The sequence below is a fragment of the Vibrio sp. 99K-1 genome (assembly GCF_013114585.1).
Classification (GTDB): domain Bacteria; phylum Pseudomonadota; class Gammaproteobacteria; order Enterobacterales; family Vibrionaceae; genus Vibrio; species Vibrio chagasii_B.
Window position 1 is genome coordinate 1 of record NZ_VTXF01000018.1, and the last position, 115,343, is coordinate 115,343.

General features: G+C 45.1%; 109 protein-coding genes, 10 tRNA genes and 1 other RNA gene (1 of these 120 running past the window's edge). 74 read left to right on the top strand and 46 right to left on the bottom strand.

The window, feature by feature from the left end:
- Positions 1–4: 4 nt before the first annotated feature.
- From F0228_RS14995 to mutY, 6 genes are all read right to left on the bottom strand, one after another.
- Positions 5–80 (bottom strand) — tRNA-Phe (locus F0228_RS14995).
- Between the two features lie 7 nt (positions 81–87).
- Positions 88–163 (bottom strand) — tRNA-Thr (locus F0228_RS15000).
- A gap of 74 nt (positions 164–237) precedes the next feature.
- Positions 238–313: transfer RNA gene (locus F0228_RS15005), tRNA-Phe, on the bottom strand.
- A 103-nt stretch (positions 314–416) separates the two neighbouring features.
- Positions 417–1,550, bottom strand: a complete 1,134-nt coding sequence (gene mltC, locus F0228_RS15010) for a membrane-bound lytic murein transglycosylase MltC (protein WP_171762399.1) — start codon at positions 1,548–1,550, stop codon at positions 417–419.
- A gap of 69 nt (positions 1,551–1,619) precedes the next feature.
- Positions 1,620–1,892 (bottom strand): oxidative damage protection protein, encoded by a 273-nt coding sequence (locus F0228_RS15015; protein WP_004738952.1) that lies wholly within the window; start codon positions 1,890–1,892, stop codon positions 1,620–1,622.
- A 28-nt stretch (positions 1,893–1,920) separates the two neighbouring features.
- Positions 1,921–2,976: an A/G-specific adenine glycosylase gene (gene mutY, locus F0228_RS15020; RefSeq protein WP_171762400.1), complete on the bottom strand. Its 1,056-nt coding sequence runs from the start codon at positions 2,974–2,976 to the stop codon at positions 1,921–1,923.
- 165 nt (positions 2,977–3,141) lie between these two features.
- Here mutY and trmB point away from each other — a divergent pair, with 165 nt between their 5' ends.
- Positions 3,142–3,861: a tRNA (guanosine(46)-N7)-methyltransferase TrmB gene (gene trmB / locus F0228_RS15025; protein ID WP_061032408.1), complete on the top strand. Its 720-nt coding sequence runs from the start codon at positions 3,142–3,144 to the stop codon at positions 3,859–3,861.
- A gap of 349 nt (positions 3,862–4,210) precedes the next feature.
- Positions 4,211–5,131, top strand: coding sequence for a glutaminase B (gene glsB, locus F0228_RS15030; protein WP_171762401.1), 921 nt, complete (start codon positions 4,211–4,213; stop codon positions 5,129–5,131).
- 208 nt (positions 5,132–5,339) lie between these two features.
- Here the strand turns inward: glsB and hemW are convergent, their stop codons facing one another.
- The 7 genes from hemW to F0228_RS15065 all read right to left on the bottom strand — a co-directional run bounded on the left by hemW (position 5,340) and on the right by F0228_RS15065 (position 10,193).
- Positions 5,340–6,527, bottom strand: a complete 1,188-nt coding sequence (gene hemW / locus F0228_RS15035; protein ID WP_171762402.1) for a radical SAM family heme chaperone HemW — start codon at positions 6,525–6,527, stop codon at positions 5,340–5,342.
- On the bottom strand, positions 6,527–7,126 hold the full coding sequence (locus tag F0228_RS15040) for an XTP/dITP diphosphatase (RefSeq protein WP_171762403.1): 600 nt from the start codon (positions 7,124–7,126) through the stop codon (positions 6,527–6,529). The genes hemW and F0228_RS15040 overlap by 1 nt, the downstream gene beginning before the upstream one ends.
- Positions 7,127–7,174: 48 nt before the next feature.
- Positions 7,175–7,606, bottom strand: coding sequence for a DUF4426 domain-containing protein (locus tag F0228_RS15045; RefSeq protein ID WP_171762404.1), 432 nt, complete (start codon positions 7,604–7,606; stop codon positions 7,175–7,177).
- A gap of 28 nt (positions 7,607–7,634) precedes the next feature.
- Positions 7,635–7,925 carry a DUF167 family protein YggU gene (yggU, locus tag F0228_RS15050; RefSeq protein WP_061032412.1) on the bottom strand — a complete coding sequence of 97 codons (291 nt, stop codon included), beginning with the start codon at positions 7,923–7,925 and terminating at the stop codon, positions 7,635–7,637.
- A gap of 29 nt (positions 7,926–7,954) precedes the next feature.
- Positions 7,955–8,512 (bottom strand): YggT family protein, encoded by a 558-nt coding sequence (locus tag F0228_RS15055; protein ID WP_017069592.1) that lies wholly within the window; start codon positions 8,510–8,512, stop codon positions 7,955–7,957.
- A 76-nt stretch (positions 8,513–8,588) separates the two neighbouring features.
- On the bottom strand, positions 8,589–9,407 hold the full coding sequence (proC, locus tag F0228_RS15060; RefSeq protein WP_061032413.1) for a pyrroline-5-carboxylate reductase: 819 nt from the start codon (positions 9,405–9,407) through the stop codon (positions 8,589–8,591).
- Between the two features lie 81 nt (positions 9,408–9,488).
- Positions 9,489–10,193 carry a YggS family pyridoxal phosphate-dependent enzyme gene (locus F0228_RS15065; protein ID WP_061032414.1) on the bottom strand — a complete coding sequence of 235 codons (705 nt, stop codon included), beginning with the start codon at positions 10,191–10,193 and terminating at the stop codon, positions 9,489–9,491.
- Positions 10,194–10,219: 26 nt separating this feature from the next.
- On the opposite strand from F0228_RS15065, the gene F0228_RS15070 reads away from it, so the two are divergent.
- Together F0228_RS15070 and F0228_RS15075 are read left to right on the top strand one after the other, a co-directional pair.
- Positions 10,220–11,257 (top strand): type IV pilus twitching motility protein PilT, encoded by a 1,038-nt coding sequence (locus tag F0228_RS15070; protein WP_061032415.1) that lies wholly within the window; start codon positions 10,220–10,222, stop codon positions 11,255–11,257.
- Between the two features lie 14 nt (positions 11,258–11,271).
- Positions 11,272–12,381 carry a PilT/PilU family type 4a pilus ATPase gene (locus F0228_RS15075; RefSeq protein ID WP_061032416.1) on the top strand — a complete coding sequence of 370 codons (1,110 nt, stop codon included), beginning with the start codon at positions 11,272–11,274 and terminating at the stop codon, positions 12,379–12,381.
- Between the two features lie 59 nt (positions 12,382–12,440).
- On the opposite strand, the gene F0228_RS15080 is transcribed toward F0228_RS15075, so the two are convergent.
- The 9 genes from F0228_RS15080 to metK form a co-directional block, all read right to left on the bottom strand.
- Entirely contained in the window at positions 12,441–12,611 is a 171-nt protein-coding gene (locus tag F0228_RS15080) for a hypothetical protein (protein WP_155647308.1), read from the bottom strand.
- A gap of 99 nt (positions 12,612–12,710) precedes the next feature.
- Complete coding sequence (gene ruvX / locus F0228_RS15085; protein ID WP_004738973.1) at positions 12,711–13,133, bottom strand: Holliday junction resolvase RuvX; 423 nt, start codon at positions 13,131–13,133, stop codon at positions 12,711–12,713.
- A 60-nt stretch (positions 13,134–13,193) separates the two neighbouring features.
- Complete coding sequence (locus tag F0228_RS15090) at positions 13,194–13,757, bottom strand: YqgE/AlgH family protein (protein ID WP_032498752.1); 564 nt, start codon at positions 13,755–13,757, stop codon at positions 13,194–13,196.
- Positions 13,758–13,865: 108 nt separating this feature from the next.
- Positions 13,866–14,816: a glutathione synthase gene (gshB, locus tag F0228_RS15095; RefSeq protein ID WP_102424750.1), complete on the bottom strand. Its 951-nt coding sequence runs from the start codon at positions 14,814–14,816 to the stop codon at positions 13,866–13,868.
- Between the two features lie 9 nt (positions 14,817–14,825).
- Positions 14,826–15,557: a 16S rRNA (uracil(1498)-N(3))-methyltransferase gene (rsmE, locus tag F0228_RS15100; protein ID WP_061032418.1), complete on the bottom strand. Its 732-nt coding sequence runs from the start codon at positions 15,555–15,557 to the stop codon at positions 14,826–14,828.
- A gap of 153 nt (positions 15,558–15,710) precedes the next feature.
- Positions 15,711–16,442 carry an endonuclease gene (locus F0228_RS15105; protein ID WP_008223584.1) on the bottom strand — a complete coding sequence of 244 codons (732 nt, stop codon included), beginning with the start codon at positions 16,440–16,442 and terminating at the stop codon, positions 15,711–15,713.
- Positions 16,443–16,591: 149 nt separating this feature from the next.
- The gene (locus F0228_RS15110; RefSeq protein ID WP_061032419.1) at positions 16,592–17,092 is read right to left on the bottom strand and encodes a SprT family zinc-dependent metalloprotease; all 501 of its coding nucleotides are present in this window, start codon (positions 17,090–17,092) and stop codon (positions 16,592–16,594) included.
- A 78-nt stretch (positions 17,093–17,170) separates the two neighbouring features.
- Positions 17,171–17,968 carry a DUF2189 domain-containing protein gene (locus tag F0228_RS15115; protein WP_008223581.1) on the bottom strand — a complete coding sequence of 266 codons (798 nt, stop codon included), beginning with the start codon at positions 17,966–17,968 and terminating at the stop codon, positions 17,171–17,173.
- A 368-nt stretch (positions 17,969–18,336) separates the two neighbouring features.
- On the bottom strand, positions 18,337–19,491 hold the full coding sequence (metK, locus tag F0228_RS15120) for a methionine adenosyltransferase (protein WP_004738986.1): 1,155 nt from the start codon (positions 19,489–19,491) through the stop codon (positions 18,337–18,339).
- A 356-nt stretch (positions 19,492–19,847) separates the two neighbouring features.
- Between metK and tkt the strand changes: the two genes are divergently transcribed.
- Positions 19,848–21,842 carry a transketolase gene (tkt, locus tag F0228_RS15125; protein WP_061032420.1) on the top strand — a complete coding sequence of 665 codons (1,995 nt, stop codon included), beginning with the start codon at positions 19,848–19,850 and terminating at the stop codon, positions 21,840–21,842.
- Between the two features lie 88 nt (positions 21,843–21,930).
- Here the strand turns inward: tkt and F0228_RS15130 are convergent, their stop codons facing one another.
- Entirely contained in the window at positions 21,931–22,167 is a 237-nt protein-coding gene (locus F0228_RS15130; protein ID WP_116871628.1) for a hypothetical protein, read from the bottom strand.
- 203 nt (positions 22,168–22,370) lie between these two features.
- On the opposite strand from F0228_RS15130, the gene epd reads away from it, so the two are divergent.
- The 4 genes from epd (at position 22,371) to mscS (ending at position 27,229) form a co-directional block, all read left to right on the top strand.
- Positions 22,371–23,420 carry an erythrose-4-phosphate dehydrogenase gene (gene epd, locus F0228_RS15135; protein ID WP_171762405.1) on the top strand — a complete coding sequence of 350 codons (1,050 nt, stop codon included), beginning with the start codon at positions 22,371–22,373 and terminating at the stop codon, positions 23,418–23,420.
- Positions 23,421–23,586: 166 nt separating this feature from the next.
- Positions 23,587–24,750, top strand: a complete 1,164-nt coding sequence (locus tag F0228_RS15140) for a phosphoglycerate kinase (protein ID WP_061032422.1) — start codon at positions 23,587–23,589, stop codon at positions 24,748–24,750.
- Positions 24,751–24,905: 155 nt separating this feature from the next.
- The gene (fbaA, locus tag F0228_RS15145; protein ID WP_061032423.1) at positions 24,906–25,982 is read left to right on the top strand and encodes a class II fructose-bisphosphate aldolase; all 1,077 of its coding nucleotides are present in this window, start codon (positions 24,906–24,908) and stop codon (positions 25,980–25,982) included.
- A 380-nt stretch (positions 25,983–26,362) separates the two neighbouring features.
- Positions 26,363–27,229, top strand: a complete 867-nt coding sequence (mscS, locus tag F0228_RS15150; protein WP_061032424.1) for a small-conductance mechanosensitive channel MscS — start codon at positions 26,363–26,365, stop codon at positions 27,227–27,229.
- Between the two features lie 84 nt (positions 27,230–27,313).
- Here the strand turns inward: mscS and F0228_RS15155 are convergent, their stop codons facing one another.
- Positions 27,314–27,943 carry a LysE/ArgO family amino acid transporter gene (locus tag F0228_RS15155; protein WP_171731458.1) on the bottom strand — a complete coding sequence of 210 codons (630 nt, stop codon included), beginning with the start codon at positions 27,941–27,943 and terminating at the stop codon, positions 27,314–27,316.
- A 143-nt stretch (positions 27,944–28,086) separates the two neighbouring features.
- On the opposite strand from F0228_RS15155, the gene F0228_RS15160 reads away from it, so the two are divergent.
- Both F0228_RS15160 and F0228_RS15165 read left to right on the top strand, forming a co-directional pair.
- Positions 28,087–28,983: a LysR family transcriptional regulator ArgP gene (locus tag F0228_RS15160; protein ID WP_171762406.1), complete on the top strand. Its 897-nt coding sequence runs from the start codon at positions 28,087–28,089 to the stop codon at positions 28,981–28,983.
- Positions 28,984–29,095: 112 nt separating this feature from the next.
- Positions 29,096–29,809, top strand: a complete 714-nt coding sequence (locus F0228_RS15165) for an oxidative stress defense protein (RefSeq protein ID WP_171762407.1) — start codon at positions 29,096–29,098, stop codon at positions 29,807–29,809.
- A gap of 96 nt (positions 29,810–29,905) precedes the next feature.
- Here F0228_RS15165 and serA read toward each other — a convergent pair whose 3' ends face one another.
- The 5 genes from serA to zapA all read right to left on the bottom strand — a co-directional run bounded on the left by serA (position 29,906) and on the right by zapA (position 33,265).
- A complete protein-coding gene (gene serA / locus F0228_RS15170; RefSeq protein ID WP_061032428.1) occupies positions 29,906–31,135 on the bottom strand; it encodes a phosphoglycerate dehydrogenase in 1,230 nt (409 codons plus the stop codon).
- Positions 31,136–31,396: 261 nt separating this feature from the next.
- Positions 31,397–32,053, bottom strand: coding sequence for a ribose-5-phosphate isomerase RpiA (rpiA, locus tag F0228_RS15175; protein ID WP_171762408.1), 657 nt, complete (start codon positions 32,051–32,053; stop codon positions 31,397–31,399).
- 102 nt (positions 32,054–32,155) lie between these two features.
- The gene (locus F0228_RS15180) at positions 32,156–32,755 is read right to left on the bottom strand and encodes a 5-formyltetrahydrofolate cyclo-ligase (RefSeq protein ID WP_171762409.1); all 600 of its coding nucleotides are present in this window, start codon (positions 32,753–32,755) and stop codon (positions 32,156–32,158) included.
- A 6-nt stretch (positions 32,756–32,761) separates the two neighbouring features.
- A non-coding RNA gene (gene ssrS / locus F0228_RS15185) (6S RNA) lies at positions 32,762–32,945 on the bottom strand.
- Between the two features lie 11 nt (positions 32,946–32,956).
- Entirely contained in the window at positions 32,957–33,265 is a 309-nt protein-coding gene (gene zapA / locus F0228_RS15190) for a cell division protein ZapA (protein ID WP_004735366.1), read from the bottom strand.
- A gap of 307 nt (positions 33,266–33,572) precedes the next feature.
- On the opposite strand from zapA, the gene F0228_RS15195 reads away from it, so the two are divergent.
- The 3 genes from F0228_RS15195 to F0228_RS15205 are packed head-to-tail and all read left to right on the top strand — an operon-like array spanning position 33,573 to position 36,586.
- On the top strand, positions 33,573–34,148 hold the full coding sequence (locus F0228_RS15195) for a YecA family protein (protein WP_004739012.1): 576 nt from the start codon (positions 33,573–33,575) through the stop codon (positions 34,146–34,148).
- A gap of 23 nt (positions 34,149–34,171) precedes the next feature.
- Positions 34,172–35,350, top strand: a complete 1,179-nt coding sequence (gene ubiH / locus F0228_RS15200; RefSeq protein WP_105057602.1) for a 2-octaprenyl-6-methoxyphenyl hydroxylase — start codon at positions 34,172–34,174, stop codon at positions 35,348–35,350.
- Positions 35,351–35,362: 12 nt separating this feature from the next.
- On the top strand, positions 35,363–36,586 hold the full coding sequence (locus F0228_RS15205; protein WP_105057601.1) for an FAD-dependent 2-octaprenylphenol hydroxylase: 1,224 nt from the start codon (positions 35,363–35,365) through the stop codon (positions 36,584–36,586).
- A 96-nt stretch (positions 36,587–36,682) separates the two neighbouring features.
- Here F0228_RS15205 and F0228_RS15210 read toward each other — a convergent pair whose 3' ends face one another.
- The 3 genes from F0228_RS15210 to ygfZ form a co-directional block, all read right to left on the bottom strand.
- On the bottom strand, positions 36,683–36,889 hold the full coding sequence (locus F0228_RS15210; protein ID WP_008223967.1) for a DUF1107 domain-containing protein: 207 nt from the start codon (positions 36,887–36,889) through the stop codon (positions 36,683–36,685).
- 562 nt (positions 36,890–37,451) lie between these two features.
- On the bottom strand, positions 37,452–37,913 hold the full coding sequence (locus F0228_RS15215; RefSeq protein ID WP_105057864.1) for a YbaK/EbsC family protein: 462 nt from the start codon (positions 37,911–37,913) through the stop codon (positions 37,452–37,454).
- A 4-nt stretch (positions 37,914–37,917) separates the two neighbouring features.
- Positions 37,918–38,889, bottom strand: coding sequence for a tRNA-modifying protein YgfZ (ygfZ, locus tag F0228_RS15220; RefSeq protein WP_116871634.1), 972 nt, complete (start codon positions 38,887–38,889; stop codon positions 37,918–37,920).
- A gap of 167 nt (positions 38,890–39,056) precedes the next feature.
- Here ygfZ and F0228_RS15225 point away from each other — a divergent pair, with 167 nt between their 5' ends.
- Positions 39,057–39,317 (top strand): succinate dehydrogenase assembly factor 2, encoded by a 261-nt coding sequence (locus F0228_RS15225; RefSeq protein ID WP_004735374.1) that lies wholly within the window; start codon positions 39,057–39,059, stop codon positions 39,315–39,317.
- Positions 39,265–39,693 (top strand): protein YgfX, encoded by a 429-nt coding sequence (locus F0228_RS26000; protein ID WP_315973341.1) that lies wholly within the window; start codon positions 39,265–39,267, stop codon positions 39,691–39,693. Before F0228_RS15225 ends, F0228_RS26000 begins: the two co-directional genes overlap by 53 nt.
- An 88-nt stretch (positions 39,694–39,781) precedes the next feature.
- On the opposite strand, the gene nadB is transcribed toward F0228_RS26000, so the two are convergent.
- Positions 39,782–41,398: an L-aspartate oxidase gene (nadB, locus tag F0228_RS15230; RefSeq protein WP_008223964.1), complete on the bottom strand. Its 1,617-nt coding sequence runs from the start codon at positions 41,396–41,398 to the stop codon at positions 39,782–39,784.
- A gap of 389 nt (positions 41,399–41,787) precedes the next feature.
- Between nadB and rpoE the strand changes: the two genes are divergently transcribed.
- From rpoE to acpS, 11 genes are all read left to right on the top strand, one after another.
- Positions 41,788–42,366: an RNA polymerase sigma factor RpoE gene (gene rpoE / locus F0228_RS15235; protein ID WP_008223963.1), complete on the top strand. Its 579-nt coding sequence runs from the start codon at positions 41,788–41,790 to the stop codon at positions 42,364–42,366.
- A gap of 26 nt (positions 42,367–42,392) precedes the next feature.
- Positions 42,393–43,016, top strand: coding sequence for an RseA family anti-sigma factor (locus tag F0228_RS15240; RefSeq protein WP_032498782.1), 624 nt, complete (start codon positions 42,393–42,395; stop codon positions 43,014–43,016).
- Entirely contained in the window at positions 43,013–43,975 is a 963-nt protein-coding gene (gene rseB, locus F0228_RS15245) for a sigma-E factor regulatory protein RseB (RefSeq protein WP_061032435.1), read from the top strand. The genes F0228_RS15240 and rseB overlap by 4 nt, the downstream gene beginning before the upstream one ends.
- Positions 43,972–44,442: a SoxR reducing system RseC family protein gene (locus F0228_RS15250; protein WP_061032436.1), complete on the top strand. Its 471-nt coding sequence runs from the start codon at positions 43,972–43,974 to the stop codon at positions 44,440–44,442. The genes rseB and F0228_RS15250 overlap by 4 nt, the downstream gene beginning before the upstream one ends.
- A gap of 132 nt (positions 44,443–44,574) precedes the next feature.
- Positions 44,575–46,368, top strand: a complete 1,794-nt coding sequence (gene lepA / locus F0228_RS15255) for a translation elongation factor 4 (protein ID WP_008223960.1) — start codon at positions 44,575–44,577, stop codon at positions 46,366–46,368.
- 245 nt (positions 46,369–46,613) lie between these two features.
- Complete coding sequence (gene lepB, locus F0228_RS15260; protein WP_116871636.1) at positions 46,614–47,510, top strand: signal peptidase I; 897 nt, start codon at positions 46,614–46,616, stop codon at positions 47,508–47,510.
- A gap of 26 nt (positions 47,511–47,536) precedes the next feature.
- On the top strand, positions 47,537–48,214 hold the full coding sequence (gene rnc / locus F0228_RS15265; protein WP_004739034.1) for a ribonuclease III: 678 nt from the start codon (positions 47,537–47,539) through the stop codon (positions 48,212–48,214).
- Positions 48,207–49,178, top strand: coding sequence for a GTPase Era (gene era / locus F0228_RS15270; RefSeq protein ID WP_008224485.1), 972 nt, complete (start codon positions 48,207–48,209; stop codon positions 49,176–49,178). The genes rnc and era overlap by 8 nt, the downstream gene beginning before the upstream one ends.
- A 105-nt stretch (positions 49,179–49,283) precedes the next feature.
- A complete protein-coding gene (gene recO, locus F0228_RS15275; RefSeq protein WP_032498827.1) occupies positions 49,284–50,012 on the top strand; it encodes a DNA repair protein RecO in 729 nt (242 codons plus the stop codon).
- Entirely contained in the window at positions 50,009–50,746 is a 738-nt protein-coding gene (pdxJ, locus tag F0228_RS15280; protein ID WP_008224482.1) for a pyridoxine 5'-phosphate synthase, read from the top strand. Before recO ends, pdxJ begins: the two co-directional genes overlap by 4 nt.
- 57 nt (positions 50,747–50,803) lie before the next feature.
- Positions 50,804–51,184, top strand: a complete 381-nt coding sequence (gene acpS / locus F0228_RS15285; RefSeq protein WP_171762410.1) for a holo-ACP synthase — start codon at positions 50,804–50,806, stop codon at positions 51,182–51,184.
- A 109-nt stretch (positions 51,185–51,293) separates the two neighbouring features.
- Here the strand turns inward: acpS and barA are convergent, their stop codons facing one another.
- On the bottom strand, positions 51,294–54,107 hold the full coding sequence (gene barA / locus F0228_RS15290) for a two-component sensor histidine kinase BarA (RefSeq protein WP_171762411.1): 2,814 nt from the start codon (positions 54,105–54,107) through the stop codon (positions 51,294–51,296).
- Between the two features lie 165 nt (positions 54,108–54,272).
- Between barA and rlmD the strand changes: the two genes are divergently transcribed.
- The 13 genes from rlmD to rpoS all read left to right on the top strand — a co-directional run bounded on the left by rlmD (position 54,273) and on the right by rpoS (position 68,792).
- Entirely contained in the window at positions 54,273–55,592 is a 1,320-nt protein-coding gene (gene rlmD, locus F0228_RS15295; protein WP_171762412.1) for a 23S rRNA (uracil(1939)-C(5))-methyltransferase RlmD, read from the top strand.
- A 135-nt stretch (positions 55,593–55,727) separates the two neighbouring features.
- Complete coding sequence (gene relA, locus F0228_RS15300) at positions 55,728–57,950, top strand: GTP diphosphokinase (protein WP_171731450.1); 2,223 nt, start codon at positions 55,728–55,730, stop codon at positions 57,948–57,950.
- 228 nt (positions 57,951–58,178) lie between these two features.
- Positions 58,179–58,976, top strand: coding sequence for a nucleoside triphosphate pyrophosphohydrolase (gene mazG / locus F0228_RS15305; RefSeq protein ID WP_171731466.1), 798 nt, complete (start codon positions 58,179–58,181; stop codon positions 58,974–58,976).
- A 150-nt stretch (positions 58,977–59,126) separates the two neighbouring features.
- Positions 59,127–60,767 carry a CTP synthase gene (locus tag F0228_RS15310; RefSeq protein WP_063524391.1) on the top strand — a complete coding sequence of 547 codons (1,641 nt, stop codon included), beginning with the start codon at positions 59,127–59,129 and terminating at the stop codon, positions 60,765–60,767.
- Positions 60,768–60,847: 80 nt separating this feature from the next.
- Positions 60,848–62,146: a phosphopyruvate hydratase gene (eno, locus tag F0228_RS15315; RefSeq protein ID WP_061032445.1), complete on the top strand. Its 1,299-nt coding sequence runs from the start codon at positions 60,848–60,850 to the stop codon at positions 62,144–62,146.
- Between the two features lie 636 nt (positions 62,147–62,782).
- The gene (ftsB, locus tag F0228_RS15320; protein ID WP_171762413.1) at positions 62,783–63,064 is read left to right on the top strand and encodes a cell division protein FtsB; all 282 of its coding nucleotides are present in this window, start codon (positions 62,783–62,785) and stop codon (positions 63,062–63,064) included.
- Complete coding sequence (gene ispD, locus F0228_RS15325; protein WP_171762414.1) at positions 63,064–63,765, top strand: 2-C-methyl-D-erythritol 4-phosphate cytidylyltransferase; 702 nt, start codon at positions 63,064–63,066, stop codon at positions 63,763–63,765. The genes ftsB and ispD overlap by 1 nt, the downstream gene beginning before the upstream one ends.
- Before the next feature lie 2 nt (positions 63,766–63,767).
- The gene (gene ispF / locus F0228_RS15330) at positions 63,768–64,247 is read left to right on the top strand and encodes a 2-C-methyl-D-erythritol 2,4-cyclodiphosphate synthase (RefSeq protein WP_004739053.1); all 480 of its coding nucleotides are present in this window, start codon (positions 63,768–63,770) and stop codon (positions 64,245–64,247) included.
- 22 nt (positions 64,248–64,269) lie between these two features.
- Entirely contained in the window at positions 64,270–65,316 is a 1,047-nt protein-coding gene (gene truD / locus F0228_RS15335) for a tRNA pseudouridine(13) synthase TruD (RefSeq protein WP_061032447.1), read from the top strand.
- Between the two features lie 77 nt (positions 65,317–65,393).
- A complete protein-coding gene (gene surE, locus F0228_RS15340; RefSeq protein WP_171762415.1) occupies positions 65,394–66,137 on the top strand; it encodes a 5'/3'-nucleotidase SurE in 744 nt (247 codons plus the stop codon).
- On the top strand, positions 66,138–66,764 hold the full coding sequence (locus tag F0228_RS15345) for a protein-L-isoaspartate(D-aspartate) O-methyltransferase (protein WP_171762416.1): 627 nt from the start codon (positions 66,138–66,140) through the stop codon (positions 66,762–66,764).
- A 34-nt stretch (positions 66,765–66,798) separates the two neighbouring features.
- The gene (nlpD, locus tag F0228_RS15350) at positions 66,799–67,713 is read left to right on the top strand and encodes a murein hydrolase activator NlpD (RefSeq protein ID WP_171762417.1); all 915 of its coding nucleotides are present in this window, start codon (positions 66,799–66,801) and stop codon (positions 67,711–67,713) included.
- A gap of 98 nt (positions 67,714–67,811) precedes the next feature.
- Complete coding sequence (rpoS, locus tag F0228_RS15355; protein ID WP_008221135.1) at positions 67,812–68,792, top strand: RNA polymerase sigma factor RpoS; 981 nt, start codon at positions 67,812–67,814, stop codon at positions 68,790–68,792.
- Positions 68,793–68,899: 107 nt separating this feature from the next.
- On the opposite strand, the gene mutS is transcribed toward rpoS, so the two are convergent.
- Positions 68,900–71,461, bottom strand: a complete 2,562-nt coding sequence (mutS, locus tag F0228_RS15360) for a DNA mismatch repair protein MutS (RefSeq protein ID WP_171762418.1) — start codon at positions 71,459–71,461, stop codon at positions 68,900–68,902.
- 124 nt (positions 71,462–71,585) lie between these two features.
- Between mutS and pncC the strand changes: the two genes are divergently transcribed.
- Both pncC and recA read left to right on the top strand, forming a co-directional pair.
- Positions 71,586–72,080, top strand: a complete 495-nt coding sequence (gene pncC / locus F0228_RS15365; RefSeq protein ID WP_061032451.1) for a nicotinamide-nucleotide amidase — start codon at positions 71,586–71,588, stop codon at positions 72,078–72,080.
- Between the two features lie 141 nt (positions 72,081–72,221).
- Positions 72,222–73,262, top strand: coding sequence for a recombinase RecA (gene recA / locus F0228_RS15370; RefSeq protein WP_061032452.1), 1,041 nt, complete (start codon positions 72,222–72,224; stop codon positions 73,260–73,262).
- A gap of 163 nt (positions 73,263–73,425) precedes the next feature.
- Here the strand turns inward: recA and F0228_RS15375 are convergent, their stop codons facing one another.
- Positions 73,426–74,313: a winged helix-turn-helix domain-containing protein gene (locus F0228_RS15375; protein ID WP_116871669.1), complete on the bottom strand. Its 888-nt coding sequence runs from the start codon at positions 74,311–74,313 to the stop codon at positions 73,426–73,428.
- 230 nt (positions 74,314–74,543) lie between these two features.
- Between F0228_RS15375 and F0228_RS15380 the strand changes: the two genes are divergently transcribed.
- The 22 genes from F0228_RS15380 (at position 74,544) to luxS (ending at position 93,092) form a co-directional block, all read left to right on the top strand.
- Entirely contained in the window at positions 74,544–74,822 is a 279-nt protein-coding gene (locus tag F0228_RS15380) for a hypothetical protein (RefSeq protein ID WP_116871670.1), read from the top strand.
- 164 nt (positions 74,823–74,986) lie between these two features.
- Positions 74,987–75,493: a thiol peroxidase gene (gene tpx / locus F0228_RS15385; protein WP_171731446.1), complete on the top strand. Its 507-nt coding sequence runs from the start codon at positions 74,987–74,989 to the stop codon at positions 75,491–75,493.
- 183 nt (positions 75,494–75,676) lie between these two features.
- Positions 75,677–76,165, top strand: a complete 489-nt coding sequence (locus F0228_RS15390; RefSeq protein WP_171762419.1) for a hypothetical protein — start codon at positions 75,677–75,679, stop codon at positions 76,163–76,165.
- Positions 76,166–76,406: 241 nt separating this feature from the next.
- Positions 76,407–78,989: an alanine--tRNA ligase gene (alaS, locus tag F0228_RS15395; RefSeq protein WP_102423637.1), complete on the top strand. Its 2,583-nt coding sequence runs from the start codon at positions 76,407–76,409 to the stop codon at positions 78,987–78,989.
- 220 nt (positions 78,990–79,209) lie between these two features.
- Positions 79,210–80,391, top strand: coding sequence for an aspartate kinase (locus F0228_RS15400; protein WP_081090329.1), 1,182 nt, complete (start codon positions 79,210–79,212; stop codon positions 80,389–80,391).
- A 92-nt stretch (positions 80,392–80,483) separates the two neighbouring features.
- Positions 80,484–80,681: a carbon storage regulator CsrA gene (gene csrA, locus F0228_RS15405; protein ID WP_004415691.1), complete on the top strand. Its 198-nt coding sequence runs from the start codon at positions 80,484–80,486 to the stop codon at positions 80,679–80,681.
- 476 nt (positions 80,682–81,157) lie between these two features.
- A tRNA-Ser gene (locus F0228_RS15410) sits at positions 81,158–81,250 on the top strand.
- 43 nt (positions 81,251–81,293) lie between these two features.
- A tRNA-Arg gene (locus F0228_RS15415) sits at positions 81,294–81,370 on the top strand.
- A gap of 44 nt (positions 81,371–81,414) precedes the next feature.
- Positions 81,415–81,507 (top strand) — tRNA-Ser (locus F0228_RS15420).
- An 89-nt stretch (positions 81,508–81,596) separates the two neighbouring features.
- Positions 81,597–81,673 (top strand) — tRNA-Arg (locus F0228_RS15425).
- A gap of 144 nt (positions 81,674–81,817) precedes the next feature.
- A tRNA-Arg gene (locus tag F0228_RS15430) sits at positions 81,818–81,894 on the top strand.
- 57 nt (positions 81,895–81,951) lie between these two features.
- Positions 81,952–82,028: transfer RNA gene (locus tag F0228_RS15435), tRNA-Arg, on the top strand.
- A gap of 80 nt (positions 82,029–82,108) precedes the next feature.
- Positions 82,109–82,185, top strand: a tRNA-Arg gene (locus F0228_RS15440).
- Between the two features lie 375 nt (positions 82,186–82,560).
- Positions 82,561–82,818 carry an oxaloacetate decarboxylase subunit gamma gene (locus F0228_RS15445; protein ID WP_004741884.1) on the top strand — a complete coding sequence of 86 codons (258 nt, stop codon included), beginning with the start codon at positions 82,561–82,563 and terminating at the stop codon, positions 82,816–82,818.
- 31 nt (positions 82,819–82,849) lie between these two features.
- Complete coding sequence (gene oadA, locus F0228_RS15450) at positions 82,850–84,637, top strand: sodium-extruding oxaloacetate decarboxylase subunit alpha (RefSeq protein ID WP_171731675.1); 1,788 nt, start codon at positions 82,850–82,852, stop codon at positions 84,635–84,637.
- 9 nt (positions 84,638–84,646) lie between these two features.
- Positions 84,647–85,777: a sodium ion-translocating decarboxylase subunit beta gene (locus F0228_RS15455; protein ID WP_004741882.1), complete on the top strand. Its 1,131-nt coding sequence runs from the start codon at positions 84,647–84,649 to the stop codon at positions 85,775–85,777.
- Between the two features lie 153 nt (positions 85,778–85,930).
- Positions 85,931–86,884: an NADP-dependent oxidoreductase gene (locus tag F0228_RS15460; RefSeq protein WP_171731674.1), complete on the top strand. Its 954-nt coding sequence runs from the start codon at positions 85,931–85,933 to the stop codon at positions 86,882–86,884.
- Positions 86,885–86,890: 6 nt separating this feature from the next.
- A complete protein-coding gene (locus tag F0228_RS15465; protein ID WP_004741880.1) occupies positions 86,891–87,352 on the top strand; it encodes a YqaA family protein in 462 nt (153 codons plus the stop codon).
- A 9-nt stretch (positions 87,353–87,361) separates the two neighbouring features.
- Entirely contained in the window at positions 87,362–90,220 is a 2,859-nt protein-coding gene (locus F0228_RS15470) for a pitrilysin family protein (RefSeq protein ID WP_171731673.1), read from the top strand.
- A gap of 99 nt (positions 90,221–90,319) precedes the next feature.
- Complete coding sequence (gene gshA / locus F0228_RS15475) at positions 90,320–91,888, top strand: glutamate--cysteine ligase (protein WP_061032462.1); 1,569 nt, start codon at positions 90,320–90,322, stop codon at positions 91,886–91,888.
- Positions 91,889–91,898: 10 nt separating this feature from the next.
- Positions 91,899–92,549, top strand: coding sequence for a hypothetical protein (locus F0228_RS15480; protein WP_061032463.1), 651 nt, complete (start codon positions 91,899–91,901; stop codon positions 92,547–92,549).
- 24 nt (positions 92,550–92,573) lie between these two features.
- Positions 92,574–93,092: an S-ribosylhomocysteine lyase gene (luxS, locus tag F0228_RS15485; protein ID WP_061032464.1), complete on the top strand. Its 519-nt coding sequence runs from the start codon at positions 92,574–92,576 to the stop codon at positions 93,090–93,092.
- Positions 93,093–93,201: 109 nt separating this feature from the next.
- On the opposite strand, the gene F0228_RS15490 is transcribed toward luxS, so the two are convergent.
- Both F0228_RS15490 and F0228_RS15495 read right to left on the bottom strand, forming a co-directional pair.
- Positions 93,202–94,473 (bottom strand): CNNM domain-containing protein, encoded by a 1,272-nt coding sequence (locus F0228_RS15490; RefSeq protein WP_061032465.1) that lies wholly within the window; start codon positions 94,471–94,473, stop codon positions 93,202–93,204.
- 127 nt (positions 94,474–94,600) lie between these two features.
- Positions 94,601–95,395, bottom strand: coding sequence for an inner membrane protein YpjD (locus F0228_RS15495; protein ID WP_004738143.1), 795 nt, complete (start codon positions 95,393–95,395; stop codon positions 94,601–94,603).
- Positions 95,396–95,595: 200 nt separating this feature from the next.
- On the opposite strand from F0228_RS15495, the gene ffh reads away from it, so the two are divergent.
- The 5 genes from ffh to rplS all read left to right on the top strand — a co-directional run bounded on the left by ffh (position 95,596) and on the right by rplS (position 99,215).
- The gene (gene ffh, locus F0228_RS15500) at positions 95,596–96,987 is read left to right on the top strand and encodes a signal recognition particle protein (RefSeq protein ID WP_061032466.1); all 1,392 of its coding nucleotides are present in this window, start codon (positions 95,596–95,598) and stop codon (positions 96,985–96,987) included.
- 219 nt (positions 96,988–97,206) lie between these two features.
- Positions 97,207–97,455: a 30S ribosomal protein S16 gene (gene rpsP, locus F0228_RS15505; RefSeq protein ID WP_004410028.1), complete on the top strand. Its 249-nt coding sequence runs from the start codon at positions 97,207–97,209 to the stop codon at positions 97,453–97,455.
- 24 nt (positions 97,456–97,479) lie between these two features.
- Entirely contained in the window at positions 97,480–98,034 is a 555-nt protein-coding gene (gene rimM, locus F0228_RS15510; RefSeq protein WP_061032467.1) for a ribosome maturation factor RimM, read from the top strand.
- A 27-nt stretch (positions 98,035–98,061) separates the two neighbouring features.
- Positions 98,062–98,802 carry a tRNA (guanosine(37)-N1)-methyltransferase TrmD gene (gene trmD / locus F0228_RS15515; RefSeq protein WP_061032468.1) on the top strand — a complete coding sequence of 247 codons (741 nt, stop codon included), beginning with the start codon at positions 98,062–98,064 and terminating at the stop codon, positions 98,800–98,802.
- Positions 98,803–98,861: 59 nt separating this feature from the next.
- Positions 98,862–99,215, top strand: coding sequence for a 50S ribosomal protein L19 (gene rplS, locus F0228_RS15520; protein WP_004738151.1), 354 nt, complete (start codon positions 98,862–98,864; stop codon positions 99,213–99,215).
- A gap of 541 nt (positions 99,216–99,756) precedes the next feature.
- Here rplS and zapD read toward each other — a convergent pair.
- The 7 genes from zapD to nadC form a co-directional block, all read right to left on the bottom strand.
- Positions 99,757–100,497 carry a cell division protein ZapD gene (gene zapD / locus F0228_RS15525; protein WP_061032469.1) on the bottom strand — a complete coding sequence of 247 codons (741 nt, stop codon included), beginning with the start codon at positions 100,495–100,497 and terminating at the stop codon, positions 99,757–99,759.
- A gap of 26 nt (positions 100,498–100,523) precedes the next feature.
- The gene (gene coaE / locus F0228_RS15530; protein ID WP_061032470.1) at positions 100,524–101,138 is read right to left on the bottom strand and encodes a dephospho-CoA kinase; all 615 of its coding nucleotides are present in this window, start codon (positions 101,136–101,138) and stop codon (positions 100,524–100,526) included.
- Positions 101,139–101,140: 2 nt separating this feature from the next.
- Positions 101,141–102,010 (bottom strand): A24 family peptidase, encoded by an 870-nt coding sequence (locus F0228_RS15535; protein WP_171762420.1) that lies wholly within the window; start codon positions 102,008–102,010, stop codon positions 101,141–101,143.
- A 66-nt stretch (positions 102,011–102,076) separates the two neighbouring features.
- Positions 102,077–103,306 (bottom strand): type II secretion system F family protein, encoded by a 1,230-nt coding sequence (locus F0228_RS15540; RefSeq protein WP_171731671.1) that lies wholly within the window; start codon positions 103,304–103,306, stop codon positions 102,077–102,079.
- A 16-nt stretch (positions 103,307–103,322) separates the two neighbouring features.
- Positions 103,323–105,011, bottom strand: a complete 1,689-nt coding sequence (gene pilB / locus F0228_RS15545) for a type IV-A pilus assembly ATPase PilB (protein ID WP_171762421.1) — start codon at positions 105,009–105,011, stop codon at positions 103,323–103,325.
- Between the two features lies 1 nt (position 105,012).
- Entirely contained in the window at positions 105,013–105,423 is a 411-nt protein-coding gene (locus F0228_RS15550; protein ID WP_171762422.1) for a pilin, read from the bottom strand.
- A 253-nt stretch (positions 105,424–105,676) separates the two neighbouring features.
- Positions 105,677–106,567, bottom strand: a complete 891-nt coding sequence (nadC, locus tag F0228_RS15555; RefSeq protein ID WP_171762423.1) for a carboxylating nicotinate-nucleotide diphosphorylase — start codon at positions 106,565–106,567, stop codon at positions 105,677–105,679.
- 83 nt (positions 106,568–106,650) lie between these two features.
- On the opposite strand from nadC, the gene ampD reads away from it, so the two are divergent.
- The 5 genes from ampD (at position 106,651) to lpdA (ending at position 114,822) form a co-directional block, all read left to right on the top strand.
- The gene (gene ampD, locus F0228_RS15560) at positions 106,651–107,253 is read left to right on the top strand and encodes a 1,6-anhydro-N-acetylmuramyl-L-alanine amidase AmpD (RefSeq protein WP_171762424.1); all 603 of its coding nucleotides are present in this window, start codon (positions 106,651–106,653) and stop codon (positions 107,251–107,253) included.
- Between the two features lie 483 nt (positions 107,254–107,736).
- Positions 107,737–108,498 carry a pyruvate dehydrogenase complex transcriptional repressor PdhR gene (pdhR, locus tag F0228_RS15565; protein ID WP_008222726.1) on the top strand — a complete coding sequence of 254 codons (762 nt, stop codon included), beginning with the start codon at positions 107,737–107,739 and terminating at the stop codon, positions 108,496–108,498.
- Between the two features lie 62 nt (positions 108,499–108,560).
- The gene (gene aceE, locus F0228_RS15570) at positions 108,561–111,224 is read left to right on the top strand and encodes a pyruvate dehydrogenase (acetyl-transferring), homodimeric type (RefSeq protein ID WP_061032475.1); all 2,664 of its coding nucleotides are present in this window, start codon (positions 108,561–108,563) and stop codon (positions 111,222–111,224) included.
- Positions 111,225–111,254: 30 nt separating this feature from the next.
- Complete coding sequence (gene aceF / locus F0228_RS15575) at positions 111,255–113,150, top strand: pyruvate dehydrogenase complex dihydrolipoyllysine-residue acetyltransferase (protein ID WP_171762425.1); 1,896 nt, start codon at positions 111,255–111,257, stop codon at positions 113,148–113,150.
- Between the two features lie 241 nt (positions 113,151–113,391).
- Positions 113,392–114,822: a dihydrolipoyl dehydrogenase gene (gene lpdA / locus F0228_RS15580; RefSeq protein WP_004738171.1), complete on the top strand. Its 1,431-nt coding sequence runs from the start codon at positions 113,392–113,394 to the stop codon at positions 114,820–114,822.
- A gap of 247 nt (positions 114,823–115,069) precedes the next feature.
- Here lpdA and F0228_RS15585 read toward each other — a convergent pair whose 3' ends face one another.
- A protein-coding gene (locus F0228_RS15585; protein WP_004738173.1) for a LuxR/HapR/OpaR family quorum-sensing transcriptional regulator crosses the window boundary here: on the bottom strand, positions 115,070–115,343 show its final stretch. Its footprint extends 332 nt past the window's final position; 274 of the gene's 606 nt are visible here — the last part of the coding sequence; the start codon falls outside the window, past its right edge; its stop codon occupies positions 115,070–115,072.

Consider the following 115,343-nt stretch of genomic DNA (forward strand, 5'->3'; position numbering starts at 1 on the left):
ATAATGGTGCCTCGAGGCGGAATCGAACCACCGACACGCGGATTTTCAATCCGCTGCTCTACCGACTGAGCTATCGAGGCAAAAGAATGGTGCCGACTACCGGAGTCGAACTGGTGACCTACTGATTACAAGTCAGTTGCTCTACCTACTGAGCTAAGTCGGCACACTAAATTCTTTATGCTTTTGTCCGTGCTGTTACTCCCTGTTAAAGAGTGTTGACACCAACAAATCAAATTGTGGTGCCCGGAGGCGGAATCGAACCACCGACACGAGGATTTTCAATCCTCTGCTCTACCGACTGAGCTATCCGGGCAACGGAGCGCTATTAAACGGATTTTCTGCATAACCGTCAACACCTTTTTTGAAAATAATTAAAAAAAACGTTCGTTAGTTGTTTTTTTATTCAAAAGTGAGGCTTACGTTTTACCTTGGTTAAAATCTTTCTTGAACTTTGTTACTTTTTCTAGGTATCGGCGCGACTCTTTGTTCGGGTGTTTTTTAGTAAGTGCCCAGTAAGCTTGACTCGGTTGCAGTGAGTTTAAGTCACGCATTGCTCGCTTTCTGTCCTTGCTAAAGGTATTGAGTACACCACCAGTGCCACCGTTGTACGCAGAAATCATGCTGTATTCCAATGTTGTGGGGTGTCGCACATCTTTCAAATAGCGATTTTTAAGGATGTAAAAGTACGCGGTGCCGGCATCAATGTTGTTTTCTGGGTTGAATAAGTACTCAGGAGTAGGCTTCCCAGGTTTGTTTTTTACCAGTTTAAATACATCTCGACCTGCTGTTTTCGGCACAACTTGCATCAAGCCGTATGCATTCGCCCAGCTAACCGCATATGGGTTAAAGCTACTTTCTGTCTTGATGATTGCGTAGATTAAGTCTTCAGGGATGTCATAGCGCTTAGATGCGCGTCGAACGATATCGGCATATTGGTAACTACGTTGGCTTGCGTGATCGGCCACCATAGGGATTTCAACGTAATAGGCTTTTTTAAAGTCGACTTCTTTGGTTTTGAGGTTGTTGGCAATCAGGTAGTCAGCAAATTTGTTGGCGCGCCATGTCCATTGGATAGGCTTTTTCTCTTGGTCTACAACTTGGTTATAGAGAAAAGGTTTACCTTCTAATTTGATACTTTTTGAAGAGAATAGGTCGACATGTGCTGGGTCATCCGGTGTCAGCAGCGTTGTCATAATTGCATTTTTGAGGTGTTTTTTAGGCTCTGTTGAGGAAACTGTTTCTACCGTTATCAGGCCCTCGCTAAAGTTTACTTCTGATCGGCTCAAGTAATTATCTATGTATTTCACATAGTTACTCTTACCTGCCATCTTGATTTCGTTGCTACCCCAGCGCTTTTGGATATTGCCAGAAAAGCTATTGATCAAAGCGTCTAATGCGCCTGTATCTTTTTCAAACTGACCGGGTAACTCCGCTAAGTTATTTACGAATCGGTTGGTTGGCTCGTAATTCACATCATAAATGCTCTCAACGAACTCACGACTGCAACCAGTAAGTAGCATGGCGGTTAGGAAGTAACTGAGCTTTTTCATAGTTCCTCATACAAAAATGACATCGCAGCGCTAACCATGATGTCATTAAAATTTGCTTAAATAAATGTCTTATTCGCTTGGTGGAGTGTAGCCATCAATTACGACATCTTTACCTTCGAAAAGGAAGTTAACCATCTCAGTTTCAAGAAGTTTACGATGTTCAGGATCCATCATATTTAGTTTCTTTTCATTGATAAGCATGGTTTGTTTGCTTTGCCATTGTCCCCAAGCTTCTTTAGAGATGTTGTCAAAGATACGCTTACCTAAGTCACCTGGGTAAAGTTGAAATTCTAAGCCTTCAGCGTCTTTCTGGAGGCGAGCACAAAATACAGTGCGGCTCATAGTGGTTCCTCTTATCGCGTTCGTTGATTCAAACGTCGTCATTCAGTTCAAAGGGTAGGCTTTCAATAAGCTGCTTTACAGGAGCGGCTAGGCCAATTTCTTCTGGTTTTGATAAGTTATACCAGAGACCTTTAGTCCCTTCCATTATCAAATCTGGTTGTTTATCTAATTTTACTAATACTGGTGTGATATCTAAGTGGTAGTGGCTGAAAGTGTGCCTAAACGCAATCATGGTCTTGATTGAATCTGTGTTTGTGATTGAACGAAGATCCAATTGGTGTTCGATTTCTGCGTTCTCATTTTGAGGGAAACAGAATAAGCCTCCCCAGATACCTGATTGAGGGCGCTGCTCAAGCCACACTTGGTTATCGTGATACAGGATTACAAACCATGTCTCTTTTACTGGTTTCTCTTTCTTTGGCTTTTTGCCTGGGAAGTCGAGTTGTCTATCGAGTTTTTTAGCTTCACACATGCTTTCAATTGGGCACAGAGTACATTTAGGCTTGCTACGAGTACAAACCATTGCTCCCATATCCATCATAGCTTGATTGTACTTATCGACATCTTGCTTTGGTGTATGTGCTTCTGCGTGTTCCCAGAGTTGGTTTTCAACCTTCTTTTGACCAGGCCAGCCCTCGACAGCAAAGCTTCTTGCAAGCGTTCGCTTTACATTACCATCAAGGATCGCATGAGGGAGTTTGTAAACAGAGGACAGAACGGCTGCCGCTGTTGAGCGGCCAATGCCTGGAAGCGCATTCATTTCTTCGAGAGAAAGTGGAAACTCCCCACCATATTGCTCTGCGACGATCTTGGCAGCTTTGTGTAGGTTACGAGCTCGTGCGTAGTAACCAAGCCCTGTCCATAAATGGAGCACTTCATCTTGCTCGGCGTTTGCTAGGTCGATAACTGTTGGGAAACGTTCCAAGAAGCGTTGGTAGTATGGAATCACCGTGGCGACCTGAGTCTGCTGAAGCATGATTTCAGATAGCCAAACGGTGTAGGCGGTTTTGTTTTGTTGCCAAGGTAATTCTTTACGCCCGTAGGCGTCATACCACTTTAATATGGCGGTTGCGAAAGGAGTCACGACATGCTCTATGCTTTGCTATTATTAGAAGCGAAATTGCACCACACTTAACGTTGGATGTAAAACAGACAAATTGTGTGGGAATTTATCCACGGAAAGACTTGCACCGAAGGCAATTCTTTGGATAATCCCCGCTTTGATTAATCAATGTGCAGGCAAAAATCAATGAGTGAAGTGACCACTAACGAATATACTGAAGACGGCAAACTGGTTCGTAAGATCCGTAGTTTTGTTCGCCGCGAAGGCCGCTTAACAAAAGGCCAAGAGAACGCGATGAATGAATGTTGGCCAACAATGGGTATCGACTACAACCCAGAGCTTCTTAACTGGAAAGAAGTATTTGGCAACGATAACCCAGTTGTACTAGAGATTGGCTTCGGTATGGGTGCATCACTGGTTGAAATGGCAAAGAACGCACCTGAGAAGAACTTCTTAGGTATTGAAGTTCACAGCCCAGGTGTTGGTGCTTGTTTGGGTACTGCGCGCGATGCTGGCGTAACTAACCTGCGTGTAATGTGTCACGATGCTGTAGAAGTATTTGAACACATGATTCCAGATAGCAGCCTGCATACACTGCAACTGTTTTTCCCTGACCCATGGCACAAAGCTCGTCACCACAAGCGTCGTATCGTTAAAGCTGAATTCGCTGAAATGGTTCGTGCTAAGCTACACCTTGAAACTGGTATTTTCCACATGGCAACTGACTGGGAAAACTACGCAGAGCACATGATTGAAGTAATGAACGTTGCTCCAGGTTTTGAGAATATCGCTGAAGATGGTGATTATATTCCTCGCCCGGATGAGCGTCCACTGACTAAGTTTGAAGCTCGTGGCCACCGTTTAGGTCACGGCGTTTGGGATATTAAGTACAAGCGTACTCAGTAATTCTGAACATCAACAAATATAAGGTGAGATTTGATTAGGATCTTAACCTTACACTTTGTGGGATTGATAAAAGCCAACATTATTGTAGTGTTGGCTTTTTTGTCCTTAGGCTTTTATTTCAGTAAAGGCTTAACGACAGAAAGTAATACCAATCACAGTAAGTAAGTGATCAGAAATAGCGTAGGAAAAAGGCTTGAGAACAAGGTGGCATTTTTCGATAAGTAGTTACTCTACAATCAAAAACTCTAACGCAGTTGTCGAGTATTTTAACAGCTAGAGTGAGCCGTTATTTACTACGATTGGTATATGTTACATCCCTACAAAAATAACAATATAGAAGTAAGCACACATGAAACCAACTCAAGCTATTTTGGCCGAGATTATAGAAGAAGTTCGCCCTTTAATTGGTCAGGGAAAGGTCGCTGATTATATTCCTGCATTAGCGCGTGTATCGAACCAGAAACTGGCGATTGCGGTGTACACCAATGAAGGAGAAGTGATTCAAGCTGGTGATGCAGAGGAAGCCTTCTCTGTACAATCTATCTCTAAGGCTTTGAGTTTGACGTTAGCAATGGTGCTCTATAAGCCGGAAGAGATTTGGCAGCGTGTAGGTAAAGAGCCTTCAGGGCAGGCCTTTAACTCGATGATCCAGCTTGAGATGGAACAGGGTATCCCTCGAAACCCATTTATTAATGCTGGTGCGATTGTTGTCGCTGACCTATTACAAAGCCGCTTGTCAGCGCCAAGACAGCGTTTATTGGAGTTTGTGCGTCAGTTATCGGGCGATACTCATATCGTGTACGACAAAGTCGTAGCGGCTTCAGAAATGATGCATAGCGACCGTAATGCCGCTATCGCGTACTTGATGCGTTCATTTGGTAATTTTGAGAACGATGTTATCCCTGTACTCAATAATTACTTCCATGCTTGTGCACTTAAGATGACTTGTGTGGATTTGGCGAAAACCTTTAGTTACTTAGCGAACAAAGGTGTGTCAGTACAAACTAAGAAAGAGATCATCACGCCGGTCCAGACTAAGCAGCTGAATGCTCTGCTTGCGACTTGTGGTTTGTATGATGGAGCAGGTGAGTTTGCTTATCGCGTTGGTATGCCGGGCAAATCGGGAGTAGGTGGTGGGATTATCGCTATCGTTCCTGGTGAAATGACGATTGCTGTGTGGTCTCCAGAGCTGGATCCTTCTGGTAACTCACTGGCTGGCACTAAGGCTCTCGAGCTGCTTTCAGAACGTATTGGTCGTTCGATTTTTTAGAAGAAAGATGCGAGATGCGAGCACGGACTTCGTCCTGTAGAGCGCTTCGCTTCGAGAAAGACTCTTCCAATAAAAAGGGTTGACCCTAAAGCCAACCCTTTTATCATTTTTCTCGAATCTCGAATCTCGAATCTCGAATCTCGAATCTCGAATCTCGAATCTCGAATCTCGAATCTCGAATCTCGAATCTCGAATCTCGAATCTCGAACTATTCGTCTTCTTCAGCCATGAAGGCTTCTAGCAAATCGTTGAGGAACAGCTTTCCTTTTTCTGTGATCTGCCAATGAGTGTCGGTTTCGCTCAAGTAACCTAGCTCTTTTGCCCACTCAATTGTTGGCTGAACAGCGTCAAAACCAAGTCCTGTCGTATCAATGAAATCTTGCTTAGGGCATGCTTCCATCAGCCTGAAACGGTTCATGAAAAACTCGAAAGGGCGATCTTCGTTTGCTACTTCAAATTCATCCGAAATATAAGGCTTCACCATATTCTGGTAAGCCGCCAAATAGCCTCTAGGGTGTTTAACCTTAGTCGTTCGAATGATTCGTCCATCAGCAAAACTCAGCTTGCCATGAGAGCCGCAGCCAATACCCAAGTAGTCACCGAAGCGCCAGTAGTTGAGGTTGTGTTGACACTGGTAGCCCGGTTTGCTGTAGCCTGAGATTTCGTACTGCACATACCCTGCATCAGCGAGCTTTTTGTGGCCCAATTCAAAGATGTCCCAGAGATCATCGTCATCAGGTAGGGTGGGCGTTTTGTAATAGAACATGGTGTTAGGTTCTATTGTTAGCTGGTACCAAGATAAATGCGGGGGATCTAACTCGATCGCTTTATCTAAATCCGCCAACGCTTGCTCGATGCTTTGATCCGGTAAGCCATGCATAAGATCGAGGTTAAAGCTGTTTAGGCCGATTTTATGCGCAAGGTGAGCTGCGTTGACCGCTTCATTTTGACCATGGATACGGCCAAGCCTTTCTAGCTTCTCTTGCTCGAAACTTTGTACACCAACCGAGATACGGGTAATCCCCGCTTTTTGGTAACCAGCGAAACGCTCAGCTTCAATGGTGCCCGGGTTGGCTTCCATGGTGATTTCAATTTCAGGTTTGAATGGGATGCGTTGCTCAATACCTTGAAGCAGTCGACCGATACCTTCTGGAGAGAACAGGCTTGGAGTTCCCCCTCCAATAAAGATCGAATGCAGAGGACGAGGTGCACCATTGAGTTGGTACTTCTCGATATCAGTATCGAGATCCTCAAGTAGCGCATCGATGTACTCTTTTTCAGGGATTTCGGCTTTCAGAGCGTGTGAGTTGAAATCACAATATGGACACTTTTGCACACACCACGGGATGTGTACATAAAGGCTAAGAGCTGGTGGAACGAGTGCTGTGTTGTGCATTACAGAGCTTGCTCTTTGAGTGCTTTGAATAGTGACGCAAGGGCTTTACCACGATGTGATAGTTGCTTTTTGCGTGAAGGGTCAAGCTCAGCAGATGCACAGTTATCTTCTGGAACAAAGAATACAGGATCGTAGCCAAAGCCGTTCTCACCGTGTTCTTCAGTCAGGATTTGTCCTTCCCATTTACCGTGACATACCAGTGGTGTCGGATCATTTTCGTGACGCATTAAGACTAATACACAGTGGAAACGAGCGGTACGCTTTTCAGTTTCCACACCTTGCATAGCATCAAGCAGTTTTTCGATGTTCTGCTTATCGGTAGCGTCTTCTCCTGAGTAACGAGCTGAGTAGATGCCTGGCGCGCCATTTAAGTAATCAACCTCTAAACCCGAGTCATCCGCAATTGCTGGTAGACCGGTTTCTTTCGCTGCATGACGGGCTTTAATGATGGCATTTTCAATGAATGTTGTTCCTGTCTCAGCGACTTCTGAAACGTTAAACTCACTTTGTGCGACAACGTCAAAGCCAAACTCAGACAGAATACCTGCCATCTCGCGAACTTTACCTTGGTTGCCTGTGGCTAAAACAATCTTACTCATGGGGATGTTGCTCTAATAAGTTGGTGAACAGAAAAGTGAAGGCTGAACCTACTCTTCTATATAGAATTTTTGTGTGAATCGCAGTGGGCCTGTACCTTTCAAACCTGCGTTAACATCGATATCAAAAGTGATGTTTTCTTCGTGTGTTACAGGGAACTCAGCTAGGTAATAAATCGCATCACCTTCCTTTATCTCGCGGAAGTTAAGTGTGCGAGTATTGCCCACAAGGTTCTTGGCTGTTCCCGTGATTTTAGCGGTTGTTGCTGGTTTGCCAAGGGAAGCTTTGTCTAGCACGCTGATGTTCAGAATCGCTGAGTAGCCATTTCGCTTAAGTTTATATTGCTTAGCGACTTGAGCCGTTAAAAATGTTGAGTTGAAAGCTGAGTAGTGAACTTCGACATCCTTAATGTTTTTAAATTGTCCTGCTGAACTTGGTAGGGCAACAAGAGCGGTGAGTAGTGCTGTAATCCATAGACGCATAGTGACTCCAATAAATAGCAAAAAGCCATCATAGGATGGCTTTGACTTCAGTTGGGATTTGGCTTGGCGAGCATATTCGAACTTGCTTATGCCGACCGAGCTCTCCCTTTTCTATCTTAATTTGCCCTTTAGCGACCTTAAACTGTTTCGCTAGGTATTTCGCTAAGTGGACATTGGCTTTGCCATCTACCGGGGGAGCGGTGATGGCAATTTTGAGTTCCTCACCATGCAAGCCAACAATTTTGTCTCGGCTTGCTTTGGGTTGGATATAGAGTCTAAGAAGAATATCGTCTCCCTCGACCCAAACCGCTTTTGGCATCGTCAAAGTACCTGATGTTCGTACTTGAATTATAGCTGATACCAAATAGGACCAATCATGTCACCCATTAGGAAGTTCGCAAACTGAAGAACAATGAACAGAACCAGAACGCTTAAGTCGAAGCCACCCATATCCGGTAGGATACGGCGGATAGGCATTAGCATTGGCTCAGTCAGTTGATGGAACACATACTCGATTGGGCTGCGACCTTGACTAACCCAGCTTAGGATTGCACGGATTAGTAGTACCCAGAAAATCAAACCACCCGCCGCTTTAATCAGAGATAGTCCGCCAAAGATTAGGAAGCTGATGTCGAACACAGCCGCGCCGCCAGAGATAATTAAGTTGAGAGCGACGAACTTGAGTACACATAGCACATAAGCGAAAACAACCGTTGCCAGATCTAGGCTGCCGATTGATGGAATAACTCGGCGTAGTGGAGCTACCACTGGTTGTGTCGCTTTTACGATGAATTGTGAGAACGGATTGTAGAAATCTGCACGTGATGCTTGTAGCCAGATACGCAAGATCACAACCATGATGTAAAGATCAAAAACGGTCGAGATCAGAAAGCTCATCGAGTTCATATTGTTTCCTTTTTCGGATTTACTTGCCGCTTAGATATCACATGAGCGACGCAAGGCTTTTGTACCTTGATTGGTACTAAAACAGTTTTTCCATCTCTTCAGCTCGAGCAACTGCCGCTTGCATGGCTTTGGCTACGATGTCTGATAGTTGATGTTCATTAAACGTGCGCAGTGCTTCGGCGGTAGTACCACCTTTTGAAGTCACTTGCTCACGTAGTGTAGATAATTCTGTATCTGGATTCGCGACCACCATCTCTGCCGCGCCTAATGCCGATTGCTGCACTAGCTTGCGGGCCGTCTCTTGGTCGAAACCTTGATTGACTGCTTCCGCTTGCATCGCTTCCATAAACAGGAAGAAGTAAGCCGGAGCGCTGCCTGCCGCTGCAATAATGTTGTTGATACCAGATTCTTGTTCTACCCAGCTCACTTCACCTACAGCTTGCATTAGCTGTGATGCGAAATCTTTATCTGCTTGGCTAACGGTTGAATCAGCATAAAGCCCACTCATGCCTTTACCAAGCAATGATGGCGTGTTTGGCATTACACGAACCAGGTTCAGTTGGCAGTCTAACATCTCATTGAGTCGATTCGCATTAATACCTGCGGCAATTGAGATTACCAGTTTGTTGCTAAAGTCGATGCTTTGTAAGGGTTTACATACATCGGCCATCATTTGTGGTTTCACCGATAATACAACAACGTCTGCTTGCTTAGCTGCGGCAATATTATCGCTGGTGGTATTGATGCCGTATTCTTGCTCTAACGGCACTCTTCTCGTGTCAGAAGGCGCTGTCGCTGTAATCTTATGCGCTGGGTAACCACTCGCTACTAAGCCCGCTACAATTGAGCGAACCATGTTTCCCGCCCCGATAAAGGCGATGTTCTTATGTTCCATATATCAAATCCTGAGCGTATCGCTGCGCGGCAAAAGCGGAGCGGTATCAATACTTATACTTTTTTAGGTTGTTAGGTGTCGCTATTTCGCGTAATCACGAGCACCAAAAATCGCGGTTCCAATGCGAACCATGGTGCTGCCAGCCTCGACTGCTGCGTCCATATCACCACTCATGCCCATCGAAAGGGTATCAATATCAGGATATTTTGCAGCTAGCTTATCTTTTAGCTCTGCCAGTTGAGAGAAAGCGTTAAGCTGTGATTGATAGTCAGAGACGTTTGCAGGAATCGACATCAACCCTCTTAAAGTGAGGTTGGGCAGTGAGGAAATCAACTCTGCCAGTGCAAAAACTGACTCTTCAGATGTGCCAGACTTGGACGCTTCACCACTGGTGTTTACTTGAATTAACACTTGCAAAGGTGGAAGCTCGCTTGGACGTTGGTCATTCAGTCTCTGAGCGATCTTATCGCGATCGATGGAGTGTACCCATGCGAAGCTTTCTGCAATAGGGCGAGTTTTATTTGACTGGATTGGACCAATAAAGTGCCATTCCAAATTTAGGTTAGAATGTTGTTCTGAAAAGTGTTTTACTTTATCGACACCTTCTTGAACATAGTTTTCACCAAAGGCAATTTGGCCTCCGAGTGCGGCTTCTAGAATCGCATCAATAGGTTTAGTTTTGCTGACGGCTAAAAGTTGCACGGACTCTGGAGCTCGTCCGCACTTTTGCTCAGCACTACGAATCTGTGAGGTGATTTGTTCGATATTTTGTTGAATACTACTCATAGCTGACTTTACTTAAGGGAAAATAAATGGATATCACTGAGTTACTAGATTTTAGTGTAAAGCATAACGCGTCAGATCTACATCTTTCTGCGGGTGTATCTCCAATGGTACGTATAGATGGTGAAGTAAGGAAGCTTGGAATACCAGCTTTGAGTCATGCTGATGTGCACCGTTTGGTTTTTGAGATCATGAGCGACTCGCAGCGCGGTGAATTTGAGGAAAAACTGGAAGTCGACTTCTCTTTTGAATTACCCAATGTCGGTCGTTTCCGTGTTAACGCTTTTAACCAAGCCCGTGGCTGCTCAGCTGTCTTTCGAACTATCCCTGTCGAGATTCCGACGTTAGAACAGTTAGGCGCTCCTGATATCTTTGAAAAGATTGCTAATTTCGAAAAGGGTCTAGTGTTAGTTACAGGCCCAACTGGTTCTGGTAAATCGACTACTCTTGCGGCGATGGTGGATTACGTTAACCGTAACCATAATAAGCATATTCTCACCATAGAAGACCCGATTGAATTTGTTCACACCAACAATAAGTGCCTAGTGAACCAGCGTGAGGTTCATCGTGATACTCATAGCTTTAAAGCGGCGCTGCGCAGTGCGTTACGTGAAGACCCTGACGTTATCCTTGTTGGTGAGCTTCGTGACCAAGAGACGATCAGCTTAGCACTAACGGCTGCAGAAACTGGTCACTTGGTTTTTGGTACGTTGCATACCAGTTCAGCGGCAAAAACGATTGACCGTATCATTGATGTTTTCCCTGGTAGCGATAAAGACATGGTTCGCTCAATGTTGTCTGAATCATTACGCTCGGTGATTGCCCAGAAGTTGCTAAAACGTGTTGGTGGTGGTCGTGTGGCTTGTCATGAAATCATGATGGCGACACCAGCGATCAGAAACTTGATTCGTGAAGATAAAGTCGCTCAGATGTATTCGATCATTCAAACAGGCGCAGCACATGGAATGCAAACCATGGAGCAAAATGCGAAGCAGCTGATGGCTCAAGGCTTAGTTGACTCGGAAGAGGTCGAGAAAAAGATCGAAATTGAAACCTCAATGTTTTAATCAAGGTGTACATAATGGAATTGAATCAAATCCTTGAGGGAATGCTTTCTCAAAAAGCGTCCGATCTTTATATCACCGTTGATGCGCCTGTTTTGTTCCGTGTCGATGGTGAGCTGCGACCGCAAGGCGAGAAGCTGAATTCGGCGCAGGTCGCTCAGCTACTTGATGCGATGATGGATCAAGAACGACGTGATGAATATCAGCAAACGCGTGAGGCTAACTTTGCCATTGTACGTGATTTTGGTCGCTTTCGTGTTAGTGCGTTCTTTCAGCGAGAGCTGCCTGGAGCAGTGATTCGACGCATCGAGACGAACATCCCAACCTTTGAGCAATTAAAGCTTCCTGATGTATTACAAGACCTCTCAATTGCCAAGCGTGGGCTTGTGCTGGTGGTTGGGGCTACGGGTTCTGGTAAATCGACCTCGATGGCGGCGATGACAGGCTACCGCAATACCAATCGTTCTGGGCATATATTGACGGTTGAAGACCCGATTGAATTCGTCCACGAACATAAGAAATGCATAGTCACTCAGCGTGAAGTAGGGCTCGACACCGAGAGCTATGAAGTCGCCCTTAAAAACTCGTTGCGCCAAGCGCCAGATATGATTTTGATTGGCGAAATCCGTAGCCGCGAAACCATGGAATATGCGATGACCTTTGCTGAGACGGGTCACTTGTGTATGGCAACTTTGCACGCGAATAATGCCAACCAAGCGTTAGAGCGTATTCTTCATTTGGTGCCTAAAGAGCAGAAAGAACAGTTCCTGTTTGATCTGTCGATGAATCTGCGTGGTGTGATTGCTCAGCAGTTAATTCGAGATAAGAATGGCAGCGGGCGTCATGGTGTATTTGAGATTCTACTCAACAGCCCACGAGTGTCTGACTTGATTCGTCGTGGTGAATTGCACGAGCTAAAAGCAACAATGGCAAAATCAAAAGAAGTTGGCATGCAGACTTTTGACCAAGCTTTGTTTGATTTAGTTGTAGCGGGAAAGATTAGCGAAGAAGATGCGTTTCATAGTGCCGATTCGGCTAATGACTTACGTTTGATGCTAAAAACCAGACGAGGTGATGATGACTATGGAACTGGAGCATTATCTGGCGTGAAAATTGATATGGGTTAGATTGAAAAATAAAAAGCCAGAGCTCTTTTGACGGAGAGATCTGGCTTACCATTGTTGTTCTAGTTGCTGTTCAACGAGCCATGACTTCTTCGACTGTCGTCGTAGTACATATTGCCACTATTGAATCCTGAATTGGTTTTGCCATCATTCATGTAACTAGCGCTACTAGACCCTGTTGAGCTGCACGCAGAAATGGTTAGAGCGGCGAAGATTGCTAGAAAAATTTTCATGTGAACTCCCACTTACCTATTGATGAATTGCATCGTCTTTACGGCGAGAAATTCGTGCGGGATCACAAATCGGGTTGCTTTTTGCTCACTTAATTTTCGTTAAGAATATTGTGCTTCAAACCAGCTTTCGAGAATGACAACTGCGGACTGGTTATCAACATTTCCTTTACTTAATGCTTTGTAGCCACCCATGTCAAAGAGGTCGGCTCTTGCTTCTGCGGTCGATAATCTTTCGTCATGCAGCTCAACATCAACACCAAAACGACCTTTTAAGCGGTTAGCAAATTTCTTTGCTCTTGGTGTGATGGTCTCTAGATCACGACCGTGAAGATCGGTAGGTAGCCCGACGACGATAAGATTTGGTTGCCACTCTTTAATCTGTTTTTCGATATCGTCCCAGTTCGGGATACCGTCTTTAGCTTTAAACGCTTTTAAAGGGCTCGCTGTGCCAGTGATTTCTTGTCCAATCGCGCTGCCGATACTTTTTGTACCGTAATCAAATGCCATAATTGTTCGTGACATGGGGTTTCCAAATTTATCTGTGTTTGAGAGTGTCTGTTTATTTTATTTAGCTGATTTGAGCTAGGCGTGACCAGCGTCTGCTGAAAGCTGAGCGGCATTAATACCTAACATTTGTACCGCAACTTTCCAGCGATCTGAAATTGGCGTATCGAAGATGACTTTAGGGTCGGCCTCAACGGTTAACCATGAGTTCTCGGTCAGTTCGGTTTCCAGTTGTCCCGGTTCCCATCCTGCATACCCAAGTGCGACTAAATAATTCATCGGCTCATCTTCTGTGCCCAACACCATCAAGATATCTTTTGAGGTTGTTACTGAGATTTGGTCAGTCATGTTGATGCTGGATTGATAGCTGCCTTTAGGTTTGTGCAAAATAAACCCGCGGTCTTCTGCTACAGGTCCACCATTTAATACCGGCTTATCAAGGCTGGCTTGATTCGCTTTTGGTTGTTCAGACTCAACCTCAACTTGTTTGAGCATACTACCGACAGTGACATCGATGGGAGCGTTAATCATTAACCCCATCGCACCTTCCTCGTTGTGTTCACAGAGGTAGATTACCGAGTTTTGAAAATACGGATCTTTCATCCCGGGCATAGCGACCAAAAAGTGGTTCGTTAGGTTCATAGAGCCTCCTGCCAGTGTGTTCCCAATAAAGGAAAAGAGCGGCGTAAAGCCGCTCATTCTATCCCTAAGACGTATGTGTGAAGCGCTAGGGCTTTCTTTTAGCTTAGGTTATTTTGCGTTAACGCGACGCTCAATTGCATCCATTAACTTGCCCGTTACCGAGATATCGAAAGCGGCTTCGATTTCGCGGATACATGTAGGGCTCGTTACGTTGATTTCAGTTAGCTTATCACCGATGACGTCTAGGCCAACGAAGATTAGACCTTTTTCTTTTAGTGCAGGAGCAACCGCTCTTGCGATCGCCCAATCTGTGTCACTTAGAGGACGTGCTTCACCAGTACCGCCAGCTGCAAGGTTACCTCGAGTTTCGCCTTTAGCAGGGATTCGAGCTAGGCAGTAAGGCATTGGCTCACCGTCAACTACAAGAATACGCTTATCACCGTTGCTGATGTCAGGAACGAAAGTCTGTGCCATCGCGTAGTTTTGACCGTGGTTAGTCAGTGTTTCTATGATCACTGATACGTTTGGATCGCCTTCTTTCACACGGAAGATCGATGCACCACCCATACCATCAAGTGGTTTAAGGATTACGTCGCCATGCTTCTCGCGGAATTCTTTGATTTTCTCCGCTTTGCGAGTCACGATGGTGGTTGGTGTTAGTTCAGGGAACCATGCTGTGAACAGCTTCTCGTTACAGTCACGTAGGCTTTGTGGTTTGTTTACGATCAGTGCGCCATTCTCTTCAGCACGCTCAAGAATGTAGGTTGCGTAGATGTACTCAGTATCAAACGGAGGATCTTTACGCATCAGTACAGCATCTAAATCAGATAGCGCGATAGTCTGTTCTGACTTGAATTCATACCAACCATTTGGATCTTCTTTGAGCTCAACGACCTTAGTGTCTGCAATCGCTACGCCTTGATCTAAGTGTAGATCATTCATTTCCATGTAATGGATTTCGTAACCACGACGCTGAGCTTCAAGCATCATGGCAAAGCTAGAGTCTTTTTTGATGTTAATGGATGAAATTGGATCCATTACGATGCCAAGTTTGATCATTTTTTTCTCCTAGCCTAGATCGCCAAAACGGACTTGTAAGGCAGTAATTGCGGTTAGAGCTGCTGTTTCGGTACGAAGTACACGTGGGCCGAGTAGCGTCTCTTCAAATTTGTATTGTTCTGTCATGCCGATTTCTTCAGCCGACAAGCCACCTTCAGGGCCGATCAATAGGCGTACCTTACTGATAGGTTCTGGAAGGGTATTAATTGAGTATTTTGCACGAGGATGTAAGTTCAGCTTTAATGCTTCACTCGGTTCGCTACACCATTCTTCAAGTTGCATGATAGGGCGAATCACTGGAACTGTATTTCGACCGCACTGCTCACACGCTGCGATCGCAATTTTCTGCCACTGAGCGAGTTTTTTCTCGAAGCGTTTAGCATCTAGTTTAACGCCGCAGCGTTCTGAAATCAGAGGAGTAATGGTATTCACACCAAGCTCTACTGATTTTTGGATTGTGAACTCCATTTTGTCACCACGTGAGATCACTTGCCCCAGATGTAAGTCTAATGGAGATTCACTGCTGCGCTCGATTCGCTCAGTAACATTAACCGTCACATTCTTCTTTGATACTTCAGCAATTGTCGCTGGAAATTCAGCACCACTGCCATCAAAAAGAAGCACTTCTTGACCTTCTTTCATACGAAGGACACGACCAACATGACCCGCGGCATCTTCGCCTAAAGCGAGTGAACCTAACTGATGAATGCGTTCTGGGTGATGGATACGAGGGATTCTCATGCTGGTAAACCTATAAATATGATCATTTGGGTATTTTGTCTCTGCCTAACATGGATGCTTTTAGTTGAAAAAACAAGGGTAGAGCAAGAGTTTCAGGGGCAATTCTGAAACTCTTGTTTGAGACGGCTAGGAATGTGGGTTACGCGAGTGGCGTTATTTACAAGCTGGATAAACAAATGGGTTGTGATTCCCTTGGATGGCATAGATACGCTCATCACGAGTACATTCCCACTCATCGACAGGGAACTGCTTGTTCCACGCCATCATCAGATTGGTTTGCTGTTTAGATAGCTTGAAACCATACTCTTGGCTCATGTAAAGATAAGTTCGAGCGATAGATCCTTTTGCTCTGTCTGGCGGCATCACCTTACGTTGCTTGAAGTTGACCTGCATTTCACACTGACCATAGCTTACTCCATCCATCCCATTCCACTGACTGAAATTGTAGTTGGAGCGATCCCCGTTAACCTCACCAATCGCCGGCGTTAAGTTGTGAAGGTCGGCTTCCATGGATTTGAATATTTTGTCATTGCGGGTGCAGTTCTTGCGTCCACCGTCTTGCCAGCATTGTCGCTGGTGGCCAAATTGCCAAGCGGGAACCACGTGTTCCCACTCAATTCGACTGGCCCGCTTTTGTTGCTTTCGCACTTGATAACCACAGCCTGCAAGATCTGGAATGCCTTTCTTTTTGTCTTTCCAAGTAATGTCACAGCCACAATAGAATGAAGTCGGGTGATCAAGGTAAATCTTCACGGCTTCTTTTTTTGCTTTGGAGAATGAGCTTGGTGGAGCGGCGAAAACGCTTTGGGTTACCAGTAGGCCAAATACTATCGATAAGTAAAAAGACACTGATAGGCCAAATGCTTTTGGAGTGGTTTTATACATAGAAAAAGACTGATAAAAGTATGATAAACATCAGTCTAGCACCCAAAGGATGGATTTCTCCATTACATTTCTATCATGAATTCCATTGAGTGCAGTTTTCTAAATTGGCGAGGGGCGCGATAAAATAAAGCTGGCGCCGAGTCGGGGAGTTAGCTGAGTTGCGTGCCTGTAAAGGCTAAGGTTTGATTACACTGCTGGCAGCGGTAGCTTGACTGGTTACGTAACACCTTGTTGTGACGTCTGATAGAAAGTGGATAAACCGTGCAGGCACAGCGATACTCAAAGGTCTTCCCTTGCACTGAGGATATCTCAAAGCTATGGGTCGTTTTAGCTGGCACGTTGAATACCTTTTCCATCACGTATTTCCATTCATTCCCGTGAGGTCTCACTCGTCCAAAGACTTGATGTGTGATCAGATGTGCCAGTTCATGAGGCACCACCTCGTTAATGAAGGCATCCTCATTCTCGGCGAAGAGTACATGGTTAAGCTTAATTTCATTGAGCTGAAGGTAGGCCTTTCCTGCCGCTTTACCTCTTAACTTGTAAGTCATGGTCGGGCATGGGAATTCACGAGAAAAATGTTGATTAGCGATAGCTAGGCACTCGGCCAATTTCTTATTTGCTCGATGTTGTTGCGGGGTGTAAGACAAACGTTGTTAACTCCAAAAAAGGCCTCAGCGTTTAAGCTAAGGCCTCATCATAACATTGCTCGTTATTCTGGCGATAATTTATAGGTGGTGATTCTTCTTGATGATTTCGTGGTAGGCATGCCATGTACCATAACCAAGTAGCGGCATGGTGACGATCATACCAATGCCGTAGGTTGCAAAGCCCACCAGAATACCGGCACAAATAATACTTGCCCACACCACCATTGCAGGGATGTTGGATTTCACGGCATTGAAGCTGGTGAAGATTGCGCTCATCACATCCACGCGTCTCTCCATCATCAATGGAATAGAAAATGCCGAGATGCTGAAGATTAGGCTGGCGATAACAAATCCAATCACAGAACCCGTGATCAAGAAGGGCGCAAACTCTGCTAATGGTGCGCCTTGTACTGATGGATACAAAGCGTGCAATAGAGCGGCGATACGCATCCAGAATATCATCGCGACCATTAATACAATCGCAAAGGCCCACTGGTGAGTCGAGTTGCGAGTAATGGCTTTCATTGAATGGAATAGGCTGGCGTTGTGCCCTTTTTCTCTTTCCCAGGCTGCGTCATACAAGCCCAGAGCAAGAAAAGGTCCTATCAGCATGTACACAATCAAGCTTGGCATCACCACCAAGTGTGTTCCTTGCCATTGGACAAGTTGAACAATGGCGATTGCCGCTCCCATAAAGCATAAACCGTAAAATGCGCTGATTAATGGCATTCTTACTAAGTCATGCAGAGCAAGCGACAACCAATGAAAGGGTGCGGAAATACTGATTTGGTTGCAAGGAATGGTGCGAGCGTAATCCTTATCGCTGACCTTGTGTTTTTTATCGTTCAGTTCGGATGGGTGCGCGGTACGAGGCATAGATCCCCCTAGTTAAATAACGTCCTAGTTATAATTCCATAAGACTCATCGGTGTGGCTTGTGTGAGAGTTATGGTGTTGAGCTAAATTGCTCTTTGTCATCCCAGTTTTTGTTCTAGCGTGCATTTAACGAGCGTTATCAGACTGAATTAATTTAAGTTAAATGTGAGCTTGATCGCCTAGGAGTTACCTTAACTATTGTCAGTAGTGTTAGAAAACACAAATTATCAGCGGCTTTTTATACTTAGTGGTTATCGGTAAAGAAGGGCGTTAGAGAAAGAAGTAGCCAGTGAAGGTTCGGTAAGTACATAAAAATAAAGCCCTTACTAAGCAGTAAGGGCTTTAAAGAAACAAATCGCAGTGGCTAAATTATTTTAGGCCAGCGAAGTCAGCAAGGATTGCTGCTTTGTCAGTCGCTTCCCAAGGGAACTCTTCGCGACCGAAGTGACCGTATGCTGCAGTCTGCTTGTAGATAGGCTGAAGAAGGTTCAGCATCTCTTGAAGACCGTATGGACGTAGGTCGAAGTTTTGACGAACTGCTTCAATGATGATTTCGTGCGCTACTTTCTCAGTACCGAACGTTTCAACCATGATTGATGTTGGATCCGCAACACCGATAGCGTAAGACAGTTGAATCTCACAACGGTCAGCCATACCAGCTGCAACGATGTTTTTCGCAACGTAACGTGCTGCGTAAGCTGCAGAACGGTCAACCTTTGATGGATCTTTACCAGAGAATGCACCGCCACCGTGACGAGCTGCGCCGCCGTAGGTATCAACGATGATCTTACGACCAGTTAGACCACAGTCACCCATTGGGCCACCGATTACGAAACGGCCTGTTGGGTTGATGAAGAAGTTAGTGTCTTTGTTGATCCACTCTGAAGGAAGTACTGGCTTGATGATCTCTTCCATTACTGCTTCACGTAGGTCAGGTGTTGTTACTGAATCACAGTGTTGAGTAGAAAGAACAACAGCATCGATACCAACGATCTTACCTTGGTCGTACTGGAAAGTAACTTGAGATTTCGCATCTGGGCGAAGGAAGTCTAGCTTGCCGCTCTTACGTACTTCAGCTTGCTTTTTAACAAGAAGGTGAGAGTAAGTGATTGGAGCTGGCATTAGGATTTCAGTTTCGTTAGTCGCGTAACCAAACATGATGCCTTGGTCGCCTGCGCCTTGCTCTTTCGGGTCTGCTTTATCAACACCTTGGTTGATGTCTGGAGACTGCTTACCAATTGTGTTTAGAACGGCACAAGAGTCAGCGTCAAAGCCCATATCAGAGTGAACGTAACCAATTTCACGAACTGTTTCACGAGTGATCTCTTCGATATCAACCCATGCAGAAGTTGTTACTTCACCGCCAACCATAACCATGCCGGTTTTTACGTAAGTCTCACAAGCAACACGTGCTTTTGGATCTTGTTCTAAGATGGCATCAAGAACAGCATCAGAGATTTGGTCTGCAATTTTATCTGGATGACCTTCTGAAACAGATTCAGAAGTGAATAGGTGCTTAGCCATGAGAGCTCCACTTTTAGTTTTTGGTGTAAATAGTTCATGGCGTCGCAAGCTAGGAAGCGCCGCCATTAAATACAGTATATTTTGTAGGTGTTTCTACATCTAGACGTCTATTCTAAATTCCAGCGGTCGAATTACAAGCTCTTTTTTATGATATGCCATAACTAAACGTTTGCGTGTTGGTTGAGATAAGCGGCTGACAAGTGATGTAAATGTTCGAAAATTGCGAAAAATGACCGTTAAAATGCCAGTAAAACGTTTGCAGTCGCAATAGTCGTTTGAGAGAATACCCGCGCTAATTAAAATGAAAACATTAGCACTATCTCTTTTTTAAATCGCTTATGTATCCAGGAGCAGACATGCCTTCTCGTAAAGATCTAGCCAATGCAATCCGCGCACTTAGCATGGACGGTGTTCAACAAGCAAATTCAGGCCACCCAGGCGCACCTATGGGTATGGCTGACATCGCTGAAGTTCTTTGGCGTGGCCACTTGAACCACAACCCAGCAAACCCAGAGTGGGCTGACCGCGACCGTTTTATCCTGTCTAACGGCCATGGTTCAATGTTGATTTACTCTCTGCTTCACCTTGCAGGCTACGAGCTTTCAATTGAAGATCTGAAAAACTTCCGTCAACTACACTCTAAGACTCCTGGTCACCCAGAGTACGGTTACGCTCCTGGTATCGAGACAACGACGGGTCCACTAGGTCAAGGCATCACTAACGCTGTTGGTATGGCAATGGCAGAGAAAGCACTGGCTGCACAGTTCAACAAAGAAGGTCACGACATCGTAGACCACTACACTTATGCATTCATGGGTGATGGCTGTCTGATGGAAGGTATCTCTCACGAAGCATGTTCACTAGCTGGTACGCTAGGTCTTGGTAAGCTGGTTGCTTTCTGGGATGACAACGGTATCTCTATCGATGGTGAAGTGGAAGGTTGGTTCTCTGACGATACTCCTAAGCGTTTTGAAGCATACGGCTGGCACGTAATTCCAGCAGTAGACGGTCACGATCCTGAAGCAATCAATGCAGCTATCGAAGCAGCTAAAGCAGACCCTCGTCCAACGCTTATCTGTACTAAAACTATCATCGGTTTTGGTTCTCCAAACAAAGCAGGTACGCACGACTGCCACGGCGCTCCACTAGGTGCTGATGAAATCACAGCAACTAAAGCAGCGCTTGGCTGGGAACACGGTCCTTTCGAAATCCCAGCAGATATCGCAGCTGAGTGGAATGCGAAAGAAGCGGGCGCAGCAAAAGAAGCGGCGTGGAACGCGAAGTTTGACGCTTACGCAGCGGCTTACCCAGAGCTAGCAGCAGAATTCAAACGTCGTACTAACGGTGAACTTCCAGCACAGTGGGAAGAGAAAGCAAACGCAATCATTGCTGATCTTCAAGCTAACCCTGCAAACATTGCTTCACGTAAAGCATCTCAAAATGCTCTAGAAGCGTTTGGTCAAATGCTTCCAGAATTCATGGGCGGCTCTGCTGACCTAGCGCCTTCGAACCTAACTATGTGGTCCGGCTCTAAGTCTCTAGAAGCAAATGACTTCTCTGGTAACTACATCCACTACGGTGTACGTGAATTCGGTATGACTGCGATCATGAACGGTATCGCTCTGCACGGTGGTTTCGTACCATACGGCGCGACATTCCTAATGTTCATGGAATACGCTCGTAACGCAATGCGTATGGCTGCTCTGATGAAAGTTCAGAACATCCAAGTTTACACGCATGACTCTATCGGTCTTGGCGAAGATGGCCCAACTCACCAACCAGTTGAGCAAATGGCTTCTCTACGTCTGACTCCAAACATGAGCACATGGCGTCCATGTGACCAAGTTGAGTCTGCAGTCGCTTGGAAACTGGCTATCGAACGTAAAGACGGTCCAACGTCTCTAATCTTCTCTCGTCAAAACCTTGCGCAGCAAGAGCGTAGCGAAGAGCAAGTAGCTAACATCGCGAAGGGTGGTTACATCCTGAAAGATTGTGAAGGTAAGCCAGAGCTGATCCTTATCGCTACAGGTTCTGAAGTTGAGCTAGCGGTTAACGCTGCAGCTGAACTAACAGCTGAAGGTAAGAAGGTACGCGTAGTATCTATGCCTGCAACTGACGCATTCGACAAGCAAGACGCTGAGTACCGTGAATCTGTACTTCCATCTGACGTAACAGCTCGTATCGCTATCGAAGCTGGCATCGCTGACTTCTGGTACAAGTATGTTGGTTTTGGTGGCAAGATCATCGGTATGACAACGTTTGGCGAATCTGCACCTGCAGGTGAGCTATTCAAGATGTTCGGTTTCACTACTGAAAACGTAGTAAACACAGCAAAAGAGCTTCTTGCTTAATCATTGCTTGTTAGCCTCGTGCTAACAAGCAATGAAAGAAAAACCGAGCTATCAGGCTCGGTTTTTTTAGTAATATACAAATTTTAGGCTATTCGAATTCATTACCCCAATTGTCCAGCTCTTTAGTGCCACATACTTTACATGTCACGTACCTATCCATGCTGTAGTAGTGGCCGCCATTGATAATTGAGTTAGCAAAAAGCTTAATTCTACCGAGTAAACTTTTGTCGGTATCATAACTGCTTGTCTGGCGAACAAGAATTTCACTATGTGGTGTGTCTTTATTGCATGTCTTGCAAAAATGAGTCGCTGGGTATCCAGACATAACCTTTTCCTTTGGTTGAGAAAACTGGGTTAGAAACAGCCGTAGAACTAGGTAAGACTCATCACTTGAATAACTACATTAATCAAGACTGATAATCAATGCTAATAGATTGCTTTTGTCTAGTTAGACAACTCAACTAATGCCTTTTGGGTAGGATTCAGTTATTATCTGTTGCACGAAATTTTGGTTAGATGTACGGAACTATGCTAAAAGTCGCGATAAACGGATTTGGACGAATAGGGCGTAACGTATTACGCGCTGTTTATGAAAGTGGCAAAAGCCAACAAATCAAAGTAGTAGCTGTCAATGAGCTTGCTCAGCCTGACGCTATGGCTCACCTATTACAGTACGATACCAGCCACGGTCGCTTCGGTAAGAAGATCTCCAACGACCAAGAGCACATCTATGTCCATCATGGCATCGGTGTGGAAGATAAAGGTGAGTTCGATACGATTCGTATTTTACACCTTGCTGATATCGAGTTGCTGCCTTGGCGTGACCTCGAAGTGGACATCGTTCTTGATTGTACTGGTGTTTACGGCTGCCGTGCAGACGGCCTTGCACACATTGCGGCTGGCGCGAAAAAGGTACTGTTCTCACATCCGGGAGCTAATGACCTAGACAACACCATTATCTACGGCGTGAATCACGATACTATCGAAGCCGACCACAGAATCGTTTCTAACGGTTCATGTACCACCAACTGCATCGTTCCTATCATTAAGGTTCTTGATGAAGCCTTTGGCATCGAGTCAGGCACCATAACGACCATTCACTCTTCAATGAATGATCAGCAAGTTATTGATGCTTACCACAGCGACCTTCGCCGTACTCGTGCAGCAAGCCAATCCATTATTCCTGTCGATACCAAACTGCATAAAGGTATTGAAAGAATCTTCCCGAAATTTTCTAACAAGTTCGAAGCAATATCTGTGCGTGTACCGACGGTAAACGTAACAGCGATGGATTTAAGTGTCACAATTAATACGAATGTGAAAGTTAATGACGTAAATCAAACCATTGTTAACGCATCTCAGTGTACATTACACAACATCGTTGACTATACTGAAGCGCCGCTCGTATCCATTGACTTTAATCATGATCCCCATAGCGCGATTGTTGATGGTTCACAAACTCGAGTGAGCAATGGCCACTTAGTGAAAATGCTAGTGTGGTGTGATAATGAATGGGGCTTTGCGAACCGAATGCTGGATACGGTTCTTGCAATGCAAGCTTCAGAAGGCAATAAGTAAGACCTAGAAGCAAATGTGCGGATTATTTATTTTTTAGCTTGAAATAAATGCGAAGTGTCCACATATTATGAGTAGCTAAAGTATTACCAGTTGAATAATTTATAGGCTTAGCAGGGTTGCTGAGTTTCCAAAACTTTATTTTTATTTAAATTTGAGAGGACAAATCATGTCTGTGATCAAGATGACTGACCTGGAACTTGCAGGTAAACGCGTATTTATCCGTGCTGACCTAAACGTACCAGTAAAAGACGGTAAAGTAACTTCAGATGCACGTATCCTAGCATCTCTACCAACTATCAAGCTTTGCCTAGAAGCTGGTGCAAAAGTAATGGTTACTTCTCACCTTGGTCGTCCTACTGAAGGCGAATACAACGAAGAGTTCTCTCTAGCTCCTGTAGTTAACTACCTAAACGACGCACTAGATTGCGAAGTTAAACTAGCTAAAGATTACCTAAACGGCCTAGAGCTAAACGCTGGTGAGCTTGTTGTTCTAGAAAACGTTCGCTTCAACAAAGGCGAGAAGAAAAACGAAGAAGAGCTATCTAAAGCATACGCATCTCTATGTGACATCTTCGTAATGGATGCATTCGGTACGGCTCACCGTGCACAAGCATCTACTCACGGTGTTGGTACTCACGCTCCTGTAGCATGTGCTGGTCCTCTTCTTGCTGCTGAGCTAGAAGCACTAGGTAAAGCAATGGATAACCCAGAGCGTCCACTAGTTGCTATCGTTGGTGGTTCTAAAGTTTCTACTAAACTGACTGTTCTTGAGTCTCTATCTAAAGTTGCAGACCAACTTGTTGTTGGTGGTGGTATTGCAAACACCTTCATCGCTGCTGAAGGCCACAACGTAGGTAAGTCTCTATACGAAGCAGACCTAGTTGACACTGCTAAGAAGCTGATGAAAGAGTGTGCTATTCCAGTAGCGACTGACGTTGCATGTGCTAAAGCATTCGACGAGAACGCAGAAGCTGAAATCAAACACGTATCTGAAGTTGCAGACGACGACATGATCTTCGACCTAGGTCCAGATTCAACTGCAGCTCTAGCTGAAATCATCGGCAACGCAAAAACTATCCTTTGGAACGGCCCTGTAGGCGTATTCGAATTCAAGAACTTCGAAGCGGGTACAGCAGGTATCTCTAAAGCAATCGCTGAGTCTGCAGGTTTCTCTGTAGCAGGTGGTGGTGACACGCTAGCAGCTATCGACAAGTTCGGTATCAAAGCTGACGTTTCTTACATCTCTACTGGCGGCGGCGCTTTCCTTGAGTTCGTTGAAGGTAAAGTACTTCCTGCAGTAGCAATGCTTGAAGAGCGTGCTAAAGCATAATTGATTTAGAAAGGCGAGATGCGAATCTCGCCTTTTAACGTTTGCTGCATATCACACTTTTTTGCTAGAATGGCATAAGTTGTGAGCAAACGATTGCAAGTTTTTAAACTTAAGTTTTTTAATCTTAAAACGATAGAATAAATAGGACTATTTCCATGTCTAAGATTTTCGATTTTGTAAAACCTGGTGTGATTTCTGGCGATGACGTACAGAAAGTATTTGAAGTAGCAAAAGAAAATAAATTTGCTCTTCCTGCTGTAAACGTTGTTGGTACTGACTCTGTAAACGCAGTACTAGAAGCAGCTGCTAAAGTTAAATCTCCAGTAGTTGTTCAGTTCTCTAACGGTGGCGCTGCATTCTTCGCAGGTAAAGGCGTTAAACTTGAAGGTCAAGGTGCACAAATCCTTGGTGCTGTAGCTGGTGCTAAATACGTACACGCTGTAGCTGAAGCTTACGGCGTTCCAGTTATTCTACACACTGACCACGCTGCTAAGAAACTACTTCCATGGATCGACGGTCTACTAGACGCTGGTGAAGAGTTCTTCGCACAAACTGGTAAGCCTCTATTCTCTTCTCACATGCTAGACCTTTCTGAAGAGTCTCTAGAAGAGAACATCGAAACATGTGCTAAATACCTAGAGCGCATGGCTAAAATGAACATGACAATCGAAATCGAACTTGGTTGTACTGGTGGTGAAGAAGACGGCGTTGATAACTCTGATATGGACGCATCTGAGCTTTACACTTCTCCAGAAGACGTAGCATACGCATACGAGAAACTAATGGCTGTTAGCCCACGTTTCACTATCGCTGCTTCTTTCGGTAACGTACACGGTGTTTACCAAGCTGGTAACGTTGTACTTACTCCAACTATCCTACGTGATTCTCAAGCATACTGTGCGGAGAAGTTCGGTATCGCACCTAACGCTCTAAACTTCGTATTCCACGGTGGTTCTGGTTCTTCTGAAGAAGAAATCCAAGAGTCTATCGGCTACGGTGTTATCAAAATGAACATCGATACTGATACACAGTGGGCAACTTGGGATGGTATCCGTCAGTACTCTGCTGATAACTTCGATTTCCTACAAGGTCAAATCGGTAACCCAACTGGCGAAGCTGCGCCAAACAAGAAGTACTACGATCCACGCGTATGGCTACGTGCTGGTCAAGCTTCTATGGTTACTCGTCTTGAGAAAGCATTCGCTGACCTTAACGCTGTAGACGTACTATAATTCTTTGAATTAAGTACTCTTTAAGTTTTAAAAACCCGCTCATCGAGCGGGTTTTTTTGTGTCTGATAAAAAATTGTATTATTTATGTGAAAAACCTAGCGTACGGTGAATAAATTTCGTAGTCTTTTAGTTATCGGTATTTGTGTTTATGCGTAAGCTTCCTTTATTCAAAGGCTTACATAAATATGACTTTGCAATCTGTCAAAGATAGGATATCGTGCCGAAAAACAGGGGATAGACACTCTGTTTCGTAAAAAGGACTTAGCAAGTTTTTACGTTAACGTTATGATTTAATTGTACAAATTAAAGGTGGCGGTTAAATAGTAAGGCTTGGTTTAAGGCAGTTTAGCTCATAGCATATTACATAGAGGATGCACATTATGGCTGAGAGTTCTACAACGATTGAGACCCCGCTTGTGGATGGTCTTTCAAACGCAGAACAGTGGTTAACGAATAACTCAGATTTGTTTATTCAGTACGGTGTAAACATTATATCTGCACTGGTTATTCTGTTTATTGGTAACCTAATCGTAAAGGCTGTAGCGAACAGCGTAGCTAAGGTTCTTCAGAAGAAGAAGATGGACCGAGCGGTTGTTGAGTTCATCCATGGTTTAGTTCGTTACTTGTTGTTTGTTATCGTTCTAATTGCAGCTCTTGGTCGCCTTGGTGTTCAAACTGCATCTGTTGTTGCGGTAATTGGTGCGGCTGGTCTAGCGGTTGGTCTTGCTCTTCAAGGCTCACTATCGAACTTCGCTGCAGGTGTACTGATTGTTGCATTCCGTCCATTTAAATCTGGTGATTACGTAGAAATTGGCGGTGTTGCAGGTTCAGTTGATTCGATTCAAATCTTCCAAACGGTTCTAACAACGCCTGATAACAAAATGGTTGTAGTACCAAACGGAAGCGTTATCGGTAGCCCAATCACTAACTACTCTCGTCATGCGACACGTCGTATCGACCTAATGATCGGTGTTTCTTACGGTGCAGATCTACAAAAGACCAAAGAGCTTTTGACTCAGATATGTGAATCTGACGAGCGTGTATTGAAAGAACCTGGTGTTCAAGTTGGTGTTCACACGCTAGCTGACTCTTCAGTTAACTTCGTGGTTCGCCCATGGGTTAGCACTGCTGAGTACTGGAATGTTTACTTCGACCTAATGCAAGCAATCAAAGAAGGCTTGGATAAAGAAGGTATCGAAATCCCATTCCCACAAATGGATGTTCACATGAACAAAGTTGAGGGCTAATAAAGCTTCGACACGTTGAACAAAAAAAGGCGGATAACCTAAGTTATCCGCCTTTTTTCTTGGAGCAATATTTTCAAACGACTTCTACCAATACTGCTCAATAAGTCCATTGGCGAGTACCGTTGCGATAGCAAACATCATGGTTGCAACGGCGATGTCGATGCCTTTCTTAACATTTGGTTTAGACAGTGTTGGACCAAGTTTTGCTGCTCCCAGTGATAGCGAGTAAAACCAAACGAACGAAGCCAAGATGGTTCCCATAGCAAAAGCAATTCTGTCGTTACCTTCAAACTGTCCGCCAATCGAACCAAGAATCACAACGGTATCCAAATAGAGGTGTGGGTTTAACACAGTTACAGCCAAGGCCCCAAGAATGACTGTGCGTTTACCACGAGCCAGTATCTCTCCTTTTGATTCCTTGTCTGAAGGCGCTTTAAAAGCACTACGCAGCGACAACAAACCATAGACAGTTAGGAAAGCGATACCACCTAGTGTCACTGAAGTGAGCAGGACTTCATTTTGCGACAAGATAGCGCCACCACCAAAGATGCCTAACGAGATAAATAGGGTGTCGAGTAAGCTACAAATCGTTGCTGTGGTTAAATGGTGATTGCGCTTTATCCCTTGATTTAGGACGTACGCATTTTGTGCGCCAATAGGGATAATCATGCTTGCCCCTAGACCAAAACCTTGTAATAAAACCCAAAAACTCATTTTAACCTCCCATTTAATTAACGACACATACTGGTGATAAGGGGAAGATACTCCGCTCCTTGTGATAAGTATAATTAATGATTTTAATCCATTATTAGAGTTGCTAATGTAGAGTGAGGCTTGAGTAAAAAGGGAGCAAAGTGATGCGTGGTTTGGATTATAAATGGATAGAAGCGCTGGATTCCGTGGTTAAACAACGCAGTTTTGAAAGGGCGGCAGAGCAGTTATATATCTCCCAATCAGCAGTGTCGCAGCGCATTAAACAGCTAGAAAAGTGGCTCGCTCAACCTGCATTGGTAAGGGAAAACCCACCCAGACCAACCCCGGCCGGTAAAAAGTTACTAGGGTTATATCGTCGAGTCCGTTTGCTGGAGCATGAACTGGTTCCCGAACTCATGAATGAAGATGGTAATCAGCCCTTATCAATATCCATTGCGACCAACGCGGATAGCTTAGCCACTTGGTTACTGCCTGCTTTGTCGGGTGTGATGAAGTCCCGCCAAGTGGAATTGAATCTTGCTATTCATGGCGAATCGAGAACCATAGAGAAAATCAAAAGTGGTGAAGTGGCAGGTGCTATTAGTTTGGAGTCTCAAGCTATTCCTGGTTGTAGTGCCGACTACCTTGGTCGCATGGATTATGTGTGTGTGGCGAGTCCTGACTTTCATCAACGTTATTTTTCTGAAGGGGTTAATTACACCACATTGAGAAAAGCCCCTGCAGTGTCTTATGATCAATATGACGACCTACATAAGAAGTTTTTGCATGATCATTTTAATGTGCCTAGAGACAGTGTGATCAATCACACGGTCGGTAGCTCAGAAGCATTTGTACGTTTGGCATTGTCGGGTGTTGCCTACTGTTTGATTCCGAGGTTACAGATCATCGAGGAGCTAGAGTCGGGTTCGTTGATTGATATTACCCCCGGTTTTTTATTGTCTTATCGGATTTATTGGCACCATTGGCAGCTTGAAAGTGGGGTACTTAAAGAGATCTCGCAAGCGATCTTGAGTTTTGCTCACGAACATCTACCACAGTAAGTTGGCGGTTTTTTCAGCGTCAAAGTTCTGTTAGAAGTGTGGCGTCTGGATTGGATAAGCGACAAATTACTCTATGATGAAAAGACATTTGTTTAGCATAGGTCTCCCCCCCATGAAGTTTGTACCAAAGATGTTAGCAACCTCTCTTGCCCTTACTGCTGCGTTGAGCGCTGTGAGCTTTTCTGCATTGGCTAACTCGCCATCTTTTCCGCATATTTCTACCACCGGTTATGGAGAAGTAATCGCGACGCCTGATATGGCGACGTTTTCGGTCAGAGTTGTAGAGTCAACGATGACGGCAGAACAAGCTAAAATCACCGTTGATAAAGTGGTAACCGGTTTTCTTAACAAGCTGCACCAAGCCGGTGTTGATGAGGCGAGTGTACACAGCTCTAACCTATACCTAGCACCTCAGTATCACTATCCAAAAGACGGCAAGCCAGAGTTAGTCGGTTACCGAGCTTCACGTAATGTGACGGTCGAAGTAAAAGAGTTATCGAATCTCAATGAGTATATGGATATTGCTATTGCTCAAGGGATTAACCAGATCGATAACATCCAATTGCAAGTGCGTGACCAGGCGAAATACCAAGAACAAGCGCGTTTAGAAGCCATCAAAGACGCAAGAGCGAAAGCGAAATCATTAGCGACGGGTTTTGAGCGTGAGCTTGGTGACGTTTGGCGTGTGGATTACAACGCACAGTCTTCTCAGCCGGTATTAATGCGTTCTATGGCAATGGATGCGAGAACAGAATCTAACTCTTATGAAGACTCAACGATCACTATTCGTGATCGTGTCAATGTGATCTATCGGCTTGAAGAGTAATTAGATCATCATGATCTAATTGCCTACCATAGGCCAAATACTAAAAAGGCCCTCGTAATGAGAGCCTTTTTGTTTTTCTAATATCGAGTTCGATGATTAGTGAAGTAGACGAGCACGGATGGTGCCTTCGATCTCTTTCAGTTTAAGCAACGCTTCTTCTGAACGGTCCGCTTCTACATCGATAACTACATAACCCATATCAGCCGCAGTCTGTAGGTACTGACCCGCGATGTTGATGCCTTCTTCAGCGAAGATGGTGTTGATCTGAGTTAGGATACCAGGGCGGTTTTCGTGAATGTGCAGTAAACGAGACGTGCCTGTATGTAGTGGCAATGATACCTCTGGGAAGTTAACACTTGATAGAGTAGAGCCGTTATCAGAGTATTTCGCTAGCTTGCCAGCCACTTCAACGCCGATGTTCTCTTGCGCTTCTTGAGTAGAACCACCTACGTGAGGTGTAAGAATCACGTTATCGAACTGCATCAATGGAGACTCAAATGGGTCAGCATTGGTTTTTGGTTCGGTTGGGAATACATCGATAGCTGCACCAGCAAGGTGGCCAGAATCTAGAGCACCACACAGAGCAGGAATATCGACTACAGTGCCACGCGCTGCATTGATAAAGATAGAGCCTGGCTTCATACGCTCGAACTCTTCTTTACCCATCATGTTCTTGGTTTCGTTAGTTTCTGGAACGTGCAAAGAGATCACATCACACTTGTTCAACAGTTCTGTCATGGTGTGAACTTGCGTTGCGTTACCCAAAGACAGCTTGTTTTCAATATCGTAGAAGTAAACACGCATACCAAGGTTTTCTGCAATAATACCAAGCTGAGTACCAATGTGACCGTAACCGATAATACCTAAACGCTTACCACGAGCTTCGTAAGAGTTGTCTGCACTCTTTTTCCAGATGCCACGGTGCGCAAGAGCGTTCTTTTCTGGGATGCCACGCAGTAGTAGTAGAACCTGACCAAGAACCAGTTCCGCAACGCTTCGCGTATTTGAGAATGGTGCGTTGAAGACAGGTACGCCACGTTTTGCAGCCGCTTCAAGGTTTACTTGGTTAGTACCGATACAGAAACAACCGATAGCAACCAATTTTTCAGCAGCATCAATCACTTCTTGGGAAAGGTTTGTGCGAGAACGAATACCGATGAAGTGAGCATCTTTAACTGCTTCAAGTAGTTCATCTTCAGGTAGTGAGCCTTTGTGGTACTCAATATTTGTGTAACCAGCGGCTTGAAGTACTTCTACTGAAGAAGGGTGAAGACCTTCTAGAAGTAGAATTTTTATTTTTTCTTTTTCCAGTGAAACTTTGGCCATTGTTCTCGTCCTTAAAATGGAAAGGTTGGGCAAATGCGGCGCACGTGCTACAAAATGGCTGAAAGGGGAACAAACTCACCACTTTGTTAGGAGACAAACGTTTTCCCTGTGCGTCTTCTGAACAATAAAGTAACAAAAAAAAAATGTTTTGGGTAAGAAAATTACGGAATAAGACATAATTTTACAGGTGCAAAGCAAAAAAAACGGCGCCCTTGGGCACCGTATGTAATGAAGTAACAGAAAAACTCAATCTTCTATTATTTATTCTTCGATTTTTGCACCTTCAGGGGTACCTGTGATAACCACATCTGCACCACGGTGTGCGAATAGGCCAACCGTTACCACACCAGCAATACCATTGATGATGTCTTCTAGCTGTTTCGGGTTTTCAATCGCCATGCCGTAAACATCTAGGATCACGTTGCCGTTATCCGTTGTACAACCTTCACGGTAAACCGGGTCACCACCAAGCTTAACTAGCTCACGCGCAACGTATGAACGCGCCATTGGGATAACTTCTACCGGTAGAGGGAATTTACCCAGTACATCAACAGCTTTCGTGCCATCAACAATACATACAAATTTATCAGAGATAGCCGCTACGATTTTTTCACGAGTTAGAGCTGCACCGCCGCCCTTGATCATATCGCGAGTTGGGTTGATCTCGTCTGCGCCATCAACATAGATGTCTAGCTTAGCAACATCATTACACTCATACACTTTGATCTCTAGCTTTTCTAGGCGTTGCGTTGAAGCAACAGAGCTTGAAACTGCACCTTTGATTTTGTCTTTCATTGTGCCCAGTGCGTCGATGAAGTGATTTACTGTAGAGCCAGTACCAACACCTACAATGCTGCCTTCTTCAACATATTTAAGTGCTGCCCAACCAGCTGCTTTTTTCATTTCATCTTGAGTCATGCCATTCTCCTGAATAAGATCTTGCGCTTTGAATTAGTCGTTTGCGTATTGAAGTTAACGTTTGTATATCAAGGTTAACGTTTGCGGCGGGATTATAGCGCTTTAATGGTTACTTTCCCATTGCCAAGTTTTACTCGGAGTCACGATTTTAGGTAAGGGAATGTCCCATTCCTCAATCGGTAGAGTATCGACATGTTGGCAATCGTGAGCCAAACCAATTGGAGTTGCACCTTCGCCGGTCGCAAACCACTTCGCTAGGGTGCGATCGTAATATCCGCCGCCCATACCTAAGCGGTGACCATGAGAGTCAAAGCCGACAAGGGGCGTCAGGATGAGGTCGAGTTGCTGACAAGGTTTCACCAACGTTTGATTAAGCTGGGGTTCTACAATGCCGTACTTATTTAAAACAGTGGGTGTGGTTTGAGAGTAGTGCAGAAACAACAGGTGTCCGTCAGAGAACGGGTGTAATACAGGTAAATAAGTTTGCTTACCTTGCGACCATAACCACTCGATTAAAGGTTGGGTATCAAGTTCACCATCGATCGAGATATAAAGTGCGATATGTTGAGCAGACCGAATGTCATCGAGTTGAGCGCACTGCTTAACTAAGTCTAAACCGGATTGAGCTTGTTGTTCGTTAGATAGGGAGTTGCGTTTAATGCGGATCTGTTTGCGAAATTCGCTGCGTGTGAGCGTCTTCATAAGAAGGGATACCCCAAAGTGCCGTTGAGAATAGATGGCCCTTGAACCAGCGAGTTCAAGGCGGATCAGCAATGATTACCGTAGGCTTCTCGGTCGGGCCGAGCATGCTCAATAGCACTCAAGTACTAACCCTTAGGGATTGCTTATCGGCTCGGGGACGTGAATCCTCTGACAAACACTCCAGGGTAAATTTTGTGTACGCTATTGCTGTCCGTGCTTAACCTTACTGAGAACATCTGAAAGTGATGTTGTGAGCTGTTCCATTCGCTCGGTCAGTGCGTTTTGTTCGTCATTTGCTTCAAATTTCTTAGTTTGTAATTCATAGCAAATGTTCAGAGCTGCGATAGTCAGCAGCTTCACTTCATTGGTTACCTTAGTACGTTCAGCCATCTCTTTCAATCGATTATCAAGATCGGCCGCCGCTGCAATCAATGACTCTTCTTGCCCTGGTGGACAATTCACTCGAGTCAGTTTTCCTAATATTTCAACGTCTACCGCTTGATTACTCATGATGGATGAACTCTTTAACGCGCTATTTTAAGGCTGTTGCTCTTCGTTATTTTCTTGAAACAAAAAGTGCAAGTACCGATGAGGAAGCAATCTCCTCTGAGGGAGAAACTATAGGTAAACCGCTATTAAGATTCAAGCTTTTCAGAGTGACTGTTTGTAAATGAGAGCTTGAGCACACAGTAATTCAGCAAATTGAACAATTGGTAGTCAGTCATTCTTTAATTGCTAGGGATCGATGCTTACCAGAATTGGGGTGAAGTGGTACGATTATACTATCGATATAAAGAATAACTGAGCGAGCTATCTGATGAGCGAAACTACTTTACCTGATTACCTAACGGTTGCGACTGAACTTCAATCGGCAAGTCTAGCCGTAACCCCTGCTGAGATGCATGGTTTATTGACGGGTATGTTAAGCGGAGGCTTAAGCCTAGCAGATAAGAGCTGGCAGCCACTGATCTTTGATTACACCAACGAAGGTATGGGTTGGCCGGATCGCGCATTAACGTTAGCGGAAGCGACATTGAAAGTAACCACTAGTGAGATTACGGGTTCAGGCATGGAATTGTCTATGCTACTGCCTGATGAAGACGCAAGTGCGAGCCTGTTTGATTTAGCTGACGGTGTGTCTGATTGGATCAACCACTTCATCTCTGGTTTAGGACTAGTTGGCGCTCAGTTAAATAAGGCGTCGGAAGGCACTAAAGAAGCTCTGGCTGATCTTGAAGAGATGGCAAAGCTAGGTATTGATGAAGATGATGACCTAGAAGAGCAAGCGCAACTTCTAGAGCACGTTATTGAGCACGTAAAAGCCTGTGCATTAACCATTCATGCTGAGTTTGGTGCACGCCCATCTGAAGATGTAGCTCCAACCATTCACTAATCGTTTGCCAGTTTGAGGTTATGATGGCTCAGTATGATGTTGTAATTGCTGGTGGTGCGATGGCAGGGGCGACTTTAGCTCTGGCTTTGAATCACCTAAGCCAAGGTTCGCTGTCGATTGCGGTAGTGGAACCTTATCAGGTTGATCATCAAGCTCATCCTGGGTTTGATTCTCGTTCTATTGCTTTGTCTTACGGCACAGTACAGATCCTCGATTCATTGCAGTTGTGGCAATCGATCGCTCCTGTCGCTACCCCGATTAAAGATATTCATGTCTCGGATCGTGGGCATGCAGGGATGACCGATATTTACAGCGAAGATCTTGCGGTTGATGCGCTTGGTTATGTGGTCGAGTTGGCGGATGTCGGTCGAATCTATCAGCAAAAGCTGGAGTCAGAAGAGGCAATTACGATGCTGTGCCCTGACTCAGTAGCGAAAATTGAGCGCAGTGATTTACTGACGACCATTGACCTTAACAGCGGGCAAACTATTACTACTAGGTTGTTGGTTGCAGCTGACGGAGCGATCTCTACCTGCTGCCAACAACTGAATATTTCGTTGAGCGAGCATGACTTTGAGCAAGTGGCTGTCATTGCCAATATTGTGGCGAGCGAGCCGCATCAAGGTCGCGCTTTTGAGCGTTTTACTCATCATGGGCCAGTTGCTTTATTACCGATGACGGACAACCGCCTATCGCTAGTTTGGTGCTTACCGCCAGAACAAGCTGATAAAGTCATGACTTTAAACGACAGCCAGTTCCTTGAACAGTTGCAGATCGACTTTGGTTGGCGACTAGGCCGTTTAGAGAAGGTGGGCAAGCGTGCGAGCTATCCTCTGATTCTTCGTCACCGACAACAAAATATCTCTCATCGATTTGCGATTGTCGGCAATGCCGCTCAAACTCTTCACCCGATCGCGGGTCAGGGTTTTAACCTTGGTATTCGTGATGTGGCTTCTTTAGCCGAAGAGTTGTGTACTCAGTTGGATGATGTTGGCCGATACACTGGTCTTGTTAACTTTAGAAAACGTAGAGAACAGGACAGAGGGGCGACGATTACACTGACATCGAGCCTTGTACACCTATTCTCAAATGATTTTTTAACCGCTCGTCTCGGGCGCAACCTTGGGTTAGCTGTTATGGATAACCTTCCACCACTTAAAGGTCCACTTTTGCGTCATACGCTTGGCCTAGTAGAAAGATAAGGTAGATAAATAATGATGCAAAGTGTTGATATCGCGATTGTTGGTGGAGGCATGGTTGGGCTTGCACTTGCGGCTGCTTTAAAAGACAGCGACCTGAGAATCGCTGTGATTGAAGGCAGAGCGCCTAGTGAAGGGCTGAATGAACTGCCAGACGTACGAGTTTCTGCATTGAGCCGTTCTAGTGAAGTGATTTTGCGTAATCTAGGTGCGTGGCAGGGAATTGAGCAAAGACGTGCAGCCCCTTATCAAGCGATGGAAGTATGGGAACAAGATAGCTTCGCACGTATTGAATTTGATTCAACGCGTTTAGCGCAACCGAACCTCGGTCATATTGTTGAGAACCGTGTGATTCAATTAGCCTTGCTTGAGCAAGTGAAGAAGCAAGACAATGTGAGCCTGTACATGCCTGCAACGTGCAAAACAATGGCAATTGGTGAAAGTGAAGCATGGCTGACTTTAGATAACGGTCAAGCACTAACGGCTAAACTCGTTGTGGGTGCGGATGGAGCTAACTCTTGGGTTCGCAAGCAGCAAGATATTCCGCTCACGCATTGGGATTATGGACACAGTGCAATTGTTGCTAATGTTAAAACCGCAGAACCGCATCATAGTGTGGCTCGTCAAATATTTACGCCACAGGGTCCGTTGGCATTCTTACCAATGCAACCGAGCAACATGAGCTCGATTGTTTGGTCTACTGAGCCTAATCGTGCCGAGAACCTCGTATCAATGTCGGATGCTGAATTCAATAAGCAGTTAACAGCTGAGTTCGATGCAAAGCTTGGCTTATGTGAAGTGGTTGGTGAGCGTTTTGCTTTCCCATTACGCATGCGATATGCGCGTGACTTCGCAGTAGAACGCGTAGCTTTGGTGGGTGATGCAGCGCATACCATTCACCCGCTTGCAGGGCAGGGCGTTAACCTTGGTTTGTTAGATGCAGCCAGCCTAGCACAAGAGCTATTAAAGCTTTGGGCAGCAGGTGAAGACATTGGTACCAAGCGTAACTTACGTGGTTATGAGCGCTGGAGAAAAGCAGAAGCGGCGAAGATGATTGCTTCGATGCAGGGCTTTAAAGATCTGTTTGAAGGCGATAACCCAGCTAAGAAGCTGATTCGTGGCATAGGTATGAAGCTTGCGGGTCAGTTGCCTGGTGCAAAAGATGAAATTATGAAGCGAGCTCTGGGTCTTGCGGGTAATCTTCCTGATCTGGCAAAGCGCCCTGTGATTCATCGATAACGCCTGAATGTACCTATGATTCGTAGAGTCATTAATGCGAAAAAAGGGTTGGCAATAAGCCAACCCTTTTTGTTTGGAATCTTCTAGATAATCAGATTATGCGTAAGCACAGCGCAGCTTCATAATTTCACTATTTATTTCTTTCACTGTTTGAAAGTGGCGTTGCTCTGCTCGATCTGGCAGTACTAACTTGCCGTTATCAAACTCAAATTTCCCTACGCCGTAAATGTAGATTCGTCCTTTGAAAAGTCGACTTACATGTTTAGCAATCATACTCGGTGTATAGCGCTTAAACAGTCTCATTCTTAATTATCCTTATATTTACCTAGCCTGCACATTATAGAAAAACTCCGGAAAAATAATTGTGATAAGCATGGAGTAATATGCAGTAGCGTTGACGTTAATTAGATATTTGTGCTGTTCTAAGCACTTTCTACAGTAAATATCTATTTTTACGTGAGCTCCTCCCCAAAATAATACTGAGTAGTGAACTGCCGTGAACTTTCCTGTTCGGTATTAAGCAGTGTTAATGTGACAAGTATAAGAATAGGCGGGATTTTTTTGTTTGTGTAATCAAATTGTAAAATTAAGACAAAAAAAAGCCCGTCTAAAACGGGCGAATAGTCACAGATGCATTACACAAAAGTGGATACTGATGTTACTCAGTGGATTCACTTGTACTGATTTGCCTAGGGGCTAGTCAGTAAATCCACAGTAACGCAGTTTTTTACTTTTGACTACTTATGCTTTAATTTTGATTAAATATTTAACTTTAATCTATTTATCTTATGACGAACTTCACAATAAATATGTATCTAGTGAAAACTGGGATGTGACTTTGCGATCAGTTACTGCTTTGATCTGATCATCGGCTGATCTCTGTAATGATAGGCGCGCATAGGGCTATGAGATCATCGGGATCCAGAGCAATACCTGCCATTCGATCCCCAGAGCTGATGGTCACCGTCGAATTGTTTTGAATCGAAGGATCAAAGATGATCGGCATGTGCCTCTTTAATGCAAGAGGGCCAACACAACCTATCTTAAAACCAGTGATGGACTCTACATCGCTTAGCGGAACACAAGTCATTCGGCGGCAATTTAAAATTGAGCGCACTTTCTTTGGGTCGACCGAGCGATCACCAGCCGTACAGGCTAAGGCGTATTGATTGCCCATGTCTTTGAGTAGAATGCATTTCACCATTTGAGAGGGGGCGATGCCTCGCTCTTGTGCGGTTTCTTCGATGCTGGTGGTTGGCTTGCTTTGCAGCAGCAGGCGATAGTTTACCTGCTGCTGATCGAGCCATTGTGTAATCACTGTTTTCACGTAATTACTCGTCGTCAACACTGTAAGGCAGTGGCAGGATATTCCAGATTTGATCAGGTTGTGCTGTCAAACGCAGTTGAACATCGTCATCCAGGTTATTCGGCAGAACCATTAGACCAATCGCTTGGTTGTCAGCAAATTGATATACGTTGATCAGTCGACCTGCACCACGCCAGTTTTCACCCACGCTACGCTCTAGCTCAATAGGGTTCTCTAGTGTTAGCACTTCCGCAGTCGAACCAGAAACAATGCGCATTTCACGTTTGTTCATGCCACGGTACTTAGCGCGAGCTACTGTTTCTTGCCCCGTGTAACAGCCCTTGGTGAAGCTAATGCCACCAATCGCTTGCAGGTTAAGTGCCTGAGGGATGTGCTCATTTTGTTCTGCATTGGTTAGGTGAGGCTGAGCATCGATAATTTCATGATACTGCCATAGCGCCTCTGAGACTTTCTCCGCAGAACTGCTAGTGACCAAAGCTTCTGCAGCTTGTTCTGTTACAAGCAGAGCCCAGCGGTTTTCTGCGACTTGAACAGCTGTACCGCCTGAAATCGCACGAACTTTACCTTGGCTCTCTGAAATTGAGTCGATGTATTGATCCGCAGCTGCGCCCATCACACCGATAATCACATCGTTGGTTTGCTCAATATCGACTTTAGAGAAGACCGCGTATTTTTTGATTTCTACGAGCTCAACTTCAATCGCAGACTTAGGCTGCATAAGCGCATAACCACCGTTGTGGTGGAATAGGCGGAAGATACTCCATACCTTTCCTTTTGCATCACAGTGGGCGCCTAATGTGGATTCATCATTAGGAAGAGTCACGACGTCGCACGTTACTTGACCTTGTAGGTACGATTTTTTGTCATCGCCTACCATGGTAATTGCACTCCAGTCTGACACATGTGTCATCATCAGTTCTGGAAGCGAATCATTTTGCGTATGAGCGTGCGGCTGAAAGGTGTTTTTCCAATCCATTTTATCTTTCCTAAGAATTTTATTTGGCTCTATGTTAATCCTGTTCTGTTTCTTTGTCAGCCTAGGTTTTTTTGTGAGCTGAGATAGGGACTGTGACCCACATAGTAGTTGCAGAGCGTATGACTTGTTACACTCTAAGAAAGAAAAATTATAGGTGAGGATAGCCAATGTACACTGCAGAGCAGAAAGCACGAATTAAATGGGGTTGCCGTCGCGGCATGTTAGAACTTGATGTAGTCATCATGCCATTTTTCGAAGAGTGTTTTGATTCATTGCAAGAGCAGGAACAGCGCGAGTTTGTTTCTTTACTAGAGTGTGATGATCCAGACTTGTTTACTTGGGTGATGGGCCACGGCCGCAGTGAAAACCTAGGTCATGCATCAATGGTTGATAAAATTGTCGCACACAACCTCAGCAAGGTTCGTTAAGCTCCAGCTTAACCCTTCGCATTTCGCATTATTAACAAAAGGCACTGTTTTCGGGTGCCTTTTGTTTTTCATCGTTGTCTCTTCTATTCCATTGGCTGTCAGCCTTTATTGTCTTTATTTATCCTTCAATCTGTTTCGTGCCAATCATATGCTTATCACCAGCGCTCAAGGGCGTTTTGATTATAAGGGTGATGGTGAGGTGCGGCTTAATGATCAGCTTTACAAGTTAAAGTCCGTCGACCAGATTTGGGCGCAATTCTTTATAAAATTACGATTTGAATGCGGTCACTCGATACTGCTATGGCGAGACAGTTGCCAAGATCAAGAATATCGGCACTTTTTGGCGAACTTACAACGAATGCGTTCGCTCAGCTAAAGTAATCGATTAGCCGTGAGATAAAAGAAAAGGGAGCACTAGGCTCCCTTTCATTTGATTGCTTTTCATTGTTGGCGAATGCGCCAGATTACGATTGACGTTTCTCTGGTGTCAGAATCGTTGGGCCACTGTCTTCAGCAAGCTCTGGGTAATCCAATGTATAGTGCAGGCCGCGACTCTCTTTACGTTGCATTGCACAGCGAACCATTAGCTCAGCGACTTGAAGTAGGTTACGCAGTTCTAGAAGGTTGTTCGACACCTTAAAGTTGCTGTAATACTCGTGAGTCTCTTGCTGCAACATCTGAATACGACGCATTGCGCGCTCAAGACGTTTGTCTGTACGTACGATACCCATGTAATCCCACATGAATAGACGAAGTTCATGCCAGTTGTGCTGGATAATAACTTCTTCATCACTGTTAGTGACTTGGCTTTCATCCCATGCTGGAAGTTCAGCACACAACTGAGACTGTTCAATGTTCTCAACGATGTGTTTTGCTGCTGACCACGCGTAAACCACACATTCTAGTAGTGAGTTTGATGCCATACGGTTCGCACCGTGCAGGCCAGTGTAGCTAACCTCACCAATCGCGTAGAGGTTTTGCAGATCCGTTTGACCATCTTTATTGACCATTACACCACCACAGGTGTAGTGCGCAGCAGGAACAATCGGGATCGGCTCTTTAGTCATATCGATACCCAAGTCCATCAAGCGAGTGTGGATCATTGGGAAGTGCGCGGTGATGAACTCTTCAGGTTTGTGGCTGATGTCGACGTACATGCAGTCTGCACCTAATCGCTTCATTTCGAAGTCGATCGCGCGAGCAACCACATCACGAGGCGCCAATTCACCACGCTCATCGAAGTCCTTCATGAAGCGTGTACCATCCGGGCGACGCAGGTATGCGCCTTCGCCACGTAGCGCTTCCGTTAGTAGGAAGTTGCGCGCTTCTGGGTGGAACAAGCAGGTTGGGTGGAATTGGTTGAACTCTAGGTTTGCTACACGACAACCTGCACGCCAAGCGATAGCAATGCCATCACCAGAAGATACATCTGGGTTAGAGGTGTATTGGTATACTTTTGATGCGCCGCCAGTAGCAAGTACAACAAATTTAGCGCGTACGGTTTCTACGTGTTCTTGGTTACGGTTCCAGATGTAGGCACCGATAACCTTGTCTTTCGAACCACCAATTTTATCTTCAGTGATCAAGTCAAGCGCGTTGTGGCGCTCGAAGATCTCGATGTTCGGGTGATTCTTGACGTTATCTTGCAGTGAAGTTTGCATTGCCATGCCGGTTGCATCGGCAGCGTGCAGGATTCTGCGGTGGCTGTGTCCACCTTCACGAGTTAGGTGGTACTTAGGTTGACCATCAGTGCTGTTCTCATCTTTATCAAATGGAACACCGCCATCAATCAGCCATTGCACACACTCTTTAGCATTCTCAGCAATGAATTGAACTGTATCTTCTTCACATAACCCAGCCCCGGCAATTTGAGTATCTTCAACGTGAGACTCAATACTGTCGGACTCATCGAACACCGCAGCGATACCGCCTTGTGCGTAATACGTCGATCCTTCGCTGCGTGGTCCTTTGCTTAATACAATTACTTTTGCATGTTCTGCTACGCGTAAGGCTAATGACAAGCCTGCCGCACCACTTCCTACCACTAATACATCACACTGATGTTCACGGTTTGCGTTCATAAAACTTATTAAATCCCGGGCTATAGTCGAGTTGTCCACTCTCAATTGACTTTGTCTTGTTTTAGGAGTTGCGGTAAGACTGTTATAATCTCCCCAGAGTCGTCCTAAAACGCTATGCAAAATCAAGATATAGACAGCTATCTAGAAATATTTAATTGCTCAATACCATTGCTTTTGCTCAAGTTTCCCCAAATTGATAGGGATAGCTATTTTTATTACATCACATTGTGAAACAATAATGGCAAATAATTTTAAGAAAGTTGGAACTTTCGGTATTTGGCTTAGTCACAATAGTGCTCTTGTAGACGGTGGTGTCAATACTACATTTCGCATAATTAGTACCCATATCTGTGAAGGTGAGGGTTATAACAATAGGAGTACCCGCTCGAATGAACGAGCAGCTAACCGATCAAGTGTTGATTGAGCGAGTTCAGAGTGGAGATAAGCAAGCATTTAACTTACTAGTGGTTAAGTATCAAAACAAAGTTTGTAATCTTATCTCTCGATACGTGAATAATTCCGGTGATGTACCTGATGTAGCACAAGAAGCTTTTATTAAAGCTTACCGCGCGATACCTAATTTTCGTGGCGAGAGTGCCTTCTATACATGGTTGTACCGAATTGCCGTGAACACCGCTAAGAATCATATCGTTGCCCAGAGCCGTAGGCCTCCCGCAACGGATGTAGATGCAGAAGATGCTGAATATTACGAAACAGGCAGCGCGTTAAAAGAAATATCGAACCCTGAGAACTTAACGCTGTCAAAAGAATTGAAACAAGTTGTTTTTGGTGCGATTGAAGCGCTACCAGAAGACTTAAAAACTGCAATGACGCTGCGTGAGCTTGAAGGTTTGAGCTACGAAGAGATTGCAGAAGTAATGGATTGCCCTGTAGGAACCGTACGTTCGCGTATTTTCCGAGCTCGTGAAGCGGTGGAAAAGAAAATTAAACCTCTTTTACAACGCTAGAACTTGTAATAATTATGGTGAAAATAATGGCTGATAAAGAAAAGCTTTCGGCACTCATGGATGGTGAAACGATCGATAAAGCTCTCATTGTAGACCTAGAATCTGATCAAGAAAGCATGAATACCTGGCAGAGTTACCACTTAATTGGTGACGTTATGCGTGGGGATGCGCCAGAAACTAAAAATTGGAACATTGCTGATAGTGTGGCAGCAGCGCTTGAAGATGAGCCTGCACACAGTGCAATGCCAAACCTGCACCAAGTGAATGTTGAACCTACTGTTGCTCCAATTGAAGAGCAACCAAAGCCTCAGCAAGCGAAGCGTCAGCTTCCTGCGTGGTTACAACAGTTTGGACAAGTTGCTGTGGCAGCGTGTGTTTCATTAGCAGTTGTATTAGGTGTTCAACAATATGGTGGCAGCGACCCAGCGGCACCAGAACAGTTACCTGTACTTCAGACGATTCCATTTGCAGGATCGGCTGAGCCAGTGAGCTTAACGCGTGACTCTGTAGAGAGACCGGCTTCTGAAGCAAACTTGCAAGAGCAGCGCAAACGCGTTCATGCAATGCTAGAAGATTATGAGCTACAGCTAAGATTAAACAGTGATGCGTCGCCTATGGAAGATGCTCATCTAGAATCGGACATTGAATGAAGAAAATCCTGGTCAGTGCACTGACACTGTTCAGCTTGATGTCTCCAACAGCCTTTGCAGAGGAAACAACTGCAAAGGCGTTGTTGCATCAAATGAACGAGGCCAGTCAGCATCTAAATTACGAACTCTCTTACATACTGATCAAGAAGAGCAGTATTGAACCTCTTGTTTATCGCCATGCGGTTAACGACGACCAGCAACTCGCACACCTTGTTTACCTGAGTGGCCCTGTTCGTGAAGTGATTCGTCGCGGTAATGAAGTGAGCTACATCGAACCGGGTACAGAGCCGTTTACGATCCAGTCAGGCAGCATGGTTGCTCCTGTTATTCCGATGATCAATCGAGATATCGAATCCCTGAATCAGTACTACGACTTTGTAAAAGTTGGTCGTTCTCGTGAAGCGGGCAGCACTACTCAAGTGTTACGCGTAGTGCCAAAAGATGGCCTTCGTTACTCTTACGTGGTTTGGGTAGACGAGAAAACCAGTCTTCCTTTACGTGCCGACCTATTAGACCGTGACGGTGAAATACTGGAACAGTACCGAACTATCTCTTATGTCGTGAACGATAAAATCGCTGAAGCTATGGGCGGCTTAAACCAAGCGCAACTGCCGAAGGTTTTATCATTACCTGAAGGTTTGGTGAGTGAGACCGACTGGCAAGCTTCATGGGTGCCAGAAGGGTTTAAGTCAAAAGAATTGAGCCGTTACCAAATGGCTGCGACCGATAAAATGGTCGAGAGTCAGCTTTTCAGCGATGGACTATTTAGCTTTTCGGTATACATCGCCGACAAAGACGAACACTCATTGAAAGGCCAGTTGGTACGTCAAGGACGCAGAACCTTGCACAGCTTAGTGATTGGCGATAGAGAGGTATCTGTCGTGGGTGATATCCCGCCAGCGACAGCTAAGCGTATCGCTCAATCTGTGACTTTCAATAATCAGGTATCAGCGCAATGATGACCGCGCTGGCTACCGTTAGCTCAGTTGAACAAAAAGGTAAGCAATACTTTGTTCAACTGAGCTGCGAACAACAAACCAGTTGCAGCAGCTGCTCTTCACAAAAAAGCTGCGGCACTGGTATTGTCACCAAAGCGGTTGGCAACAAATCCTTGTTTTGGCAATTAAAAACCAAAAGCCTTGTGAAAGCGGGTCAGATTGTAGAAATCGGCTTTCCTGAAAAAAGCCTACTTCAGTCTGCAGCTATTGTTTATCTCATCCCACTTTTCATGTTGATGATTGGTGCTGGCATTGGACAACTCTTGTTACAACCCTTACTTCAAGGGGGCGAGGGGGTTGTTATACTGAGCGCAGCCCTATTTACAGCTGGTGGTATTGCTTTAGCGAAGCGACTCGCTAAACCGATGGAAGACAAATCCAAGCAAGAAGTCGTATTGATTCGAATCCTAGGTGAGCCGCTCGTCTAATTTATGATGCGTCTTGCTGTTAAATTGGGTAGAATCTGCCAACTTGATTGAAATGCCGCCACCGTTAGCTATTTTTAAATAGTTTTGCGGCTTTCTTACCGTCCTAAATTAAAGAGTTTGTCACACCAAATTATGAAGCACATTCGTAACTTTTCGATTATCGCCCACATCGACCATGGTAAGTCGACCCTATCTGACCGTCTAATCCAAGTTTGTGGAGGATTAAGCGATCGTGAAATGGCTGCACAAGTCCTTGATTCGATGGATCTTGAGCGTGAACGTGGCATCACCATCAAATCTCAGAGTGTGACACTAAACTACACCGCAAAAGATGGTGAAACTTACCAACTTAACTTCATCGATACTCCGGGACACGTTGACTTCGCATACGAAGTATCACGTTCTCTTGCGGCTTGTGAAGGCGCACTATTGGTTGTCGATGCTGGTCAAGGTGTAGAAGCTCAGACTCTAGCAAACTGTTACACAGCGATCGAAATGGATCTGGAAGTAGTGCCAATCCTCAACAAGATTGACCTTCCAGCAGCTGATCCAGAGCGCGTATCTGAAGAGATCGAAGAGATCGTAGGTATCGACGCGATGGAAGCAACGCGCTGTTCTGCGAAAACAGGTATCGGTGTTGACGATGTTCTAGAAAACATTGTTTCAGCAATTCCTGCTCCAGAAGGCGATCCTGAAGCGCCGCTGCAAGCGCTGATCATCGATTCTTGGTTCGATAACTACCTTGGTGTTGTTTCTCTTGTTCGTATCAAGAACGGTTCTCTGAAGAAGAACGACAAGATCAAAGTAATGAGCACAGGCCAAGTTTGGGGTGTAGACCGTCTAGGTATCTTCACACCGAAACAGGTAGATACTACTGAACTAAATACTGGTGAAGTAGGTTGGGTTGTTTGTGGTATCAAAGACATCCTAGGTGCACCGGTTGGTGATACGCTAACACTGGCTAAAAACGGCTGTGAAAAAGCGCTACCAGGCTTTAAAAAAGTAAAACCACAGGTATACGCGGGTCTGTTCCCAGTATCATCTGATGATTACGAAAACTTCCGTGATGCGCTAGGTAAACTAAGCTTGAACGATGCTTCTCTATTCTACGAGCCAGAGAACTCAGCAGCACTTGGTTTTGGTTTCCGTTGTGGTTTCTTGGGTATGCTTCACATGGAGATCATCCAAGAACGTCTAGAGCGTGAATACGATCTAGACCTAATTACAACTGCGCCAACCGTAGTATACGAAGTTGAAAAAACAGACGGCACTCAACTGTATGTTGATAGCCCAGCTAAGCTGCCTGCTATCAATGATATCAACGAGATTCGCGAGCCGATTGCACGCTGTAATATCTTAGTACCTTCTGACTACCTAGGTAACGTAATCACACTGTGTGTTGAGAAGCGTGGTGTTCAGGTTGATATGATTTATCACGGCAACCAAGTAGCGGTTGTATACGATATTCCAATGGCTGAGGTAGTACTGGACTTCTTCGATCGTCTGAAATCAACGTCTCGTGGTTACGCATCACTGGATTACAACTTCCAACGCTTTGAAGCATCAAGCATGGTTCGTGTAGACGTACTTCTAAACGGTGACACGGTTGATGCACTTGCGATGATTACACACAAAGATCAATCGCAAACTCGTGGTCGTCAGCTTGTGGAGAAGATGAAAGAGTTCATCCCTCGTCAAATGTTTGATATCGCGATTCAAGCGGCTATCGGTAACCACATCATCGCTCGTTCTACAGTTAAACAACTGCGTAAGAACGTAATCGCGAAATGTTACGGTGGTGACGTGAGTCGTAAGAAGAAGCTTCTGAAGAAACAGAAAGAAGGTAAGAAGCGTATGAAGCAGATCGGTAACGTAGAGCTGCCTCAAGAAGCATTCTTAGCAATTCTTCACGTTGGCAAAGACTAATATCAATCGTACTAACTAACTGCTAAATATTACTGGTTAAAATCGCTTATTTCTTTGTTGCAAAGTTTTGTAATTAGGCCCACTAGTCACTGCACTTTGCGCCTCGAACTAAGCGATTTTTCCTGCGTAATCTTTTAAGCATCTAGTCAGTGTGATTGATAAAAATTAGAAATATTAAGCAGAGTGAAAGAGTTATACTCTTTCACTTTCGTTATTTTTAAAGAAATGAAATTTAAGGGATATCAATGGCTAATACATTTTCGCTTATCTTAGTGATCGTAACTCTAGTGACCGGCATTGTATGGGCATTGGAAAAGTTTGTGTGGGCGAAGAAGCGCCAGCAGAAGCTTGCTGATGTGGAAGCACAAACGAATGGCCTAGACGCTGAAACCAGCGCAAAAGTTACGGCTCAGCCTTGGTGGGTTGAGAACAGTGTGTCCATTTTCCCGGTAATTGCATTTGTTTTGATCTTGCGTTCGTTCATCTACGAACCGTTTCAAATCCCATCTGGCTCGATGATGCCAACGCTTTTGGTTGGTGATTTCATCTTGGTAGAGAAGTACGCGTATGGTTTAAAAGACCCAGTATGGCGCACTCAATTGGTAGAAACAGGCAAGCCAGAACGTGGCGATTCAATCGTATTTAAGTACCCGCCTCAGCCAAACATTGACTACATCAAGCGTGTTGTCGGTTTGCCAGGTGATACTATTCGTTACAGCAGTCGTAAAGAGATCTGTATCCAGGCGAAAGGTACAAGTAGCTGTGAACCAGTGAAACTAAGTAACGTTGAAGAGAGCCAATTTATTCAAGATGGTGTGCCTCTGATTCAGCTGAATGAACAGCTAGGAGACGTAGAGCACCAAATCTTAGTTAACCCACTGCGTCGTGATCGTGTGCAAGCATATCAACCTCGCAACGGTGTTAACGAATGGGTCGTTCCAGAAGGCCAATACTTTGTGATGGGTGATAACCGTGACAACAGTGCTGATAGCCGTTACTGGGGCTTTGTCCCTGAAGCAAACCTTGTTGGTAAGGCTGTTGCTATTTGGATCAGTTTCGAATTCGAACGTGGTTCAGACAGTGTACTTCCAACATGGATTCCTACTGGTGTGCGTTTTAATCGCATCGGTGGGATTCATTAATCGATCAATTAACACATCGAGAGAGCATGAATTCTCCAATTGATAAACTAGAGAGAAAGATTGGCTATCAGTTTAATGATGCCGATCTTATCCACTTGGCGCTGACTCACCGCAGCGCCGCAGGTAAACATAACGAACGTCTTGAGTTTCTGGGCGATTCAATTTTAAGTTTTGTTATCGCTGATGATCTATACCACCGTTTTCCTAAGGTAAACGAAGGTGATATGAGCCGCATGCGCGCAACATTAGTACGTGGTCATACATTGGCAGAACTAGGTCGTGAATTCGAACTAGGAGATTACTTAAAATTAGGTCCAGGTGAGTTGAAGAGTGGCGGTTTCCGTCGTGATTCTATTCTAGCGGATGCTGTTGAAGCGATCATCGGTGCTATCTATTTGGATAGTGATACCGAGACGGTTCGCGGCATTATTTTAAGCTGGTACCAATCTCGCCTAGAAGCTATTCAGCCAGGAGTATCTCAAAAAGACCCGAAAACTCGTCTTCAAGAGTTCTTACAAGGTCGAAGAAATCCTCTACCTGTCTACACAGTGACTAATATTAAAGGTGAAGCACACAACCAAGAGTTTACGGTTGAGTGTGAAGTGGCAGGTGTGGATAAACCTGTTATCGGTAAAGGCACTAGCCGCCGCAAGGCAGAACAAGCGGCTGCTGAAACAGCATTAGAGCAACTAAGCAATGTCTGATAACAACCAAGAATTCGATATCGATGCATTCTTTTCATCTGATAGCAAACAACCTAGCCTACCGGAAAACCAACACTGTGGCTTCATCGCTATTGTAGGTCGCCCAAACGTAGGTAAGTCGACGCTTCTGAACCATATTCTGGGACAGAAGATTTCTATTACATCACGTAAACCACAGACCACACGTCACCGTATTATGGGCGTGGAAACTGAGGGTGATTACCAAGCGATTTTCGTGGATACTCCTGGACTTCATATTGAAGAAAAGCGAGCGATCAACCGCTTGATGAACCGTGCGGCGAACAGCTCACTGAGTGATGTGAACCTAGTATTCTTCCTTGTTGACGGTACTCACTGGACTGAAGACGATGAGATGGTTCTGAACAAGCTGAAGAAGACTGACTTCCCAGTTGTACTTTGCATCAACAAAGTAGATAACGTTCAAGACCGTACTAACGTGATGCAGCACATGATGGAAGTCTCTAAGAAGATGGACTTCATTGATGTTGTGCCAATCTCGGCGAAGCAAGGTAAGAACATTGATGTACTGCGTAAGCACGTACGTGAACACTTACCTAAAGCGACACACCACTTCCCAGAAGAGTACGTGACTGATCGCTCGCAACGCTTTATGGCATCTGAAATTATCCGTGAAAAGCTGATGCGCTTTACGGGTGATGAGCTGCCTTACTCGGTAACGGTTGAGATCGAACGTTTCGACTACAACCCAGATAACGATGGCTTCCACATCAACGCACTGATTCTTGTTGAACGTACAGGTCAGAAGAAAATGGTGATCGGTAAAGCGGGCGAGAAGATCAAAACGATTGGTCGCGAAGCACGTATCGACATGGAAGAGCTATTCGGTCGTAAGGTTTACCTAGAGACTTGGGTTAAGGTTAAATCTGGTTGGGCTGATGATGAACGTGCACTTCGTTCACTAGGCTACATCGACGATCTATAATCTAGTTTGAACTTCACTTTCCTCTACTGGATGTGAAAGTCAAAATAGTGAGTTTAAGAGAGAGTGCGAACTCTCTCTTTTTGTATCTGTAAGAAGGATAAATCATTGAGCGAAGGGTTACAGCGATGCTTTGTATTGCACCGTAGGCCATATAGCGAGTCGAGCTTGATACTGGATATTTTCAGTGAAGAGTTTGGTCGTGTAACGTTGATGTCGAAAGGTGCTCGTAGCAAGCGTTCCAATTTAAAAGGAGCGTTGCAGCCTTTTACGCCTCTACTACTCAAGTGGTCGGGGAACAGCTCAATGAAAACACTGCGCCAAGCTGAGCCTATCAGTTTAGGTTTGCCTCTCACTGGCATTAACCTCTACTCCGCAATGTATGTGAATGAGTTGATTGGCCGAGTGCTGATGGCTGAAGTGCCAATGCCTGCTCTTTTTCACGACTATCTTCATGCTTTAACAGAGCTGGCACATAATGAAAATCCAGAGCCAGCACTGCGTCGCTTTGAGTTGGCACTACTATCTGCCATGGGTTATGGCGTCGACTTTTTACACTGTGCGGGTACCGGCGAACCGATTGATCCAACAATGACTTATCGCTATCGAGAGCAGAAGGGTTTCATTGCTTCAGTGCGACGAGACAACCTGACTTTTATGGGCGATGAACTTATTGCGATCAGCGAACGTAGGTTTATCACTAAAGAGCAGTTAAAAGCGGCAAAACGCTTTACACGCATAGCCTTAAAGCCGTATCTTGGCGGCAAACCATTAAAAAGTAGAGAGCTGTTTTTGCCAAGAGCAGGTCTTTCTAGAGCACGGAGTATTGGAAAATGAGCTCAATCCTTTTAGGCGTTAATATCGACCATATTGCAACACTACGTAATGCACGTGGTACTAAATACCCAGATCCAGTACACGCAGCTGAAATCGCTGAGCGCGCTGGTGCTGACGGCATCACTATTCACCTGCGTGAAGACCGCCGACACATCGTAGATCGCGATGTACGTATTCTGGCTGAAACTATCCAAACTCGCATGAACTTAGAAATGGCAGTGACGGATGAGATGGTTCAGATTGCACTTGATACTAAGCCTGAATTTGTTTGTCTTGTTCCTGAAAAGCGTGAAGAGCTAACCACTGAAGGTGGCTTGGATGTGGTTGGTCAACTAGATAAGATCAAAGCAGCAACGCAAAAGCTGTCAGAAGCAGGAATTAAGGTATCTCTATTTATCGATGCTGACCGCGAGCAGATCGACGCAGCAAAAGCGTGTGGCGCACCGTTCATTGAGCTTCATACTGGTCACTACGCTGACGCGAAAACAGAAGAAGACCAACAAGATGAGTTGAAAAAGATTGCGGCTGGTGCAAGCTACGCAGACGATCTTGGTATTACGGTAAATGCGGGTCACGGCCTGACTTACCACAACGTAGCACCAATTGCGGCGCTTCCAGAAATCTATGAGCTGAACATCGGTCACTCAATCATGGGACGTGCTGTCTTTGATGGCTTGAACAAAGCCGTAGCTGACATGAAAGCCGTAATGGAAACCGCTCGTAACAATATCTAGCGTGTTAAATATCTAGTTTGTTAAGTAGCATCATCAATAAGTAGTTAAAGGGTAATCATGGCTGTTGTAGGGCTTGGGACAGATATCGCGGAAATTGAACGCGTTGAAAAAGCATTATCACGAAGTGGTGAGGCATTTGCTCTGCGTATTCTGACGGAATCTGAGTTTGAAGTGTTTCAGCAGCTCAAGCAAAAAGGTCGCTATCTTGCTAAACGTTTTGCTGCCAAAGAAGCAGCATCAAAAGCGCTAGGTACAGGTATCGCACTGGGTGTTACTTTCCATGACTTCGAAATCTCTAATGATGAGCATGGTAAGCCGGTGCTGAGCTTGCACAATAAAGCTTTAGAGATTGCACAAGCGAGTGGCACAACATCGATTCACCTGACTATTTCAGATGAGCGTCATTATGCGGTAGCGACAGTACTCTTAGAGTCGTAATCTCTAATTCATCCTGGTGTTTGCTCGTTACTGAGTAAATAGTATAAACAAAAAAGCAGAGCTTATACGCTCTGCTTTTTTATTGCCTCGAATTCGAGGCTATGCCGGTTTAATCACTGGCTGGTTTTAAGTAGTGAATAGCGGTCGCTTGTACCTTATCGAGCTCGTCTTGAAGTTCAAAGAGTTCTGGCTCGATATCTTCTATCGAAGTACCTGAGCGCAGCTCTTTCTCTATCGTGGCACAGACTGATTTAAGCCTTGGTACGCCGCTGTAGGAGCTGCTGCCATGCATCTTGTGGATGATGTGTATCAGCTGATCCACAGGGTAATCCGTGTCTTCGATTGCTTTCTCCGCCGCGTCATACACCTCAGGGATAAAGTCGACCAACATTTGCAGCATATCGCGTGCGAGGTCTTCTTTATTGGCGGCTTGCTTCATCGCAGCTTGCCAATCAATGATGATGTTTTTGTGCTCGCTAGAGTTACTTTCAGATACTGGATTGTTATCGACCTCTGCAGACACTGCTGGATGGTCTGGATTTATCTTCTCGATGTGCTCAACCTCAGAGGTTGGGCTCCAATGAATCAATACTTGCTGTAATACATGCTCTTCAATTGGTTTGGTCAGGTAGTCATCCATACCTGCATCTAGCAGTCTATCGCGCTCGCCTGTCATGGCGTGTGCGGTAACAGCAATCACCGGCGTGTTGGCGTTGTTGGCGAGCTTCTTGATGTTCTGACAAGCCGTCACACCATCCATTTGCGGCATCTGAATGTCCATGAAGATGATATCAAACTGAGTCTCAGTAGCTTTGTCGATCGCCTGCTGACCACTGGTACAGCTGATAACGGTTTCCACGCGTTCTTTGAGTAGCGCGGTGATAAGTTTCAGGTTGGCTGGGTTATCATCAACAGCCATCACAGTCAGTGGTAGTTTCTCTTCTGAATGGGTTTCAATCGCTGGTGCAATCAAGGTTGGCGCTTGGTTCGACACCAGAGTTTGCAGTAGCTTCTTACGTGAAAGAGGTTTAGTGATGCATTGAACATCGACTTCTTTCATCAATTGTTCGCCAAGTGCGAGCTCGGTACTCGGTGTACCAATGATCACGTTCTGAGCAATCTTCTTCGCGCCAATTGCCCAGCCGCTTACCGTATCAAACTGGTAATCTTGGTTGGCCGCGAGGTTCAGCAGTACGTAGTCGTACGAAGTTGACTCGTCAGGCATCACTGAACGGTAGGTAACGACTAAGCCTTCCTGAGTTAGGATTTGTTGAGTAATCGAAGCGGCTTGCATGTTTGGCTCGATAAGCAGTAGTTGCTTGTCTTGCAGACATTGCGTCTCAATCAGCTCAGTCATTGGCATATCCGTGGTTGATAGCCTTAGCGTAAACCAGAAAGTGGAACCTTGGTGTAGACGACTGGTTAGGCTGATCTCACCGCCCATTTGGCTCACAAGTTTCTGGGTGATAACCAGACCTAGGCCTGTACCACCATAGCGACGAGATATACTTGCATCTGCTTGGCTGAAGGCTTGGAATAGTTGGGCTTGCTGACGCTCAGAGATACCAATACCCGTATCACGAACCATGAACTGTAGTTCGATGTTGTCTTCGCTTTGTGAACGTAATTCAACGCTAATATCAATGTTACCACGCTCGGTAAACTTGATTGAGTTACCGACTAGGTTGGTCAGGATTTGTTGGATACGCAGTGGATCGCCAACAACGCCTGCCGGTACTTTAGGATCGATCTTAAGGGTAAGCTCTAGACCTTTCTCATGAGCGTTGGTCGCTTGAAGGTTCACTACTTCTTCTAAGCTTGCTTGGAACTCAAATGGGATGTTTTCTAGCGCCAGTTTACCGGCTTCAAGTTTCGAGAAGTCCAAGATATCGTTGATGATACTGAGGAGGTTGTTCGCAGAGCGTTCAATGGTCTGTAGATAATCTGTCTGACTGTTCGACAGGTGAGTTTTAAGCATCTGGCGAGTAAAGCCAATCACACCGTTAAGTGGTGTTCTTAGCTCGTGAGACATATTTGCCAAGAACTCTGACTTAACACGTGCCGCTTCTTGTGCACGTTTTTTCGCGATGTCTAACTCAACGTTTTGAATCTCTAGCTGCTCAAGAGTTTCACGCAGATCCGAAGTAGCTTGGTCGATACTGTGCTGCATCTCGACGTGATATTCCGACAGCGATACCGCCATCGCGTTGATACCGTTTTTCAGCGAGTCCAACTCACCGTGCATTTTGCCTTCGATACGGACATCCAAGTGACCACGACGAATTCGGTCAACCATGTTCTTCATGTGCGTGATCGGTTGAGTTACATCGTGCATCAAGCGGAAAGCGAATACACCAGAAAGACCCAACCCAAGAATCAGCACTAAGAAGGCTGAGAAGACTTCTTGATATTGCTGCAAACGAAGTGAAGAAAGGTCTAACTCAATAGCAATATAACCAATCGCTTGGTTGGCTTGAGACTGACCATTAGCCGAGTTGATGTACTGGCCTTCTGCAATAATCGGGGTGCGAAGAATCAGTGTGTTATCGAGTAAGTCAGAAGAGCTTAAATGAGGAATCGGTTTGTCTTTTGGATAAGTCAGGCTTTCGAAATCAGGGTGAAAGTTTGAGGTTACAAACAATTCATGACGATCATCGAACACCGCGATACTACGTACCAGCTTAGAGTTCTTTCGATGTGCATAGCTGATTAGCTGACGAACAGACTCTCGACTTTCGAGTTGCATGCCAGATTCACTCGCAATTGCCAGTGGCTCAATGATGCTAGTACCTGTGTTCACCACCTGACCTTCAAGGTCTTGATAGCGGTTAAATGAGAAAAATGCACTCAATAGCAGCCCAATAATCAGGGTTGGAGCTAGAGTTAAGGTAATTACACGGGCTCTTAAGCCATATCTGGTCATGTTCTTTAATTACATCGAGGTCTGGATATGGGAAAATAACGCACACAATGGCGGTTAAGTGAACGGTAAGCTTAATCAAAGCCGTGACGTTCGACAATGATTCCAAGACAGAATAGTGAGTCCTGGATACCAATTACTTATTAAAAGATACATTAGGCACAAGCAATGGCACGTTTTTTCCAACCAAAAAAGAAAACTCAACTCGAGACCAAGCATCAATCGGTTTTGGTTGAACGAATGGATCACAATGGCGCTGGCATCGCTTATCAGAAAAACAAACCGGTTTTCATTGACGGCGCATTGCCTGGTGAGCAGGTGGTTATTCAGCTTACTGAAAGTAAAAGTAAGTTTGCACGCGCGAAACTCATCAAATTACTGAAGCCAAGCGAGCAACGTTTAAAGCCTTTTTGTAAACACTTTAATCAGTGTGGCGGTTGTCATCTTCAGCACCTTGGTTACCAATCTCAGGTAGAACACAAGGCACAATCTCTTACGCATTTGATGAACCAATATAAGACAGATGAGACCGAGATGGCTCAACCGATTGTGGGTGATGAAACGGGTTATCGTCGTCGTGCGCGTATCAGCCTGTTTGTTGATAAGAAAACGCATAAGCTTCAGTTCGGTTTTCGTAAGAAGCAGAGTAAGCAGATAGAAAACATCACCGATTGCGCCGTGCTTGATCCTCGCCTAAATGTATTGCTGCCAAAGGTGAAAAATTTACTCAACACTTTCAGCAACCTTACGTCTTTAGGACACGTTGAATTGGTATTGGGTGATACTGGCCCGGTAATGGTGTTACGCCACCTTAAGCCTTTGATTGAAAAAGATGAGCAAGCATTGATTGCGTTGGCGAAAGAAGAAGGCGCGATACTGTACTCAATGCCAGAGACCGACAAGTTGGTCCGCCTGGTTGGTGATGCGCCTAGCTACAGCGAAACGGGCGTTACCTTACCTTTTGAGCCAAATCATTTCATTCAGGTGAACCAGAAGGTTAACCAGCAGATGGTGACTCAAGCGATTGAATGGCTAGAACCTAAAGCGGATGAGCGAGTGCTGGATCTGTTTTGTGGCTTAGGTAACTTCAGTCTACCTATCGCTCAACAATCGGCGTTTGTGGTTGGTGTTGAAGGTGTCGATGAGATGGTTCAGCAGGCCACATCGAATGCCCAATTGAACCAGTTGAGTAACACCGAGTTTTACCAAGCGAACCTTGAAGAAGACTTATCTGCACAAGCTTGGGCAAAAGAGAAATTTGATAAAATCTTACTGGACCCAGCTCGTGCTGGAGCGAGTGGTGTTGTTGATCAAATTTCAGCGTTAGGAGCGAAGCGTGTGGTTTATGTTTCGTGTAATCCTGCTACTCTAGCTAGAGATTCAGAGAGCTTAGAAAAGCAAGGCTACCAATTAGCCAAACTTGGTATGTTGGATATGTTCCCACACACCAGCCATTTAGAATCGATGGCTCTCTTTATCAAGGCTTAAAGGCCCGTAAATAAGGCTTAAAAATGAATGACAAAGGCGCAGGGACACCTGCGCTGATATCAATATGGTCGAACTAACTTGGAACCAGTTAGTCATATTGAATTGGGTATAAAACAGAATAACTAGGAAGGCACGATGGTTGCGGTACGAAGCGCACATTTAAACCCAAGCGAACAGTTTGAGCTAGAAAGTTGGATTGCGTCATTAAAGCAAGACGCAAAAACCTCGAATAAACTGAACAAAGTTTATCGTCACTGTGAAGAGCTATTAAAAGATCACGAGCAAGCATCACTCTTGCTATGGCGTGGACGCGAGATGATTGAAATCTTGGTCACGCTGTCGATGGATCGTGCAACATTAGTCGCAGCACAACTCTTCCCAGTGGTATCAAGTGGCGTTTTTGAGCGCGAAGCCTTCGAAGAAAGCTACGGCAAAGAAATCGTTAAGCTGATTGACGGCGTTGAAGAAATGGCGGCCTTGGGCCAGCTAAACGTAACCCTTGAAGGCAGTGCCGCCTCGGGTCAAGTTGATAACGTTCGACGCATGCTATTGGCCATGGTTGATGATTTCCGCTGCGTAGTTATCAAACTTGCGGAGCGAATCTGTAACCTTATCGAGGTGAAAAAAGCGCCTGATGCTGTGCGCCGAGCGGCAGCAAAAGAGTGTTCTAACATCTATGCCCCACTGGCAAACCGTTTAGGTATCGGCCAACTTAAGTGGGAAATCGAAGATTACGCATTCCGCTACCAACAACCAGATACCTACAAGCAGATTGCAAAACAGTTATCTGAGCGTCGTATCGTTCGTGAACAATACATCACAGATTTCGTTGATGATTTAACCGCAGAAATGCAGCGTTCAAACATCAATGCTGAAGTGAGCGGCCGACCAAAACACATCTACAGCATCTGGCGCAAAATGCAGAAGAAAGGCTTAGCCTTCGATGAGCTTTTTGACGTGCGAGCGGTACGTATCATCGCTGATCAGCTGCAAGACTGTTACGCTGGCCTTGGGGTGGTACACACTAAATACAAGCACCTCCCGAGCGAATTTGATGACTATGTGGCGAACCCTAAGCCAAATGGTTACCAGTCGATTCATACCGTAGTACTTGGCCCTGAAGGCAAGACTATTGAGATTCAGATCCGTACTAAGCAAATGCACGAAGACTCTGAGCTTGGTGTGGCGGCGCACTGGAAGTACAAAGAAGGGGCTTCAAGCGGCCGTAGTGGCTACGATGAGAAAATCACTTGGTTGCGTAAACTTATCGACTGGCAAGAAGAGATGTCGGACTCTGGCGAGATGCTGGATGAAGTACGTAGCCAAGTCTTCGATGACCGTGTATACGCATTTACTCCACGTGGTGACGTGGTCGACTTACCAATGGGCGCAACCCCGTTGGATTTCGCTTACCACATCCACTCGATGGTCGGACACCGCTGTATCGGTGCCAAAGTAGCGGGACGTATCGTACCGTTCACTCATAAACTATCGATGGGCGACCAAGTTGAGATCATCACGCAGAAAGAGCCGAACCCATCTCGTGACTGGTTAAACCCAACCACAGGCTTCGTTCACTCTGGACGTGCTCGAGCTAAGATTAACGCTTGGTTCCGCGCACAAAGCCGTGAGAAAAACCTAGAAGCGGGCCGTGACATCCTGGAAGTAGAGTTAGCGAAAGTAGGCGCAACGCTAAAAGATGCTGATCAATATGCACTAAGACGTTTTAACGTGAATACGCCAGACGAACTCTATGCAGGTATTGGTAGTGGCGACTTGCGTATTAACCAAGTGGTTAATCACATCAATGCGTTAGTGAACAAGCCAACGGCGGAAGAAGAAGACAAGAAAGCGCTAGAGAAACTGCTTGAGTCGGAAAGCAAGCCAGCACAGCAGAGTCGTCCTAAGAAAGACGCGGTGGTAGTAGAAGGCGTTGATAACCTCATGACGCATCTTGCTCGCTGTTGTCAGCCGATTCCTGGTGATGTGATTAAAGGCTACATCACTCAAGGTCGTGGTATCTCGGTTCACCGTGCTGATTGTGAGCAATTGAGTGAGCTAAGCCTACACGCACCAGAGCGTATTATTGATACCGTTTGGGGCAATGGCTTTGTCGGTTCTTACATCCTAACGCTGCGTGTTGAAGCACTAGAGCGTAATGGCTTGTTGAAAGACATCACCTCACTGTTCTCTAACGAGAAGATCAGCGTGACGACAATGAAGAGCCGTATCGACTACAAACGTCAACTATCGGTAATGGATTTCGATTTAGAAGTGACCAATATTGAGATTCTGAGTCGAGTGACCAGTCGAGTAGAGCAGATCAAAGATGTTATGAGCGTCAAACGCCTCGGCTAAAATTCTCGTCATACTTGAAGCTGATGGCGTTGTTGCCTGCGCGCACTCGCTCAATCACATAGGCAAGCTATGCTCAGGAGTCTCGCTTGCTTGTCGCCTAGCCACAGCTTCAATTATTTAGAGAGTTAGACAGTATCAATAAAGGTGAGTGGTTTTGGCTGCTCACCTTTTTTAGTTTTAGAAGACGTTATAAATTTAAAAATCAAAGACAGTAATAGGAAGAAAATGATGAATCACCCGATTGAACAACTTGAACAGATCATGACTAAGCTGCGCGATCCAGAAGGTGGCTGTCCTTGGGATTTAAAACAAAATTTTGAAACAATTGTCCCTCATACTATCGAAGAGACTTATGAGGTGGTGGATGCGATTCACAACAAAGACTGGTCGAATCTGCAAGAAGAGCTTGGCGATCTACTGTTTCAGGTGATTTTTTACAGTCAGTTGGCGAAAGAGCAGGGGCTGTTTGAGTTTTCTGATGTGGTTGATGGCATCAATGAGAAGTTAACACGCCGTCACCCTCATGTGTTCTCGGATGCCGAGTTTGCTAGCGACGAAGAAATCAATGCGAATTGGGAAGCGGAAAAAGCCAAAGAAAAGGCACAAGCAGGCAAAACTCAAGAAAGTATTCTAGACTCAATACCAAACTCTCTACCTGCGCTTTCTCGTGCTACAAAGATTCAAAAGCAGGTAGCGAAATATGGCTTCGATTGGGACTCAATTGGCCCAGTTGCCAACAAGGTAATAGAGGAAGTGGACGAGGTGCTAGAAGAGGTGCTTCAAGTGACACCAAACGAAGATTTGGTTGAAGAAGAGTTGGGGGATTTGCTGTTTGCAACGGTGAATTTGGTGCGACATTTAGGTAAAAACCCTGAATCGGCGCTCAATAAGGCCAACTTGAAGTTTTCACGTCGCTTTAAAGGGGTGGAAGAAAAAGTGCGTCAACAAGATAAAAGTCTGACCGATTTTTCACTACAACAGCTTGATTCCATGTGGGATGAGGTAAAAGTAGCGGAGAAAAGATAACCAAAGCTTTTATCATGAATTGATTTGAAGCAAAAAATAAAAAATAGCAGTGTGATAGATTTCACGTTGTGGCGATAAGGGGCTTCTGGTATATTTTCATCCCGTCCAGAAGTAGTCCATTTCCCTCATTCAACCAATTTCAGGTTAAACATGACGACAAATTACATTTTTGTTACTGGCGGGGTTGTATCCTCTCTAGGTAAAGGTATTGCTGCAGCATCTCTTGCGGCTATTTTAGAAGCTCGTGGTCTTAAAGTGACTATGATGAAGCTTGACCCTTACATCAACGTTGATCCAGGCACTATGAGCCCGACTCAGCACGGTGAAGTGTTCGTTACGGAAGATGGCGCTGAAACAGACCTTGACCTTGGTCACTACGAGCGATTCATTCGCACCAAGATGACTAAGCGTAACAACTTCACTGCAGGTCGTGTTTACTCAGACGTACTAGCAAAAGAGCGTCGCGGTGATTACCTAGGTGCAACTATTCAGGTTATCCCACACATCACTAACTCTATCAAAGAGCGTGTTATTTCTGGCGCTGAAGGCCACGATATCGCGATCGTTGAAGTTGGTGGTACGGTTGGCGATATCGAATCTCTACCATTCATGGAAGCGATTCGTCAGCTAGCAGTAGAACTAGGCCGTGAACGCGCAATGTTCATGCACCTAACGCTAGTACCTTACCTAGCAGCTGCGGGCGAAGTGAAAACTAAGCCGACTCAGCACTCTGTAAAAGAGCTACTGTCTATTGGTATTCAGCCTGACATCCTAGTTTGTCGTTCTGACCGCAACATTCCTTCGAATGAGCGTAAGAAAATTGCTCTGTTCTGTAATGTGCAAGAAAATGCAGTTATTTCAATGCGCGATGTTGACTCTATCTACAAGATCCCTCAGCTTATTAAAGCTCAAGGCACTGATGATCTTGTATGTAAGCGTTTCGGCATTACAGCTCCAGAAGCAGATCTGTCTGAATGGGAACAAGTAATTTACGAAGAAGCTAACCCAACGGGTGAAGTGACGATTGGTATGGTTGGTAAGTACATTGAACTACCAGACGCATACAAATCAGTAAATGAAGCGCTAAAACACGCAGGCTTGAAAAACCGCCTAAGCGTTAATATTAAATACGTAGACTCACAAGACGTTGAGTCTCGTGGCGTAGAAATTTTAGAAGGCCTAGACGCAATTCTAGTGCCAGGTGGCTTCGGTGACCGTGGTGTTGAAGGTAAGATTCTTGCTGCTCAATACGCACGTGAAAACAAAGTACCATACCTAGGTATCTGTCTAGGCATGCAAGTAGCACTTATCGAGTACGCTCGTAATGTTGCGAAAATGGAAGGTGCACACTCTTCTGAGTTCTGTTCTGAAACTAAATACCCTGTTGTTGGCCTAATCACTGAGTGGGTAGACGGCGAAGGTAAAGTTGAAGAGCGTACAGAGACATCTGATCTAGGCGGCACAATGCGTCTAGGTTCACAGCTTTGTCACCTAGCGAAAGGTACGAAAGCTTACGAACTATACGGTAGCGCGACGATCCATGAACGTCACCGTCACCGTTACGAAGTGAACAACAATCTTCGTCCACAAATCGAAAAAGCGGGCCTAAAAGTATCGGGTCTATCTGCGGACAAGAAACTGGTTGAAGTTATTGAGAACCCGAACCACCCATGGTTCGTTGCAGCTCAATTCCACCCAGAGTTCACTTCAACACCTCGCGATGGTCACCCATTGTTTGCAGGTTTCGTTAAAGCGGCTGGTGAGTTCCAGCGCGGCGAGTTAGAGAAGTAAAAGGAATACAGGTAGCAGCGTAAGTTGTGCTGCTACCTTTAAATTTGACATTTATATATTCAACGAGAAGGAAACATTCAATGTCTAAGATCGTTAAAGTTCTAGGTCGTGAAATCATCGATTCACGTGGTAACCCAACTGTAGAAGCTGAAGTACACCTAGAAGGCGGTTTCGTAGGTATGGCTGCTGCTCCATCTGGCGCATCTACTGGTTCTCGCGAAGCTCTTGAGCTACGTGACGGCGACAAATCACGTTTCCTAGGTAAAGGTGTTCTTAAAGCAATTGAAGCTGTAAACGGCCCAATCGCAGAAGCTCTAGTTGGTAAAGACGCTAAAGCTCAAGCTGACGTTGACCAAGTTATGATCGACCTTGACGGTACTGAGAACAAATCTCAGTTCGGCGCGAACGCTATCCTAGCTGTTTCTCTAGCGAACGCTAAAGCTGCTGCTGCAGCTAAAGGCATGCCTCTATACGAGCACATCGCTGAGCTAAACGGTACTGCTGGTCAGTTCTCTATGCCTCTACCAATGATGAACATCATCAACGGTGGTGAGCACGCTGATAACAACGTTGACATCCAAGAGTTCATGATCCAACCAGTTGGTGCTAAGACTCTTAAAGAAGGTCTACGTATCGGTGCTGAAGTATTCCACAACCTAGCTAAAGTTCTTAAGTCTAAAGGCTACAGCACTGCAGTTGGTGACGAAGGTGGTTTCGCTCCTAACCTTAAGTCTAACGCTGAAGCTCTAGAAGTTATCGCAGAAGCTGTTGCAGCTGCTGGTTACGAACTAGGTAAAGACGTTACTCTAGCTATGGACTGTGCTGCATCTGAGTTCTTCGACAAAGAAGCTGGCATCTACAACATGAAAGGCGAAGGTAAGACTTTCTCTTCTGAAGAGTTCAACCACTACCTAGCTGAGCTAGCTAACCAATTCCCAATCGTTTCTATCGAAGATGGTCTAGACGAGTCTGATTGGGCTGGCTTCAAGCACCAAACTGAACTACTAGGTGACAAGCTTCAACTAGTAGGTGACGATCTATTCGTTACTAACACTAAGATTCTTGCTGAAGGTATCGAGAAAGGCGTTGCTAACTCTATCCTTATCAAGTTCAACCAAATCGGTTCTCTAACTGAGACTCTAGCTGCAATCAAGATGGCTAAAGACGCAGGTTACACAGCTGTAATCTCTCACCGTTCTGGCGAAACTGAAGACGCAACTATCGCTGACCTAGCGGTAGGTACTGCTGCAGGTCAAATCAAGACTGGTTCTATGAGCCGTTCTGACCGTGTTGCTAAGTACAACCAACTAATCCGTATCGAAGAAGCTCTAGGTTCTAAAGCTCCTTTCAACGGTCTTAAAGAAGTTAAAGGTCAATAATCTCTCGTAGATTATTAATCTAAGCTTTGAATGCCTCGCTAATGCGGGGCATTTTTTTGTTTGTAGAAAGTGGCGGGAAGAAGCTAGGTTCTAAAGCTCCTCTTTTTACAACGAAAGCGGTCTCAAAGAAGTTAAAGGTCAATAATTCCTAGCGAATTGTTAGCTTAAAGCTTTTGAAACGCTCTACTTCGGTAGGGCGTTTTTTTTGCCTAAAATTCGTCATTCCCTAGACTGACGAAGGAAGGAGTCGGGAATCTCTTATTTTGCATTTACTTCAATAGATTCCCAACTCAGTCGTTCCTCCTTCTTGGGAAGGACGGGGCATGTGTCTTAGGAAAGTCGTTCTGTCTTTGGTTCTTTCGTTGCAGTGGCTTGCACCACTTAGCTCTCTTTCTTGAGGGGGACGAGAGCATATAGCACTGGGAAGGTAAACGTCTTTTGTCTTCGGCTTTTCGTACTATCCGTCATTCCAGAGACCGGCGGAGGAGGGAGTAGGGAATCTCATCACTGGTTCCTAACGACAATAATTCCCCGACTTATTGATTCCCTGACACCACATATCTCGCACCAATAAGCTCATTATGGTATATATGTGCCTTATTCTAGTTCCTTCTTTTTCAACCGGCGAAAGGTGTTATGCGAATTTTTGCTTTAGTACTGCTCATAGTGTTTGGCTGGCTACAACAGACACTGTGGCTCGGTAAAAATGGTATCTCTGATTACTACGGTGTGAACAACGAAATCCAAGTTCAGCAGCAAGTAAATGAAAAATTAAAAATTCGAAATGATGAGATGTTTGCAGAAATCGACGATCTACGCCAAGGCTTAGACGCGATTGAAGAACGCGCGCGTCATGAGCTTGGAATGGTTAAAGAAGGCGAAACGTTTTATCGCATCATTGGTGAGGAATCCCATTAATGTTGACTCAACCTCAAAGCGTGATTGCCGTTGTCCCTGCTGCGGGCGTGGGTAGCCGAATGAAGGCTGACCGTCCGAAGCAATACCTTAAGATCAATGGCAAAACGATTTTAGAGCATACTGTTGAGAAGCTATTGGCTCACCCTCAAGTCTCTCAAATTGTCGTCGCAATCAGTGATGATGACCCATACTACCCAGAGTTACCTCTTACTCAGAATCCACAAGTGATGCGAGTCGCTGGTGGAAGTGAAAGAGCGGATTCAGTTCTTTCTGCTTTAGATTATATCGAGAAGCAACAGCTCGGTGATTGGGTGATGGTGCATGACGCCGCAAGACCTTGTGTTCAGCTAAGTGACATCGACAAGTTGATGTCTACAGCGATGAGCCATGATGTCGGGGCGATATTAGCCGCTCCAGTTCGAGACACGATGAAGCGAGGCGCTCAAGGGCAAATCGAGCATACTGTTGAACGAGCCGATTTATGGCATGCACTTACACCACAGATGTTCAGAGCGGAACCTCTGTGGAATGTATTGAGCGAAGCGCTTAAACAAGGCGTTTCGATTACCGACGAAGCCTCTGCTTTTGAATGGAAAGGCTTCTCGCCCGCTTTAGTCGCCGGGCGTTCAGATAATTTTAAGATTACTCAGCCAGAAGACTTAGCGCTTGCTGAGTTCTATTTAAGTCAGAATAAGGAATAATGATGATTCGTATTGGCCATGGCTTTGATGTACATAAGTTTGGTGGTGAAGGTCCGGTAATTATTGGTGGCGTGAGCATCCCTTACGAACAAGGTCTTATCGCACATTCAGATGGTGACGTTGCCCTTCACGCGTTGTGTGACGCTCTGTTAGGTGCGATCGCCGCGGGCGATATTGGTCGTCATTTCCCAGACACTGACGATGAATGGAAAGGCGCAGACAGCCGTGAGCTATTGAAAGATGTGTACCGTCGAGTAAAAGAACAGGGCTACGTGATTGGTAATGCCGATATTACTATCATGGCGCAAGCGCCAAAAATGGCACCTCATATAGACTCTATGTGCCAAGCTATTGCACAAGATTTAGAAACCAGCATCAGTAATGTGAACGTAAAAGCAACGACAACAGAGCGTTTAGGCTTTACGGGTCGCAAAGAGGGCATCGCATGTGAAGCGGTGGTCCTAATTACCAAAAGTGCGTAAGCACCAACACGAAAAGAACAGCATGTCAGATATTTTATCTTCATTGGCTTATCTAAACGGTAAACCAACTGCGAAAGCAAAACTAAAAGCGAAAGCTGAACACTTTGTCGTTAATGAAGACTTGGGGTTTGAATTTACCGGTGAAGGCGAACATCTCATGGTTCGTATCCGTAAAACGGGTGAGAACACCAGCTTCGTGGCAAATGAGTTGGCTAAAGCTTGTGGTGTTAAGTCGAAAGACGTGAGCTGGGCGGGTTTAAAAGACCGTCACGCAGTAACAGAGCAGTGGTTGAGCGTCCACCTACCGAAAGGTGAGCCTGACTTTTCAGCGTTCTTAGCACAGTACCCAAGCATCGAAATTCTAGCGACAGCACGACACAATAAAAAGTTACGTCCAGGCGATTTAGTTGGCAACCAATTTGAGTTGACCTTGTCTGAAGTAACGGATTGCGATGATGTCGTAAAGCGTTTAGAAAAAGTTGCTCAAGTGGGCGTGCCAAACTACTTTGGTGCTCAGCGTTTTGGTAACGAAGGTAACAACCTGTCGGAAGCTCGTCGTTGGGGCCGTGATAACGTTCGTACTCGTAATCAGAACAAACGTAGCTTGTACCTTTCTGCGGCTCGCTCGTGGATTTACAACCTAATCCTTTCAGACCGTATTGAGCAAGATGTATTTGCCTCGGCATTGGTTGGCGATATCGTGGTTAAAGACGGTGCCCAGCTAACGGTAACGGCTGAAAACCTTGAATCTGTAAAGCAAGATATCGCGAATGGTACTGCATTGGTGACTGTAGCGTTGGCCGGTGATAACGCTTTGCCAACAACAGATGAGTCTCAAGTCTTAGAGCAGAAACACCTTGATGCTGAACCGGATTTGATGGCTCTGATTCGTGGTAACCGTATGCGTCACGACCGCCGTGAAGCGTCGCTGAAACCTACTGATCTAACGTGGGAAGTAAGTGAAGATAATGTCACTCTGAAGTTCTCTCTTGATGCAGGCTGCTTTGCGACGGCTATCGTTCGTGAATTGGTTGAAGAAGTACACGTAGAGAGAAGCTACGAGCAGTAATGATTCTGCTTGGCACTAAGTGACTTAATATTGGAATTTAAGTCACTTGGCATTGGAATATGAAGAAAGGATACAGAATGAAGATTTTACTCAGCAACGATGATGGTGTGCATGCTCAAGGTATTCATGAGCTAGCAGATGAATTACGTGATCTTGCTGAAGTTATCATAGTGGCACCTGACCGTAATCGTTCAGGCGCTTCAAATTCATTAACTTTAGAGCAGCCTTTACGCGTTCAAGAGATCGCAGAAAGCACCTATTCAGTACAAGGGACACCAACCGATTGTGTGCATTTCGCATTAAATGAACTGCTAAAGGATGATATGCCTGATCTGGTATTAACGGGCATTAACCACGGCGCGAACCTGGGTGATGACGTGTTGTACTCAGGTACAGTCGCAGCCGCAATGGAAGGGCACTTCTTAGGCGTTCAATCGGTGGCGTTTTCTCTGGTTGGTAAAAAACATTTTAAGACAGCGGCAGCGATTGCTCGTCGTATTGTCGAACAACATTTAGCAAAACCAATCCCAACCAACCGCTTGTTAAACGTCAATGTGCCGGATCTCTCTTTAGAACAGCTATCAGGGACTCAGGTTACTCGCCTTGGCGCACGTCATCATGCTGAAGATATGATTAAGCAAAAAGACCCGCGTGGTCATGATATCTATTGGCTTGGTCCTCCGGGTAAAGAGCAAGATGCAGGAGAAGGGACTGATTTCTATGCGATTGAGCATGGTTATGTATCAGTAACACCATTGCAGGTTGATCTGACGGCGCACGAATCTTTGGGCGCTATGACAACATGGTTAGGGGAGAAGTAAGTGAGTAACCCACAAGCAGAACGCTTAATTACTTTTCTGATTGAAAATGGCATCCGAGACCAAAAAGTACTGGATGCGATTTATCAACTGCCAAGAGGGAGTTTTTTGTCTCAGGCTATGTATCATCAGGCTTATGACAATAATGCGCTGCCTATTGGGCAAGGGCAGACCATCTCTCAGCCGTATATTGTTGCTAAAATGACAGAATTACTTGAGCTGCAACAAGATAGCCGAGTTTTGGAAATCGGAACCGGTTCTGGCTACCAAACTGCTGTTTTAGCTCAACTTGTTGATCATGTTTATTCGGTTGAAAGAATAAAGTCGCTACAATGGGACGCTAAGCGTCGGCTAAAACAGCTCGATTTTTATAATATTTCAACTAAGCACGGTGATGGTTGGCAAGGGTGGTCCTCTAAAGGGCCTTTTGATGCGATCATCGTAACCGCTGCTGCAGAGTCTATTCCTCAAGCGCTTTTGCAACAGCTTAAAGATGGTGGTCGTCTATTGATTCCGGTTGGTGATGACGAGCAACAGTTATTGAAGATTGTGCGTCATGGTGATGAGTTTTTGTCGAGTGTCATCGAGATGGTGCGATTTGTACCTCTGGTGCCTGGTGAGCTAGCTTAATAAAAGACTGATGGTGTAGGTGGATAGAGAGTCGATGCGTTCGAAGTTGTTAAAAGGAAGTTCCTTGCTGCTTAGCTGTGCCCTTGTTGGGTGTGCAGCGAATTCGCCTGCGCCAGTTTCAAGCCTAAGTAAAAACTACTCATCGGTTGATCGCGGTAGCTACCGTGGCAGTTACTACGAAGTGAAGAAAGGCGATACGCTTTATTTCATCGCGTATGTCACCAATAAAGATGTACAAGACCTGATTAGCTATAACAAACTTGCGGCCCCTTATACCATCCACCCGGGGCAGAAGCTTAAGTTGTGGCGTCCTAGCTATAACGCGCCAGCCTATGGTAAACCAACGGTTGTAGCGGCAGCAGTCGCTGCTCCTGTTGCCGCGTCCACAGCATCATCGACGGCAAGTAAACCTAAAGCTACCCCGCAACAGAGTAAAAACTCTAAACCTGCGCCAGCTCAAACTACCACCAAAGTGGCGAAAAAAGATCCACCAAAGAAGGTTGAACAATCCAAATCAAAGGAGTATGTTGGGTCTAAAGGTAAACAGAATGTTACACCGTCCACCAAACCAACAAGTGATAAAGTATCCAAATGGTTATGGCCAACAAAGGGGAGAGTAATTAAGAATTTCTCTGTAGGCGAACAAGGAAATAAAGGCATAGACATAGCAGGACAGCGAGGTCAGCCAATAGTATCTACTGCAGGGGGAACGGTTGTTTATTCGGGTAATGCATTACGAGGCTACGGTAATCTAGTGATTGTGAAGCATAATGATAATTACTTAAGTGCATACGCGCATAACGACCGACTATTAGTATCTGAAGGGCAAAGTGTGAAACCAGGGCAGAAGATTGCAACAATGGGAAGCTCTGGAGCCAGCAGTGTTAGGCTGCACTTTGAGATTCGTTACCAAGGTAAATCCGTCAATCCAAAACGATATTTACCTTAAATACAATACCAACTAATCACGTATTGTATTAAGTGACATAGTCATTTAGCGACATATGAAGTTGTAATGTCATGCTAATTTCGCCAGGGGGAGGCGTTATGAGTATAAGCAATGCAGTAACCAAAGAAGAGTTCGATCTTGACCAAGTAACCACGGAATCGGAAATACTTGAGCAAGGGAAGCGAACAGCTACTAAGAAAGCCGAAGTTAAAGAAGAAACTGAAGTTACTTCTAAGAGTTTAGATGCGACGCAACTGTATCTAGGCGAAATCGGTTTCTCACCACTACTAACCGCTGAAGAAGAGGTGCTTTACGCACGTCGAGCTCTACGCGGTGATGAAGCAGCACGCAAACGCATGATCGAAAGTAACCTGCGTTTGGTAGTGAAAATTTCCCGTCGTTATAGCAACCGTGGCTTGGCACTTCTCGATCTAATCGAAGAAGGCAACCTAGGTTTGATTCGCGCCGTAGAGAAATTTGACCCAGAGCGTGGCTTCCGCTTTTCTACTTACGCGACATGGTGGATTCGTCAGACCATAGAGCGTGCCCTGATGAATCAGACTCGCACTATCCGTTTGCCTATTCATGTTGTGAAAGAGCTGAACATCTACCTACGTACTGCAAGAGAACTATCACAAAAGCTTGACCACGAACCAACAGCTGAAGAGATCGCTTCTAAGCTAGATAAGCCGGTTGGTGATGTGAGTAAGATGCTTCGTCTAAACGAAAGAGTGAGCTCTGTAGATACGCCAATTGGTGGTGATGGTGAGAAAGCACTGTTGGATATTATTCCAGACATCAACAATTCTGACCCTGAGGTTTCAACTCAAGACAGTGATATCAAGAACTCACTGATCTTCTGGCTTGATGAACTGAATCCTAAGCAGAAAGAAGTGCTTGCACGTCGATTTGGACTACTAGGTTATGAACCGTCAACACTAGAAGAAGTTGGCCGTGAAATCAGCCTGACTCGTGAGCGAGTTCGTCAAATCCAAGTTGAAGGTCTGCGTCGCCTACGTGAGATCCTAATCAAGCAAGGTCTGAACATGGAAAACCTGTTCAACGTTGAAAACGACTAAACGATATTTATTGATATCGAAAAAAAACGCTGACTTAATGTCAGCGTTTTTAGTTTCTGGTGTCTTAATTTTCTTAGTTTACTAGCCTATGAGCTAGACCACTTTGACTACAGTAGCTTCTTCAAGCGGTATAACTCTTCTAGTGCCTGGCGTGGTGTTAGATCATCAGGATCCACGTTCGCTAATGCTTGTTCTACTTCACTTGGCTCAGGGATAAGGCTCAGTTGGTTTGCTATATCAACGCCGCTTGGCTTCGATGTAGGAGACTCAATACTCAATGCTTCAAGTTGTGTCAGCTTCGCACGAGCGTTCTTGATCACGGCTTTTGGAACACCAGCTAATCCTGCAACTGCTAGGCCGTAAGATTTACTTGCCGCGCCTTCTTGAACTGCGTGCATAAAGGCGATGCTGTCACCGTGCTCTACTGCGTCTAAGTGAACGTTGGCCAGTGTTGGAATCTGGTTTGGTAGCTCGGTTAGCTCAAAGTAGTGCGTCGCAAAAAGTGTCATCGCATTGATTTGATTCGCTAGCCACTCTGCACTTGCCCAAGCGAGAGATAGACCATCGTAAGTACTGGTACCACGACCGATTTCATCCATCAGCACTAGGCTGTTTGGTGTTGCATTGTGCAGGATATTAGCCGTTTCCGTCATCTCAACCATGAAGGTTGAACGCCCAGACGCTAGATCATCCGATGCACCAATTCGAGTAAAGATACGGTCGATAGAGCCAATGGTTGCGCTTTCAGCTGGTACATAACAACCGATATGCGCCATTAGCGCGATAAGTGCTGTTTGACGCATGTAAGTCGATTTACCACCCATGTTTGGACCTGTGATGATCAGCATCTTACGCTTATCGTTAAGGTCAATTGGGTTAGCAATGAATGGTTCGTCCATCACTTGCTCAACCACTGGGTGACGGCCTGCTTGGATTTGGACGCCAGCGGATTCCGTCATAGTCGGGCGGCAGTAATCGAGAGTGTCTGCACGATCGGCTAAGTTCTGTAAGACATCAAGCTGAGACACAGAAGAGGCGATGTTTTGTAGTCGCTCTAAATGTGGCAGTAGCAAATCAAACAGCTCTTCCCATAACTGCTTCTCGATAGCCAGAGCTTTCGACTTAGAGTTTAGAACTTTGTCTTCGTGCTCTTTTAGCTCGGGAATGATGTAGCGCTCAGCGTTCTTTAGTGTTTGACGACGTACATAGTGTGGCGGCACAAGGTGGCTTTGCCCGCGGCTTACCTGAATAAAGAAACCGTGTACGTTGTTGTAACCCACTTTTAGTGTGTCGATACCATGACGTTCACGCTCTTCTTGTTCGAGTTGGTCAAGGAATTCGGTTGCACCAGCGGCTAGGTTACGCCACTCGTCTAGTTCAGCATTGTAGCCTTCTGCGATTACACCGCCATCGCGGATAACCACGGGCGGGTTCTCTTTGATGGCGCGCTCTAATAGCTCTGAGACCTCATCTAAAGGAGAAGCATACTGAGCTAACTGAGTGAGGTATGGGTGCTTAAGCTGGGTTAGCGTTTCTGCAAGTTCTGGTAGGTATTCCATCGCTTGACGAAGTCGCGCCATATCACGAGGGCGAGCCGAGCGAAGTGCTAATCGAGCCAAAATACGCTCAATGTCACCGATCTGTTTCAGGGTTGGCTGTAGTTCAGTAAATAGCGCTAAATCTTTCATTTCACCAATCGCGTCTAGGCGCTGATCGAGTGCCGAGATATTACGCATTGGTTGATGTAACCAACGCTTAAGCATACGACTACCCATTGCGGTTGCAGTGTGGTCCAGCACTTCAGCAAGGGTGTTGTCTGTTCCACCGCTAAGGTTTTGTGTGATCTCTAGGTTGCGGCGAGTTGCAGCATCAAGGATCACCGAGTGATCTTGCTTGTCCATGGTCAGTGAACGGATATGTGGCAGCGCTGTGCGTTGGGTATCTTTCACATACTGAATAAGACAGCCGGCTGCACACAAGCCAAGCTTCGCGCCTTCAACCCCAAAACCAACAAGGTCACGAGTACCAAACTGTTGGTTCAACTGCTGCTTAGCGGTATCTAGTTCAAATTCCCATACTGGGCGGCGACGATTACCAGTACGGCTTGCCATTAATTCAACGGGTTCGAAATCTTCAGGGAACAACAACTCACGCGGAGAGGTTCTCTGCAGTTCTGCTGCCATTGCTTCTTCGGTTTCAGGCTCACACAGTTGGAATCGGCCTGAGGTAATGTCTAGCGTCGCGTAACCAAACTTGCCATTGTGGTGGTAGATAGCGGCAATCAAATTGTCGACGCGTTCAGAAAGCAGTGCTTCGTCAGTTACGGTACCTGGTGTCACGATACGCACAACCGCACGTTCTACAGGGCCTTTTGAAAGTGCTGGATTACCAATCTGTTCACAAATTGCTACGGATTCCCCGAGTTGCACTAACTTAGCTAGATACCCCTCAACGGCATGGTATGGGACGCCGGCCATTGGGATTGGCTCACCATTTGAAGAGCCGCGTTTGGTCAGTGAAATATCGAGGAGTTGAGACGCTTTTTTGGCGTCATCGTAGAAAAGCTCGTAGAAATCGCCCATGCGGTAGAACAGCAGAATTTCTGGGTTTTCTGCTTTCAGTTTTAGGTACTGCTGCATCATGGGGGTATGTTTTTGATCGGCTTTCACAGTTAACTTCTTTCGTTTATTTCTATTGCGGCTTAGGATACGTGAAAGCGTTTCGTGCGAAAAGCGGCTGAAGCGAAAAGATGCGTATCCAAATGTTCTAATGATAAATAAAGGGAAGCTGATAATGCAGATGACTCAAGATCTTAGTGAAAAACTCGGACTGTTGCTTGCAGAGCACAATCAGGTGTTGGTCACCGCCGAGTCTTGTACTGGTGGCGGTGTAGCAAGTGCGGTAACGGATATCGCGGGCAGCTCTGCTTGGTTTGATCGCGCTTTTGTCACGTATAGCAATGAAGCAAAGCAAGAGATGATTGGCGTACAGCTAGAAACCTTAGTGGAATTTGGTGCGGTCAGTGAAGCTGTCGTCATAGAAATGGCTAAAGGTGCGCTAGAGCATTCGAACGGAACCATCGCGGTGTCAATTAGTGGTATTGCAGGTCCTGGTGGCGGTACTGAAGAGAAGCCCGTTGGTACGGTATGCTTTGCTTGGAAGGCGCTAAGTGGTTGGAATAAAGTGGAAACGCATGAATTTGCCGGTGACAGATCACAAGTACGCCAACAAGCCACGCACCATGCCCTGCAAGTTATTTATGATTACCTATCAATGGAAGACAAGTAACATTTGTACAAATTATTTTCATACAGGTATAGACACTGTATGAATCAACAGTATAATAAAAGCCAATTAGTCACCCCTATGTGGGTTCGAAATAGATTCTAAATCGCTTGTTTCACGACAACCGATTATCTGGAGATAGTAATGGACGAGAATAAACAAAAAGCGTTAGCCGCAGCCCTTGGTCAGATTGAAAAACAATTTGGTAAAGGCTCTATCATGCGTCTTGGTGACAACCGCACAATGGATGTAGAAACAATTTCTACTGGTTCTCTATCTCTAGATATCGCACTAGGTGCTGGTGGTCTACCGATGGGTCGTATCGTTGAAATCTATGGTCCAGAATCTTCAGGTAAAACAACGCTAACCCTTGAGCTGATTGCTGCAGCACAAAAAGTAGGTAAAACTTGTGCTTTCGTTGATGCTGAGCACGCACTAGACCCAATCTACGCTCAAAAGCTTGGTGTTGATATCGATGCACTTCTTGTTTCTCAACCAGATACTGGTGAACAAGCTCTAGAAATCTGTGATGCGCTAGCGCGTTCTGGTGCTATCGACGTATTGGTTGTCGACTCAGTAGCAGCACTAACACCAAAAGCTGAAATCGAAGGCGAAATGGGCGACAGCCACATGGGTCTTCAAGCTCGTATGCTTTCTCAAGCAATGCGTAAGCTGACTGGTAACCTTAAGCAGTCTAACTGTATGTGTATCTTCATTAACCAAATCCGTATGAAGATTGGTGTAATGTTTGGTAACCCAGAAACAACAACGGGTGGTAACGCACTTAAGTTCTACGCATCTGTTCGTCTTGATATTCGCCGTACTGGCTCTATCAAAGAAGGTGACGAGATCGTTGGTAACGAAACGCGCATTAAGGTTGTTAAGAACAAGATTGCTGCACCGTTTAAACAAGCTGAAACTCAAATCCTATACGGCCAAGGCTTTAACCGCGAAGGTGAGCTGATTGACCTAGGTGTTAAGAACAAGCTAGTTGATAAAGCAGGCGCTTGGTACAGCTACAAAGGCGATAAGATCGGTCAGGGTAAATCGAACTCTTGTAAGTTCCTACGTGAAAACCCAGAGATCGCTCTAGAGCTAGATACTAAACTTCGTGACTTGCTACTGACTCCTGCTGTTTTAGAAGAGAAAGAAGCAGAAAAAGAAGAAGAGAACGAAGAGTTTTAATCTAAATCGTTACTCTTAGCTAAGAACTTGAAGCCTCGCATTGTATGCGGGGCTTTTTTATTGGCTGATACATTCACCGCACTTCTTCAGTTTCTCATTTCGGCGTTCGCTATCTGCAACCCCCTCAAAGCTAAGCCAGTGATTTTTTGAGCGACAAGATCATTTATTGCTGTGGTTTGCCTTTGCAGTAAAAGGACTCCAGTAAGGGGTTAATAATGGATGGGTAAATATTGAGGCCGTCTAGCTTCTGTTTGAAGATATTTTGACTCTTTCGATTGTTGGTAAAAACAAAAGCATACATTGAAATGATGTTGTCTCGGAAAGCTGAATTAGTGATACGAATGTAGATATTTTTTACATTGCACTGCGATAGCTCGAGGTGATTGATGTATGAGGTCATTTCGGGGGCAGTGATTGTATTTGATTGGTCATGAACATAAAGCGTGGCACTACCAAACGAATAGGACTGGTAGTTGTCTTTATCTAAAAATGGCGCTCGTTCTTTGTTGTAATGAATGGAGTAGTAGGCGACTAATATGATGCCAAGCCACAGGGCACATAAATTTAACGTAAATTGACGAGGAAACTTGGTTTTCGTTTTTTGATTACTGACTGGTTGCTGTAAATCTGGGCTTATCTTTGCGTCATCAATGTTAGTGTCTGCATTTGCCAATTCAAGTTGCAATTCAGCCTCAGCGAACGGCTTAATTTCTTCAACTTTCGGAGCTTGTTGCTTTGGTGAAATCACCAATAAGTAACCTTGCTTACTGATTGTTTTGAGCTCTAACTCATTAGTATCTAAATTTTTGAATACTTTACGAATATAACTAATGGTGTTGGTTAGAGATTGATCGGTAACCAATACACCTTGCCAACACTCTTCAAATAACTCCTCTCGCGAAACGCATCTATCTTGGTGCTTTAACAAGTACAACAGAACCTTGAATGGTAGAGGGCGCATGCTGACCGTGATATCCACTGGATGGTGAGTCAGCGTCCTTATCTCAGTATCAATAGTGACGGAATCGGTGATATTACGCGTTTGATTCATGGGCTCAGTAATTTAAATGGAGTTCATTTTGGCGGGCGGTACTTTAAGCATAGGAGGGCTGTCTGTAACTGTAAAATCTCATTGGTTATATAAAGATTACATTTAGCTATGTGGTTATGTTTTTGTTTGGCAATGGTTTGTGGTGGAAGCGATGGCTGGTTGCTAACGTAATGCCGCCTCGAGCTTTGGTGATAGCTTGACTTCTAATCGTTGCTTTAAAGGTAATTAGGATGCCAGAAATTAAACAGAAAAACTCTCAATCGGTGAATCAGCTGTTACAAGAGTACAAGGACGTCACTTCCATAGAGTCCTTTCAACTGGATGTCGTTCAGTCTCTTACTAAGATTTTTTCCGATAAAGATAAGAGTATTGAACACTGCGACAAGGTGACCTTACTAAAGGTTGCTCAGCAGCATATTGATCAAGAAATTGATTTCTCTCTTTCTGTTGGTTTCGACGATGCGGTTCCTATCCTCAATCAAATACGAAAAGTAATCGAAGCTGCCTAAGCGTTGAATTTGCGCCCGAGGGTTAATAAACGTTGTTACTGACTTCGCAGGTGCAAATTATGAATGACATATAGATAAGAGATGTTCGATTTGAATGTCTTTAGATAATAGCAACACAGTCAGCTACAACAGCCATTTTTAGAATTACATTGAAAGGAATAAACATGAACACAGTGACATTTATGGGCGATAAAATCGCACTAGCAGGTGACTTCCCACAAAAAGGTGAAGTACTTACTACACCAGCAATGACATCGGTATCGTTAGCACCACTAACGATTTCAGAAAAACAAGCTGATTTTAAACTGATCTATTTGTTCCCAAGCGTTGATACACCAGTATGTTCAAGCAGTACTAAGGTGATCTCTGAACTAGCAGAGCTAAAATCTGAGTCAGTAGATGTATATACGGTTTCAACCGATCTACCATTTGCGCTTGCTCGCTACCAAGAGAGCGAAGGTGTGAAAGGCATTGAGCAGCTATCGGTATTCAAAAATCCAGAGCTATTAAAAGCATTCGGTACTCAGTTTGAAGAGCATGCACTATCTGGCTTGTCAGCTCGTGCAGTTATTTTACTAGATGCGAACAACGTCGTTTTGCATAGCGAACTGGTTTCGGAAGTAACTGAAGAACCAAACTACAACGCTGTTGTGGAAGCTCTAAAAGCTTAATCATAGTGGGGAGCCTTGGTGAATTTTGGGCACCAAGGCTTCACTGTTAATTAGGCGAAACTTTATGGATTACAATATTTTGCTGAACCTTAGCAGGTTTCAGTCTACGCTTATAATTCCGATGCTTGCTGTGGATGATAGGCAAGTAAGTAGAGAATTAAATAAGATACAAGGTGTCACGCATTGATAAAATCTAAGCCTGCAATTTTTGTCATGATTTCAGCGTTAGGTGCATTGATTCTGGCAATTGTATTACTCATTCAACCTATCTCTTTAAGAGGTAGCCAGTGGGCGTGTAACCTCAAACATTTGGGCTTTGTTACGCCGTCGTATGCGCGGTACTCTGAGTTGAATGAATTTATGCTGTACTCATTTAGTTCTGACGAAGATTTTTTTGTCAGCGATAGGATTCAAACTCTGAATCAGCACGGGGCGGTCGAAACGGCAGAGGTTGTGTTTGTCGGGAAATACACATTACAAGACAACCATTTAGAGATGGTGTTTAATGAAGTGAACTTCAGACATAAACATCCGAATGACATGCTCAATCGTAATCAGGCACTGTATAAGGGGTTTACGATTCAATACGATATTGAATTGGATGGTGATTTTCTTTACCTGTTCTCAGCTAATAACAGCGAAGAGTTCAATCATATCTGTACTAAGCGCTAGTCTTCCCAAATTATCCACTCCCTTACTTATCAGAGTTTATTTAAGCTTCTCCCATAAACATTCACCCTACCGTTTTTCTTTATATCTACTAGTTACAACCTAGTGGAATATTCTTCATTTTCGCTAATTCCAACTAAAATCCTATCCAAGGGCGTCTTTTCTACAAGAAAACTAGTCGAAGCCTTAACCATGATCTACAATACGGCAAAATTCTAACTCGACTATTTTCAGGAAGAGCTGCATGTACATGAGCACTGATGAGGTTCGCAACGCGTTCCTTAAGTTCTTTGAGAGCAAAGGACACCAAATCGTAGACAGTTCATCGTTAGTTCCACATAACGATCCAACCCTGCTATTCACTAACGCAGGTATGAACCAATTCAAAGATTGTTTCTTAGGCGCCGAGAAGCGTGCCTACACTCGAGCGACTACGGCTCAACGTTGTGTACGTGCTGGCGGTAAACACAATGACCTTGAAAACGTAGGTTTCACGGCTCGTCACCACACATTCTTTGAAATGCTAGGTAACTTCAGCTTTGGTGACTACTTCAAAGAAGACGCGATTGCGTTTGCTTGGGAATTCCTAACAGAAACTCTTCAACTGCCAAAAGACCGTCTACTGGTAACGGTATACGAGACAGATGACGAAGCATTCGATATCTGGAACAAAAAAGTAGGTGTACCTGCTGACCGTATCGTTCGTATCGGCGACAAAGAAGGCGGTAAACAGTTCGAGTCTGATAACTTCTGGACAATGGGTGACACAGGTCCTTGTGGTCCATGTACTGAAATTTTCTACGATCACGGTGAACACATTTGGGGCGGCCGTCCAGGTACACCTGAAGAAGATGGTGACCGTTTCATCGAGATCTGGAACAACGTATTCATGCAGTTCAACCGTCACGCAGACGGCACAATGGAACCGCTACCTAAGCCTGCTGTTGATACAGGTATGGGTATTGAGCGTATCTCTGCAATCATGCAAGGCGTACACTCTAACTACGAAATCGATGTATTCCAAAAGCTAATCAAAGCAACAGCTGAAACGATCGGTTACGAAGACCTATCGAACCAGTCACTACGCGTTATTGCTGACCACATCCGCTCTTGTTCATTCCTGATCGCTGATGGCGTTATGCCTTCAAACGAAGGTCGTGGTTACGTTCTACGTCGTATCATCCGTCGTGCAGTTCGTCACGGTAACAAGCTTGGTGCACAAGGTGTATTCTTCCACAAACTTGTGGGCGTGCTGGCTGAAGTGATGGGTTCTGCAGCTGAAGAGCTTAAGAAGCAACAAGAGCTGGTTGAAAAAGTACTTCGTATCGAAGAAGAAAACTTTGGTCGCACGCTAGAGCGCGGCATGGTTATCCTGAACGAAGCACTAGACGCACTTGAAGGCAAAGAGCTAGACGGTGAAACAGTATTCAAACTTTACGATACCTACGGATTCCCAGCTGACTTAACTAACGATGTTGCTCGTGAGCGTGACTTCACTATTGATGAAGCAGGCTTCGAGAAGGCGATGGAAGTTCAGCGTCAGCGTGCACGTGAAGCAGGCCAATTCGGTACTGACTACAACGCGACGATCAAAGTTGAAACCAACACTGAGTTCTGTGGTTACACTGGTACAGAAGGTGCTGGTGAGATTTCTGCACTGTTCGTTGAAGGCGAAGAGGTTGCTTCTCTGTCTGCGGGCGATAAAGCAATCATCATCCTTGAAGAGACGCCATTCTATGCTGAATCAGGCGGTCAATGTGGTGATACAGGTACTCTGAAAACAGCTTCAGGTCTTTTCAAAGTAGAAGATACTCAAAAGCTAGGTAACGCATTTGCACACCATGGTGAGCTAGTTGAAGGTGTGTTCGCTAAAGGCGATAAAGTAGAAGCAACCGTAGACGCTGAGCGTCGTGCTGCTATCTCACTAAACCACTCTGCAACTCACTTACTTCATGCTGCACTGCGCGAAGTGCTTGGTGAGCACGTTGCTCAGAAAGGTTCTTTGGTTAAGCCAGACAACCTACGTTTTGATTTCTCTAACCTTGAAGCGGTAACACCGGCACAGATTAAAGAAGTAGAGCGTTTGGTTAACGCACAAGTTCGTAAGAACCATGCAATTGAAACCAACATCATGGACATCGAGTCAGCGAAAGAAAAAGGTGCAATGGCACTGTTTGGCGAGAAGTACGATGATGAAGTTCGCGTTCTGTCTATGGGCGATTTCTCTACTGAGCTTTGTGGTGGTATTCACGCTTCAAACACAGGTGATATTGGTCTATTCAAGATCACTTCTGAAGGTGGTATTGCTGCGGGTATTCGTCGTATTGAAGCGGTAACGGGTGAAGCTGCACTAGATGCAGTAGAAGCTCAAGCTAACGCTTACGAAGAGAAACTGGCTGAGTCAGCTAAGAAAGCAAAATCTTTAGAGAAAGAAATCCAACTGCTTAAAGAAAAGATGGCTGCAGCAGAAAGCGCAAACATCATGGGCAAAGTAGAAGAAATCTCTGGTACTAAGGTACTGGTTGCTGCCATTGAAGGTGCAGACAACAAGAACCTACGTACTATGGTTGATAACGCTAAAAACCAAGTGGGCAGCGGCATCATCCTGATCGCTAACGTAGCAGACGGTAAAGTTGGCTTGATTGCAGGTGTAACTAAAGACCTTATCGGCAAAGTAAAAGCTGGTGACCTAGTTAAGATGGTTGCTGAGCAAGTTGGCGGTAAAGGTGGCGGTCGTCCAGATATGGCTCAAGCGGGCGGTACTGACGTTGAAGCACTACCTGAAGCGCTTAAATCTGTACGTACTTGGCTAGAAGAGCGTCTTTAAGCTTAAGTAATTGACACAAAGATGCCCAATCAGTTGATTGGGCATCTTTTATTTTGCCTATTGGAAGAGTGTCTCAACCAGGTTTGATTGAGATTAACTAAGAAGTTTAATGTCAGCGTTACACTTCTTGGTTAATTTTTTATTGCTTCGCCATGACGCGGAGCGTGTGTTTTTTTGTCATATATAGACATTGGTCTTGGGAAGGTGAGGACGGGTGAAAATGCCTCTTATCGTGCAGAAGTTTGGCGGAACGTCGGTGGGTTCAATAGAACGAATCCAACATGTAGCAGAGAAAATCATTGAAGCGAAAAATGAAGGCAATCAGGTTGTGGTTGTGGTCTCTGCTATGTCAGGTGAAACGAATCGGTTGGTTAACTTAGCCACTCAAATCGATAGCGTACCAAATGCTAGAGAATTGGATGTGTTGTTAACTGCAGGAGAACAAGTTTCCATGGCACTGTTGGCGATGACGCTGCACAAGTTAGGTTATGAAGCGACATCGATGACGGGCTATCAAGCTGGGATTCACACCGATTCTAATCATAACAATGCGACGATCGAGCATATTGATACTACTCCTATTCAAACCTTGTTAGACGACAATCAGATTGTGATTGTGGCTGGCTTTCAAGGTATGAACGCTAAAGGCGACATTACGACATTAGGCCGTGGTGGTTCCGATACCACAGCGGTTGCGTTAGCTGGCGCCCTTCAAGCTAAAGAGTGCCAGATCTATACTGATGTCGATGGCGTTTACTCGTGTGATCCTCGCGTTGTTAAACATTCGAAGAAGTTAGATACCTTAGACTTTCCATCGATGGAAGAGATGGCTCGTCGTGGTGCTAAGGTATTGCACCTTCCGTGCGTGCAGTACGCGTGGCAACACAATGTGCCATTGCGAGTACTTTCAAGCTTTGAAGAAGGCGAGGGTACATTGATTGCTGGCGACCAGTGTTTGAATGATATTTCTGGCCTCGCTATACAAAGAGATATGGTGCGTATCGAGTGTTTGAATGAGGACCTAGATTCTTTCTTATCGCATTGCCAACTGTTAGGAATTGAAGTCTGTAGTGTGATCGAGGGAACAGAACGGGCAGCACTCATTATTAAACAAGACATAAGTGCCAAATTAAAACTAGTTTTTGATGAGAAAATCCGTAATAGTGAACAGGTTAGTTTGTTAACTGTGGTAGGAAGCCGAACACAAGAAATTGTGGTCAGTTCACATGGATTGTTGTCTGAAGGCGAAATTGATGTACAGCATCACTTATTGCAGCAGCAGTCTTTAACTTTGGTGATATCACCAACGCAAGTCGATACGGCTGCTAACATATTACATAATGCATACATCGTAGCGCGTGAAAAGCAGGGTTATCCCCAAAAAGAAGTGCATTTTGGTTAAATAAACTCAATCGATAGTTTACGAAAATATAACTTTTGTTGGATAATGCTCTCGTAGCTAGATAAATTTAGAGATTACTCAAGGAGCAAAGAATGCTAATTTTGACTCGCCGCGTTGGCGAAACACTGATGATTGGTGATGAAGTAACAGTTACTGTACTAGGTGTTAAAGGTAACCAAGTACGTATTGGTGTTAACGCACCTAAAGAAGTATCTGTTCACCGTGAAGAGATCTACATGCGCATTCAAGCTGAAAAAGGTAATGGTAACGTTGCATCTGGCAACTACTAATACTTTGCGTAGAGAAGAGGCTAGCATTACTGCTAGCCTTTTTTGATCTTGAGGAATGATAATTCGACGTCGAAACATTGGTTCATCGGATAACGTATTTGTTTTGATTTTGCAGAATGAATACTTCACCAAGTTAGGTGCTATTGGTAATTGCTGGGTGTGATAGCGGACGGTGAAATTTCTTTGCCACACTTCAAGATTTATTGGCTTCCCCTATAGCGCAAATACGCATCCCGTAGTATTGTTCATCCAGCGGTAGCACTTGCTGCTGGAGAAATCAGATAATTGTTTTTAGCGGTTTATTATTGCCAATCTTTCGCCTTAATTTTTAAGGGAAAAAGCGCGCTTTTGATGTTATAAGTTCAAATTGCAAGCGCTTTGATTAAATAGCAAACGGTTGAGTGTTTTTGTCCAATTTTTTTCAATAAAGTGTTTGACATATTTTCGGTAAAACGTAATATGTGCCTCCGCAAGACGGTGAGGTGGCCGAGAGGCCGAAGGCGCTCCCCTGCTAAGGGAGTATGTGGTTTGTAGCTGCATCGAGGGTTCGAATCCCTCCCTCACCGCCATTTCTTGCGAGTCTAAAGTTAGCAACTTAGACAATGTAAATGTGCGTCCTTAGCTCAGCTGGATAGAGTACCTGGCTACGAACCAGGCGGTCGGAGGTTCGAATCCTCCAGGACGCGCCATTCTCTCTTCTCTTACTTGTAAGTGATGTGAGAATAATGAATTAGGTGAGGTGGCCGAGTGGCCGAAGGCGCTCCCCTGCTAAGGGAGTATGTGGTTTGTAGCTGCATCGAGGGTTCGAATCCCTCCCTCACCGCCATTCATTACAGGCCGATGGCCTTTTTTTTTCTTCGTAGCAAGAAGAATGTGATATATTTCACAACTTCATTCTTAATGAATGAACACCGTGCGTCCTTAGCTCAGCTGGATAGAGTACCTGGCTACGAACCAGGCGGTCGGAGGTTCGAATCCTCCAGGACGCGCCACTCTTTAGGGTTTCCTTGTGAACTCCTGATATTGGGAATACTGATATCGAAAACCGTGCGCTCTTAGCTCAGCTGGATAGAGTACCTGGCTACGAACCAGGCGGTCGGAGGTCTGATATTGGGAATACCGATATCGAAAACTGCGCGTCCTTAGCTCAGCTGGATAGAGTACCTGGCTACGAACCAGGCGGTCGGAGGTTCGAATCCTCCAGGACGCGCCACTATTTAGGGTTTCCTTGTGAACTCCTGATATTGGGAATACTGATATCGAAAACCGTGCGTCCTTAGCTCAGCTGGATAGAGTACCTGGCTACGAACCAGGCGGTCGGAGGTTCGAATCCTCCAGGACGCGCCACTATTTAGGGCTTCTTTCTATAAGAATGAAATCCTTATATTGATCTGTTGTTAGTAACAATGAATTGATATTAAAACCGTGCGCTCTTAGCTCAGCTGGATAGAGTACCTGGCTACGAACCAGGCGGTCGGAGGTTCGAATCCTCCAGAGCGCGCCACATTATTAAAAAAAGCCTCGTTTTTACGAGGCTTTTTTTATGTCTGATACATAAATGTTGATCAAATGTTAAAATTACTTAACATTTAACTTGTTGTATTTTAAGTGGTTATCGAATACTTCCTTGTTATTCCACCTTTCTCATATCATTTCTTAAAAAAGCTCCATTTAAGTCACAGTTTAATTCTCTGAAAATTACATATTTGACAGATTTATGTGATCTGGCAGGCGAATAATTAACCTAATGTGTGCGTTATCCGTAACAGAACCTTAAACAAAATTGACAAAGTTTTACCAATCGAGATAATCCAAGGGTCGGGATCACTATTCGCTGAAATCCTGTACATATGTCAGGATGACGAAGAAAGGAAGCAACATGACTAATATTGGAAGCCTGCTAGGAGATGCGGCGACTCTGATGATAACGGGGATGTCCGTTGTCTTTATTTTCCTAACTATTCTAGTTTACCTCGTTCGGTTGATGTCAAAACTGGTACCAGAAGAAGTACCAGAGCCGATCGCAGCACCTAAAAAAATTCAAAAATCACAATCAAACCCTTCAGCTGTTAGTCCACAGGTAGTGGCAGCAATTTCGGCCGCGGTTCATCAATACCGTGCGTCGACTGCTAAGTAGCATTTAAAGGATTAAAAAGGAGTTTATGAGCATGTCTAAACCACTAGCTATCACAGATGTGGTACTTCGTGACGCGCACCAGTCACTATTTGCTACTCGTATGCGTATCGAAGATATGCTGCCAATTGCAGCAGAACTGGATAAAGTCGGTTACTGGTCTTTAGAGACTTGGGGCGGCGCGACGTTTGATTCGTGTATTCGTTTTCTTGGAGAGGATCCATGGGAGCGATTGCGTGAATTGAAAAAAGCGATGCCAAACACACCAATGCAGATGCTACTGCGTGGTCAAAACCTGTTGGGTTACCGTCACTACGCGGATGATGTAGTAGAAAAATTTGTTGAACGTGCCCATAAGAACGGCATGGACGTATTCCGTATTTTTGATGCGATGAATGACGTACGTAACTTTGAGAAAGCGGTGAAAGCAACGATTGATGTTGGCGGCCACGCTCAAGGTACCTTGTCTTACACAACCAGTCCGGTTCACAACTCTGATACTTGGGTTGATCTGGCTAAGCGTCTAGAGGACCTAGGTTGTCATTCACTATGTATCAAAGATATGTCAGGTTTATTAAAGCCTTATGAAGCAGAAGAGTTAATTACACGCATCAAAGCATCGTGTGATGTTCCTCTAGCGCTGCATAGCCACGCAACAACCGGTCTATCGACTGCAACAGCGGTTAAAGCCGTTGAGGCGGGGATCGATATTCTAGACACGGCTATCTCTTCAATGAGCTGTACTTACGGTCACACACCAACTGAAACGGTTGTGGCGATGTTAGAGGGTACAGAGCGCGATACGAATCTTAAGCTGGATCAGATTGAGCCAATCGCTTCTTACTTCCGTGATGTTCGTAAAAAGTACGCGAAATGGGAAGGCCAGCTGAAAGGCGTTGATTCTCGTATCTTGATCGCTCAGGTTCCTGGTGGCATGTTGACTAACATGGAAGGTCAGTTGAAAGAGCAAGGCGCTGCCGATCGTATGGATGAGGTGCTTGAAGAGATCCCACGCGTACGTAAAGAGCTTGGCTACATTCCTTTGGTAACGCCAACCTCTCAAATTGTCGGTACTCAAGCGGTTATTAACGTACTGACGGGTGAGCGCTACAAGAGCATCACTAAAGAAACAGCGGGTTTATTGAAAGGCGAATACGGTCAAGCTCCAGCTGAAGTGGATGCAGAACTGCAAGCTAAAGTATTGGATGGTGCTGAAGCGATCACTTGTCGCCCAGCAGATCTGCTGAAATCTGAAATGGATGAGCTAACGACTGATTTGCTAGAAAAAGCAAAAGCAGAAGGTATTTCTCTAGCGGAAGATACGGTAGATGATGTACTGACTTATGCACTGTTCCCACAAGTGGGTCTTAAGTTCCTTAAGAACCGTCGTAACCCAGAAGCATTCGAACCTGCGCCAACGGCAGAAGCTGCGGCTCCTGTGGCAGCAGCGGCACCAGCTCCTGTATCTGGTGGTATCGAGAGCTACAGCGTGAAAGTGGATGGTCAGGTTTATGATGTAGAAGTTGGCCCACAAGGTGAGCTGACGTCAGTAGCACCATCAGCAAAACCAGCTCAAGCGGTACAAGCTGCACCGGTAGCGGCATCTGACGCGGAAGCGGTACCAGCTCCATTAGCGGGTAACATCTTTAAAGTTAACGTTCAGGCGGGCGTTGAAGTCGCTGAAGGCGACGTTCTGCTTATTCTTGAAGCGATGAAGATGGAAACGGAAGTTCGTGCTGCTCGTGGTGGTATCGTTCAAGAACTGAATGTTAAAGAAGGCGATGCAGTTACTGTAGGCGCTCCACTACTAAGCCTAGCGTAAGGGAGTACCATGGAAGGATTGATGACCTTATGGTCTGAAACAGGGATTGCTAACTTCGAGTTCGGCCAGATCTGTATGATGCTGGTCGGTTGCTTGCTGTTGTTTTTGGCAATCCGCAAAGGATTTGAACCTTTACTGTTGTTGCCGATTGGTTTTGGTGCTGTATTAGCCAATATTCCAAATGCTGGATTTACTGATCCAGGTGGTTTGCTTTACTACGTTTACTACATTGGTATTGAAACGGGTATTTTCCCACTGCTGATCTTTATGGGCGTGGGCGCGATGACGGACTTCGGTGCGTTGATTGCTAACCCTAAAACCTTGTGGTTAGGTGCGGCTGCTCAGTTCGGTATTTTCGCAACACTGTTTGGTGCGATCTTGCTGAACTACATTCCAGGCATGGAATTTACGATGGCAGATGCTTCTTCTATCGCAATCATCGGTGGTGCAGATGGCCCAACGGCTATCTTCTTAGCGAGTAAGCTCTCTCCTGATCTGCTAGGTGCGATCGCTGTAGCGGCATACAGCTACATGGCTTTAGTTCCTATCATTCAGCCGCCAATCATGAAGGCGTTAACGTCTCCAGAAGAGCGCAAAATTAAGATGGCTCAGCTTCGTCACGTAAGCAAAGGTGAGAAGATCCTTTTCCCACTTGCAGTGTTACTGATGACGATCTTGTTCCTACCTTCAGCAACACCACTGGTTGGTATGTTCTGTTTAGGTAACTTAATGCGTGAAGCGGGTGTGGTTGACCGTCTATCGAAGACTGCACAAAACGAACTGATCAACGTTGTAACTATCTTCCTTGGCTTGGGTGTAGGTTCTAAGCTTCAAGCAGATACCTTCTTGAACTTAGAAACGTTAGGTATTCTAGGCTTAGGTGCGGTGGCGTTCAGTATCGGTACTGCGGGCGGTGTGTTGATGGCGAAGCTATTAAACCGTTTCTCGAAAGAGGACATCAACCCATTGATTGGTGCTGCTGGTGTATCAGCGGTTCCAATGGCAGCTCGTGTTGTGAACAAGGTTGGTCTTGAGGCTAACCCTCAGAACTTCTTGTTGATGCACGCAATGGGGCCGAACGTGGCAGGTGTATTAGGTAGCGCGGTTGCGGCCGGTATTCTATTAGCGCTAGTCGGTTAGTGGATAGCTAGGTCATGTATCGTTACGTTAATTGGTCGTCAATTTACGAATGAGCGGTTAACTTAGCCTTATTAAATGGTTTATAGTCGAAGGGATGCTTGTGCATCCCTTTCTTTTATTCGTTAGGTTTTAACTAATTAGGGACGTGTTTAAATGGAAAATAGACAGATAGCGATTACCGAGTTTGGTGGGGTGGAAAACCTTGTACTTCAAACCAGTGCAATACCAGAGCCTAAAGCTGGCGAAGTGGTGGTTAAGGTCTCTTTTTCCGGCGTCAATCCGATAGATGTTAAAACTCGAGCAGGGCTAGGTTGGGCGGCTGCACAAAACAAAGATAACCTACCTTGGGTACCAGGCTACGATATCGCGGGGCAAGTGGTTACGTTAGGCGAACAGGCTGAGCGTTTTACTGTTGGTGATAATGTGGCGGGCTTTATCGGCTTCCCATTGCAAGGCGGTGGTTACAGCCAATATGTGTGTGTACCTGAAACTGCACTGAGCATCATTCCTAACTCTGTAACATTAGAAGCGGCAGCCGCTCTCCCTCTGGCGAGTCAAACGGCGGCACAAGCGCTCAATAAAGCGGAAGTGAAAGAGGGCGATCGCGTACTCATTTTAGCGGGTGCGGGTGGTGTTGGACACATTGCCGTTCAAATTGCCGTTGCAGCAAAAGCTGAGGTTTACACCACTTGTAGCGAAGCAAATCTTGATTACCTAGCAACGCTAGGTGCCCATGCTATTAACTATAAATTTGCTCCAGCGTCTGAACGAGTGTCGGATGTCGACGTGCTGATTGATTTGGTAGGTGGCGATACGGCGCTTGATGCGTTGAAGTGCCTGAAAGATGGCGCAAGAGTGGTTACCGTTCCGACCCTATCGGCAGAGTTAATCTGCGAGAAGGCAAAACTTTTAGGTTTCACAGCATCAGGTATGTTGGTGGAACCTAACCCAGAGCAAATGGATACCATGCTTTATATGGTGAGTGTTGGATTGCTAAAAACAGAAATTCAAGGTATTTACCCGCTGGAAGAGGCACAGTCGGCTCATCTGCAGGTAGAAACCGGACACACCAGAGGCAAGATACTGCTTAAGATGCAAGAAGGTTAATATGCAGTGCTAGAGTTCTTTAATTCTCTTTTCGAAAACATAGCGCTTTGGTTCTCTGATTCAGCGCTATGGGTCTTATTTATCAGTGGCTTCTTGAGTGCCACCTTGTTGCCCGGAGGCTCTGAAGCGAGCCTTGTCGCGGCATTGAGCTTAGATCAATTCTCAACATCGTCGATCATTCTGATAGCGACACTCGGCAATACGTTAGGTGGCCTTACTAACTATTGGATTGGTTTGTGGTTGCCTAATCGAACTCAATCAGAAAAGCATGGTCATAAGGCTATGGCTTGGCTAAGCCGTTATGGTTATTGGACTTTACTCTTCAGTTGGTTGCCCGTTATCGGTGACCCTTTGTGTCTAGCCGCTGGCTGGCTGAGAATGAAATTCATCCCTAGCGTTATCTTGATTGCGATTGGCAAAGCTGCTCGCTATAGCTTACTTGCTGCTATCTACTTCGGTTTTTTCTAAGGAGAACCTATGAAAAAGGTTTTACTTGGTACATTTTCTCTTATCGCCATTGCCGGCTGTTCTTACAATGTACCTAGCTCAACATCCTTCTTTTCCTCATTACCAGAAGGTGTCACTCTTTTAGAAGAGGTTAAGCCCTCTAAAGATAAAGTGGTGATTCCTTATGCTAAGTATCAATTAGATAATGGACTCACCGTTATCCTTTCTCCCGATGATTCCGATCCACTTGTACACGTGGATGTTACCTATCATGTCGGCTCTGCACGTGAAGAGATAGGCAAGTCTGGTTTTGCGCACTTCTTCGAGCATATGATGTTCCAAGGCTCTGAGAACGTTGGTGACCAGCAGCACTTCAAGATCATTACTGAGGCCGGTGGTTCGTTAAACGGCACCACTAATCGTGACCGCACTAATTACTTTGAAACCGTCCCATCTAATCAACTTGAAAAAATGTTGTGGTTAGAGTCAGACCGAATGGGCTTCTTACTTGATGCGGTTTCTCAGCGGAAATTCGAGGTTCAGCGAGGTACGGTTAAAAATGAACGAGCTCAAAGCTATGAAAATCGCCCTTATGGTTTGATGTGGGAGCGCATGGGTGAAGCGCTTTACCCTGAAGGGCACCCATATTCATGGCAACCAATTGGCTATGTCGAAGATCTTGACCGAGTGGATGTGAATGATCTCAAGGCATTCTTCTTGCGTTGGTACGGCCCAAATAATGCGGTACTGACAATCGGTGGTGATATCGATGTCGACGATACGCTTGAGTGGGTTAATAAATACTTTGGCCCGATCCCAAAAGGCCCAGAAGTTAAAGCTGCAGAGAAACAGCCTGCTGTGCTAACGGAAGACAAGTACATCACTCTAGAAGATAACATTCGCCAACCAATGGTATTGGTCGGTTGGCCGACAACTTATCGCGGCGAAGAGACACAAGCTTCACTGAATGCACTGTCTAACGTTTTAGGTTCCGGTACTAACAGTTACCTTTACCAAAACTTAGTGAAGACACAAAAAGCCGTGAGTGCAGGCTCATTCCACGATTGTGCTGAGTTGGCATGTACTATGTACGTCTATGCGATGGGTAATTCTGGTAAAAAAGGTGACTTAACCGTTCTCAACAAAGAGTTAATGAATACCTTAGATAAGTTCTCGAAAGAGGGCATTCAACAAGAACGCCTAGATCAGATTACCGGAATGGCCGAAGCGGATGCGGTTTTTGCACTGCAAAGTGTTAAAGGTAAGGTGTCGCAATTGGCATCTAACCAAACTTTCTATGGTCAGCCAGATCGCATTGAGTCCCAACTGGATCAAATCCGTGCCGTTACACCTGAAAGCGTGAGCAAGGCCTACCAAGACTTCATCGAAGGCAAGCATAAGGTGACTTTGAGTGTGGTTCCGAAAAAGCAGCTTGATTTAGCCGTTCGAGAAGCAACATTTACCACGCCACCACGTACTTTGCCTGAATACAGTAAAGTAACGGAAGACCAACTGAACTTCAGAAGAGCAACGGACACTTTTGATCGCAGTGTGATGCCTGAGGTGACCTTTGGTGTCGAAGCGACAATGCCAGAGCTGTATCGCATGCACTTTGCAAACGGTACTGATTTGATTGGTACTGAAACCAGCGAAACGCCAACGGTACAAATGCAAATTCAACTACCTGCGGGTGAGCGTTATGTTCGTAAAGGACAAGAGGGGCTAGCAAACCTAACTGCCGCTATGATGGAAGAAGGCTCCACTAAGCGAACGGTTGAAGAGCTCCAGGCGACTCTAGATAAGCTGGGGAGCAGCGTGAGCATTAGTGCTGGTAGCTACACCACAGATATTTCAATTTCTACGCTAGAGAAAAACCTGCCTCAAACCTTAGCGATCGTGCAAGAAGTTTTGCTTGAGCCTAAGTTCGATGATCAAGACTTCGAACGCGTTAAGAAACAGATGCTAGAAGGGGTGGTATATCAGCATCAACAACCAAGTTGGATGGCATCTCAAGCAACCCGTGAAGTGCTGTTTGGCGACAGTATTTTTGCTCGTGCAAGTGATGGTACTAAAGACTCGCTAGAATCGTTAACTCTGGACGATGTAAAACAGTTTTACAGTCAACACTATACTCCAGAGGGAGCTAATATTGTTATTGTAGGGGACATCTCGAAGAAAGAGGTTGGAAAGCAGCTACAATTCTTTGAGGAGTGGCAAGGCGAGGCGGCACCGCTAACACGCCCACAGATTGTCAAAGACCTGACTGAGCAGCGTTTGTATTTAGTTGATAAGCCAGGTGCACCACAAAGTATCGTTCGTTTAGTTCGCAAAGGTCTGCCTTTTGATGCTACGGGTGAGTTGTATAAGAGCCAATTGGCTAACTTTAACCTAGCGGGTAATTTTAATAGCCGCATCAACCAGAACCTACGTGAAGACAAAGCATACACTTATGGTGCGAGCGGTTACTTTGCCAGTACTCGTGAAACGGGCGCAGTAGTGTTTAGCGCACAGGTAAGAGCTAACGCGACAGTGGCATCGATTCAAGAGTTTATTAATGAACTGAATGAGTTTAGCCAAAGTGGATTAACTGACGAAGAGGTGAAATTTATGCGCCTTGCCGTCGGTCAACAAGATGCACTCAAATACGAAACGCCAAGTCAGAAAGCAGGGTTGTTGAGTAATATTGTTGCATTGAGCCTTGATGAAGATTACCTACAACAGCGTAATCAGATAGTTGAAACGGTGTCAAAAGAGACCTTAAACGAGCTATCTAAGAAATGGTTTGACCCGAATGATTATCAAATAATTGTGGTTGGTGATGCGGCTTCGCTTCGCCCGCAATTAGAAAAGTTAGATATTCCAATAGAAGAGCTTGAAATCATTCGTTAGAGTACACATTAAAGGGGGAGGGAAGAGACTCTACTTTTCTCCTCCAACCTAATTTATGATAGTTCTAATCAGAACGATATAAGATAAGTGAACTGAATTTTGACTGATTTTGCTGCGCGACTAAAGCAAGTTGCAACCAACCCTAAGACCTTCTCTCAATTTGGTCGTGGTGTTGAAAGGGAAACATTACGCTACACGGAAGATGGGCACCTTGCTACTGGGCCGCACCCTAAGGCTTTAGGTTCTGCGTTGATGAACGAGTGGGTAACAACCGATTTCTCTGAGTCGTTACTGGAATTTATCACGCCTGTTTCAAATGACGTTCCTACTCTTTTGAATCAGTTGTCTGATATTCATCATTTCACACAAACCAAGTTAGACGGCGAAAAGCTGTGGCCGCTCTCTATGCCTTGTTACGTTGGTAGCGAAGATTACATTCAGCTCGCGCAATACGGCACGTCTAATAACGGTAAAATGAAAACGCTATACCGAGAAGGTTTGAAACGTCGTTACGGTAGCTTGATGCAGATTATTTCTGGTGTGCACTTCAATTTCTCTTTCCCTGAAAGCTTCTGGGATAGCCTATTTGGAGAGCAAACAGAAGAGGCGCGTTGTGAAGCTAAGTCAGATGCGTATTTCGGTTTGATCCGTAACTACTACCGCTTTGGTTGGTTAATCCCATACTTCTTTGGTGCTTCGCCAGCATTGTGTTCTTCTTTCATCAAAGGAAGAGAAACCAACCTACCTTTTGAAAAGGTTGGCGAGACACTGTATTTACCAAAAGCAACGGCGCTGCGTCTGAGTGATCTTGGTTACACTAACAGCGCACAAAGCGTATTGAAGATAGGCTTTAACAGCCTAGGTCAGTACCTTGAAGGATTAAACCAAGCGATTCGCACGCCATCTGAAGAGTTTGCAGAGATTGGTGTTAAGGTTGATGGCGAATACCGTCAGCTTAATAGCAACGTATTGCAAATTGAGAATGAGCTTTACGCACCTATTCGTCCTAAGCGTGTGGCGAAGAGTGGTGAGAAACCGTCTGAAGCACTGGCTCGTGGCGGTGTTGAGTACATCGAGGTTCGCTCTCTAGACGTAAACCCATTCAGCTCAATTGGTATCACTGAGCAGCAAGTTCGCTTCTTAGATCTATTCCTAACGTGGAGTGTGCTAACTGACTCTGCTGAAATGGATAACTGTGAGCTTGAATGCTGGCGTGATAACTGGAACAAGGTGATCTTGGAAGGTCGTCAAGTTGGTCTAGAACTGCAAATTGGTTGTCACGGTGAGCGATTGTCTCTTCAAGATTGGGCTAAGCGCGTTTTCAAAGACCTACGCTCAATTGCTGAGATGATGGATGCTGAACAAGGCGGCCGAGCTTACCAAGAAACCTGCGATACGCTTGAAGCTTGGATTGATAACCCAGAGCTAACCATTTCTGGCCAATTGCTAGAAGAGACTAAGAAGTTAGGTGGTTTAGGTAAAGTTGGCTGTGCGCTAGGCAAAACGTACGCTCAACAGCACAAAGCACATCAATACAAAGTATATTCAGCTGAGCTGATGGAAGCAGAGGTTCAACGCTCTGTGGTAGCTCAGCAACAAAGTGAAGAAGCGAGCACTCAAGATTTTGATAGCTTCTTAGCGGATTATTTTTCGTATTTAAAAGCATAGCGAGACGTTGGTGGAAAGGAAGCAAACCTTATTAGGTAAGCCTACTCGTGCGAGTAGTAAATGGTTACCTGTAGTCACTGTCGGTGTTGTCTCTAGCCTTTTGGTTGGTTGTGCAACACCACCGCCGAAACAGCAAGACAACCTATGTAGTATCTTCAGAGAGCATCCATCGTGGTATGAAGATGCCTTAGATATGCAAGAAGAGTGGGGTACTCCCATCAACGTAGCGATGGCTTTTGTAAAACAAGAGAGTAGCTTCCGTCATGATGCGCGCCCACCAAAAGACTACATCCTTGGGTTTATTCCTTGGGGACGTGTAAGCAGCGCTTATGGCTATGCTCAAGCTCAGGACCCAGCTTGGGAAGATTTCCAAAAAGCGACCAACAATGGTGGTTCAAGAACCAATTTTGATGATGCGCTGATGTTTATAGGTTGGTACACCAGCGAAACGCGTCGTCAACTCGGTATCTCGCTATGGGACCCGTACAACCAGTACTTGGCTTACCATGAAGGCCGCGGTGGTTATAAACGTAAGTCGTATAACAGCAAACCATCTTTAATTAAGGTGGCTCGTAAAGTCGAACAGCAAGCAAAAGATTATGGCTGGCAACTGAAACAGTGCCGCAAAGAACTAGAAGACAATCGAAGTTGGTTTTTCTAAAGCCAACCGTCACGGAGAATAGCAATGCCTTTATTAGATAGTTTTACTGTAGATCACACTCGTATGAACGCTCCAGCAGTTCGTGTTGCGAAAACAATGCAAACTCCAAAAGGGGATACCATTACGGTATTTGACCTGCGTTTTACGGCACCAAACAAAGATATCCTATCTGAGAAAGGTATCCATACTCTAGAGCACCTATACGCTGGCTTCATGCGTGCTCAACTGAACGGTGCAGACGTAGAGATCATCGATATTTCACCTATGGGCTGTCGTACAGGTTTCTACATGAGCCTGATTGGTACACCTTCAGAGCAGCAAGTTGCTGATGCTTGGTTAGCGGCAATGCAAGACGTGCTGAAAGTTGAGAGCCAGAATAAGATCCCTGAGCTGAACGAATACCAGTGTGGTACAGCAGCAATGCACTCTTTAGACGAAGCGAAAGAGATCGCGAATGCCATCATCGCTGCTGGTATCTCAGTAAATAAGAACGACGAACTAGCACTGCCAGAGTCAATGCTTAAAGAGCTTAAAGTCGATTAATCATTTGAGTTGATTCTCGATGAGTAAGATATGAAAAGGCCCGGTTCATTGAACCGGGCCTTTCTGTTTTCTCATGTAGCAGGTCAATAGCGAGCACTATTTGAACCTGTTATCCATTGGCGATTTGTGGAAAGACACGTACTAGCTTGATGCGGTTCTCTTCAAGCTCCACAATCTCCATTGGATGACTGGCAACCTGAACACTTAGGTGGCTCTCTGGAATGTCTTCCAGATGTTCAAGTATCAAACCATTTAACGTTCTAGGACCATCGGTTGGGAGAGCCCACTGCAAGCCTTTGTTGATATCACGAATGTTCGCACTGCCTTCAATTAGGAAGCTGCCGTCGCTCTGCGGTGTGATTTCATCAGACAAACTTGGCGCAATTGAAGTGGTAAACTCACCGACAATTTCTTCTAGAATATCTTCTAATGTCACCAAGCCATTGATATCACCGTACTCATCAACGATTAGACCGATGCGCTGTTTGTTGCGTTGGAATTTTAGCAGCTGAATATTGAGTGGGGTTGCTTCAGGAATGAAGTAGATTTCGTCTGCGGCACGCAGCAGAGTCTCTTTGTTGAATTCGTTTTTTTCCAGCATCAAACGATACGCTTCGCGCAGCCTTAGCATGCCAACTACTTCATCAATTTGGTCACGATAAAGAACAACTCGGCCATGAGGGGAGTGGGTCAGCTGGCGAACGATGGATTTCCAATCATCATTAATGTCGATACCGGTAATCTCGTTACGAGGCACCATGATGTCGTTCACCGTAACGTGCTCTAAATCTAGAATAGACACCAACATATCTTGGTGACGTTGAGGTATCAGATTGCCCGCTTCATTTACAACGGTTCTTAGCTCTTCAGAGCTCAAATGATCGGTCGCGTCGTGACTGGCTTTGACACCCAGAATACGAATAAAGCCATTGGTAATGAAGTTCACTAATATCACCAGTGGTGACAGCACCTTCATCAGAATCATTAACAAGATACTGCTGGCGTAGGAGACACGTTCAGGAAACAGAGAAGCGATGGTTTTTGGTGTGACCTCAGCGAATACGAGGATCACGAGAGTCAGGGTACCGGTTGCGACAGCCACACCGATGTCCCCGTAGATACGCATACCAAGAATGGTTGCGATCGCAGAAGCGAGAATGTTGACAAGGTTGTTACCGATGAGAATGAGGCCTATCAACCTGTCGGGGCGGTTCAGAAGTTTTTCAACGCGCTTTGCACCTTTATGACCCGTATTGGCCAAGTGCTTTAAACGGTAGCGGTTCAAGGACATCATGCCCGTTTCGGAACCAGAGAAATAACCAGAAATTACAATGAGACACGCGAGTAGCGCAAATAAGATACCCGTTGATATGTCGTCCAAAACTATTCTTTTCCTATTTGTGTATCTTGATTAATTTATGACCGAACATGGTCGAGATGTCAATTGAATCTATCTGACTCAATATTTTAAAGGCAAGGTATGCGTGACCTTGCCTTTAATTTGGGTGTTATCTCAGGATGATTTCCTGAACGAAGCGACTACCGAAGTAGGCTAATGTGAGCATGCTGGCACCAGCAAGGGCGAACCAAGTCACCTTTTGTCCACGCCAGCCTTTTTGGTAATGGCCCCACAGAAGAATGGAGTAGATAACCCAAGCAATAAAAGACAATACGGCTTTGTGTGCTTTACCTTGAGCAAACATGTCTTGTACGAAGATGAAACCAGTCAGTAAGGTACCCGTTAATAAGCCATTACCAATTAGGATGATCTTGAAAAGTTGTCTTTCAACCATCATTAATGGAGGTAGGTTAGGGTTGATAACCAGTGCTTTCTTCTTTTTAAGTTTGTGATCTAGCCACGCAAGCTGTAGTGCGTATAGCGCTCCGATAGTCAGTGTCGCGTAAGAGAACAGCGCCAAAGAGATGTGCATCAGCAGTTTTGGGTCATTCTCTAAATGTTTGATGAAGGTACTTGGAAGAAAAGTTGCCGCCATCAAGTTCAGTGCTGCGAAGCTATAAACCACAGGAAGAATGAACCACAGTCTGGTTTTGAGCATAGCACCGCTCATCACTAGAGAAATGATTAAACTGATCAGTGAAGCAACGTTTAAGATACTGAGGTTTTGACCACTGGCATTAAAGATTAAATCGCCAAGCAACCAAGCATGGAAAGCTAGAGCAAGTAATGCGCTGATAAACACCGTTTTTACACGGATTCCTGTTTGGTGCACGAGACCTGGAATGATCGTGGAAATCGCCATTGTATAAAGAAAGGCTGCTGCGATCGCAATAAGACTGTCCATGGTATCCATTAAAATGATTACTAATTGGCGAATTATACCTTGCATCGCTCTTTGGGGCTATGGTGAACCTCACTCAATTCCAAGTGAACACCGTCTCACATCACAAGCGTGGATGATTAACGCCCTACAACGGGTATGACTCTAATCCACGCTAATGTATACTCAACTTAATAGTCGCAGGATTGAGCGAAGAGAAAACTATGTTTGATAATTTAACGGATCGTCTATCCAAAACGCTGAAGAATATCAGCGGTAAAGGTCGTCTGACCGAAGACAATATTAAAGATACGCTACGTGAAGTGCGTATGGCGCTTCTTGAAGCTGACGTGGCACTGCCAGTTGTCCGCGATTTTGTTAAGCGTGTAAAAGAAGGCGCTGTGGGTGTTGAGGTTTCTAAATCTTTAACACCGGGCCAAGAATTCATTAAGATCGTTCAAGCTGAGCTTGAAGCGGTGATGGGTGAGTCTAACGAAGCACTTAACCTAGCAGCACAACCGCCAGCGGTTATCTTAATGGCTGGTCTACAAGGTGCGGGTAAAACCACATCGGTAGGTAAGCTATCTAAATTGCTGACAGAGCGTGATAAGAAGAAAGTCTTGGTTGTGTCTGCCGACGTTTACCGTCCTGCGGCGATCAAACAACTTGAAACGTTAGCTAGCGATGTTGGCGTTGACTTCTTCCCATCTTCGGCTGACCAGAAGCCGATTGATATTGCTAACGCTGCAATCGACCACGCGAAGAAGAAATTCTACGACGTGCTACTTGTCGATACCGCGGGTCGTTTAGCGATTGATGAAGAGATGATGGGCGAGATCCAAGAGCTTCATACTGCAATCAACCCAGTTGAAACTCTATTCGTTGTTGATGCTATGACAGGTCAAGATGCGGCGAATACGGCAAAAGCCTTTGGTGATGCGCTTCCACTAACCGGTGTTATCTTAACGAAAGTTGATGGTGATGCGCGTGGTGGTGCGGCGCTGTCTGTTCGTCATATCACAGGCAAGCCAATCAAATTCTTAGGTGTTGGTGAGAAAACTGACGCACTAGAACCATTCCACCCTGATCGTGTTGCTTCTCGTATCTTAGGTATGGGTGACGTTCTGTCGCTTATTGAAGACCTACAGAAAAACGTTGATACCGAGAAAGCAGAGAAGCTGGCTAAGAAGTTCAAAGAGAAGAAAGGTTTTGACCTTGAAGACTTCCGTGAACAGCTAGGACAGATGCAAAACATGGGCGGCATGATGGGCATGATGGATAAACTTCCAGGCATGTCTCAGCTACCAGACAACGTGAAAGATAAAGTTGATGACAAGATGTTCAAGCAGATGGAAGCGATCATCAACTCTATGACCATGAAAGAGCGTCAACGCCCTGAGCTAATCAAAGGCTCACGTAAAAAACGTATTGCCGCTGGTTCTGGTACACAGGTACAAGATGTAAACCGTATGCTTAAGCAGTTCACTCAAATGCAGAAAATGATGAAGAAAATGCAGAAAGGTGGCATGAAAGGCATGATGCGCAACATGCAAGGCATGATGGGCGGCGGTGGCATGGGTGGTATGGGCGGCGGCTTCAACCCGTTTGGTCGATAATCGCCTAATGTAACCTGTAGCACCTTTACTTTTCATAGTGTTATCTGTGTCACAGAAAGTATACAGGCACTATGTTGGTGAAAAAATAGCTAAACCCCTTGCATTGCCCCGGAATAAGAGTAAAATTCCGGGGCTTTAATTTGGCACGAGACCCCAAGCTGTTTAGTGATAAATGGTTATTGGGGTTAATTATTTTATTAAGAAAGCAAAGAGGACGACATGGTAACCATTCGTTTGGCACGTCACGGCGCTAAGAAGCGTCCATTCTATCAAATCGTAGTTGCGGATAGCCGTAACGCTGCAACTGGCCGTTTCATCGAGAAAGTAGGTTTCTTTAACCCTACTGCTCAAGGTCAAGAAGAAGGTCTACGTCTAGACCTAGATCGCGTTAACCACTGGGTTGGTCAAGGCGCATCTCTATCTGATCGTGTAGCTAAGCTAGTTAAAGACGCTCAAAAAGCGGCTTAATTCTTTTTAAAAGAGAAATAGCTTATGTCGATGAAGGGTAAAGAAACGATGAGCAAGCAAGACGAAAAAATTGTTATGGGCAAGTTTGGTGCTACCTATGGCATTCGTGGCTGGCTTAAAGTTTTTTCCTACACAGACAACGCTGAAAGCATATTTGATTACTCTCCTTGGTACGTTAACCAAAAGGGGAAGTGGGTTGAATTCAAAGTAGAAAGCTGGAAGCGCCATAACAAAGGTATGGTGTGTAAGCTGGAAGGTTTTGAGGTTCGCGAGGACGCTCATGTACTGACTAACTTTGAAATCGCAATAGACCCTGCTTCATTACCTGAATTGTCAGAAGAGGAATTCTACTGGCGTGAATTGTTTGGTATGCAAGTTGTAACCACTAAAGGTTACGATCTAGGTGTCGTTACCGACATGCTAGAAACTGGCTCAAACGATGTTCTAGTAATCAAAGCAAATCTTAAGGATGCTTTCGGACAAAAGGAACGGTTAGTACCGTACCTTGAAGAGCAAGTGATCAAGAAAGTTGATCGCGAAGCTCAACGGATCGAAGTTGACTGGGATCCTGGATTCTAACTTTAAAATCATAGAGCGAGAGAACACATGTGGGTTGGCGTAATTAGCCTATTTCCTGAAATGTTCCGTTCAGTTACTGATTTTGGAGTAACGGGTCAAGCGGTAAAGAAAGGTCTTTTATCTATTGAGACATGGAATCCTCGTGATTTCACTCATGATAAACATCGCACTGTTGATGACAGACCTTACGGTGGTGGTCCTGGCATGTTAATGATGGTTCAGCCTTTGCGCGACGCTATCCAAACTGCCAAACAAGCATCACCGGGAAAGACGAAAGTTATCTACCTTTCACCTCAAGGTCGTAAACTCGACCAGAAAGGTGTTGAAGAGCTGGCAACAAACGAGAATTTACTTCTTATTTGTGGTCGCTACGAAGGGGTAGATGAGCGCATCATTCAATCTGAAGTCGACGAAGAATGGTCGATTGGAGATTTTGTGATGACGGGTGGTGAACTGCCAGCCATGACGCTGATTGATTCAGTATCTCGGTTTGTACCGGGTGTACTTGGAGATTTCGCATCAGCAGAAGAAGATTCTTTTGCAAATGGTTTGCTAGATTGCCCTCACTATACGCGCCCTGAGGTGCTAGACGACAAAGAGGTGCCTTCGGTACTCAAGTCTGGAAACCATAAGGACATTCGTCGCTGGCGATTAAAACAATCGTTGGGCCGAACTTGGCTAAGAAGACCAGAACTCCTGGAAAACCTAGCTCTGACTGACGAACAGGAACAATTACTGGCTGAATTCATTAAAGAGCAACGCTCTTAACGAAAAGCAAGCAGTAACCTATTAAATTTAGTATCAGTTTATTCTAGGAATTTATACAAATGAGCAACATCATTAAGGCTCTTGAAGAAGAGCAACTAAAATCAGACCTTCCTAAATTCGCACCAGGTGACACTGTTGTAGTTCAGGTTAAGGTAAAAGAAGGTGACCGTGAGCGTCTACAGGCTTTCGAAGGCGTAGTAATCGCTATTCGTAACCGTGGTCTTCACTCTGCATTCACAGTTCGTAAGATCTCGAACGGTGAAGGTGTAGAGCGTGCGTTCCAAACTCACTCTCCAATGGTTGATAGCATCGAAGTTAAACGCCGTGGTGCAGTACGTCGTGCCAAGTTGTACTACCTACGTGAGCGTTCTGGTAAGTCTGCTCGTATTAAAGAGAAGCTTGCTAAGAAGTAATTCTTTTTGCATTCTATCGATAAAAGCGGAGCCATTTGGCTCCGCTTTTTTGTGCCTGCTATTTAGAGCTTTGAAAGTAAGAGATCCCCAACTCGTTCGTCCCTCACTCTTGAGGATGACGGGAGGTTTTATGTACGAATTAGTACATCAAACCAAAGGGCTCGCTATGAGAGGACTGGGGCATCAATCCTATCTGTGAGGAAGTACAGTAGTCTGCATTTGGTTTGTGATGCTATGTATCTAGCTTAGAGACATTAGCTCCGGGCTAGCCTGTTCCTTATTTATGGAGGTAGCAGAGTAAACCGAACACTAAAGTTACCGTCATTCCCTAGACTGACGGAGGAAGGAGTAGGGAATCTCTTTTAGCAAACCCCAAACTAGCGGACATAAAAAAGGGTTGACGCAAAACGCCAACCCTTAACAATTCTTCTCGAATCTCGAATCTCGAATCTCGAATCTCGAATCTCGAATCTCGAATCTCGAATCTCGAATCTCGAATCTCGAATCTCGAATCTCGAATCTCGAATCTAAAGGAAATTAATTAGGTGCAGATAGCCAGCTCAAATTCGATATCTTGAGTACAGGCTTGTCCTGTTTCAAAACTCATGAATTTAACAGCAAAGCGGTTTTTGTGCCCTGAGATCATCGGGTAGGCACCGTATTGCATCGGAATGGATAGGCGAAGGATATTCGCTTCTTCAGCATCGCTCTGGAAGAAGCCAGCGCGAGCAATTTGCTCTTTAAAGTGACCAGTCTCTCGGGTTAGCTTTAACCATAGCGTTAGCGCTTCATACAGAGGCTGTAGGCTATCCATCCACGCCTTGGCATCTCTCATTCTCTTATCAAGAGGGAGGTGTAACCAATAATGCAGCGCTGGTAGGTCAAAGCAGCATGAACCGCCAGGCAAATTAAAACGCTGGCGAATGGCACTTAGGAAGCGGTCTTCTTTGAGAGATTGACCAAAACGCTCCGCGTGCATTAAATCACGATAGATGTTGCCAATGTCATTGAGCAGTGACGTAAGCATCTCTTGATCGACACCTTCAACGTCTAACCAGCTTTTGTAGGTGACACGTTGCTTCTCAAGATCTTTTGCAAGTTCGCTCTTGAGTTGGATCTGTTCGAAGATTTCAATCAGATCGAAGATAGAGCGGAAAAAGAGTTGATACTGTTGAGCATCGGAAAATGTAGAAGACAGGTGTAACTGCCTCAAGAGCGATTCCACTCTTAGGTAGATGCGTGTTTTCTCATTTAGAGGATGTTCAAATTTGTGGGTGATCATCGAGCAAGCCTTCATTCAACATAGTTCTATTCTGACCCATCTACTGTACTGATTGCCAGATACTTTTTATGTAAATCTGTGATTTGCGGCAAAAGTTCTTGGTTTTTAGTATGGTTTTTAATCACGTCATCTGCAACTGCTAAGCGTTGTTCTCTTGAAGCTTGTGATTTCAAAATTGATGCAACTTGTTCCCTAGAAACATTGTCACGGCTCATCGTTCGTTCAATTTGCACTTCTGTAGGCACATCAACAATTAATACGCGATCCGTCATGCCTTGCATCTGGTTTTCAACCAATAGAGGTGCGACTAATAAACCATAGGGAGAGGTGACTTTAGACAGGTCACTGTCAATTTTGTCACGGATCATGGGATGAAGAAGATCATTGAGCCATTGTTTTTGCTCTGGGTCTGAGAAGATCAGCTCGCGCAGTTTAGATCGATTGAGTGTGCCATCTTCAAGCAAGATGGTTTCACCAAAATGAGCAGTAATCTGTTTTAGTCCATCACTGCCTAACGCAACCACTTCACGTGCCACGATATCGGCGTCGACAATATCAATGCCAAAATGTTCGTTGAATAGGTTAGCGACAGTCGTTTTTCCACTGGCTATACCGCCACTTAATCCGATAATGATTGCCATGGTTACATTCCTAATACTGAAGTGAAATACCAACCCATGATGTCGTTACCCCACATCAAGCTTACCCAACCAGCAATCGCAAGGTAAGGGCCGAATGGGAAGGCTTTATCAATGCCTTGCTGTTTCAAGCGCAGCTGAATTAAACCAAACACCAGACCAACAAGCGAAGACAGCAGGATGATCATCGGTAGATGCTGCCAACCCAGCCATGCGCCAAGTGCAGCCAGTAACTTGAAGTCACCGTAACCCATGCCTTCTTTACCTGTCAGCAGTTTGAACAGCCAGTAGACGGACCATAACGCGAAGTAGCCAGCCATAGCGCCGACTACTGAGTCTTGAAGCGATACTGGGCTGATATTAAATAGGGCTAAAGCGATACCAGACCAAACTAACGGCAAGGTAATTTGATCAGGCAATAGCATGGTGTCGAGGTCGATAAAAGTCGCGGTAATTAACGCAAAGGTGAAAAATATCAGTGCAATAGCGTAAAAACTGAAACCAAAGTGACTGGCAACAACTGTGCAAAGTGTCGCAGTCAGCAGTTCAACCAAAGGGTAGCGAGCGCTGATTGGATTAGCACAGCTGTGACACTTACCCTTCAAGAACAACCAGCTTAACACTGGAATATTGTCGACGATTCTTAATTGAGTTTTACATTTAGGGCAAGTAGAGCGAGGAACACTGAGGTTGAACTTACCTTCTGGCGCAGGAATTTTATATTGGGAGAAATACTCCGAGCACTCTTGTTGCCATTCGCGTTCCATCATAATAGGTAAACGATGTATGACGACGTTAAGGAAGCTGCCAATCAGAAGACTAAAAATGAATGCTAATACCGGGAATAGCCAAGGATAGTAGTGAAATACTTCCATAGTGTCCTTTACCACTTAATCAAGATGAGTAGAGGTTTCTACTCATGGGTGTTTAGTTGCTTTTGGCTATCCTAACACACTCATAAGATTAAAGATCGGTAAGTACATCGCAACCACAAGACCACCTACGACGGATCCTAAAAACACAATGATCAGCGGTTCTAATATTTTGCCCAAATTATCGACGGTGTTGTCGACTTCAAACTCGTAAATCGAGGCGACTTTGTTGAGCATTTCATCAAGGTTACCTGACTCTTCGCCAATCATCACCATCTGCAACATCATTTCAGGAAAGGCGTTAGTATTTCGCATTGCGATATACATTGGAATGCCGGCAGCAGTTTCGCGATGTACTTCGATGATTGCCGATTCATAGTGCAAATTACCTGCGGTTTTGGCTGTGGTTTTTAGACTCATTAGGATGGGGATACCAGAACCGAAACTGGTTGATAGTGTGCGACTGAACTTGGCAATGGAGGCTTTTGCCATGACACCGCCTAGAATTGGAAACCTTAATCCCAAGCGACTAGTGGACAATCGAATCGAGTAGGAACGCTGACAGAGTTGATAGATAACTAATGCTGCTAACCCTGCACCTACAAATGTATAAAAGCTGTATGCCTGCATCCAATGAGAAAGCTCTAGTACTTGCTGTGTAAACCATGGGAGGTCGGCACCAAAGCCTGAAAACATCGACTCAAACTCAGGAATCACCATGGTCAGCATTAGATAAGAAACAGTGAGTGCGACAGTGACTACCATTGCAGGATAGATAAGCGCCTTGATGACTTTAGACTTGAGCTGTTCACTCTTCTCACGATAGGTCGCTAAGCGTTCAAAGACTTGCGCGAGGTTACCCGAGAGCTCACCCGTTGCGACTAAATCGGTATAGAGGTCATCGAAGTGACGACTTGCGGTTCGCATCGCTTTGGATATAGGTGTACCAGCCTCAACACCTTTACAGATGTGTGACAGGATAGACTTCATTTCAGCTTTGCGGTGGTTATCTGAGACCAACTTAATCGCCTGCACAATCGGGACTCCGGTTCCTAGCATGGTCGCAAGCTGGCGGGTCAATACGGTTATATCCCGAGATTTAACTCGATGGGTTAGACGCGTCAGTGCTGAGATACTTTTCTTTTTTATTTTCTTGATCTGGATATGCTGATCTTTGAGCTTTTCACGTACTTCTAACTCGGTAAGCGCTAAGGTCTGCCCTGACACTTTTTTGCCGGAGCTATTGATGCCTTTCCAGTGGTAGCTTTTTAATTGTGATTGCTTAGTTTTGCTGATCATTGAAGCTCCCAATGGATTATAGGTACAGAACACGTTGCAGCTCTTGATAGCTGGTGGTGCCTTCAAGTAGCTTATCTAATCCTGACTCTTGCAGTGTGCGCATCCCTTCTCGGCGAGCGAGGTCTTCAACCTCCAGCGCATTCGGTTTGCTGATCAGGCTATTTTTGAGTTTGTCGGTGAATGGCATCACTTCATAAATCCCGACACGCCCAGAATAGCCTTGATTGCACTCGTTACACCCTTGTGGGTTAGCCTTATAAATGATTTTGCTGTTAGGTATTGAGTGACGCAGGAAGATGTCTGGTGAGTCGTCAGTGACTTTGCATTGGCTACACAAGCGCCTTGCCAGTCGTTGGGCAATGATCAAGCTCAACGATGAGGCTAAGTTAAAGGGCTCAATCCCCATATGAGCGAGTCGGGTAACGGTTTCTGCCGCAGAGTTGGTATGGAGCGTTGAAAGTACTAAGTGACCGGTTTGCGATGCTTTGATGGCGATCTCTGCGGTTTCTAAATCACGAATCTCACCTACCATCACCACATCTGGATCTTGTCGTAAAAACGAGCGCAGGGCTTCAGCAAACCCGAAGCCAATCTTTGGCATCACTTGCACTTGATTGATGCCACACAGGTTGATCTCTACCGGATCTTCTGCGGTGGAGATATTGCGCTCTGTGGTATTCAGTACACGAAGGCCAGTATAAAGCGATACCGTTTTCCCGCTGCCTGTTGGCCCGGTCATTAAGATCATCCCTTGCGGACGTTTTAGTGCATTTAGATACAGTGTTTTTTGATCGTCGCTGTAACCGAGCTTATCGATATCGAGATTAGCTGCGCTGCTATCGAGTAGCCTCAGTACAATTTTCTCACCCCACAAGGTAGGCAGTGTTGAGACGCGCATATCAATCGCGAGTTCATCATTCAGGCGCAACTTGATGCGTCCATCTTGAGGTAAACGACGCTCGGCAATATCAAGCTTGGCGAGAATTTTTAAACGGGCGGATAAACGACGGCTTAGGTGAGAGGCGGGCTGCTGGATTTCAACCAATATTCCGTCACAACGTAGGCGCACACGGTAGTGCTCTTCGTAAGGTTCAAAATGAATATCTGATGCGCCTTTACGTACCGCATCGACCAGTATCTGATTGATAAATCGGCTAACTGGAGAGTCGTCTTGACTAAGGTCTTCAATCGACGCGAGCTCATCGTCAGATACTTCAACTAGGTTAGCCAGTTCATCTTGGGTGATTTCTTTGCGTTTGGAGTCTTGCCCTGAAATAGAACGGCCGTATAACTTGCGTATTGCACCTTCGAGTTCAGAGTAATTGGCGACTGCCAGTTCTATCTGCAACCCGGTTGCAAAGCGAAAATCATCTTCCGCTTGTAAGTCGGTCGGGTCGGCTGAAGCCAGTGTGAGCGTCGAATTAGAGACTGAGATCGGGATAGCACGGTATTTGGTGATCAGTTCACGTAGCCCTAGTTGATCACATAAGGCTTCATAATCGGTGTTGCTCAATTGAACTAACGGTAAGCCGAAGATGGCTTGTATATTGTTTGCTAAGGAGTCGCTCGTGAAGAGATCAAGAACGAGTAAAGCTTCAGGTGTTGAAATACCTGAAGCTTGTACATGTTCCGCCACGGCTTGTTCTTGAGTCAGGCTAAGTAAGTCAGCCTGACGGAGAACTGTAGGGAGGTTGGTTAGCCTCAAATTAGTTACAACCTTCTATTGAAGGAAGCGCGCTTGAGGCTGATAGTGAGCATGACCAACCAGTATCTGCATTTCTTGTCATTGTCATGCTGTCACCATCAAGGCTACCGTCCACAAATGAAAATGAAATAGTCGTTCCTGAGGCTGAGATTGTCCCCAACGTGTTTGATCCTGCTGAAACACCTAACGCACTTACACCACCACTAATACTGCCTTCTTCTTGAATTAATAATTCAGCAGGTGTAATTAGCGCTTTTAATGTTGCTAACGCAGAGGATGCTTGGCTTTTCGCTACATAGTTTTTATATGCAGGCACAGCTATAGCTGATAAAGCACCAATAATCGCCACCACAATCATCAATTCAATCAGTGTGAAACCTTTCTGATTCGTTCTTTTGTTCTTGTTATTCATGATCTAATTCCATTCTTTAGTTTGTTTCAGTGCAAGCACAAGATGGTAGAGAGAATAGAAGTCGAGGTGGGGAAGTGGAATGGTGTTCAGGTGCGGTCGCGAGTGGTTTTGAATTTATTGAATTGCTGTTGCATATAGCACGCAAATTTATGCGATCAACTTAAATACCGGTTTGAAATACTGATAATTAAGGCAATAAAAAAGGCACTGCTATCAACAGTACCTTTAGGGAAACTATTTACTATTCAGTAAATTACGCTTTGAATCTCATTGAGAGGTCCATTGCTTTTAAGTGCTTGGTTAAAGCGCCAACTGAGATGTAATCAACCCCCGTTTCAGCGAACTCAGCGATAGTATCTAGTGTCACGTTACCAGAGTTTTCTAGTGCAGCACGTCCAGCGTTGATCTTCACAGCTTCACGCATCATGTCAGTGGTGAAGTTGTCTAGCATGATAATGTCTGCACCCGCGTTTATAGCTTGCTCTAGCTCTTCTAGGCTTTCAGTTTCAACTTCAACTGGCTTACCCGGGTTAAGCTCTTTTGCTGTTGAGATAGCTTTTTCAATACCGCCACATGCGATGATGTGGTTTTCTTTAATTAGGTAGGCATCGAAAACACCGATACGGTGGTTGAAACCGCCACCACAAGCCACAGCGTATTTTAGTGCACTACGTAGGCCTGGGATGGTTTTACGAGTATCTAACAGGCGGCACTCTGTGTGTTTGATTTTGTCAGCATAGATAGCGGTTGCGGTCGCACAACCAGATAGCGTTTGAATGAAGTTCATTGCGTTACGCTCACCAGTTAATAGTGCGCGCGCTGGACCGGTTAGGGTGCAAAGCGTTTGGTTTGGTACAACGTTATCGCCATCTTCTACGTTCCACTCGATAGTCACTTCACCGCCTAGCTGCTTAAACACCTCATCAGCCCATGCTTTACCACAGAATACGCCGTGTTCACGAGTGATGATGGTTGCGCTGTTGATCGCGTCTGCTGGGATTAGACTTGCTGTGATGTCAGCCGCTGGATCTAACGTACCGCCTAGGTCTTCTTTGATTGTTTCTGCGACTGCTCGAGTGATCTCGAGAGGCAGTTGCTCTTTTAAGTAGTCAAGGCGTTGGTGGCTGTTATGTGTGTTTTTCATCGCAAATCTAATCTTGAAAGGGAGTGGGAATGGAATGATACTCTTGCTTAACTTCAAATTAAAGAGGCTAGCGTGACTGCTCCATGGACAAGGTCACAATCTACTGTGCTAGCAAAAAAAAAGAAAGCGAGACCAAGATGACGATCTGCTCCAAAGGATGGTACGAAAACGCTCGGCATGTTCCGTCCCCGTATTTTGATACTCGGCCAAGTGTCGGTGATATCTCTCTGCTGGTGGTCCACAATATTAGCCTGCCACCGGGGCAATTCGGCGGACCTTATATAGAGCAGTTCTTCACGGGCAAGCTCGATCCAGCGGAACACCCGTTTTTCAAGGTGATTCATCAAATGGGGGTATCTGCTCACTGCTTGATTCGCCGTGATGGTGAAGTGGTGCAGTTCGTTTCTTTCCTAGACAGGGCTTGGCATGCAGGCCAATCGAGTTTTGCAGGCCGCGAAAGGTGTAATGATTATTCTATTGGTATCGAATTAGAGGGCAGTGACTTTATTGCCTATACAGAGCAGCAGTATCAAGCCTTGACTGAGCTAACGGAAACACTGGTCTCAAGTTTTCCTCAGATCACTAATGAACGTATCACTGGCCATCAGTACATAGCACCTTTACGTAAAACAGACCCTGGGTTGGTCTTTGACTGGACAAAATTTAAAGGCAAGTTGCGCTTCTAATCCCTAATCTTATTTTTGGCTCTGCCAATTGCAGAGCCTTGCTTAATCAACGTTTAGCATAACCACTTGTGATTTTTTGTTGTTGCAATGTAAAGAAAGTGGTTCGTTAATGGGTATCAATAAATCAAGAGTGTGACGAGCTTATCAAACACCCAGATATTAAAGCTTATGAACAGAAATTTCCCCTCAAATGTGCGCTTGGTTCGATTTTTGACCGACTTGGACTAATCTTTCTGAAACAATTCATTTTTATCCTGAAACTTTCTAGCACGAGTACTCCCCAAAAGTATTACCGCTGTAAATGGTAAGACCAATTTGGTTGCTGTTTTAAATTTCATTTGTTAAATCGTGGTTAATTCACACTGCGTTCTATGATGCAGGTCAATTTTACGCTGGACAGTGGCGTTTTAATTATGTTAATTTCTGCCCAACTTAAAATTGGTATTACCAATTGTCAGCGAAGAAAAAGAAGAACAACAAACTATGGCTTATCAAAGGATTCGTCAGCCAAAACTCTCCGATGTTATCGAACAAGAGTTAGAAAGGTTGATTGTGGAAGGAACACTGGCTCCAGGGCAGCAGCTGCCGCCTGAGCGCGAACTGGCGAAACAGTTCGATGTGTCTCGTCCTTCAATCCGAGAAGCGATACAACGTTTAGAAGCAAAACGCTTGCTTACTCGCCGTCAAGGTGGAGGTACGTTTGTTAGCGAAAATATCTGGAAAAGCTTTTCAGATCCTTTGCTTAATTTGTTGTCATCCCATTCTGAAACCCAACTAGACTTGTTGGAATCGCGTCATGCGATGGAAGGGATTTCGGCTTACTTCGCGGCATTGCGTGGAACCGATGAAGACTTTGCTCGTATTCAAGCCTGCCAAGAAAAAATTCACGGCGCGCAAGAGAAGGGTGATATTGAAGCCGAATCTGCAGCGGTGATGGCTTTTCTTATTGCTTTAACAGAGGCAGCGCACAATGTGGTGTTATTGCACATTGTTCGTAGCTTGGCTCCGTTACTCGAACAAAACGTCTTAGAAAATTTAAAGCTGTTGCATCGTCGTAAAGACGTTGTGGAGAAAGTGAGTATACATCGAGCTAATATCGTAGATGCGATCGTTTCTGGCCAGCCTGAGAAGGCGCGTGAAATGTCACACTCTCATTTAGCTTATATCGAAGAAACATTGCTGGATTTGACGAAGGAAGAGTCGCGCCGCGAACGTTCTCTACGTCGAATTCAACAGGGTAAATAGCCGTAATACTTCGGCTTTTTACGTGTTTAGTAGAATCCAACTAACAAAAAGGATAGATCGCCATGTCTGACATGAAGCATGACGTTGATGCTCTGGAAACTCAAGATTGGTTAGAAGCTCTTGAGTCAGTAGTACGTGAAGAAGGTGTAGAACGTGCACAGTTTTTACTAGAACAAGTTCTAGATAAAGCGCGTTTAGATGGCGTTGATATGGCTACAGGTATCAACACAAACTACATCAACACAATTCCAGCAGCGCAAGAGCCAGCTTACCCTGGTGACGTAACTCTTGAGCGTCGTATTCGTTCGATTATTCGCTGGAACGCAATCATGATCGTATTGCGTGCTTCTAAGAAAGACCTAGACCTAGGTGGTCACATGGCTTCTTACCAGTCAGCAGCAGCGTTCTACGAAGTTTGTTTCAACCACTTCTTCCGTGCTCCAAACGAGACGGACGGTGGCGATCTAGTTTACTACCAAGGTCACATTTCTCCTGGTATCTACTCTCGTGCATTCGTTGAAGGTCGTCTAACTGAAGAGCAGCTAGATAACTTCCGTCAAGAAGTTGATGGTAAAGGTATCCCTTCTTACCCGCACCCTAAACTAATGCCTGAATTCTGGCAGTTCCCTACGGTATCTATGGGTCTAGGTCCGATCTCTGCGATCTACCAAGCTCGTTTCCTTAAGTACCTAGAAGGCCGTGGTCTTAAAGATACTTCAGCTCAACGTGTATACGCGTTCCTAGGCGACGGTGAGATGGATGAGCCAGAATCACGTGGTGCTATCTCTTTCGCTGCGCGTGAGAAACTAGACAACCTATGTTTCCTAATCAACTGTAACCTACAGCGTCTAGACGGCCCTGTAATGGGTAACGGTAGCATCATCCAAGAACTTGAAGGCCTATTCAAAGGTGCAGGTTGGAACGTTGTTAAAGTTATCTGGGGTAGCAACTGGGATTCTCTACTAGCTAAAGACACTACTGGTAAGCTTCTTCAACTAATGAACGAAACTATCGATGGTGACTACCAGACATTCAAATCTAAAGATGGCGCATACGTACGTGAGCACTTCTTTGGTAAGTACCCAGAAACAGCTGCACTAGTTGCAGACATGACTGACGACCAAATCTTCGAACTGAAGCGTGGTGGTCACGATTCTTCTAAACTGTTCGCTGCATTCAACAATGCAAAAGAGACAGGTGGCAAGCCAACAGTAATCCTAGCTAAGACAGTTAAAGGTTACGGCATGGGTGAAGCTGCAGAAGGTAAGAACATCGCACACGGTGTTAAGAAGATGGACATGACTCACGTACAATACCTACGTGACCGTCTAGGCCTACAAGACATCCTTTCTGATGAGAAAGTGTCTGAGCTTCCTTACCTGAAACTGGAAGAAGGTTCTGCTGAATACGAATACCTACATGCTCGTCGTAAAGCCCTACAAGGTTACACGCCAGCACGTCTGCCAAAATTCACTCAAGAATTCAAAGTACCAGAGCTAGAAGAGTTTGCTCCTCTACTAGGTGCACAGAAGCGTGAAATTTCAACGACTATGGCTTACGTACGTACGCTAAACATCCTACTGAAAGACAAGAACATCGGTAAGAACATCGTTCCTATCATCTGTGATGAAGCTCGTACATTCGGTATGGAAGGTCTATTCCGTCAGGTTGGTATCTACAACCCACACGGTCAAGAATACACACCTGAAGATAAAGGCATCGTTTCTTACTACAAAGAAGCAACATCTGGTCAAGTTCTTCAAGAAGGTATCAACGAGCTAGGTTCTATGGCTTCATGGGTTGCAGCGGCAACTTCATACAGCACGAACGACCTACCAATGATCCCGTTCTACATCTACTACTCTATGTTCGGTTTCCAACGTATTGGTGACATGGCATGGCTAGCAGGTGACCAACAAGCTCGCGGCTTCCTACTAGGTGCTACAGCTGGTCGTACAACACTGAACGGTGAAGGTCTACAGCACGAAGATGGTCACTCGCACATCCAAGCGAACACTATCCCGAACTGTATCTCTTACGATCCAACATTCGCTTACGAGCTAGCAGTAATCATGCAAGACGGTATCCGTCGCATGTACGGCCCTGAGCAAGAGAACGTTTACTACTACCTAACAGTAATGAACGAGAACTACGCAATGCCAGCAATGCCAGAAGGCGCTGAAGAAGGCATCCGTAAGGGTATCTACAAGCTTGAATCTCACGCTGGTGCTAAGGGCAAAGTTCAACTAATGAGCTCTGGTACTATCATGAACGAAGCGCGTAAAGCTGCTGAAATTCTAAGCGAAGAGTACGGCGTAGCATCTGACGTATTCTCTGTAACGTCGTTCAACGAACTAACTCGTGACGGCCAAGCGGTAGAGCGTGACAACATGCTTCACCCAGAAGCTGAAGAGAAAGTACCGTACATCACAACTGTACTTGGTAAAGAACCTGCAATCGCAGTGACTGACTACATGAAGAACTACGCTGAGCAAGTACGTGCTTACATGCCAAGCGAGTCTTACAAAGTACTTGGTACTGATGGTTTCGGCCGCTCTGACAGCCGTGCAAACCTACGTCGTCACTTCGAAGTTAACGCTGGCTACATCGTAGTTGCAGCTCTAACTGAACTGGCTAAACGTGGTGATATCGAGAAATCTGTAGTTGTTGAAGCAATTGCTAAATTCGATATCGACACTGAAAAAACAAACCCACAATACGCTTAATACAGCGCTTAACTAGAAGGTAAATAAGCAATGGCAATCGAAATTAATGTACCTGACATCGGTGCGGATGAGGTTGAAGTTACTGAGATTCTTGTAAGCGTTGGCGACAAGGTTGAAGAAGAACAGTCTCTGATCACTGTTGAAGGCGACAAAGCTTCTATGGAAGTTCCAGCGTCTCAAGCAGGTATCGTTAAAGAAATCAAAGTAGCTGAAGGCGATTCAGTTTCTACTGGTTCTCTTATCATGATTTTCGAAGCCGAGGGTGCAGCTGAAGCTGCACCTGCTCCAGCAGCAGAGGCAGCTCCAGTAGCTGCTCCTGCAGCGGCAGCAGCGGCAGAGCTTAAAGAAGTTCACGTTCCAGATATCGGTGGCGACGAAGTAGAAGTTACTGAAATCATGGTTGCTATCGGTGATTCAGTAGAAGAAGAGCAATCTCTTCTAACTGTTGAAGGTGACAAGGCTTCAATGGAAGTTCCTGCACCATTCGCTGGTACAGTTAAAGAAATCAAGATCGCTTCTGGTGACTCAGTTTCTACTGGTTCTCTAGTAATGGTATTCGAGGTTGCTGGTTCAGCACCTGCAGCAGCTCCTGCTCCAGCGGCGGCAGCACCAGTTGCAGCGGCTCCAGCAGCGTCAGCTGAAAAAGAAGTAAACGTTCCAGACATCGGCGGTGACGAAGTAGAAGTTACTGAAGTAATGGTAGCGGTTGGCGATACAGTAGAAGAAGAGCAATCTCTAATTACTGTTGAAGGCGACAAAGCTTCAATGGAAGTTCCTGCACCATTCGCTGGTACAGTTAAAGAGATCAAGATTGCAGCTGGCGACAAAGTGTCAACTGGCTCTCTAATCATGACTTTCGTAGTTGAAGGCGCAGCTCCAGCTCCTGTTGCAGCACCTGCACAAGCAGCAGCTCCTACGGCGGCACCTGCACCTAAAGCTGAAGCTCCAGCGGCAGCAGCTCCTGCAGCTGCAGACGACTTCCAAGAAAACGGTGAGTACGCACACGCGTCTCCAGTTGTTCGTCGTCTAGCTCGTGAGTTCGGTGTAAACCTAGCGAAAGTTAAAGGTACTGGTCGTAAGAGCCGTGTACTAAAAGAAGACGTTCAGTCTTACGTTAAAGATGCACTTAAGCGTCTAGAGTCTGGTGCTGCGGCATCTGGCAAAGGCGGTGACGGCTCTGCTCTTGGTCTACTACCATGGCCAAAAGTTGACTTCAGCAAGTTCGGCGAAACTGAAGTTCAGAAGCTTTCTAAGATCAAGAAGATCTCTGGTGCAAACCTACACCGTAACTGGGTAATGATCCCTCACGTTACACAGTGGGATAACGCAGATATCACTGAGCTAGAAGCATTCCGTAAAGAGCAGAACGCAATCGAAGCTAAGAAAGACACTGGCATGAAGATCACTCCTCTTGTGTTCATCATGAAAGCTGTTGCTAAAGCACTAGAAGCGTTCCCAGCGTTTAACTCTTCTCTTTCTGAAGATGGCGAAAGCATCATTCTTAAGAAGTACGTAAACGTAGGTATCGCGGTAGATACTCCAAACGGTCTAGTTGTTCCTGTATTCAAAGACGTGAACAAGAAAGGCATTTACGAGCTATCTGAAGAGCTAATGGCTGTGTCTAAGAAAGCACGTGCTGGTAAGCTAACTGCAGCTGACATGCAAGGCGGTTGTTTCACAATCTCGAGCCTTGGTGGCATCGGCGGTACTGCATTTACGCCAATCGTAAATGCTCCAGAAGTAGGTATCCTAGGTGTATCTAAGTCTGAAATTAAGCCAGTTTGGAATGGTAAAGAGTTCCAGCCACGTCTTCAGCTTCCACTATCTCTATCATACGACCACCGTGTGATCGATGGTGCTGAAGGTGCACGCTTCATTACTTTCCTAAACAGCGCACTATCTGACATCCGTCGTCTAGTACTGTAATTGAGAAAGTAATTATTAAGGTGGCTTTCGGGTCACCTTAATTCTTTATATAAAGACTATTTTTAGAGAACAGTTCCCGCTTTTCTCATAAAGCGAAAGGGAAGTGTTGTCTAGCTCACAGGCTAACTTAAAGCTACTTTCACACTGTTAACATCTCTGTAAAATGTTGGCTGTTTGAAAGCCCAATAATTTTAAGAACATCTACTCAGCCTGTTAGGGATAATGACTACAAGAGGTCACAATGAGCAAAGAAATTAAAGCCCAAGTTGTTGTACTTGGTTCAGGTCCTGCTGGTTACTCAGCTGCATTCCGTTGTGCGGATTTAGGTCTAGAAACAGTACTAGTTGAACGTTACAGCACTCTTGGTGGTGTATGTCTAAACGTTGGTTGTATTCCATCGAAAGCTCTTCTTCACGTTTCTAAAGTAATCGAAGAAGCGAAAGCGATGGCAGAGCACGGCGTTGTATTCGGCGAGCCACAAACGGACATCAGCAAGATCCGTATCTGGAAAGAAAAAGTAGTAGACCAACTAACTGGCGGTCTTGGCGGTATGGCTAAGATGCGTAACGTAACAGTTGTTAACGGTTTCGGTAAGTTCACTGGTCCTAACAGCATCCTAGTTGAAGGCGAAGGCGAAGCAACAACAGTTAACTTCGATAACGCAATCATCGCTGCGGGTTCTCGCCCAATCAAACTTCCTTTCATTCCACATGAAGACCCACGTATTTGGGATTCTACGGATGCACTTGAGCTGAAAGAAGTTCCTGAAAAACTGCTTATCATGGGCGGTGGTATCATCGGTCTTGAAATGGGTACGGTTTACCACTCTCTAGGTTCTAAAGTAGACGTAGTTGAGATGTTCGACCAAGTTATCCCTGCTGCGGATAAAGACATCGTTAAAGTCTTCACTAAGCGTATCAAGAACAAGTTCAAGCTAATGCTTGAAACTAAAGTAACTGCAGTTGAAGCGAAAGAAGACGGTATCTACGTTTCAATGGAAGGCAAGAAAGCACCAGCTGAAGCTGAGCGCTACGATGCTGTTCTTGTTGCTATCGGTCGTGTTCCAAACGGTGCACTTATCGATGCTGAAAAAGCAGGTATCGAAGTTGACGAGCGTGGCTTCATCAACGTTGATAAGCAAATGCGTACAAACGTTCCTCACATCCACGCGATCGGTGACGTTGTTGGTCAACCAATGCTTGCTCACAAAGGTGTGCATGAAGGTCACGTAGCTGCTGAAGTTATCTCTGGTAAGAAGCACTACTTCGACCCTAAAGTAATCCCATCAATTGCGTACACTGAGCCGGAAGTTGCTTGGGTAGGTAAGACTGAGAAAGAAGCGAAAGCGGAAGGCCTAAACTACGAAGTGGCGACTTTCCCTTGGGCTGCTTCTGGTCGTGCAATCGCTTCTGACTGTGCAGATGGTATGACTAAGATGATCTTCGATAAAGATACTCATCGCGTAATCGGTGGTGCTGTTGTTGGTACTAACGGTGGTGAGCTTCTTGGTGAAATCGGCCTAGCAATCGAAATGGGTTGTGACGCAGAAGATATCGCTCTTACTATCCACGCTCACCCAACTCTACACGAGTCTGTTGGTCTTGCTGCGGAAGTATTCGAAGGTTCAATCACTGACCTTCCAAATAAGAAAGCAGTGAAAAAGAAGAAGTAATTCTCCTTTAGCCACTCGCTAATGTTTTTAAAAACCGCTGATTCGTCAGCGGTTTTTTTATGTCTGAGGTAAAGAGCAGTAACGTTTCACTTCGAGATGCGAGTACGCTGCGCTCCGAGATACGAAAAGCGACTACATCAAAACAAAAAGGGTTGACCCACTAGGTCAACCCTTCACAATTTATCTCGAATCTCGAATCTCGAATCTCGAATCTCGAATCTCGAATCTCGAATCTCGAATCTCGAATCTACTTATAGATACACAACATGTTCAAGTAGCTGTCAGTTAAAGTCGACAACTCTTCATTGGTATCGACACGTTTCGCTTGGATAAATAGCGAGTAGCAGATGCCGTGGAACAGATTCGCAAGATGCTTAGGATCGTGATCATCACACACTTCGCCGCGCTCAATCGCTTTACTAAACATGTTTTGTACCAACATTTGGTTAGTGCGGTTTGTCGTTACGAACAGTGGCCATACTTCATCACGCGTCGATGCGCTCCATTCGAACCATACGTTC

Excerpts from the sequence above, each read along its gene's own strand:
- mltC (WP_171762399.1), bottom strand. The coding sequence starts at position 1,550 with ATGAAAAAGCTCAGTTACTTCCTAACCGCCATGCTACTTACTGGTTGC.
- F0228_RS15015 (WP_004738952.1), bottom strand. The coding sequence starts at position 1,892 with ATGAGCCGCACTGTATTTTGTGCTCGCCTCCAGAAAGACGCTGAAGGC.
- trmB (WP_061032408.1), top strand. The coding sequence starts at position 3,142 with ATGAGTGAAGTGACCACTAACGAATATACTGAAGACGGCAAACTGGTT.
- glsB (WP_171762401.1), top strand. The coding sequence starts at position 4,211 with ATGAAACCAACTCAAGCTATTTTGGCCGAGATTATAGAAGAAGTTCGC.
- hemW (WP_171762402.1), bottom strand. The coding sequence starts at position 6,527 with ATGCACAACACAGCACTCGTTCCACCAGCTCTTAGCCTTTATGTACAC.
- F0228_RS15040 (WP_171762403.1), bottom strand. The coding sequence starts at position 7,126 with ATGAGTAAGATTGTTTTAGCCACAGGCAACCAAGGTAAAGTTCGCGAG.
- F0228_RS15045 (WP_171762404.1), bottom strand. The coding sequence starts at position 7,606 with ATGCGTCTATGGATTACAGCACTACTCACCGCTCTTGTTGCCCTACCA.
- yggU (WP_061032412.1), bottom strand. The coding sequence starts at position 7,925 with ATGCCAAAAGCGGTTTGGGTCGAGGGAGACGATATTCTTCTTAGACTC.
- F0228_RS15055 (WP_017069592.1), bottom strand. The coding sequence starts at position 8,512 with ATGAACTCGATGAGCTTTCTGATCTCGACCGTTTTTGATCTTTACATC.
- proC (WP_061032413.1), bottom strand. The coding sequence starts at position 9,407 with ATGGAACATAAGAACATCGCCTTTATCGGGGCGGGAAACATGGTTCGC.
- F0228_RS15065 (WP_061032414.1), bottom strand. The coding sequence starts at position 10,193 with ATGAGTAGTATTCAACAAAATATCGAACAAATCACCTCACAGATTCGT.
- F0228_RS15070 (WP_061032415.1), top strand. The coding sequence starts at position 10,220 with ATGGATATCACTGAGTTACTAGATTTTAGTGTAAAGCATAACGCGTCA.
- F0228_RS15075 (WP_061032416.1), top strand. The coding sequence starts at position 11,272 with ATGGAATTGAATCAAATCCTTGAGGGAATGCTTTCTCAAAAAGCGTCC.
- F0228_RS15080 (WP_155647308.1), bottom strand. The coding sequence starts at position 12,611 with ATGAAAATTTTTCTAGCAATCTTCGCCGCTCTAACCATTTCTGCGTGC.
- ruvX (WP_004738973.1), bottom strand. The coding sequence starts at position 13,133 with ATGTCACGAACAATTATGGCATTTGATTACGGTACAAAAAGTATCGGC.
- F0228_RS15090 (WP_032498752.1), bottom strand. The coding sequence starts at position 13,757 with ATGAACCTAACGAACCACTTTTTGGTCGCTATGCCCGGGATGAAAGAT.
- gshB (WP_102424750.1), bottom strand. The coding sequence starts at position 14,816 with ATGATCAAACTTGGCATCGTAATGGATCCAATTTCATCCATTAACATC.
- rsmE (WP_061032418.1), bottom strand. The coding sequence starts at position 15,557 with ATGAGAATCCCTCGTATCCATCACCCAGAACGCATTCATCAGTTAGGT.
- F0228_RS15105 (WP_008223584.1), bottom strand. The coding sequence starts at position 16,442 with ATGTATAAAACCACTCCAAAAGCATTTGGCCTATCAGTGTCTTTTTAC.
- F0228_RS15115 (WP_008223581.1), bottom strand. The coding sequence starts at position 17,968 with ATGCCTCGTACCGCGCACCCATCCGAACTGAACGATAAAAAACACAAG.
- metK (WP_004738986.1), bottom strand. The coding sequence starts at position 19,491 with ATGGCTAAGCACCTATTCACTTCTGAATCTGTTTCAGAAGGTCATCCA.
- tkt (WP_061032420.1), top strand. The coding sequence starts at position 19,848 with ATGCCTTCTCGTAAAGATCTAGCCAATGCAATCCGCGCACTTAGCATG.
- F0228_RS15130 (WP_116871628.1), bottom strand. The coding sequence starts at position 22,167 with ATGTCTGGATACCCAGCGACTCATTTTTGCAAGACATGCAATAAAGAC.
- epd (WP_171762405.1), top strand. The coding sequence starts at position 22,371 with ATGCTAAAAGTCGCGATAAACGGATTTGGACGAATAGGGCGTAACGTA.
- F0228_RS15140 (WP_061032422.1), top strand. The coding sequence starts at position 23,587 with ATGTCTGTGATCAAGATGACTGACCTGGAACTTGCAGGTAAACGCGTA.
- fbaA (WP_061032423.1), top strand. The coding sequence starts at position 24,906 with ATGTCTAAGATTTTCGATTTTGTAAAACCTGGTGTGATTTCTGGCGAT.
- mscS (WP_061032424.1), top strand. The coding sequence starts at position 26,363 with ATGGCTGAGAGTTCTACAACGATTGAGACCCCGCTTGTGGATGGTCTT.
- F0228_RS15155 (WP_171731458.1), bottom strand. The coding sequence starts at position 27,943 with ATGAGTTTTTGGGTTTTATTACAAGGTTTTGGTCTAGGGGCAAGCATG.
- F0228_RS15160 (WP_171762406.1), top strand. The coding sequence starts at position 28,087 with ATGCGTGGTTTGGATTATAAATGGATAGAAGCGCTGGATTCCGTGGTT.
- F0228_RS15165 (WP_171762407.1), top strand. The coding sequence starts at position 29,096 with ATGAAGTTTGTACCAAAGATGTTAGCAACCTCTCTTGCCCTTACTGCT.
- serA (WP_061032428.1), bottom strand. The coding sequence starts at position 31,135 with ATGGCCAAAGTTTCACTGGAAAAAGAAAAAATAAAAATTCTACTTCTA.
- rpiA (WP_171762408.1), bottom strand. The coding sequence starts at position 32,053 with ATGACTCAAGATGAAATGAAAAAAGCAGCTGGTTGGGCAGCACTTAAA.
- F0228_RS15180 (WP_171762409.1), bottom strand. The coding sequence starts at position 32,755 with ATGAAGACGCTCACACGCAGCGAATTTCGCAAACAGATCCGCATTAAA.
- zapA (WP_004735366.1), bottom strand. The coding sequence starts at position 33,265 with ATGAGTAATCAAGCGGTAGACGTTGAAATATTAGGAAAACTGACTCGA.
- F0228_RS15195 (WP_004739012.1), top strand. The coding sequence starts at position 33,573 with ATGAGCGAAACTACTTTACCTGATTACCTAACGGTTGCGACTGAACTT.
- ubiH (WP_105057602.1), top strand. The coding sequence starts at position 34,172 with ATGGCTCAGTATGATGTTGTAATTGCTGGTGGTGCGATGGCAGGGGCG.
- F0228_RS15205 (WP_105057601.1), top strand. The coding sequence starts at position 35,363 with ATGATGCAAAGTGTTGATATCGCGATTGTTGGTGGAGGCATGGTTGGG.
- F0228_RS15210 (WP_008223967.1), bottom strand. The coding sequence starts at position 36,889 with ATGAGACTGTTTAAGCGCTATACACCGAGTATGATTGCTAAACATGTA.
- ygfZ (WP_116871634.1), bottom strand. The coding sequence starts at position 38,889 with ATGGATTGGAAAAACACCTTTCAGCCGCACGCTCATACGCAAAATGAT.
- F0228_RS15225 (WP_004735374.1), top strand. The coding sequence starts at position 39,057 with ATGTACACTGCAGAGCAGAAAGCACGAATTAAATGGGGTTGCCGTCGC.
- F0228_RS26000 (WP_315973341.1), top strand. The coding sequence starts at position 39,265 with ATGCATCAATGGTTGATAAAATTGTCGCACACAACCTCAGCAAGGTTC.
- nadB (WP_008223964.1), bottom strand. The coding sequence starts at position 41,398 with ATGAACGCAAACCGTGAACATCAGTGTGATGTATTAGTGGTAGGAAGT.
- rpoE (WP_008223963.1), top strand. The coding sequence starts at position 41,788 with ATGAACGAGCAGCTAACCGATCAAGTGTTGATTGAGCGAGTTCAGAGT.
- F0228_RS15240 (WP_032498782.1), top strand. The coding sequence starts at position 42,393 with ATGGCTGATAAAGAAAAGCTTTCGGCACTCATGGATGGTGAAACGATC.
- rseB (WP_061032435.1), top strand. The coding sequence starts at position 43,013 with ATGAAGAAAATCCTGGTCAGTGCACTGACACTGTTCAGCTTGATGTCT.
- F0228_RS15250 (WP_061032436.1), top strand. The coding sequence starts at position 43,972 with ATGATGACCGCGCTGGCTACCGTTAGCTCAGTTGAACAAAAAGGTAAG.
- lepA (WP_008223960.1), top strand. The coding sequence starts at position 44,575 with ATGAAGCACATTCGTAACTTTTCGATTATCGCCCACATCGACCATGGT.
- lepB (WP_116871636.1), top strand. The coding sequence starts at position 46,614 with ATGGCTAATACATTTTCGCTTATCTTAGTGATCGTAACTCTAGTGACC.
- rnc (WP_004739034.1), top strand. The coding sequence starts at position 47,537 with ATGAATTCTCCAATTGATAAACTAGAGAGAAAGATTGGCTATCAGTTT.
- era (WP_008224485.1), top strand. The coding sequence starts at position 48,207 with ATGTCTGATAACAACCAAGAATTCGATATCGATGCATTCTTTTCATCT.
- pdxJ (WP_008224482.1), top strand. The coding sequence starts at position 50,009 with ATGAGCTCAATCCTTTTAGGCGTTAATATCGACCATATTGCAACACTA.
- acpS (WP_171762410.1), top strand. The coding sequence starts at position 50,804 with ATGGCTGTTGTAGGGCTTGGGACAGATATCGCGGAAATTGAACGCGTT.
- barA (WP_171762411.1), bottom strand. The coding sequence starts at position 54,107 with ATGACCAGATATGGCTTAAGAGCCCGTGTAATTACCTTAACTCTAGCT.
- rlmD (WP_171762412.1), top strand. The coding sequence starts at position 54,273 with ATGGCACGTTTTTTCCAACCAAAAAAGAAAACTCAACTCGAGACCAAG.
- relA (WP_171731450.1), top strand. The coding sequence starts at position 55,728 with ATGGTTGCGGTACGAAGCGCACATTTAAACCCAAGCGAACAGTTTGAG.
- mazG (WP_171731466.1), top strand. The coding sequence starts at position 58,179 with ATGAATCACCCGATTGAACAACTTGAACAGATCATGACTAAGCTGCGC.
- F0228_RS15310 (WP_063524391.1), top strand. The coding sequence starts at position 59,127 with ATGACGACAAATTACATTTTTGTTACTGGCGGGGTTGTATCCTCTCTA.
- eno (WP_061032445.1), top strand. The coding sequence starts at position 60,848 with ATGTCTAAGATCGTTAAAGTTCTAGGTCGTGAAATCATCGATTCACGT.
- ftsB (WP_171762413.1), top strand. The coding sequence starts at position 62,783 with ATGCGAATTTTTGCTTTAGTACTGCTCATAGTGTTTGGCTGGCTACAA.
- ispD (WP_171762414.1), top strand. The coding sequence starts at position 63,064 with ATGTTGACTCAACCTCAAAGCGTGATTGCCGTTGTCCCTGCTGCGGGC.
- ispF (WP_004739053.1), top strand. The coding sequence starts at position 63,768 with ATGATTCGTATTGGCCATGGCTTTGATGTACATAAGTTTGGTGGTGAA.
- truD (WP_061032447.1), top strand. The coding sequence starts at position 64,270 with ATGTCAGATATTTTATCTTCATTGGCTTATCTAAACGGTAAACCAACT.
- surE (WP_171762415.1), top strand. The coding sequence starts at position 65,394 with ATGAAGATTTTACTCAGCAACGATGATGGTGTGCATGCTCAAGGTATT.
- nlpD (WP_171762417.1), top strand. The coding sequence starts at position 66,799 with ATGCGTTCGAAGTTGTTAAAAGGAAGTTCCTTGCTGCTTAGCTGTGCC.
- rpoS (WP_008221135.1), top strand. The coding sequence starts at position 67,812 with ATGAGTATAAGCAATGCAGTAACCAAAGAAGAGTTCGATCTTGACCAA.
- pncC (WP_061032451.1), top strand. The coding sequence starts at position 71,586 with ATGCAGATGACTCAAGATCTTAGTGAAAAACTCGGACTGTTGCTTGCA.
- recA (WP_061032452.1), top strand. The coding sequence starts at position 72,222 with ATGGACGAGAATAAACAAAAAGCGTTAGCCGCAGCCCTTGGTCAGATT.
- F0228_RS15375 (WP_116871669.1), bottom strand. The coding sequence starts at position 74,313 with ATGAATCAAACGCGTAATATCACCGATTCCGTCACTATTGATACTGAG.
- F0228_RS15380 (WP_116871670.1), top strand. The coding sequence starts at position 74,544 with ATGCCAGAAATTAAACAGAAAAACTCTCAATCGGTGAATCAGCTGTTA.
- tpx (WP_171731446.1), top strand. The coding sequence starts at position 74,987 with ATGAACACAGTGACATTTATGGGCGATAAAATCGCACTAGCAGGTGAC.
- alaS (WP_102423637.1), top strand. The coding sequence starts at position 76,407 with ATGTACATGAGCACTGATGAGGTTCGCAACGCGTTCCTTAAGTTCTTT.
- F0228_RS15400 (WP_081090329.1), top strand. The coding sequence starts at position 79,210 with ATGCCTCTTATCGTGCAGAAGTTTGGCGGAACGTCGGTGGGTTCAATA.
- csrA (WP_004415691.1), top strand. The coding sequence starts at position 80,484 with ATGCTAATTTTGACTCGCCGCGTTGGCGAAACACTGATGATTGGTGAT.
- F0228_RS15445 (WP_004741884.1), top strand. The coding sequence starts at position 82,561 with ATGACTAATATTGGAAGCCTGCTAGGAGATGCGGCGACTCTGATGATA.
- oadA (WP_171731675.1), top strand. The coding sequence starts at position 82,850 with ATGTCTAAACCACTAGCTATCACAGATGTGGTACTTCGTGACGCGCAC.
- F0228_RS15455 (WP_004741882.1), top strand. The coding sequence starts at position 84,647 with ATGGAAGGATTGATGACCTTATGGTCTGAAACAGGGATTGCTAACTTC.
- F0228_RS15460 (WP_171731674.1), top strand. The coding sequence starts at position 85,931 with ATGGAAAATAGACAGATAGCGATTACCGAGTTTGGTGGGGTGGAAAAC.
- F0228_RS15470 (WP_171731673.1), top strand. The coding sequence starts at position 87,362 with ATGAAAAAGGTTTTACTTGGTACATTTTCTCTTATCGCCATTGCCGGC.
- luxS (WP_061032464.1), top strand. The coding sequence starts at position 92,574 with ATGCCTTTATTAGATAGTTTTACTGTAGATCACACTCGTATGAACGCT.
- F0228_RS15495 (WP_004738143.1), bottom strand. The coding sequence starts at position 95,395 with ATGGACAGTCTTATTGCGATCGCAGCAGCCTTTCTTTATACAATGGCG.
- ffh (WP_061032466.1), top strand. The coding sequence starts at position 95,596 with ATGTTTGATAATTTAACGGATCGTCTATCCAAAACGCTGAAGAATATC.
- rpsP (WP_004410028.1), top strand. The coding sequence starts at position 97,207 with ATGGTAACCATTCGTTTGGCACGTCACGGCGCTAAGAAGCGTCCATTC.
- rimM (WP_061032467.1), top strand. The coding sequence starts at position 97,480 with ATGTCGATGAAGGGTAAAGAAACGATGAGCAAGCAAGACGAAAAAATT.
- trmD (WP_061032468.1), top strand. The coding sequence starts at position 98,062 with ATGTGGGTTGGCGTAATTAGCCTATTTCCTGAAATGTTCCGTTCAGTT.
- rplS (WP_004738151.1), top strand. The coding sequence starts at position 98,862 with ATGAGCAACATCATTAAGGCTCTTGAAGAAGAGCAACTAAAATCAGAC.
- zapD (WP_061032469.1), bottom strand. The coding sequence starts at position 100,497 with ATGATCACCCACAAATTTGAACATCCTCTAAATGAGAAAACACGCATC.
- coaE (WP_061032470.1), bottom strand. The coding sequence starts at position 101,138 with ATGGCAATCATTATCGGATTAAGTGGCGGTATAGCCAGTGGAAAAACG.
- F0228_RS15535 (WP_171762420.1), bottom strand. The coding sequence starts at position 102,010 with ATGGAAGTATTTCACTACTATCCTTGGCTATTCCCGGTATTAGCATTC.
- F0228_RS15540 (WP_171731671.1), bottom strand. The coding sequence starts at position 103,306 with ATGATCAGCAAAACTAAGCAATCACAATTAAAAAGCTACCACTGGAAA.
- F0228_RS15550 (WP_171762422.1), bottom strand. The coding sequence starts at position 105,423 with ATGAATAACAAGAACAAAAGAACGAATCAGAAAGGTTTCACACTGATT.
- nadC (WP_171762423.1), bottom strand. The coding sequence starts at position 106,567 with ATGAAAAACACACATAACAGCCACCAACGCCTTGACTACTTAAAAGAG.
- ampD (WP_171762424.1), top strand. The coding sequence starts at position 106,651 with ATGGACAAGGTCACAATCTACTGTGCTAGCAAAAAAAAAGAAAGCGAG.
- pdhR (WP_008222726.1), top strand. The coding sequence starts at position 107,737 with ATGGCTTATCAAAGGATTCGTCAGCCAAAACTCTCCGATGTTATCGAA.
- aceE (WP_061032475.1), top strand. The coding sequence starts at position 108,561 with ATGTCTGACATGAAGCATGACGTTGATGCTCTGGAAACTCAAGATTGG.
- aceF (WP_171762425.1), top strand. The coding sequence starts at position 111,255 with ATGGCAATCGAAATTAATGTACCTGACATCGGTGCGGATGAGGTTGAA.
- lpdA (WP_004738171.1), top strand. The coding sequence starts at position 113,392 with ATGAGCAAAGAAATTAAAGCCCAAGTTGTTGTACTTGGTTCAGGTCCT.